This is a genomic window from Escherichia sp. E2661 (assembly GCF_004745185.1).
Classification (GTDB): Bacteria; Pseudomonadota; Gammaproteobacteria; order Enterobacterales; family Enterobacteriaceae; genus Escherichia.
This window is the reverse complement of the sequence record NZ_PDIG01000004.1, coordinates 1-115,075: the sequence shown is the minus strand read 5'-3', so window position 1 is coordinate 115,075 and position 115,075 is coordinate 1. Positions and strand designations below refer to the sequence as shown.

Annotated in this window: 88 protein-coding genes, 3 tRNA genes and 21 pseudogenes; 61 read left to right on the top strand and 51 right to left on the bottom strand. The window is 51.1% G+C overall.

Annotated elements, in window-relative coordinates; translation table 11 throughout:
* Positions 1–280: IS3 family transposase (locus tag CRI63_RS03125; protein WP_167852299.1), on the top strand; the 280-nt coding region annotated here is incomplete at its 5' end.
* A 60-nt stretch (positions 281–340) separates the two neighbouring features.
* Here CRI63_RS03125 and kdpE read toward each other — a convergent pair.
* From kdpE to kdpF, 6 genes and pseudogenes are all read right to left on the bottom strand, one after another.
* Positions 341–1,018, bottom strand: coding sequence for a two-component system response regulator KdpE (gene kdpE / locus CRI63_RS03120; RefSeq protein ID WP_000186076.1), 678 nt, complete (start codon positions 1,016–1,018; stop codon positions 341–343).
* Positions 1,015–3,701 (bottom strand): annotated as a pseudogene (gene kdpD / locus CRI63_RS03115) (two-component system sensor histidine kinase KdpD). Before kdpD ends, kdpE begins: the two are co-directional and overlap by 4 nt.
* Positions 3,694–4,266, bottom strand: coding sequence for a K(+)-transporting ATPase subunit C (gene kdpC / locus CRI63_RS03110; RefSeq protein ID WP_135518475.1), 573 nt, complete (start codon positions 4,264–4,266; stop codon positions 3,694–3,696). Before kdpC ends, kdpD begins: the two are co-directional and overlap by 8 nt.
* An 8-nt stretch (positions 4,267–4,274) precedes the next feature.
* Positions 4,275–6,323, bottom strand: a complete 2,049-nt coding sequence (kdpB, locus tag CRI63_RS03105) for a potassium-transporting ATPase subunit KdpB (RefSeq protein ID WP_135518473.1) — start codon at positions 6,321–6,323, stop codon at positions 4,275–4,277.
* A gap of 22 nt (positions 6,324–6,345) precedes the next feature.
* Complete coding sequence (kdpA, locus tag CRI63_RS03100; RefSeq protein ID WP_135518471.1) at positions 6,346–8,019, bottom strand: potassium-transporting ATPase subunit KdpA; 1,674 nt, start codon at positions 8,017–8,019, stop codon at positions 6,346–6,348.
* On the bottom strand, positions 8,019–8,108 hold the full coding sequence (kdpF, locus tag CRI63_RS03095) for a K(+)-transporting ATPase subunit F (protein WP_001365534.1): 90 nt from the start codon (positions 8,106–8,108) through the stop codon (positions 8,019–8,021). Before kdpF ends, kdpA begins: the two co-directional genes overlap by 1 nt.
* Before the next feature lie 311 nt (positions 8,109–8,419).
* On the opposite strand from kdpF, the gene CRI63_RS03090 reads away from it, so the two are divergent.
* The 3 genes and pseudogenes from CRI63_RS03090 to phrB all read left to right on the top strand — a co-directional run bounded on the left by CRI63_RS03090 (position 8,420) and on the right by phrB (position 10,653).
* Positions 8,420–8,626 carry a YbfA family protein gene (locus tag CRI63_RS03090; RefSeq protein ID WP_000424924.1) on the top strand — a complete coding sequence of 69 codons (207 nt, stop codon included), beginning with the start codon at positions 8,420–8,422 and terminating at the stop codon, positions 8,624–8,626.
* Between the two features lie 101 nt (positions 8,627–8,727).
* Complete coding sequence (locus CRI63_RS03085; RefSeq protein WP_135518469.1) at positions 8,728–9,237, top strand: YbgA family protein; 510 nt, start codon at positions 8,728–8,730, stop codon at positions 9,235–9,237.
* Positions 9,234–10,653: pseudogene (phrB, locus tag CRI63_RS03080) on the top strand (deoxyribodipyrimidine photo-lyase). The gene CRI63_RS03085 and the pseudogene phrB overlap by 4 nt, the downstream one beginning before the upstream one ends.
* 129 nt (positions 10,654–10,782) lie before the next feature.
* On the opposite strand, the gene dtpD reads toward phrB, so the two are convergent.
* Complete coding sequence (gene dtpD / locus CRI63_RS03075; RefSeq protein ID WP_135518467.1) at positions 10,783–12,264, bottom strand: dipeptide permease DtpD; 1,482 nt, start codon at positions 12,262–12,264, stop codon at positions 10,783–10,785.
* A 270-nt stretch (positions 12,265–12,534) separates the two neighbouring features.
* Here dtpD and ybgI point away from each other — a divergent pair, with 270 nt between their 5' ends.
* The 5 genes from ybgI to nei are packed head-to-tail and all read left to right on the top strand — an operon-like array spanning position 12,535 to position 16,434.
* Positions 12,535–13,278 (top strand): radiation resistance protein YbgI, encoded by a 744-nt coding sequence (ybgI, locus tag CRI63_RS03070; RefSeq protein ID WP_130224268.1) that lies wholly within the window; start codon positions 12,535–12,537, stop codon positions 13,276–13,278.
* Between the two features lie 22 nt (positions 13,279–13,300).
* Complete coding sequence (gene pxpB, locus CRI63_RS03065) at positions 13,301–13,957, top strand: 5-oxoprolinase subunit PxpB (protein ID WP_130215016.1); 657 nt, start codon at positions 13,301–13,303, stop codon at positions 13,955–13,957.
* Positions 13,951–14,883, top strand: coding sequence for a 5-oxoprolinase subunit PxpC (gene pxpC, locus CRI63_RS03060; RefSeq protein WP_130259239.1), 933 nt, complete (start codon positions 13,951–13,953; stop codon positions 14,881–14,883). The genes pxpB and pxpC overlap by 7 nt, the downstream gene beginning before the upstream one ends.
* Entirely contained in the window at positions 14,873–15,607 is a 735-nt protein-coding gene (pxpA, locus tag CRI63_RS03055; protein ID WP_135518465.1) for a 5-oxoprolinase subunit PxpA, read from the top strand. Before pxpC ends, pxpA begins: the two co-directional genes overlap by 11 nt.
* Positions 15,608–15,642: 35 nt before the next feature.
* Positions 15,643–16,434, top strand: coding sequence for an endonuclease VIII (nei, locus tag CRI63_RS03050; protein WP_135518463.1), 792 nt, complete (start codon positions 15,643–15,645; stop codon positions 16,432–16,434).
* On the opposite strand, the gene CRI63_RS03045 is transcribed toward nei, so the two are convergent.
* Positions 16,431–17,477 (bottom strand): AbrB family transcriptional regulator, encoded by a 1,047-nt coding sequence (locus tag CRI63_RS03045; RefSeq protein WP_135518461.1) that lies wholly within the window; start codon positions 17,475–17,477, stop codon positions 16,431–16,433. The two genes, nei and CRI63_RS03045, sit on opposite strands and share 4 nt — an antisense overlap.
* A 240-nt stretch (positions 17,478–17,717) precedes the next feature.
* Positions 17,718–18,150 (bottom strand): annotated as a pseudogene (tnpA, locus tag CRI63_RS03040) (IS200/IS605 family transposase).
* A 7-nt stretch (positions 18,151–18,157) separates the two neighbouring features.
* On the opposite strand from tnpA, the gene CRI63_RS03035 reads away from it, so the two are divergent.
* Entirely contained in the window at positions 18,158–19,366 is a 1,209-nt protein-coding gene (locus CRI63_RS03035) for an RNA-guided endonuclease TnpB family protein (RefSeq protein ID WP_135518459.1), read from the top strand.
* 39 nt (positions 19,367–19,405) lie between these two features.
* Here the strand turns inward: CRI63_RS03035 and CRI63_RS03030 are convergent, their stop codons facing one another.
* Positions 19,406–20,119, bottom strand: a complete 714-nt coding sequence (locus CRI63_RS03030; protein ID WP_135487451.1) for a FadR/GntR family transcriptional regulator — start codon at positions 20,117–20,119, stop codon at positions 19,406–19,408.
* 262 nt (positions 20,120–20,381) lie between these two features.
* Here CRI63_RS03030 and CRI63_RS03025 point away from each other — a divergent pair, with 262 nt between their 5' ends.
* The 8 genes and pseudogenes from CRI63_RS03025 (at position 20,382) to CRI63_RS02990 (ending at position 27,211) form a co-directional block, all read left to right on the top strand.
* Positions 20,382–20,996 (top strand): RraA family protein, encoded by a 615-nt coding sequence (locus CRI63_RS03025; protein WP_240782711.1) that lies wholly within the window; start codon positions 20,382–20,384, stop codon positions 20,994–20,996.
* A gap of 85 nt (positions 20,997–21,081) precedes the next feature.
* Positions 21,082–22,002 carry an alcohol dehydrogenase catalytic domain-containing protein gene (locus tag CRI63_RS03020; RefSeq protein ID WP_240782710.1) on the top strand — a complete coding sequence of 307 codons (921 nt, stop codon included), beginning with the start codon at positions 21,082–21,084 and terminating at the stop codon, positions 22,000–22,002.
* Positions 22,003–22,105: 103 nt separating this feature from the next.
* Positions 22,106–22,861, top strand: coding sequence for an SDR family NAD(P)-dependent oxidoreductase (locus tag CRI63_RS03015; protein ID WP_130222253.1), 756 nt, complete (start codon positions 22,106–22,108; stop codon positions 22,859–22,861).
* Positions 22,862–22,875: 14 nt separating this feature from the next.
* A complete protein-coding gene (locus CRI63_RS03010; protein WP_001361279.1) occupies positions 22,876–23,187 on the top strand; it encodes a UxaA family hydrolase in 312 nt (103 codons plus the stop codon).
* Positions 23,187–24,383 carry a UxaA family hydrolase gene (locus CRI63_RS03005; RefSeq protein WP_135518457.1) on the top strand — a complete coding sequence of 399 codons (1,197 nt, stop codon included), beginning with the start codon at positions 23,187–23,189 and terminating at the stop codon, positions 24,381–24,383. The genes CRI63_RS03010 and CRI63_RS03005 overlap by 1 nt, the downstream gene beginning before the upstream one ends.
* Positions 24,384–24,410: 27 nt before the next feature.
* Positions 24,411–25,379, top strand: a complete 969-nt coding sequence (locus CRI63_RS03000) for a C4-dicarboxylate TRAP transporter substrate-binding protein (protein ID WP_135518455.1) — start codon at positions 24,411–24,413, stop codon at positions 25,377–25,379.
* A gap of 59 nt (positions 25,380–25,438) precedes the next feature.
* Complete coding sequence (locus CRI63_RS02995) at positions 25,439–25,900, top strand: TRAP transporter small permease (RefSeq protein WP_130209852.1); 462 nt, start codon at positions 25,439–25,441, stop codon at positions 25,898–25,900.
* Positions 25,900–27,211 (top strand): annotated as a pseudogene (locus CRI63_RS02990) (TRAP transporter large permease). The gene CRI63_RS02995 and the pseudogene CRI63_RS02990 overlap by 1 nt, the downstream one beginning before the upstream one ends.
* 223 nt (positions 27,212–27,434) lie before the next feature.
* Here the strand turns inward: CRI63_RS02990 and CRI63_RS24085 are convergent.
* The 6 genes and pseudogenes from CRI63_RS24085 to CRI63_RS02960 form a co-directional block, all read right to left on the bottom strand.
* Positions 27,435–28,499 (bottom strand): annotated as a pseudogene (locus CRI63_RS24085) (type 1 fimbrial protein).
* Positions 28,496–29,231 (bottom strand): annotated as a pseudogene (locus CRI63_RS02980) (molecular chaperone). The pseudogenes CRI63_RS24085 and CRI63_RS02980 overlap by 4 nt, the downstream one beginning before the upstream one ends.
* Positions 29,232–29,245: 14 nt before the next feature.
* Positions 29,246–31,706: pseudogene (locus tag CRI63_RS02975) on the bottom strand (fimbria/pilus outer membrane usher protein).
* A 100-nt stretch (positions 31,707–31,806) separates the two neighbouring features.
* Positions 31,807–32,373, bottom strand: coding sequence for a fimbrial protein (locus tag CRI63_RS02970; protein WP_135518453.1), 567 nt, complete (start codon positions 32,371–32,373; stop codon positions 31,807–31,809).
* Positions 32,374–32,763: 390 nt separating this feature from the next.
* Positions 32,764–34,047 carry a citrate synthase gene (gltA, locus tag CRI63_RS02965; RefSeq protein ID WP_130214984.1) on the bottom strand — a complete coding sequence of 428 codons (1,284 nt, stop codon included), beginning with the start codon at positions 34,045–34,047 and terminating at the stop codon, positions 32,764–32,766.
* A 204-nt stretch (positions 34,048–34,251) separates the two neighbouring features.
* Positions 34,252–34,359 carry a hypothetical protein gene (locus CRI63_RS02960; protein WP_130209864.1) on the bottom strand — a complete coding sequence of 36 codons (108 nt, stop codon included), beginning with the start codon at positions 34,357–34,359 and terminating at the stop codon, positions 34,252–34,254.
* A gap of 380 nt (positions 34,360–34,739) precedes the next feature.
* Here CRI63_RS02960 and sdhC point away from each other — a divergent pair, with 380 nt between their 5' ends.
* The 8 genes and pseudogenes from sdhC (at position 34,740) to sucD (ending at position 44,596) form a co-directional block, all read left to right on the top strand.
* Positions 34,740–35,144 (top strand): succinate dehydrogenase cytochrome b556 subunit, encoded by a 405-nt coding sequence (gene sdhC, locus CRI63_RS02955; RefSeq protein ID WP_165382759.1) that lies wholly within the window; start codon positions 34,740–34,742, stop codon positions 35,142–35,144.
* Positions 35,138–35,485, top strand: coding sequence for a succinate dehydrogenase membrane anchor subunit (gene sdhD / locus CRI63_RS02950; protein ID WP_130209866.1), 348 nt, complete (start codon positions 35,138–35,140; stop codon positions 35,483–35,485). Before sdhC ends, sdhD begins: the two co-directional genes overlap by 7 nt.
* Positions 35,485–37,252, top strand: a pseudogene (gene sdhA, locus CRI63_RS02945) (succinate dehydrogenase flavoprotein subunit). The gene sdhD and the pseudogene sdhA overlap by 1 nt, the downstream one beginning before the upstream one ends.
* A 15-nt stretch (positions 37,253–37,267) precedes the next feature.
* A complete protein-coding gene (gene sdhB / locus CRI63_RS02940; RefSeq protein WP_064528883.1) occupies positions 37,268–37,984 on the top strand; it encodes a succinate dehydrogenase iron-sulfur subunit SdhB in 717 nt (238 codons plus the stop codon).
* A gap of 266 nt (positions 37,985–38,250) precedes the next feature.
* A pseudogene (gene sucA / locus CRI63_RS02935) lies at positions 38,251–41,052 on the top strand (2-oxoglutarate dehydrogenase E1 component).
* A gap of 14 nt (positions 41,053–41,066) precedes the next feature.
* Positions 41,067–42,285, top strand: a pseudogene (gene odhB, locus CRI63_RS02930) (2-oxoglutarate dehydrogenase complex dihydrolipoyllysine-residue succinyltransferase).
* 275 nt (positions 42,286–42,560) lie between these two features.
* Positions 42,561–43,727, top strand: a complete 1,167-nt coding sequence (gene sucC, locus CRI63_RS02925) for an ADP-forming succinate--CoA ligase subunit beta (RefSeq protein ID WP_001048602.1) — start codon at positions 42,561–42,563, stop codon at positions 43,725–43,727.
* A complete protein-coding gene (sucD, locus tag CRI63_RS02920; RefSeq protein WP_000025458.1) occupies positions 43,727–44,596 on the top strand; it encodes a succinate--CoA ligase subunit alpha in 870 nt (289 codons plus the stop codon). The genes sucC and sucD overlap by 1 nt, the downstream gene beginning before the upstream one ends.
* Before the next feature lie 97 nt (positions 44,597–44,693).
* On the opposite strand, the pseudogene CRI63_RS02915 reads toward sucD, so the two are convergent.
* Positions 44,694–46,091: pseudogene (locus CRI63_RS02915) on the bottom strand (RtcB family protein).
* 764 nt (positions 46,092–46,855) lie between these two features.
* Between CRI63_RS02915 and hutU the strand changes: the two are divergent.
* From hutU to CRI63_RS02875, 8 genes are all read left to right on the top strand, one after another.
* Positions 46,856–48,553 carry a urocanate hydratase gene (gene hutU, locus CRI63_RS02905; protein ID WP_130214975.1) on the top strand — a complete coding sequence of 566 codons (1,698 nt, stop codon included), beginning with the start codon at positions 46,856–46,858 and terminating at the stop codon, positions 48,551–48,553.
* 163 nt (positions 48,554–48,716) lie between these two features.
* Positions 48,717–50,126 carry a cytosine permease gene (locus CRI63_RS02900; protein WP_130214974.1) on the top strand — a complete coding sequence of 470 codons (1,410 nt, stop codon included), beginning with the start codon at positions 48,717–48,719 and terminating at the stop codon, positions 50,124–50,126.
* Position 50,127: 1 nt separating this feature from the next.
* On the top strand, positions 50,128–50,718 hold the full coding sequence (locus CRI63_RS02895) for a HutD family protein (RefSeq protein WP_130222240.1): 591 nt from the start codon (positions 50,128–50,130) through the stop codon (positions 50,716–50,718).
* On the top strand, positions 50,715–51,926 hold the full coding sequence (hutI, locus tag CRI63_RS02890; protein ID WP_135518449.1) for an imidazolonepropionase: 1,212 nt from the start codon (positions 50,715–50,717) through the stop codon (positions 51,924–51,926). Before CRI63_RS02895 ends, hutI begins: the two co-directional genes overlap by 4 nt.
* Positions 51,926–52,876, top strand: a complete 951-nt coding sequence (gene hutG / locus CRI63_RS02885; RefSeq protein WP_135518447.1) for a formimidoylglutamase — start codon at positions 51,926–51,928, stop codon at positions 52,874–52,876. The genes hutI and hutG overlap by 1 nt, the downstream gene beginning before the upstream one ends.
* Before the next feature lie 50 nt (positions 52,877–52,926).
* Entirely contained in the window at positions 52,927–53,118 is a 192-nt protein-coding gene (locus CRI63_RS24185) for a hypothetical protein (protein WP_240782709.1), read from the top strand.
* Between the two features lie 7 nt (positions 53,119–53,125).
* Positions 53,126–54,598, top strand: coding sequence for an aromatic amino acid ammonia-lyase (locus CRI63_RS02880; protein ID WP_240782708.1), 1,473 nt, complete (start codon positions 53,126–53,128; stop codon positions 54,596–54,598).
* Positions 54,599–54,869: 271 nt separating this feature from the next.
* Positions 54,870–55,775, top strand: coding sequence for a LysR family transcriptional regulator (locus CRI63_RS02875; protein ID WP_130222236.1), 906 nt, complete (start codon positions 54,870–54,872; stop codon positions 55,773–55,775).
* A 33-nt stretch (positions 55,776–55,808) separates the two neighbouring features.
* On the opposite strand, the gene cobO is transcribed toward CRI63_RS02875, so the two are convergent.
* The 8 genes and pseudogenes from cobO to glmS all read right to left on the bottom strand — a co-directional run bounded on the left by cobO (position 55,809) and on the right by glmS (position 64,600).
* On the bottom strand, positions 55,809–56,411 hold the full coding sequence (cobO, locus tag CRI63_RS02870) for a cob(I)yrinic acid a,c-diamide adenosyltransferase (RefSeq protein WP_135381136.1): 603 nt from the start codon (positions 56,409–56,411) through the stop codon (positions 55,809–55,811).
* Positions 56,412–56,420: 9 nt separating this feature from the next.
* Positions 56,421–58,073: a class I fumarate hydratase gene (locus CRI63_RS02865; protein WP_135518445.1), complete on the bottom strand. Its 1,653-nt coding sequence runs from the start codon at positions 58,071–58,073 to the stop codon at positions 56,421–56,423.
* A 294-nt stretch (positions 58,074–58,367) separates the two neighbouring features.
* Complete coding sequence (locus CRI63_RS02860; RefSeq protein WP_130214960.1) at positions 58,368–58,685, bottom strand: DUF4387 domain-containing protein; 318 nt, start codon at positions 58,683–58,685, stop codon at positions 58,368–58,370.
* A complete protein-coding gene (locus CRI63_RS02855) occupies positions 58,682–60,052 on the bottom strand; it encodes an acyclic terpene utilization AtuA family protein (RefSeq protein ID WP_130222233.1) in 1,371 nt (456 codons plus the stop codon). Before CRI63_RS02855 ends, CRI63_RS02860 begins: the two co-directional genes overlap by 4 nt.
* A gap of 3 nt (positions 60,053–60,055) precedes the next feature.
* On the bottom strand, positions 60,056–61,297 hold the full coding sequence (locus CRI63_RS02850; RefSeq protein ID WP_130209898.1) for a methylaspartate ammonia-lyase: 1,242 nt from the start codon (positions 61,295–61,297) through the stop codon (positions 60,056–60,058).
* A complete protein-coding gene (locus CRI63_RS02845; protein ID WP_130209900.1) occupies positions 61,297–62,742 on the bottom strand; it encodes a methylaspartate mutase subunit E in 1,446 nt (481 codons plus the stop codon). The genes CRI63_RS02850 and CRI63_RS02845 overlap by 1 nt, the downstream gene beginning before the upstream one ends.
* An 18-nt stretch (positions 62,743–62,760) precedes the next feature.
* Positions 62,761–64,151 (bottom strand): annotated as a pseudogene (gene glmL / locus CRI63_RS02840) (methylaspartate mutase accessory protein GlmL).
* Positions 64,151–64,600 carry a methylaspartate mutase subunit S gene (gene glmS, locus CRI63_RS02835; protein WP_130214952.1) on the bottom strand — a complete coding sequence of 150 codons (450 nt, stop codon included), beginning with the start codon at positions 64,598–64,600 and terminating at the stop codon, positions 64,151–64,153. Before glmS ends, glmL begins: the two are co-directional and overlap by 1 nt.
* A 1,383-nt stretch (positions 64,601–65,983) precedes the next feature.
* Between glmS and cydA the strand changes: the two genes are divergently transcribed.
* From cydA to CRI63_RS02765, 14 genes and pseudogenes are all read left to right on the top strand, one after another.
* Positions 65,984–67,552 carry a cytochrome ubiquinol oxidase subunit I gene (cydA, locus tag CRI63_RS02830; protein ID WP_010331061.1) on the top strand — a complete coding sequence of 523 codons (1,569 nt, stop codon included), beginning with the start codon at positions 65,984–65,986 and terminating at the stop codon, positions 67,550–67,552.
* A 15-nt stretch (positions 67,553–67,567) separates the two neighbouring features.
* Positions 67,568–68,707, top strand: coding sequence for a cytochrome d ubiquinol oxidase subunit II (gene cydB, locus CRI63_RS02825; RefSeq protein ID WP_000568264.1), 1,140 nt, complete (start codon positions 67,568–67,570; stop codon positions 68,705–68,707).
* 14 nt (positions 68,708–68,721) lie between these two features.
* Positions 68,722–68,835: a cytochrome bd-I oxidase subunit CydX gene (gene cydX, locus CRI63_RS02820; protein ID WP_000270283.1), complete on the top strand. Its 114-nt coding sequence runs from the start codon at positions 68,722–68,724 to the stop codon at positions 68,833–68,835.
* Positions 68,835–69,128, top strand: a complete 294-nt coding sequence (gene ybgE / locus CRI63_RS02815) for a cyd operon protein YbgE (RefSeq protein WP_063096546.1) — start codon at positions 68,835–68,837, stop codon at positions 69,126–69,128. The genes cydX and ybgE overlap by 1 nt, the downstream gene beginning before the upstream one ends.
* A gap of 149 nt (positions 69,129–69,277) precedes the next feature.
* Positions 69,278–69,682 (top strand): tol-pal system-associated acyl-CoA thioesterase, encoded by a 405-nt coding sequence (ybgC, locus tag CRI63_RS02810; RefSeq protein WP_001098372.1) that lies wholly within the window; start codon positions 69,278–69,280, stop codon positions 69,680–69,682.
* Positions 69,679–70,370, top strand: a pseudogene (gene tolQ / locus CRI63_RS02805) (Tol-Pal system protein TolQ). Before ybgC ends, tolQ begins: the two are co-directional and overlap by 4 nt.
* 3 nt (positions 70,371–70,373) lie before the next feature.
* Positions 70,374–70,802, top strand: a complete 429-nt coding sequence (tolR, locus tag CRI63_RS02800) for a colicin uptake protein TolR (protein ID WP_000090097.1) — start codon at positions 70,374–70,376, stop codon at positions 70,800–70,802.
* A 63-nt stretch (positions 70,803–70,865) separates the two neighbouring features.
* Positions 70,866–72,113 (top strand): cell envelope integrity protein TolA, encoded by a 1,248-nt coding sequence (tolA, locus tag CRI63_RS02795; RefSeq protein ID WP_135518441.1) that lies wholly within the window; start codon positions 70,866–70,868, stop codon positions 72,111–72,113.
* 132 nt (positions 72,114–72,245) lie between these two features.
* Entirely contained in the window at positions 72,246–73,538 is a 1,293-nt protein-coding gene (tolB, locus tag CRI63_RS02790; protein ID WP_010352214.1) for a Tol-Pal system beta propeller repeat protein TolB, read from the top strand.
* Positions 73,539–73,572: 34 nt separating this feature from the next.
* Complete coding sequence (gene pal, locus CRI63_RS02785; RefSeq protein WP_001295306.1) at positions 73,573–74,094, top strand: peptidoglycan-associated lipoprotein Pal; 522 nt, start codon at positions 73,573–73,575, stop codon at positions 74,092–74,094.
* Between the two features lie 9 nt (positions 74,095–74,103).
* Positions 74,104–74,895: a cell division protein CpoB gene (gene cpoB / locus CRI63_RS02780; RefSeq protein ID WP_135518439.1), complete on the top strand. Its 792-nt coding sequence runs from the start codon at positions 74,104–74,106 to the stop codon at positions 74,893–74,895.
* 164 nt (positions 74,896–75,059) lie between these two features.
* Positions 75,060–75,135: transfer RNA gene (locus CRI63_RS02775), tRNA-Lys, on the top strand.
* A gap of 36 nt (positions 75,136–75,171) precedes the next feature.
* Positions 75,172–75,247, top strand: a tRNA-Val gene (locus CRI63_RS02770).
* Positions 75,248–75,251: 4 nt separating this feature from the next.
* Positions 75,252–75,327: transfer RNA gene (locus CRI63_RS02765), tRNA-Lys, on the top strand.
* Between the two features lie 49 nt (positions 75,328–75,376).
* Here the strand turns inward: CRI63_RS02765 and CRI63_RS02760 are convergent.
* The 5 genes and pseudogenes from CRI63_RS02760 to CRI63_RS02740 all read right to left on the bottom strand — a co-directional run bounded on the left by CRI63_RS02760 (position 75,377) and on the right by CRI63_RS02740 (position 80,954).
* Positions 75,377–76,262, bottom strand: a pseudogene (locus tag CRI63_RS02760) (LysR family transcriptional regulator).
* Positions 76,263–76,334: 72 nt separating this feature from the next.
* Positions 76,335–77,592, bottom strand: a pseudogene (locus CRI63_RS02755) (nucleoside permease).
* A 58-nt stretch (positions 77,593–77,650) separates the two neighbouring features.
* Positions 77,651–78,485, bottom strand: a pseudogene (gene xapA / locus CRI63_RS02750) (xanthosine phosphorylase).
* A gap of 231 nt (positions 78,486–78,716) precedes the next feature.
* Positions 78,717–79,646 carry a nucleoside 2-deoxyribosyltransferase gene (locus CRI63_RS02745; protein ID WP_130221979.1) on the bottom strand — a complete coding sequence of 310 codons (930 nt, stop codon included), beginning with the start codon at positions 79,644–79,646 and terminating at the stop codon, positions 78,717–78,719.
* 54 nt (positions 79,647–79,700) lie between these two features.
* Positions 79,701–80,954, bottom strand: a complete 1,254-nt coding sequence (locus CRI63_RS02740) for a nucleoside permease (protein WP_130257431.1) — start codon at positions 80,952–80,954, stop codon at positions 79,701–79,703.
* A gap of 602 nt (positions 80,955–81,556) precedes the next feature.
* On the opposite strand from CRI63_RS02740, the gene CRI63_RS02735 reads away from it, so the two are divergent.
* On the top strand, positions 81,557–82,555 hold the full coding sequence (locus tag CRI63_RS02735) for a bile acid:sodium symporter family protein (RefSeq protein WP_130207366.1): 999 nt from the start codon (positions 81,557–81,559) through the stop codon (positions 82,553–82,555).
* Here the strand turns inward: CRI63_RS02735 and CRI63_RS02730 are convergent.
* From CRI63_RS02730 to zipA, 3 genes are all read right to left on the bottom strand, one after another.
* Entirely contained in the window at positions 82,552–82,770 is a 219-nt protein-coding gene (locus CRI63_RS02730; RefSeq protein ID WP_111948453.1) for a DUF3820 family protein, read from the bottom strand. The genes CRI63_RS02735 and CRI63_RS02730 overlap by 4 nt on opposite strands.
* Position 82,771: 1 nt before the next feature.
* Positions 82,772–84,787 (bottom strand): NAD-dependent DNA ligase LigA, encoded by a 2,016-nt coding sequence (gene ligA, locus CRI63_RS02725; protein WP_135518437.1) that lies wholly within the window; start codon positions 84,785–84,787, stop codon positions 82,772–82,774.
* A gap of 71 nt (positions 84,788–84,858) precedes the next feature.
* A complete protein-coding gene (gene zipA, locus CRI63_RS02720; protein ID WP_130221982.1) occupies positions 84,859–85,839 on the bottom strand; it encodes a cell division protein ZipA in 981 nt (326 codons plus the stop codon).
* Positions 85,840–86,068: 229 nt separating this feature from the next.
* Between zipA and cysZ the strand changes: the two genes are divergently transcribed.
* From cysZ to crr, 5 genes and pseudogenes are all read left to right on the top strand, one after another.
* Complete coding sequence (cysZ, locus tag CRI63_RS02715; RefSeq protein WP_130207372.1) at positions 86,069–86,830, top strand: sulfate transporter CysZ; 762 nt, start codon at positions 86,069–86,071, stop codon at positions 86,828–86,830.
* A gap of 184 nt (positions 86,831–87,014) precedes the next feature.
* A complete protein-coding gene (cysK, locus tag CRI63_RS02710) occupies positions 87,015–87,986 on the top strand; it encodes a cysteine synthase A (protein ID WP_000034402.1) in 972 nt (323 codons plus the stop codon).
* Between the two features lie 382 nt (positions 87,987–88,368).
* The gene (ptsH, locus tag CRI63_RS02700) at positions 88,369–88,626 is read left to right on the top strand and encodes a phosphocarrier protein Hpr (protein ID WP_000487600.1); all 258 of its coding nucleotides are present in this window, start codon (positions 88,369–88,371) and stop codon (positions 88,624–88,626) included.
* Between the two features lie 44 nt (positions 88,627–88,670).
* Positions 88,671–90,398: pseudogene (ptsI, locus tag CRI63_RS02695) on the top strand (phosphoenolpyruvate-protein phosphotransferase PtsI).
* A 40-nt stretch (positions 90,399–90,438) separates the two neighbouring features.
* Entirely contained in the window at positions 90,439–90,948 is a 510-nt protein-coding gene (crr, locus tag CRI63_RS02690) for a PTS glucose transporter subunit IIA (RefSeq protein ID WP_000522247.1), read from the top strand.
* A gap of 41 nt (positions 90,949–90,989) precedes the next feature.
* Here crr and pdxK read toward each other — a convergent pair whose 3' ends face one another.
* A complete protein-coding gene (gene pdxK / locus CRI63_RS02685) occupies positions 90,990–91,841 on the bottom strand; it encodes a pyridoxine/pyridoxal/pyridoxamine kinase (RefSeq protein WP_135518435.1) in 852 nt (283 codons plus the stop codon).
* Positions 91,842–91,945: 104 nt separating this feature from the next.
* Between pdxK and CRI63_RS02680 the strand changes: the two genes are divergently transcribed.
* Both CRI63_RS02680 and CRI63_RS02675 read left to right on the top strand, forming a co-directional pair.
* The gene (locus CRI63_RS02680; RefSeq protein WP_135518433.1) at positions 91,946–92,320 is read left to right on the top strand and encodes a YfeK family protein; all 375 of its coding nucleotides are present in this window, start codon (positions 91,946–91,948) and stop codon (positions 92,318–92,320) included.
* A gap of 32 nt (positions 92,321–92,352) precedes the next feature.
* Positions 92,353–93,088: pseudogene (locus tag CRI63_RS02675) on the top strand (WGR domain-containing protein).
* A gap of 204 nt (positions 93,089–93,292) precedes the next feature.
* Here the strand turns inward: CRI63_RS02675 and cysM are convergent.
* The 6 genes and pseudogenes from cysM to ucpA form a co-directional block, all read right to left on the bottom strand.
* Positions 93,293–94,204 carry a cysteine synthase CysM gene (gene cysM / locus CRI63_RS02670; RefSeq protein ID WP_135518431.1) on the bottom strand — a complete coding sequence of 304 codons (912 nt, stop codon included), beginning with the start codon at positions 94,202–94,204 and terminating at the stop codon, positions 93,293–93,295.
* Between the two features lie 133 nt (positions 94,205–94,337).
* Positions 94,338–95,435, bottom strand: coding sequence for a sulfate/thiosulfate ABC transporter ATP-binding protein CysA (gene cysA / locus CRI63_RS02665; protein WP_135518429.1), 1,098 nt, complete (start codon positions 95,433–95,435; stop codon positions 94,338–94,340).
* On the bottom strand, positions 95,425–96,300 hold the full coding sequence (gene cysW, locus CRI63_RS02660; protein WP_064526347.1) for a sulfate/thiosulfate ABC transporter permease CysW: 876 nt from the start codon (positions 96,298–96,300) through the stop codon (positions 95,425–95,427). Before cysW ends, cysA begins: the two co-directional genes overlap by 11 nt.
* The gene (gene cysT / locus CRI63_RS02655) at positions 96,300–97,133 is read right to left on the bottom strand and encodes a sulfate/thiosulfate ABC transporter permease CysT (RefSeq protein WP_135518427.1); all 834 of its coding nucleotides are present in this window, start codon (positions 97,131–97,133) and stop codon (positions 96,300–96,302) included. Before cysT ends, cysW begins: the two co-directional genes overlap by 1 nt.
* A pseudogene (cysP, locus tag CRI63_RS02650) lies at positions 97,133–98,150 on the bottom strand (thiosulfate/sulfate ABC transporter substrate-binding protein CysP). Before cysP ends, cysT begins: the two are co-directional and overlap by 1 nt.
* A 170-nt stretch (positions 98,151–98,320) precedes the next feature.
* Complete coding sequence (gene ucpA, locus CRI63_RS02645; RefSeq protein ID WP_135518425.1) at positions 98,321–99,112, bottom strand: SDR family oxidoreductase UcpA; 792 nt, start codon at positions 99,110–99,112, stop codon at positions 98,321–98,323.
* A gap of 229 nt (positions 99,113–99,341) precedes the next feature.
* On the opposite strand from ucpA, the pseudogene murQ reads away from it, so the two are divergent.
* From murQ to pbp4b, 3 genes and pseudogenes are all read left to right on the top strand, one after another.
* A pseudogene (murQ, locus tag CRI63_RS02640) lies at positions 99,342–100,239 on the top strand (N-acetylmuramic acid 6-phosphate etherase).
* A 3-nt stretch (positions 100,240–100,242) separates the two neighbouring features.
* Entirely contained in the window at positions 100,243–101,667 is a 1,425-nt protein-coding gene (gene murP, locus CRI63_RS02635) for a PTS N-acetylmuramic acid transporter subunit IIBC (RefSeq protein WP_135518423.1), read from the top strand.
* A 2-nt stretch (positions 101,668–101,669) separates the two neighbouring features.
* A complete protein-coding gene (gene pbp4b, locus CRI63_RS02630) occupies positions 101,670–102,974 on the top strand; it encodes a penicillin binding protein PBP4B (protein WP_135518421.1) in 1,305 nt (434 codons plus the stop codon).
* A 238-nt stretch (positions 102,975–103,212) separates the two neighbouring features.
* On the opposite strand, the gene yfeX is transcribed toward pbp4b, so the two are convergent.
* The 4 genes from yfeX to CRI63_RS02610 form a co-directional block, all read right to left on the bottom strand.
* Positions 103,213–104,112: a porphyrinogen peroxidase gene (yfeX, locus tag CRI63_RS02625; RefSeq protein ID WP_000084590.1), complete on the bottom strand. Its 900-nt coding sequence runs from the start codon at positions 104,110–104,112 to the stop codon at positions 103,213–103,215.
* Between the two features lie 95 nt (positions 104,113–104,207).
* Positions 104,208–104,780, bottom strand: coding sequence for an RpoE-regulated lipoprotein (locus tag CRI63_RS02620; protein ID WP_130216836.1), 573 nt, complete (start codon positions 104,778–104,780; stop codon positions 104,208–104,210).
* Between the two features lie 61 nt (positions 104,781–104,841).
* The gene (locus CRI63_RS02615) at positions 104,842–105,291 is read right to left on the bottom strand and encodes a DUF2919 domain-containing protein (RefSeq protein ID WP_135518419.1); all 450 of its coding nucleotides are present in this window, start codon (positions 105,289–105,291) and stop codon (positions 104,842–104,844) included.
* Positions 105,278–105,703 (bottom strand): GNAT family acetyltransferase, encoded by a 426-nt coding sequence (locus CRI63_RS02610; RefSeq protein WP_000406000.1) that lies wholly within the window; start codon positions 105,701–105,703, stop codon positions 105,278–105,280. Before CRI63_RS02610 ends, CRI63_RS02615 begins: the two co-directional genes overlap by 14 nt.
* A gap of 214 nt (positions 105,704–105,917) precedes the next feature.
* On the opposite strand from CRI63_RS02610, the gene amiA reads away from it, so the two are divergent.
* A complete protein-coding gene (amiA, locus tag CRI63_RS02605) occupies positions 105,918–106,787 on the top strand; it encodes an N-acetylmuramoyl-L-alanine amidase AmiA (protein ID WP_130207396.1) in 870 nt (289 codons plus the stop codon).
* A gap of 3 nt (positions 106,788–106,790) precedes the next feature.
* Entirely contained in the window at positions 106,791–107,690 is a 900-nt protein-coding gene (hemF, locus tag CRI63_RS02600; protein WP_135518417.1) for an oxygen-dependent coproporphyrinogen oxidase, read from the top strand.
* On the opposite strand, the gene eutR is transcribed toward hemF, so the two are convergent.
* The 7 genes and pseudogenes from eutR to eutH all read right to left on the bottom strand — a co-directional run bounded on the left by eutR (position 107,674) and on the right by eutH (position 114,896).
* On the bottom strand, positions 107,674–108,762 hold the full coding sequence (eutR, locus tag CRI63_RS02595) for an HTH-type transcriptional regulator EutR (protein WP_135518415.1): 1,089 nt from the start codon (positions 108,760–108,762) through the stop codon (positions 107,674–107,676). The two genes, hemF and eutR, sit on opposite strands and share 17 nt — an antisense overlap.
* A 45-nt stretch (positions 108,763–108,807) precedes the next feature.
* Positions 108,808–109,308 carry an ethanolamine utilization microcompartment protein EutK gene (gene eutK / locus CRI63_RS02590; protein ID WP_130207402.1) on the bottom strand — a complete coding sequence of 167 codons (501 nt, stop codon included), beginning with the start codon at positions 109,306–109,308 and terminating at the stop codon, positions 108,808–108,810.
* A gap of 12 nt (positions 109,309–109,320) precedes the next feature.
* On the bottom strand, positions 109,321–109,980 hold the full coding sequence (gene eutL / locus CRI63_RS02585) for an ethanolamine utilization microcompartment protein EutL (RefSeq protein WP_001111027.1): 660 nt from the start codon (positions 109,978–109,980) through the stop codon (positions 109,321–109,323).
* Positions 109,981–109,989: 9 nt separating this feature from the next.
* Positions 109,990–110,876: pseudogene (gene eutC / locus CRI63_RS02580) on the bottom strand (ethanolamine ammonia-lyase subunit beta).
* 20 nt (positions 110,877–110,896) lie between these two features.
* A complete protein-coding gene (eutB, locus tag CRI63_RS02575) occupies positions 110,897–112,258 on the bottom strand; it encodes an ethanolamine ammonia-lyase subunit alpha (protein ID WP_000769975.1) in 1,362 nt (453 codons plus the stop codon).
* Positions 112,259–112,269: 11 nt separating this feature from the next.
* Positions 112,270–113,673, bottom strand: a complete 1,404-nt coding sequence (gene eutA / locus CRI63_RS02570) for an ethanolamine ammonia-lyase reactivating factor EutA (protein ID WP_135518413.1) — start codon at positions 113,671–113,673, stop codon at positions 112,270–112,272.
* Positions 113,670–114,896, bottom strand: coding sequence for an ethanolamine utilization protein EutH (gene eutH / locus CRI63_RS02565; RefSeq protein ID WP_130260661.1), 1,227 nt, complete (start codon positions 114,894–114,896; stop codon positions 113,670–113,672). The genes eutA and eutH overlap by 4 nt, the downstream gene beginning before the upstream one ends.
* Positions 114,897–115,075: the final 179 nt, after the last annotated feature.

Genomic DNA, 115,075 nt, shown 5'->3' with positions numbered 1-115,075 from the left:
GTGGCATTACCGGATGAAAAGTTATCAGTCTGCCCTGGCAGACAAAGGGTTAGTGCAGAGCATGTCGCGCAAGGGCAACTGCCTTGATAATGCGGTAATGGAGAACTTCTTTGGTCACCTGAAAGAAGAAATGTACTATCGCCGGAACTACAGGAGTGTGGAAGAACTGGAAAATGCCGTTAGCGAATACATAACTTACTGGAATCAAAAAAGAATAAAACTCAGTCTTGGGGGACTCAGCCCGGTAGAATACCGGACTGAGTATCAAAAAGCCGGTTAAATGAAACTGTCCAGGTTTTGGGGTTCAGTTCAGTTCACGCCGCATCCGGCATTTCAACCCCTAAAGCATAAACCGATACCCAATACCGGTTTCAGTAATGAAATGACGGGGGCGAGCGGGATCCTGTTCCAGTTTTTGTCGCAGATGCCCCATATAAATCCGCAAATAGTGGCTGTGTTCGACCGCGTTTGGTCCCCATACCTGGTTGAGTAACTGGCGCTGGGTGAGCACTTTTCCGGCATTGTTGAGCAGCACGGCCAGCAGACGGAACTCAATCGGCGTGAGATGCACCTCTTCCTCGCCCCGATGGATCACCCGGGCGGCTAAATCGACGGTAACATCGGAAAATTTCACCAGCGGATCGGGCGCCGTGGTGGCAGAGTGGCGGCGTAACGCGACGCGCAGACGGGCCTGCAATTCGCCAATGCCAAACGGCTTACTCAGATAATCATCCGCTCCGGCATCCAGCGCGGCGATTTTGTCGCTCTCTTCGCTACGTGCGGAAAGCACAATCACCGGCACCGCGCTCCACTGGCGTAGGTCGCGGATAAACTCAATCCCATCGCCATCGGGCAGGCCGAGATCGAGAATAATCAAATCTGGCTTACGGGTTGCCGCTTCCAGCAAACCGCGTTGCAGCGTTTCGGCCTCAAAGACGCGCATACCGTCGCCTTCCAGCGCCGTGCGCAGAAAGCGACGAATAGCCTGTTCATCTTCAACAATCAGAACGTTTGTCACATATCCTCATGAAATTCTTCAAGTTCAGGGGCAGTTTGCTGGGGAAGTGTAACACGAAAACAGGCACCACCTTCCGGTCGGTTGAACGCGGTAATGGTGCCGCCGTGTACATCCACAATCGCCCGACAAATTGCTAGCCCAAGCCCTACACCTGGCACCGCCGACTCTTTATTCCCGCGAGCAAACTTATCAAATATCGTCTGCTCCTGGCCTGGCGGAAGACCGGGGCCGTTATCCCAGACATCCAGTTGTAGATTTTCGCCCTCAACGTGGGCATCGATACCAATTTCAGCCTGCGGACCCGCGTATTTCACCGCGTTCTCCAGCAGATTAATCAGCACCCGTTCAAAGAGTGGCCCGTCAACGTGGATTAAGGTCAGCGGTTCTGGCAGAGAAAGATTGATGGGCGACGATAAACCCGGTTCCAGCATTTGCAGCGCGCTACCGACCACTTCTTCCAGCGTTAACCACTCTTTCTTCAAATTAAAGCCGCCGGACTGAATTCGCGCCATATCCAGTAGATTATTCACAAGTCGGGTAGTGTTCAGCACATGCTGACGAATCTCGCTGGCCTGACGGGCGTGGGGCGATCCTTCGCTTGCCAGATCGAGCGTTAAGATTTCAGCCTGACCAAACAGCACTGTAAGCGGAGTGCGTAAATCGTGCGAAAGCGCCGCCAGCAGGGCGTTGCGGATCTGTTCACGTTCGCTTGCCATCCGCGCCTGTTCTTCGCTGGCGGTCAGCGTCAGCCGCTCAAACGCATTGGCGACTAACAGCGTAAACGTCTCCAGCAGGCGCTGCTGTTCCGGGATCGCATCAACTGACGCAGATTCCCCGGTTCCACCACCACCAGTCCGTAGGTTTTCTCGCCGCTTTTTAACGGCAAAATCTGGTACGGCACGCCGGTTAACGTGTCGGTGCCCGCACCCGCAGGCAGGCCTTTATCAAAACTCCACTGCGCGATGGCATCGTCCCATGGTGTCATTCCTTGCGGATGTGTTAACGGCTGCAATTTACCGTTGTCATCGGGCAACAACACCTGACTGCGGGCATGAAACGTGGAGGCAATAAATTGTTCGCTGGTGGCGGCGATGTCCTGCGGACTGCGGCCCACCGCCAGAGCTTTCGACATTTCATATAAGTGCCGTGTGCGTTGCTCGCGGTAACGGGCTACCCGCGCCTGATAACGCACTCCAGCAGTAAGGTTCCCGATCACCAGCCCGACGGTTAACATCACCGCGAAGGTCAGCAGATATTGCACATCAGAGACGGCGAGCGTGCCGCGTGGGGCGATAAAAAAGAGATCGAAACTCACCACATTAATGACGGTAGCAACCACCGAAGGCCAGCGTCCATAAAATAGCGCCACCACCACCACGCCAAGCAGATACAGCATCACCAGGTTGGCGGCATCAAACGCCATCAGCCACTGCACGGCAATTAAGGTGATAACGGCGCATAACGCGGCGGCAACCACGCATCCCTGAATCTGTACCCGCCACTTGTCTTTAAAAGAGCGGCTATCCGGCGCGTTGTTAAGCGTGCGGGCGGGTGGTTCATCAAGCGCGACCAGCACCTGATCGAGATCGGGGGCGATGCGCGCCAGTCGATCAGCAAACGTTTCCCGACGCCACCAGCGGCGCGAGGCTGGGCGACCGAGAATAATCTTGCCGAGATTATGTTCACGGGCATAACGCACTACCGCTTTCTCTTCCGCTGGATCAGAAAGTGTTGCCGTCTCCGCGCCCAGTTCCTGCGCCAGACGTAAGGCGCTGAGAATTGCCCGACGTTTTTTCTCCGGTAAACGGTGCAGGGCAGGCGTTTCAACATACACCGCGTGCCAGACGCTCCCCAGCCGTGACGCCAGCCGCGCCGCCGCGCGGACCAGTTTCTCACTGCCGGTGTTATGTCCGATGCATAAAAGGATCGCGTCGCGCGTGTGCCAGACTTTCTCTTCGCCAGGATGCCCCCGCCAGGCGCGCATTTGCTCATCTACGCGATCGGCAGTACGGCGCAGTGCCAGTTCGCGCAGGGCGATCAGATTGCCTTTGCGGAAAAAATGTTCAATGGCGCGCTCCGCCTGCCCGGCAATATAGACTTTGCCTTCTTTCAACCGCTGGCGCAGATCGTCCGGGGGCAAGTCCACCAGAACCACGTCGTCGGCGGCATCGAAAAAAGGATCAGGCACGGTTTCCCGTACCTGAATTCCGGTGACGCCGCTGACCACATCATTCAGACTTTCCAGATGCTGAACGTTGACGGTAGTGAAAACATCAATGCCAGCTTCCAGCAGCTCTTCGATGTCCTGCCAGCGTTTAGGATGACGAGAACCTGGCGCATTACTGTGCGCCAGTTCGTCCATCAATATCAGCGCCGGACGGCGGGCGAGGGCAGCATCGAGATCAAACTCGCTGATATGCCGCCCACGATGCGCCTGGCGTTTCAGTGGCAGAACAGCCAGACCTTCCAGCATGGCGGCGGTATCTTTCCGCCCGTGGGTTTCTACCACGCCAACCACAATATCCAGCCCTTGCGCCCGCAGTCGCTGGGCTTCCGCCAGCATCGCCCAGGTCTTCCCGACGCCTGCGCAGGCACCGAAGAAAACTTTCAGCTTCCCCCGATGCGGCGCGGCAGTTTGTTCCAGCAGACGATCGGGGTCGGGACGTAAGGGTTCGTTATTCATCAAGCTTATCCAGCGCCAGATTGAGTTCGACAATTTTGACGACCGGCTGGCCGATATATTTCACCAGCGGTTGTTGGCTGTATTTTGCGATCAGTTGCGTGAGCTGTTCAACGCTGAGATTACGCGCTTTCGCCACGCGTGGGATTTGCCAGGCCGCCGCTTGCGGGGTGATGTTATTGTCCAGCCCGCTTGCCGACGCCGTCACCAGTTCAACCGGAACGCTCGCGCTGGCATCCGGGTTAGCGGCCCGTAATGCAGCAACGCGTGTGGCTATCTGTTTATCCAGCTCAGGGTTACTGACCGCCAGATTGCTCCCGCCAGAAGCCTGTGGATTATAGGGCATTTCTGCCGTTGCCGACGGGCGACCATGAAAATAGCCGTTGCCGGTAAAATTCTGCCCGATTAATGCCGAACCCCGCACCGTATCACCTTCACGGATCAACGAACCATTGGCCTGCCAGGGAAACCACCATTGCCCCAGCGCGGTGGTCAGCAGCGGGTAAACGCCACCAGTAATCAATAACAGAAAGATAAATGTCGATAATGCCGGACGTAATCCACGCATGGTAAACCTCACACCAGACCGCAAACGGTCAGCAGTAAATCAATGACTTTGATACCAATAAACGGCACCAGTAGCCCGCCCAGACCGTAAATCCATAAGTTACGGCGCAACATGGCAGAAGCGGTAAGCGGTTTATAACTCACGCCTTTTAACGCCAGGGGAATCAAAAAGACGATAATCAAGGCGTTGAAAATGACCGCACTGAGAATGGCGGAGTCGGGCGAATGCAGGCGCATGATGTTCAGCGCATTTAGCTGCGGATACGTTGCCGCGAATGCCGCTGGAATAATGGCGAAGTATTTCGCCACATCGTTGGCAATGCTGAAGGTGGTCAGCGAGCCACGGGTCATCAGCATCTGTTTGCCAATATGCACCACCTCGATCAACTTAGTCGGGTTAGAGTCGAGATCCACCATATTGCCCGCTTCTTTCGCCGCCTGAGTACCAGAGTTCATCGCCACCGCGACATCTGCCTGCGCCAGCGCCGGAGCATCGTTGGTGCCGTCGCCGGTCATCGCCACCAAACGGCCTTCCGCCTGATACTGACGAATCAATGCCAGCTTGGCCTCCGGTGTCGCTTCGGCGAGAAAATCATCGACACCCGCTTCCGCAGCAATGGCGGCGGCAGTCAGACGGTTATCGCCGGTAATCATCACTGTTTTAATGCCCATTTGGCGCAGTTGCGCGAAACGCTCTTTAATGCCGCCTTTGACGATATCTTTCAGCGCAATAACGCCCAGCACGCGGGAACCTTCCACCACCACCAGCGGCGTAGCCCCCTGACGCGCAACCTGATCGACTTTTTGATCAACATCGGCAGGGAAGTGACCACCGTTAGCTTCAACATGGCGGCGAATGGCATCGACAGAACCTTTACGGATCATGCGGTTGTCGATGTTGATCCCGCTCATCCGGCTTTGCGCAGTAAACGGTACAAAGGTGGCATGGAGCGACTGCACATCGCGCTCGCGCAGGTTAAAACGTTGCTTGGCGAGGATCACAATGCTGCGGCCTTCCGGCGTTTCGTCAGCCAGCGAAGCCAGTTGTGCGGCGTCGGCCAGCGTTTTTCCCTCTACGCCCTGCGCGGGGATAAACTCTGACGCCTGACGGTTACCTAGCGTGATGGTGCCGGTTTTATCCAGCAGCAGAACGTCAACGTCACCCGCCGCTTCAACTGCACGTCCGCTGGTGGCGATCACATTGGCGCCCAGCATCCGGCTCATCCCGGCGACGCCGATCGCCGACAGCAGGCCGCCAATAGTCGTTGGGATCAGACAAACCAGCAGCGCCACCAGTACCGTTACGCTGACCGCGTTACCGCCCCAGGCGGTAAATGGCCATAGCGTTGCGGTCGCCAGTAAAAAGACGATGGTCAGGGCAATCAGCAGGATGGTCAGGGCAATCTCGTTCGGCGTTTTGCGTCGCTGTGCGCCTTCCACCATCGCGATCATCCGATCCAGAAACGTCTCGCCGGGGTTAACGCTGCACTCAATCACCAGCCAGTCAGAAAGAATACGCGTGCCGCCGGTGACGGAGGCAAAATCGCCGCCGGATTCACGGATCACCGGTGCCGATTCCCCGGTGATGGCGCTTTCATCGACCGATGCGCCTCCTTCAATGACTTCACCATCGCAGGGGATAATATCGCCAGCTTCTACCAGTACGATGTCACCTTTACGCAGTTGATCGGCGGGAACTTTGTCCGCCGCAGCGCCATATTTCGGTTCGCGCAGCTTGCGGGCAAAGGCAGTTTTTTTCACCCCTTTCAGACTGTTGGCCTGCGCTTTACTGCGGCCTTCTGCCAGCGCCTCGGCGAAATTAGCGAACAGCACGGTGATCCACAGCCAGCCACTAATTGCCGCGCTAAACAGCGCATTGCCAGGCATCGCTCCGCTTGCCATCGCGATGCTAATACAGGTGGTCAGCAGACTGCCGATCCAGACGATAAACATCACCGGATTGCGCCATTGCGCCTGCGGGCTTAATTTTTTCACCGCTTCTTTCAGCGCCTGAACGACAAGTGTTGGTTCGAATAGCGCCAGTTGTTTACGACTCATATTCAGTGCTCACTCAATATCATCAGGAGAGATATTCCGCCACCGGACCAAGCGCCAGGGCAGGGATAAAGGTCAGTGCGCCAACCAGCAACACGGTGCCGATTAACAGGCCAACAAACAGCGGGCCGTGCGTTGGCAGCGTGCCGGAGCTGGCGGGTTGGCTCTTTTTACTCACCAGCGAACCGGCAATTGCCATCACCGGGATAATCACCCCGAAGCGACCGACAAACATGCAGAACGCCAGTAAACAGTTCCAGAACGGAGAGTTGGCGCTTAATCCGGCAAAGGCGCTGCCGTTGTTGTTAGCGGCGGATGACACGGCGTACAGCACTTCGCTAAAACCATGCGGGCCAGGGTTGAGCATGGCGCTACGTCCGGCGTCGGTCATCATTGCCAGCGCCGCGCCCATCAGCACCAGCGTCGGGGTGACCAGAATCGCCAGTGCGGTCAATTTCATCTCGCGTACGTCGATTTTTTTACCCAGATATTCCGGTGTACGACCAATCATCAGCCCGGCAATAAACACCGCCAGCAGGACAAACAGCATCATGCCGTAAAGGCCTGAACCGACGCCGCCGAATACCACTTCACCAATTTGCATCAACCACATCGGCACCATGCCACCAAGAGCGGTAAACGAATCATGCATCGCAATCACCGCGCCACAGGAAGCCGCCGTAGTCACGACCGCAAACAGGCTACTGACCAACACGCCGAACCGGCTCTCTTTACCTTCCATATTGATGCTGCTGTCCGCACCCAGTGCCAGCAGATGAGGATTACCCTGAACTTCTGCCCACATCACCACGCCTACGCAGATGACAAAAATCACCGACATCGCCCACAGCAACATGCGCCCCTGACGGCGATCGCCCGCCACTTCGCCAAAGGCAAAACACAGTGCTGTTGGGATCAAGAAGATCGCCAGCATTTGCACGAAGTTGGTCAGTACGGTAGGGTTTTCAAACGGATGCGACGAGTTGGCATTAAAGAAGCCACCGCCGTTAGTACCGAGCATCTTGATCGCTTCCTGAGAGGCCACCGGACCCATTGGTAACAGCTGTTGTGCTCCTTCAATGGTCGTTACGGCCTGATAAGGCTGAAAGTTTTGCAACGCACCTTGTTGAATAAAAAACAGCGCGATCAACAACGCCACAGGGGCTAACACCCATAACGTGATGCGTAGCAGATCGACCCAGGCATTCCCAAGTGTGCTCATGCTCTGGCGGGTAAACGCACGGATGAGGGCAAAAATCACCGCAATCCCGCTGGCGGCAGAAAGAAAGTTTTGCACCGTTAAGCCCGCCATCTGGCTGAAATAGCTCAACGTGGTTTCACCGCTATAAGATTGCCAGTTGGTGTTAGTGACGAAGCTGACGGCGGTATTCAGCGCCAGATCCCACGACAGCCCCGGCAGCTGCTGTGGATTAAGTGGCAGATAGTGCTGACCGAGCAACATAAAAAACAGCACTACCAGTCCCAGCATGTTCAGGCCGAGAATGGCACAGAGATACTGCTTCCAGTTCATCTCACGGTCAGAGACGCCAAGTACACGAAAGAGTACGCGTTCAACGCCCGCTGTACCGGGAAGAGGTATGTCATTAATCAACCGCGCCAGCCCGCTGCCTAAAGGACGCGCCAGCACCATTAATACCAGTAAAAACGTGGCAATTAGTAAGAACCCTTGCGCAGCCATCAGAACGCCTCCGCATTGATCAGGGCATAAACCAGATAACCCAGTAATAAAAACACCAGCAACACGCCGGCTATCACGCCTGCACTCACAGTGCACCTCCAGTGGCCTAAAAGTGATACCGGAAGGGTAGAATTCTGGCTGCAAAGATTTCGCAAAAATCTGCGGATAGGGTGTAAAAAAAGTATAAAAATGGCAAAAGCCATGATTTAACTAATGATTAGTATTAATTTAACTTTCATGTAACTTAATTACACGGTGAATGTAAATAAACCATCAATAAGCAAAAATAAGTGGTCGGATGAGTAGTAAAATTACACAAAAGGCGGTACTATTTTCATCAGATAAACAAATTCATTTTCCGGTGCTATTCACCGGGTAGATACAAAAGGGGGAGAAAAGTATGGAACTCTACAGAGAATATCCTGCATGGCTTATCTTTTTACGCCGTACTTATGCGGTTGCAGCGGGCGTTCTGGCGCTGCCTTTCATGCTTTTCTGGAAAGACCGCGCCCGCTTTTACAGTTACCTGCATCGCGTCTGGTCGAAAACCAGCGATAAACCGGTGTGGATGGATCAGGCCGAAAAGGCAACCGGTGATTTTTACTGATTGCTGAGTTCTGAATACATTGAAAACCGCCAGCGGAAACGTTGGCGGTTTTTTTCTTTTCGCCGTCTACACTTACTCCTGTAAACCGTTCAGGAGCAGTAATGAATCAGCAACGATTTGATGACAGCACTCTAATCCGTATCTTCGCGCTTCATGACTTACATCGACTGAAATCACACGGCTTAACGCGCGGAGCGCTTCTCGATTATCACAGCCGCTATAAACTCGTCTTTCTGGCTCATTCCCAGCCGGAATACCGCAAACTTGGCCCGTTCGTGGCTGATATTCATCAGTGGCAAAACCTGGATGATTTTTACAATCAGTACCGCCAACGCGTAATTGTTTTGCTTTCTCACCCTGCCAACCGGCGTGATCATACTAACGTTTTGATGCACGTTCAGGGTTATTTTCGCCCACATATTGATTCCACAGAACGCCAGCAGCTGGCGGCGCTTATCGACAGTTATCGCCGTGGCGAGCAACCGCTTCTTGCGCCGCTGATGCGTATCAAACACTATATGGCGCTTTATCCTAACGCCTGGCTTTCAGGGCAGCGTTATTTCGAACTTTGGCCGCGTGTGGTTAACTTGCGCCATGCAGGAGTTTTATGACCATCCATCTGGTCTGGTTTCGCCAGGATTTACGTCTGCACGATAATCTCGCGCTGGCTGCCGCCTGCCGCAATTCGTCTGCACGCGTGCTGGCGTTGTATATCGCTACACCACGCCAGTGGGCGGCGCATAACATGTCGCCGCGTCAGGCTGAACTTATCAATGTTCAACTGAACGGGCTACAAATTGCACTGGCAGAAAAAGGTATTCCTTTATTGTTCCGTGAAGTGGATGACTTTGTCGCCAGCGTCGAAATAGTCAAACAGGTGTGCGCGGAAAATCGTGTTACCCATCTGTTTTATAACTATCAGTATGAGGTGAATGAGCGGGCGCGGGATGTGGAAGTTGAAAGAGCGCTGCGTAACGTGGTGTGTGAAGGATTTGATGACAGCGTGATCCTGCCGCCGGGGGCGGTGATGACTGGCAATCATGAGATGTACAAAGTCTTTACGCCGTTTAAAAAACGCCTGGCTGAAACGGCTGCGGGAAGGTATGCCGGAGTGCGTCGCTGCGCCAAAAGTTCGTAGTAGCGGATCAATAAAGCCCGCGCCATCCATTACGCTGAATTACCCTCGTCAGTCTTTCGATACCGCGCATTTCCCGGTGGAAGAAAAAGCGGCGATTGCGCAATTACGCCAGTTTTGCCAGAACGGTGCCGGAGAATATGAGCAACAACGAGATTTTCCGGCAGTAGAAGGCACCAGCCGTTTGTCCGCCAGCCTGGCAACGGGCGGGTTATCGCCTCGCCAGTGTTTGCATCGCTTGTTGGCGGAACAGCCGCAGGCGCTGGACGGTGGGGCCGGTAGTGTCTGGCTTAGTGAGCTGATCTGGCGCGAGTTCTACCGCCATTTGATGACGTATTATCCTTCGCTGTGTAAACATTGTCCGTTTATTGCCTGGACGGAGCGTGTGCAGTGGCAGCGCAATCCCGCCCATTTTAAAGCCTGGCAAGAAGGTAAAACGGGATACCCGATTGTTGATGCTGCCATGCGTCAGCTTAATAACACCGGCTGGATGCATAACCGTCTGCGAATGATTACAGCCAGTTTTCTGGTGAAAGATTTGCTGATCGACTGGCGCGAAGGCGAGCGGTATTTCATGTCACAACTGATTGATGGTGATTTGGCGGCCAATAACGGCGGCTGGCAGTGGGCCGCTTCTACCGGAACCGATGCTGCGCCGTATTTTCGTATTTTTAACCCGACAACCCAGGGCGAGAAATTTGACTGCGAAGGCGAGTTTATCCGCCAGTGGGTACCGGAGTTGCGCGATGTACCAGGGAAAGCGGTGCATGAGCCGTGGAAGTGGGCGCAGAAAGCGGGCGTGAAGCTGGATTATCCACAGCCGATTGTCGATCATAAAGAAGCGAGAGTACGAACGCTGGCAGCGTATGAAGCGGCGAGGAAGGGGAAATAACAGACTCGTGCCCAGATGCCGGATGCGGCATGAACGCCTTATCCGGCCTGGCAAATAGTGCAAATTCAATGGGCCATCCAGGCCTGATAAGACGCGTTAAGCGTCGCATCAGGCATCGGTGTTAGCCTATTAAGACTCCAGCGCCAGCGCACGGTTTCTGAACTTAAGTGCCTGATACAGCCAAATCATCAGCACCAGTCCTACACACGCCAGCGCACCCCAGGTGATTTGATCAAACACTTCTATATATGCATTGATGGAGTAATTGAGCGCCCCGGAAGCATCAAACGAAGCTTGCGATGTTTGATCGGCAATGACGCCCGCCAGATAGTTAGCAATCGCACCGGAAAGCAGCATGTAAATGCCGGTTAATACGCCGGTCACGCCGGGGATTTCAATACGCGTAATTTGCGACATAGCAACCGGATCGATAAACAGTTCGGCAAACCCCATCACTGCCAGACCAAGCACCATCAGCGGCAGGGAAGAGTGGCCATACATTGCAGACCAGCGGGCGCTTAAGCTCAGAATACAGAACCCGGCGCTCATCAGGCCGAGGCCAAGAGCAAATTTTCCCCAGATGCGCACGGTACGATTACCCGCAACGCTCTCTTTAACCACCCAGGCAAGCACCACACCGCACGACATCACAGCAAAAGCATTAATCGACTGGAACATGGCGGTCGGAACGCTATAACCGAAAATATCGCGATTAACGAAGCGGTCGATATAAAGGCTAATCGAGCTGCCGCCCTGTTGTGCGAAGGCCCAGAACAACATGCTGAAGAAGGTGAGCGTCACAATCAGCCCCAGCTCCTTACGTTGTTTCTGGTTTTCTGCTTTGCGATAAATTTTCGCCAGTACCGCCAGACCAATGATAGTGGCGACAATTAAGGCGTATACCGACCACTCTTTCCAGAACAGTACAGTAATCAGCGCAGGCGTTGCGACCAGCAGAACCAGCAGCCATCCCCAGTTCGGCAGGAGAAAGTTTGTCGCACGCAGCACCTTTTTGTTAACGCCGCGGGTATGTGTGAAATGACGATTGCCACATAAGAAAATGACCAGACCCGCGATCATGCCAACCGCCGCCAGGCCAAAGCCCATCGCCCAACTGTACTCTTCCTGGGCGTAACCACAGGCGATAGGGGCAATAATCGATCCTACGTTACCCGCCGCATACATCAGCGAGAAACCGCCATCACGACGTGGATCGGTCGGTTCATACAGTTCACCAAGCAGGCAACTGACGTTGGATTTAAACAGACCATAGCCACAAACGATAATCGCCAGCGACAGATAGAGGAATGACGGGTGGATTTCGCTGGCGCCCAGCACCACATGCCCGACTGCCATCAACAACGCCCCCAGCATTACCGCCATACGGTTGCCGAGCACTTTATCCGCCAGAAAACCGCCGAGGATCGGCGTGACATACACCAGCGAACAGTAGGCACTGAATAACGCGTAAGCGTGGGTGTCGTTGTATTTCAGTTGATTGGTGAGATAGAGAATCAGCAAGGCACGCATGCCGTAAAAGCTAAAATATTCCCAGATTTGCAGCGCGACAACGTAGTAGATAGCGCGCGGCTGTGATGCGTGTTTATTCATAGTAATTCCGCGGTTGGATGCGACACCACGTAATAGTTGCGCGGCGTGCGTGTGTTTCCTTAAAGTTAAAACTCTGATACAGATCTGATTATTTATGCAATATGCTGTCTGATTGCATAAATATACATGAACTATGCATTTATGAGATAAACAATTTGCGCCTTTTGGCGATGGGTTTGTTTCTTAATATGTCGAAAGATTGGCTATCGACGAACAGGCGAGGGAACGCTATGTTAACGGAGTAGCTATCAGAATATGGAAGGCGCAATGATGAAAAACACCGAACTGGAACAACTGATTAACGAGAAATTGAACAGCGCGGCGATAAGTGATTATGCGCCGAATGGTTTGCAGGTGGAAGGCAAAGAGACGGTGCAAAAAATTGTTACCGGTGTCACCGCCAGCCAGGCGCTACTCGATGAAGCGGTACGCCTGGGCGCTGATGCGGTCATTGTGCATCATGGTTATTTCTGGAAAGGGGAATCGCCAGTAATTCGCGGTATGAAGCGTAACCGCTTAAAAACATTGTTGGCGAATGATATCAACCTGTATGGCTGGCATCTGCCACTTGACGCACATCCTGAGCTGGGCAATAACGCGCAACTGGCGGCGTTACTGGGGATCACGGTCATGGGCGAAATTGAGCCGTTGGTGCCGTGGGGCGAACTGACCATGCCGGTACCGGGGCTGGAACTGGCCTCATGGATTGAAGCGCGTCTGGGACGTAAGCCGTTGTGGTGTGGCGACAACGGCCCGGAGGTAGTACAGCGCGTCGCCTGGTGCACCGGTGGTGGGCAAAGTTTTATTGATAGTGCCGCGCGTTTTGGCGTGGATGCTTTTATTACTGGCGAAGTTTCTGAACAGACCATTCATTCAGCCCGCGAGCAGGGATTGCATTTTTATGCTGCGGGTCATCACGCTACCGAACGCGGTGGTATTCGCGCGTTGAGCGAGTGGTTGAATGAAAATACCGATCTTGATGTGACCTTTATTGATATTCCTAATCCTGCATAACGAATAGTCAGAGGGATCGAAAGTGCAACGAGCGCGTTGTTATCTGATAGGTGAAACGGCGGTAGTGCTGGAACTGGAACCGCCGGTGACGCTGGCCAGCCAGAAACGGATCTGGCGGCTGGCCCAGCGTCTGGTGGATATGCCGAATGTCGTTGAAGCTATTCCCGGCATGAACAATATCACGGTGATTTTGCGTAACCCTGAATCGCTGGCGCTGGACGCCATAGAGCGTTTGCAACGCTGGTGGGAAGAGAGCGAGGCGCTGGAACCGGAATCACGCTTTATCGAAATCCCGGTGGTTTACGGTGGCGCAGGCGGGCCGGATCTGGCGGTGGTCGCGGCGCATTGTGGGTTGAGCGAAAAACAGGTTGTTGAATTGCACTCCTCCGTGGAATACGTGGTCTGGTTTTTAGGTTTTCAACCAGGATTCCCGTATCTCGGGAGTTTGCCGGAACAACTACACACGCCACGGCGCGCTGAACCGCGCTTGCTCGTTCCGGCAGGTTCTGTCGGGATTGGCGGGCCGCAGACCGGTGTTTATCCACTGGCAACGCCGGGCGGCTGGCAGTTGATAGGTCATACTTCGCTCAGTCTGTTTGACCCGACGCGTGACGAACCTATCTTATTGCGTCCGGGAGACAGCGTGCGCTTTGTGCCGCAGAAGGAGGGAGTATGCTGAAGATTATTCGTGCGGGGATGTACACCACCGTGCAGGATGGCGGCCGTCACGGTTTTCGCCAGTCGGGTATCAGCCACTGCGGCGCACTGGATATGCCAGCGCTACGCATTGCTAACCTGCTGGTGGGTAATGACGCCAATGCCCCCGCGCTGGAGATCACGCTCGGTCAGTTAACGGTTGAGTTCGAAACTGATGGTTGGTTTGCCCTGACGGGCGCAGGTTGCGAGGCGCGGCTGGATGATAATGCTGTCTGGACTGGCTGGCGCTTGCCGATGAAAGCAGGCCAGCGTTTAATGCTTAAACGTCCACAACATGGTGTACGTAGCTATCTGGCGGTGGCGGGCGGTATTGATGTGCCACCAGTGATGGGGTCATGCAGCACCGATCTCAAAGTGGGGATTGGCGGGCTGGAAGGGCGTTTACTGAAGGATGGTGACCGACTCCCGATTGGCAAAGCGAAGCGTGATTTTATGGAAGCGCAGGGCGTTAAACAGTTGCTGTGGGGTAACCGGATTCGCGCCTTACCGGGGCCGGAATATCATGAGTTCGATCGCGCCTCGCAGGATGCATTCTGGCGTTCGCCCTGGCAGCTTAGCTCGCAAAGTAACCGGATGGGCTATCGCTTACAGGGGCAAATCTTAAAACGCACCACCGATCGCGAACTGTTATCTCACGGTTTGTTGCCTGGCGTGGTGCAGGTGCCGCATAACGGGCAGCCCATTGTGTTGATGAACGACGCGCAAACTACCGGCGGTTATCCGCGCATTGCCTGCATCATTGAGGCTGATATGTACCATCTTGCGCAAATTCCGCTCGGTCAGCCGATTCATTTTGTCCAGTGTTCACTGGAAGAGGCACTGAAAGCGCGGCAAGATCAGCAACGTTATTTCGAACAATTAGCGTGGCGGCTGCACAATGAAAATTGACCTGAACGCCGATCTGGGCGAAGGAAGTTCCAGCGATGCGGAACTTTTAACGCTGGTTTCGTCGGCCAATATTGCCTGTGGATTTCATGCAGGCGATGCGCAAACCATGCTGGTCAGCGTGCGTGAAGCAATAAAAAATGGTGTCGCGATTGGCGCTCACCCGAGCTTTCCCGACAGGGAAAACTTTGGACGTAGCGCCATGAAATTGCCGCCGGAAACGGTTTACGCCCAGACGCTGTATCAAATTGGCGCACTGGCAGCGATTACTCGTGCAGAAGGTGGCGTGATGCGCCACGTCAAACCCCACGGCATGTTATACAACCAGGCGGCGAAAAACGCACAACTGGCAGACGCCATCGCCAGAGCGGTTTACGCCTGCGATCCGGCATTGATTCTCGTTGGACTGGCGGGAAGCGAGCTGATCCGTGCAGGCAAGCGTAATGGCCTGAAAACACGCGAGGAAGTGTTTGCCGATCGCGGCTATCAGGCCGACGGTTCTCTGGTGCCGCGAAGCCAGCCAGGCGCGTTGATTGAAAACGAAGAACAGGCGCTGGCGCAAACGCTGGAGATGGTGCAACACGGCAGAGTCAAAAGTATCACCGGCGAATGGGCAACGGTCGCGGCGCAAACGGTCTGCCTGCATGGCGACGGCGAGCACGCACTGGCGTTCGCCCGCCGGCTACGATCTGCATTTGCCGAAAAGGGGATTGTTGTCGCAGCATAATCCCTCTGAACAAAGAATGAAAAAAGGATATCACCATGCCTGAAGGCCCGGAGATCCGCCGTGCAGCGGATAACCTGGAGGCGGCGATCAAAGGCAAACCACTGACCGATGTCTGGTTTGCCTTCCCGCAGTTAAAACCTTATCAATCACAACTTATTGGTCAGCATGTCACTTATGTGGAAACGCGCGGAAAAGCGTTGCTGACCCATTTTTCGGATGGCTTAACGCTCTATAGCCATAACCAACTCTATGGTGTCTGGCGCGTGGTTGATACTGGCGAAGAGCCGCAGACCACGCGGGTGTTGCGGGTAAAGCTGCAAACAGCCGACAAAACCATTCTGCTTTATAGCGCCTCTGATATTGAAATGTTAACGCCGGAACAACTGACTACGCATCCGTTCTTACAACGCGTTGGCCCCGATGTGCTGGATCCGAATCTGACGCCGGAAGGAGTGAAAGAACGGTTATTGTCGCCGCGCTTTCGTAACCGTCAGTTTGCCGGGTTACTGCTTGACCAGGCGTTTCTGGCAGGGCTTGGCAATTATCTGCGCGTGGAGATCCTCTGGCAGGTTGGGTTGACCGGAAATCATAAAGCGAAAGATCTCAACGCGGCGCAACTGGATGCACTCACACACGCGTTACTGGATATTCCGCGACTTTCTTACGCTACGCGGGGGCAGGTGGATGAAAATAAACATCACGGGGCGTTGTTTCGCTTTAAGGTGTTTCATCGTGATGGCGAGAAGTGCGAACGCTGTGGGGGCACCATTGAGAAAGCCACGCTGTCATCGCGCCCGTTTTACTGGTGTCCTGGTTGCCAGCACTAGGCCGTTCGCTTCGGCGCATAGGTTGAAATAAACCGCGCAATGGCAGGCCCCGTCAGCAAAATACTGAACAGGCGCAGGGTTTGCATCGCCATAATAAGCGCCATATCGGCATTGCTCCCTGCGGCGATGACCGCCACCGTATCTAGTCCGCCGGGGCTGGTGGCGAGGTAGGCAGTCATAAAATCAATATGCATAAACCAGGTCAGCCCCCACGCCATCGCGGCGCAGATGGCGAGCAGAGCAAATATCGACAGCAGGATTTGCGGCAGCGGACGCAATGCCCGCAGTAAGATTTGTTTATCGAAGCCCAGACCAATTCGCCAGCCAATCGCCATATAAGCTATCGCCAGCAGCCATTCCGGTAACTCAATCGTGATGAACTCGCCAGACTGGAGCACCGCACCTGCCAGCATCGGGATAAGCATCGTTCCGGAAGGAAGACGTAGCAGGCATCCCGCCGTACCGGCAACGACCGCGAGCAAAATCGTAAGCAGGAGATTAATGCTCACTGGCGGAAACCATACCATCTGCTGGTTAACCGCTTCAGCGTTATCGCCCAGCATCATGCGGGTAACCAGAACAGCGGCCCCCGCGACAAACAGTACCCGCAGATACTGCATAAACGCCACCAGGCGGATATCTGCGCCGTAATCCTGCGCCATCGCGACCATTGCCGCCGCACCACCAGGCGAGGAGCCCCAGGCACCCGTATTTCCGGGCAGTGAGCTATAGCGCACCAGTAACCATCCCACGATAGCGCTGGAAAGCAACGTCACCAGTAAAATAGCTAACACAATCGGCCAGTTAACCGCCAGCGTGGTCAGGATCGAACCGGTCAGGTTTTGCGCAATCATACAGCCAAGAATGGCCTGCGCGGCGAGAAAAGCGGAGCGGGGGAGTTGCAGGGTGACCCCGCGCATACTGAAGATGATCCCGGCGATCATCGGTCCAAGCAGGAGTGCCGCCGGGAGATGTAAAGCGAGGAAGCCAATAGAAAGGAGAAGTGACAGAACACATAACATTCCCCACTGTAGCACTGGCATCCGTCACTCCCTGTTTAACTTACCTTTGGTGTATCGATACAGCATAAAGAATGCGCCTTAACGAAAAAATAGCGGTAATCAAGAAAAAGGCAGATTTTGGCTAAAGGGCGTATTAAGTACCGTTGTCTCCCTCTCGTTTGTAAAAGAGGGAAGAGTAAACGATTGAACTGAAATAAGTCTTATCCAGTGCGCCGTAAAACCCCGTTCTTCAGGGCGGGGATATAAGGCGCGGTTTTCCACCTAACCAGGTGTTTGCTGTTGTTCAATGTATTGGCGGATGACGGATATTGGCGCACCTCCGCAGCTACTGGCAAAATAGCCGGGACTCCAACAAAACGCCTTTGTAGTAATACCTGACTGCAATATCTGGTCGATCTCGTCGCAGTAACCTACTCGATACGCCTTTGAGGCTGTTTACCAGACTGGATATCGCCAGCTTGGGTGGATAGTTAATTAACAAATGGACGTGATCTTGTTCGCCATCCATTTCAACCAGTTCAGCTTCAAAATCAGCACATACATTTGAAAAGTAAGTGCGTAGTTTTCCTGTCGCGTCATAGTCAAAAATCTGACGTCGGTATTTGGTGACAAAGACCAGGTGAACATGCATGGGAAAAACACAGTGCCTTCCACGCCGGATATCGGTTTCTTTTTTCATAGACCAAAATATCATTTGACCGGTGAAACGACTACAGGCATTTAAATTCCAGTTAAGACCCAGTGGTCAACAGGAGCGTGAAATGAGGTGCTTCGCAGGCGCATGTCGTTTCGTTTTCAATCGTGCTCTGGCGCTTCAAAATGAGAATCATGAGGCCGGTAATAAATACATCCCTTACGCGAAAATGGCTTCCTGGTTGGTTGAGTGGAAAAATGCCACTGAAACACAATGGCTTAAAGATGCCCCATCACAGCCATTGCAACAGTCACTGAAAGACCTTGAGCGAGCTTACAAAAACTTCTTCCAGAATCGGGCTGCTTTTCCCCGATTCAAAAAGCGGGGACAGAATGATGCATTTCGCTACCCGCAGGGCGTTAAGCTCGATCAGGAAAACAGCCGTATTTTTCTGCCGAAGCTTGGCTGGATGCGCTACCGGAACAGTCGTCAGGTCACGGGTGTTGTAAAAAATGTCACAGTCAGCCAGTCCTGCGGTAAGTGGTACATCAGTATTCAGACTGAAAGTGAAGTATCTACTCCTGTTCATCCTTCAGTATCAATGGTCGGACTGGATGCTGGCGTGGCTAAACTTGCCACGCTGTCAGATGGCACAGTCTTTGAGCCTGTAAACAGTTTCCAGAAAAACCAGAAGAAGCTGGCGAGACTTCAGCGACAGTTAAGCCGCAAGGTCAAATTCAGCAACAACTGGCAGAAGCAGAAACGCAAAATACAGTGTCTGCATTCCCGTATCGCAAATATCCGCAGGGACTACCTTCACAAAGTCACAACGACAATCAGCAAAAAACACGCAATGATAGTCATTGAGGATTTGAAGGTCAGCAACATGTCAAAGTCAGCCGCGGGTACGGTCAGCCAGCCGGGGCGCAATGTCCGGGCAAAATCAGGTTTAAACCGTTCGATACTGGATCAGGGCTGGTATGAAATGCGCCGCCAGCTTGAGTACAAAGAGCTCTGGCGTGGCGGTCAGATACTGGCTGTTCCGCCAGCGTACACAAGCCAGCGTTGCGCGTGCTGTGGTCATACAGCGAAAGAAAATCGCCTGTCACAAAGTAAATTCAGATGCCAGGTATGTGGATATACAGCGAACGCCGATGTAAACGGCGCTCGTAACATTTTAGCGGCGGGGCACGCCGTTCTTGCCTGTGGAGGGATGGTGCAGTCAGGCCGCCCGTTGAAGCAGGAACCCACCGAAATGATTCAGGCGACAGCCTGAACGTAGCAGGGATCCACGTCCTTCAGGGCGTGGAGGATGTCAAGGCGAGGAATTATTGATCAGTGCACTGACCGGGCTGTCGAAGTGTGATTTCATGGCTTGAGTCGCCGTTTCGACATCTCTGGCACACACCGCGTCGCAGATTTTCTGGTGTAGTGTGATGATGTGATTGCCATACTCTTTTTGATCGCTTTGGGCGTTTAACCCCTCCTGGATGGATTGCCGCAACTGCTGATGTAATGCCTGCAATAACATCATAAAAAGCGGATTTTTTGAGGCAACAGCGAGTAACTGGTGGAAGCGGATATCATGGGTGATAAAGCTTTCGACATCATCGAACTGTTCGCGAATTTGCGCCATTTCGGCGCGCAGACTGGCAAAATCTTCCTCTTCGCCATTACGGGCAGCTGCTTCCACGACGCCCAACTCCAGCCAGCGGCGTACTTGCAAAATTTGCTCTGTTGTCACTTGTTCGGTCGCCAGGGCAAATCCAAACACCACGCGCAGCACTTCATCATCAAATTTTTTGATTCGTGGCACTTTACCGCTGTGGGTTTCCAGAATCCCCAGGGCGGCAAGTGAACGATAGGCCTCACGCACAATACCCCGACTGACACCCAATTTCTGAATCAACTGAACTTCACTGGGAACTGGCATCCCCGGTGTCAATTTTTGTTCGGCGATCAGATTAAGAATATGATTTTTGACCTGTGACGATAACGTTACGCTGGTCAATAACGCACTCTCACTCATTTTTACTCCTGTTGTACTTTTTCCTGGTCGGTAAAATCCAGAATACCGGGACTGTATCCTTCATATTTTCCTCCAGAACCCTTGATTATCAATAGACTACTGCGCCTGTGCGCCCGCCATGCAGTGCGAATCAAAGACATATTGTGTGAAAGAGTGGCGAAGAAATAGTAAATACACAACTTTTTCGTGACGCCCTTCGCAGTATTGTGCGCTTTTTCTTCTTACCCTGTAAACCTGTTAAACAGGCTTACAGGTGAATGTGATGTGGAAGAGTGATAACGAACTTTTTGCGTTGATGAAAACCCGGCTATTTACCGCCGTGGTTGGCGATATTCTCGACACGCTGGGCTATATGCACCAGTTTGTTTCTCCGGCAATCAAGCCGCTGGATGTGAATATGGTGGTGGCAGGCCGGGCAATGCCGGTGCTGGAGTCGGACGTTTACGAAACCAAATCGACGTCGGGTAAGACGGCGATTGGCGAAAAACCGTTTGGCATCATGTTTGAAGCGCTGGATGCCCTCAAAGAGAACGATGTTTACATCACTACGGGCAGCTCTCTGCGCTATGCGTTGTGGGGCGGGTTGATGTCTACCCGAGCCATGCATCTGAAAGCAGCAGGTGCGGTACTCGATGGTTACGCCCGTGACTCTGCTGAAATTCTTGAACTTAAATTTCCCACCTTTTGTCATGGCACTTACGCACAGGATCAAGGTCCGCGCGGCAAGGTCATCGACTTCGGCGTACCCATTGAATTTCACGGTGTGCGGGTGAATCCGGGCGATATCGTGTTTGGTGATCGTGACGGATTACTGATTATTCCCCAGGCCGTTGAGAAAGAAGTCATTACCCTGGCTCTGGAAAAAAGTGGCAACTGAAAGTGAAGTGCGCAAAGCCATCAGTGATGGCATGAGCACGGTACAGGCCTTTGAAACCTTCGGCGTAATGTAAGGAGAGCAACGAATGAAGGCATTAACCATTGAGCAGGGAAGTCAGGCGCGATTTGTTGATATCCCCGAACCGGTCTGCGGGAAAGGAGAAGTGCTTATCAATGTTGAGCGTGTTGGGCTGTGTGGCTCTGACCTCAATACCTGGCGGGGGCTGAATCCGCTGGTTAATTATCCCTGTATTCCGGGGCATGAAATTGGCGGCACGGTGCTGGCAACTGGCGATATGGCGGGGGCGATTAAGCCTGGTGACCGGGTGGTCGTTCTGCCTTGCACTGAGTGTGGCGTGTGCAGCTCCTGTCTGAGCGGTCGTCCTAACGCCTGTAAGAACAACCAGACTCTCGGTGTACAGCGTCAGGGTGGGATGGTGCAACAACTGACGATGCCTGCACATAAGGTCATTGTTTGTAATGCCTTAAGTGTTGATGAGTTAGCGCTGGTAGAACCGCTGGCGGTGGGACTACATGCAGCCAGACGTGCGCAAATTAATGTCGGTGAATGGGTCGCAGTTATCGGTTGTGGGGTAATTGGCCTTGGCGCTATCGCTGCGGCATCCGCGATGGGCGCGCGCGTAATTGCTATCGATATTGATGATCGCAAGCAGAACATTGCCCAGGAGTGCGGCGCGCAACGTTTTCTTAATTCGCAGCAATGTGACGTGGCGGCAGAACTGGCGCTGTTAAATGACGGTCGCGGCCCGGAAGTGGTGATTGAAGCGGTGGGGAATCAACAAACCATTGAACAGGCTACAGGGCTGGTGGCGTTTAGCGGTCGTGTGGTTTATGTCGGTTACGCCAAACAGCCTGTGAGTTATCAGAGTGCGCAGTTCCTGATGAAAGAACTGGATATCCGTGGTTCGCGCAATGCCACCGTGGCGGATTTTCGTGCCGTGCTGGCATTGATGGAGTCCGGGCGTATCCGGTCAGCAATCTGGTGAGTGCTCACTACCCGCTGGAACAGGCTGATCACGCTTTTAGCGACTGGGCAAGTGATCCCGGCGCGTATACCAAAATCCTCATTGACCTTTAAGGAGACACTTCATGAATGCTTTTTCTTTACATAACAAAACCGCGCTGATTACAGGGGCGGCCAGTGGACTGGGGCTGGCAATGGCCAAATGCATGATAGTCAGCGGGGCGAAGGTCATTATTGCTGACCTGAACGGCGAACTGGCGCAAGCGACCGCCGGAACATTAGGTTCGCAGGCCAGTTGGATACAAATGGATGTCGGGGATACCGCAGCCGCGCAGGAAAAAGTTGATGCGCTTGTTAGCGAACACGGGGCTATCGATATCCTGGTCAATAACGCAGGCAATCACTGTAAAAAACCGATTGAAGAGATGAGCGTCAGTGATTTTGAGTCAGTGCTCGACGTTCACGTGGTCGGTGCATTTGCGTTAACCAAAGCCCTTGTGCCGCATATGAAACAACGCGGTAAAGGCTGTGTGCTTTTTACTGCATCGATGACCTCATTTCTTGGGCAGCCTCTGGTTACTGGCTACAGCGCTGCGAAGTCAGCTTATCTCGGCATGATTCGCGGTATGACCACGGAGCTTGCCGGACACGGGATTCGCGTCAATGGTATTGCGCCTGGTTGGATCGATACACCAATGTTGCGTAAGGCCATTGAAGGCGATGACGAACGCCGTAACAAAATCCTGGGTCGTACACCGATGAAAAAATTCGGCAAGCCAGAAGATATCGGTTGGGCTGCGGTTTATTTGGCTTCGGACGCAGCGGCGTTTGTCAGTGGTCAGGTGCTGGTGGTGGATGGCGGCGCATTGATCGGCTTCTGATGTACGGAGGAATTATGCGCAAACGTGCGTTAAAGCTACATGCCAAAGATAACTGCGTAGTCGCGCTGAATGACATCGCCAGTGGCGATATTGTCTGGTGGGATGAGGGGGAAATGGTGGCCTGTAGTTCCGTTACCCTGGGTCACAAACTGGCCTGCGAAGCGCTGAACAATGGTGATTCGATTCTGAAATACGGCGCCATTATCGGACATGCCACTCGCGATATTGCCATGGGTGAACATGTGCATTCCCATAATCTTGCCAGCAATGCCATCGCCATTTTTCACCATGATGATGCCGGCTATCAGCCAGAGGAAAAAGCATAATGGAAGGTTATGTACGGCAAAATGGCCGACCGGGTATTCGTAATACTGTGCAGGTAATCTTTATGGTGGAGTGTGCCAGCCATGTTGCTAAAAAGATTGCCGAGGGATTTCCTTGTCACGATGTGCAGTATTTTGGTTTTTCAGGTTGTTATCCCAGTGATTACGGCTACCGGCTGGTTAAAAATCTGGCGACTCATAGCAACGTCGGCGGCGTACTGATTATTTCGCTGGGATGCGAGAATTTCGATCGCCGTCGGCTGGAGCAAGAAGTACGAGAAAGTGGGCGACCGTGCCATACGCTGGTGATTCAGGAAAATAAAGGTACGACCAACACCATTACTCTGGGTAAGCAGTTGGTCGCTGAAATGCTGGAACAGCTTGCGGATACACCGCGTTGTACTCTGAACTGGAGCGACCTGGTGGTTGGTACTATCTGCGGTGGTTCCGATGGCACCAGTGGTATCACGGGCAATCCGGCAGTAGGGCGTGCCTTTGACCAGTTGCTGGAGAAAGGGGCTACCTGCATTTTTGAAGAAAGCGGTGAGTTGCTTGGTTGTGAGCAACATATGATGTCGCGAGCGGGCAGTCCGCAGGCACGTGATGCCATCGAAGCGGCAATGACAAAAGCAGAGCGTTATTACAGTTTGATGGGGCTGGGGAGTTTTTCCAATGGTAATGCCGAAGGTGGCTTAACCACGCAGGAAGAAAAATCCCTCGGGGCATATACCAAATCGGGTGATGCGCTGATTGCTGGCGTTATTTTACCGACGCAACAAACGCCCTTTCCTGGGCTTTGGTTGATGGACGTGGTGCCTGATGGTGAACCTCGTTTTGGTTATCCGAATATTAATGACTCATCAGAAGCACTGGAACTTATCGCCTCTGGCTGTCATATGGTGTTATTTACCACAGGTCGCGGTTCAGTTATTGGTTCCGTGATCGCTCCCATTATTAAAGTGTGTAATAACCCGCAGACGTGGGAGCATTTATCTGACGATATGGACGTTAATGCCGGACGTGTTATTAGCGAAGGCGCAACGCTCGACGATATTGCAGACGATATTTTGCAGGTGATAGAACATGTCGCCAACGGTCAATATTGTGCCGCAGAACGACTGGAACATCAGGAGTTTGTTTTAACGTATAAAGCATTTGATTACAGCAAAAGTGCAGTCTGTCGGGCAGATCCCCGTTAATCGATAAAGCTCTTACAGGTAATAATAATGAAAAAATTACTGACACCCTTTTTATTTCTTTTCGCTTTATTAAGTCCGATGCTGAATGCCGCACCGGTCACTATCAAAATCGCCTATGAAAGTAACCCCGGCGAGCCAGCGGATACAGTAGTGAAGCACTGGGCAGAACTTGTGAAGAAAAAAAGCAATGGAGATATTGTTTTCGAACTTTATCCAAGTTCACAATTAGGTTCTAAACAAGATATTACAGAGCAAGCGTTGATGGGGATGAATATTATCACCATTAGTGATGTTGGTTTTTTAACTGACTATGATGCAGACCTGGGAATATTATTTGGGCCTTATTTAACTGAAGATCCGCAGAAACTGTTTGCGATTTATGCCAGTGACTGGTTTAAACAAAAAGAACAGAAACTGCGGGAAAAAGGCGTGCATATTGTCATGAGCAACTATCTGTACGGCACCCGACAGATCATTGCTAAAAAACCAATTCGTACACCAGAAGACCTGAAAGGGATGAAGATCCGCGTGCCGAATAACGTCATGCAGATTAAAGCCATTGAAGCAATGGGCGCAACCCCAACGCCAATGCCGCTGGGCGACGTTTATCCGGCGCTGACTCAGGGGATGATCGATGGTGTGGAAAACCCGGTTTCTGTTCTGTATGGGCAAAAACTGCATGAACAGGCGAAATATCTGTCAATAGTGAACTATCTGACCAATACATCATTATGGTTGGGTGGCGAAGCGTTTTTCAGTACCCTGACACCTGCGCAGTTAGATATTATTCACCAGACAGCGTATGAAGCTGGTTTATATAGCCAGAAAATTACCACTGAGCAGGATGCGGCAATGTTGAAAACCATGCAGGAGCAGGGCGTGGAAATCATCTATCCTGACGTGGCCCCTTTCAAAGAAAAAGCCTTAAAAGTGTACCAACAATTCCCGGAATGGACCCCGGGGTTATATGACACTATTCAGCAACAGCTGAAATAACTTCATGGCACAAGGACAGGTCGGTGTTTCGGCACCGACCGTTAAGAGCAGAGGTGTGTATGCGTCTTTTAGGGAAAGTAATTGAAGTTGCCGCAGTATTAACGCTCTTTTTATTAGTGATAATAACCATTGGCGCGGTAATCATGCGCTACGTATTTAATATGCCATTACAATGGACAGAAGAAATCTCCGGTTTATTAATGGTTTGGGTGGTGATGTTCGGTGCCGTTGTTGCTGAAAGAGATAATACTCATTTGTCTATTCCATTTTTAGCTGATGCACTTACACCTCGCTGGCAACGCGTATTAACCTTATTTGTCTCTCTGATATCTATTATTTTGCTGGTTGTTATGGCCTGGTCTGCATGGAAATTAGCTGCCGGGACAGCATTTAAAACAACACAAATATTAAAAATATCCTGGTTCTGGATCGATATTGCCGTCACGGTTGGCGCTATTGGTATTGCCTGTTTTACCGCCTTACACCTGATCAAGAAAACACCCAACAAGGAAGGTGAATAATGACCGCATTGAGTGAATTACTGGCGGGAAGTTGGCTGGATAACTGGCTGATGATCATTCCGCTGATGTTCATCTGTTTATTTATCAATATGCCGGTATGGCTGGCGATGTTTTGCGGCATTCTGACCTACTTCCTTTGCTATTCAAACGTGCCGTTAATGGTGGCAATTCAGCGTTTGATTGCCACGACGCAAACTCCTTCGCTGTTAGCTATTCCATTTTTTATCTTATTAGGCACGTTAATGAGCTATACCGGTATTGCCGCACGTATTTTGCAAATTGCCAACGTGTTGATTGGCAGAATGCGCGGTGGTCTGGGTGGGGCTAATATTCTGGTCAGTACCATGATGGGCGGCGTCAGCGCCTCAAACCTGGCGGATGCCGCGATGTTATCGCGCATGATGGTGCCGGAAATGGAACAGAAAGGCTATTCCCCGTGGCTTTGCCGCGGCGATAACGGCTTGTGGTTCGCTGATTACACCAATCATTCCACCGGGTATTGCGCTGATCCTGTATGGACTGGTGGCGGATGTCTCCATCGGTTCCATGTTTATGGCCGGGATCCTGCCCGGTCTGCTGTGTTCCGCTATGTTGATCGTCACCGTATGGCTGGTGGCTATTCGTCGCGGTTTAAAACCTTCCAGCGAACACTGGCCAAAACCGAAAGAAGTGTCAGTGGCGCTGGTGCAGGCCTGGCCAGCACTGTTCTTAATCGTTGCGGTTATCGGTGGCATCCGGGCAAATATCTTCACGCCAACAGAAGCCGGAGCCGTAGCAGTATTATTGGTGATGTTTATTGGTTTTGTCATTTATCGCGAACTGAAAATCAGCCATGTATTTACTGCACTCTCTGAGACGGCGCGTTCCACGGCGTCAGTCATGTTAATCATTATGGCGAGTGCCGCGCTGGGCTGGATATTTTCCCTTGAGCGGGCAGGTATCACGGTTGCGGAGTTTGTAACTTCTCTGACCGATAATAAATATGTCTTTTTATTGATTATCAATCTGTTGCTGCTGGTGCTTGGCATGTTCCTTGAAGGTAGTGCCATCCTGCTGATATTAGTCCCATTACTTAAACCCGTGGTGGCTCATTTTGGCATTGATCCGGTGCATTTTGGCATCATTATGATCCTCAACTTATCGTTAGGAACGTTATCACCACCTGTCGGAACGGTGATGCTGCTGGTATGTAATACCGTACAGGTTTCTGTCGGGCAATTTATGCGTGAAGCGGTGCCATTACTGATCAGTCTGATTTTACTTCTGTTGGTCATTACCTATATTCCGGCAATATCTTTACTGCTGGTTTGAACAATAAATGTAATACCCTTTGATTGAGTATGACCCCCGTGATTTTTCGGGGGTATTTTACCAGGAGGCTTTTGCATTATTTTTTCTATGGTCAACCGATGGGGTGTTTTTTAAAATAATTTAGAGTATATGCTGGTTAGAAAACGTTCTGACCAGAAGGCCAGAACGTTGATAACAATATAACGACAGTGATACACACAACGTTCTATCCGCGTGAATAGAATTAGTTGTAGTTAATTTTGAACAGCACCACGGTATCAAAGGGGCCGGGATCAATGGGTGTGCCACTTATAGATGACAGCTCTGCCGTATAGGTTTTTTCATAGACCAGCATGTCGCTGGTAAAGTCGGCGTATTCAGAATATTTATTGAATGTATAGGGTGAAGAATTTTCATCCAGCACACGCAGTCGTAGCCCATTACCCACGAGCAGCGCCTGATCGCCTTCCACCAGTGTTTCTTCGGTATAAAACGAAGAACTGACTTTGAAGCCATCAGTGCACTCAGCATTTTGGGTTTTGGTCGTTTTTGATAGAGAACGTTTTTTGTCATATTGTGACGGCGAATATCCAGCACGTTAAATTTACCAAAATCGATGACCTGATTATTGGGGGTAATGGCGAAGTCGACACTGCAGTCAAGAACGCGAATATTTTCCAGCCCATAGATGTGATATTTCAGGTTTTTAGCCGAGGGATCTTCGTTGACGCTGCCTGCGCCATCAAATTGTACAACAGTGTAATCGCTAAGGGTGCTTTGATAATCGTGTGGCGGCATTTCGCGTAGTTTGACGTACAGTCGCATACGCGCCATAAATGTTCGCGATTTATGGATATTTGTAGGATCACCAGAGCAAATTTTATTTTGCCATCCCATAGCGATAATTTGCTCTGGCGTATACATGTCAATTTTTTTACTGTCGATGCATTGGTTAGTATCGATACGACTTTTTCCGAGGCTGGCGTCATAATCAGCGCCGTTATAGGTTACACCGAGCTGATAGTAACGATCCTGCATGCCGGGGTAGGGGTTTACCCACGCGTATACATGCTCACTTTCGAAATCACCGTTGGTATTGTTATCACAATAGACGGGGATTTTAATATCATCGGATTCCCAGATTTTATCTCCCGGTTTGGCGTTAGCCGGGACGGCGAATGGCATAATCGTTTCTGATTTTTCCACTGCGCCGCCTGAGGCGCCAAAATAACAGTCCAGCGCCAACGCGTTTTTTTAAGGGCAGAAATAACAAGCAGGCAATGAGTAACAGTCCTTTGCTTATACTCATTGTTTATCCTCCACCACGCGCTGCATTTTGCATTGCGCCTGACAGTTGAGCGTCGTCATACGTAACGCGCCATAGTCATCCATATAGCCAAGATAAAACTGGTTGCCGTTATAGTTACCCGTACTGGCAATTGCCGAAGCAAAAGGCGCTATGAGCGTACTTTTAAAGCCGGGCAGAATGCCTTTTTTATCGCGGCCAAGATAGGCGATGGTCAGGTAATAAGGGGTCGGGTTTTTCAGGGTAAGCTGATTATTCTGCTGGCTGACCTGTAACTGTAATTCCACATGCTCGCCCGATTTTTTGCGTAATCCGGCGGGCCGCCAGAACAACTTTATACGGCTCTGGATAGCAACCTGAAGAATGGCATGACCGGTTGCTTTTTCCGGGGCGGGGGGGATCTCGCGCAGATTATAGTAAAACAGCGACTCACGATCGGTCGGCAATTGGCTAGTGGAAGATTGCTTGACGATACGCGCCTGCGATGTCGCTTTCGCTTCCAGACGTTGGATTGGCGGCAAGGCTACGAGGAAATCATCGCTTTTATCCCCTTTGTCATTTTCTATCCATGAGTATGCGAGATAGGGAAGTTTATCGCTGCGATTTTCTTATCCGCAGGCTGGTCGCTTTATCATTGGCGTTAAACACGATACGAGTGCGATCGGGCTGTAAGGCGGCATTGCTGCATAAGCTCACGATCAGCAGAATAAGGGGCATTCCTTTAAAAATTGTCATTGTCTTTTCCTTAATTAATGACAGGCGAGAATCAGACGTTTACTCATATCTTCCAGGTGCTGAGGAAGCTGAATTAAACAACGCTGTTTATCACCCCAAAGTATTGTGAATCGCTGACTTTCACCCACACCACTTAACCAGGCGTGGCCATCTTCCCCCACCATTCCGACGCTGATTCCGCTTCCTTCTTGCCGGATATCGGCGCCGAGTGGCGGGAAATGGCCGCTGGAGTCGCGGATGATGACGTTGACATCTTTTCCTGAACGTGAAGCCAGCGCTTTATAGCCGATCGCGCCTTCCGTCCAGGTTTCTTTGACCACGTTTTCGGATACTGTCACGCCGTCGGGCAAGTCGTTCATATTGACCACGACAGTCGAGGGTTGGTAACTGGAGACAAACGGTACGACCGCAATGCCAAAGCGGTTGGTGTAGTCGAGATTACCCTGAATCGGAATGTCGGCTACACCGTCTGTACTAACCATCAGACGAGGTTCGTTGGTGGAGCTACGTCGATGAAACGCAGCGCCATAGCGTGTAGCAGTAAAGGAGCCACTCCAGCTGGTGCTGGCAGAGCTGTAATCATTAGCGGCGTACGTGCCAGACAGATCCCACTCGCCCGCAGAACTAAGATGCTGATAATTGCCGCTAACCTGTGCGCCATTGTCAGGGCGGTCAGATTGTAGCCCGGTCGATATTCCCCAACTGTTACGGTCATCCAGGGTATCGTTCCACGACATGCGGTGCGAGGTGCTATTTTTACTGTCCTGCATGTCATAACCAATGCGGCCACCGTCACCAATAGGCAATGAAATGGACAGGTAAATCTGGTTATCACGAGCTTTGTCTTCGTAATGTGTGGTGTTAAATGAGGTTGAGACGGAAATATCTTTCCAGTCACCGATATCAACGTTGAAGCCAGCGGTAATATTGGCAGTTGTGGAAGACTCCGCATTCCACCAGGTTTGACGCAACACGTTAACGTACAGGTTGAGATTCAGCGGTGTAATGGGTTGCCCGGCGGAAAGGCTGATTGTCTTTTTTTCATCCTGAGCATCAGCGTCATTGTATTTATGATCGATATAATTGGCGTAGCTATGGAAATGGCGGTCGGAGAAACGATATGCCGCTATCGAAAGAAGACTGTCGGTGGCATCTATCCGTTTACTGTAGTTGAAGCGATAACTGTAACCTTTCTCGTCCGATTGATTATCAAAACGACTTTTAGCCCAGGTGACGTCGAAGGAGAGCGCCCCCAGCCACAGCATATTTTGCCCGATACCCAGCGCGCCAGAATGATAATCGTCCCCGGCGAGAATCAACCCGCCATACAGTGAAGTATTGGAGAGCATCCCCCAGGAAACTTCATTACTTAAAAATGTTTCGTTTTCAGTATGATGAGACAAAGAAGGACGCGGACGACCAGCTGCAAGTTTATAACGTACCTGCCCCTGGCGGGTCAGAAAAGGCGTTGATGCTGCGGATACCTGGAAATTATTGACCCGACCATCTTCCTCCGCCACTTTGACATCCAGTGTGCCTTGAACTGACTGATTCAGGTCATCAATGATAAACGGGCCAGGCGGGACTTTTTTTCTGATAAATTACGCGTCCGGTATGACTTATGGTGACGGTGGCGTTAGTTTGCGCCACGCCGCTAATTTGCGGTGCGTATCCGCGTAATTCCCAGGGAAGCATTCGGTCATCGCTGGTCAGGGCTGCACCGGTATACGAAAAACCGTCAAAAATATTGGAGCTGAGATCGGTTTCGCCAAGGGTTAATCTGGAGCTTATTTGTGGTAGCGGGCGAAACAGATAGGTTCGGGAAATAGCCCCGGATCGATCGTGTACATCACCATTGTCGGATTGGTTGAGCTGGTAATCGCTACGCAACCGCCATGCTCCGGCGTTAATACCCGTTGTACCGTAAGCATTCAGATTGGTATTACTGCTCCCTTCCTGCGGGCGATAAGTGCTGGCAAACAGGTTGTAGTCCAGCAAGATACCCGAAACTCCGGCATCCCATGTTTCAGGCGGCGCCCAGTTGTCGGAATGCCATGCCAGCCAGGCTTGTGGAATCGTGATGTTAAGTTGTTGGTTGGTCTGATCAAACGTAAAGTTGATTTCCGGCAGGCTGCTAAAATCAAAACACTGATTAACCTGCGGCAATGTCTGGCGGATTTTTTCTTTAAGGCCAAATTTACTCAACAGGGAATCATTGATACAAGGAATTGTTTTGTCGTTGGCTTTTTGCCAGCGAATAGTTTGCCCGCTGCTGATTTGAATATTATTAACAACGACGCTAACAAAATAATCACCGGGAACGATAGCGCCTTTTTCATTGAGCAGAGAAATATCAACGCTATCGCGCATCGATTTATCAAGGACGTTAAGGTTAAACTCCACTGCCAATGCAGAGGGGATAGCCATTGTCAGGCAGGATAAAACAGAAAGTCGGTAAATATTCACGGCATCCATACCTGATAAATATTTGAAGAAAGGCGGCTAACTTGCCGCCGTAATACGTATAACTACACACGCTGTCATATGTACAGATTAATCAATGACGACGCGGTGATTATTTATAATCCAGCACATAGGTCGCGTTGGCAGTGACTTCACCCGCCGTCACGGGAATACCGTTATCAATCTGCTCCATCCAGGCGAAGAAGTTCAGAGTTTGTTCTGTGGCTGTTGGTTCCAGCCCAATATCTGGACTTTCTGAACCCAGAGTGATGTTGGACTGGTCTTTGTTCATTAAGCGCACGCCAACACCTGTGGCCTCACCAGCACTGGTGTTACTGAGCATCGGGGAGGCTCCCGTGGTTTTCGCTGAACTGTCAAAGGTTACCGAGACTTTTGATACTGCGGTACCTGAACCGTTATCGGAACTTGGCAGGTCACAGTTAACTAAATGAATATCGACAGGCGTTAATGCACTGTGATGATCCTGGTTGATGCGGTTCTTGGTCACCTCACCAAGATTTACTTGTTTATCAATGTCTTCTTGCTTAATTTCACAAGGTGCTTCAATAATTTCACCTTTAAAGTGAATTTCACCAGAGCCTTCATTTGCAGCATAAACAGGGGCTGAAATTAACAGAGATACGGCCAGCGCCGCCAGTGTTTTTTGTCCTTTAAACATAACGGAGTCCTTAGAGGAAATAGAAAAAGTATAGCGATACCAGAATAACTTACTTGAATATCAAATGTTTTTAGTTTTATTTAAAAACATTATTAACTGTATTAAATACAAGGCTAATTAATTGATGCGGTGAATTAATTGTTTAATGAAAAGGATGCGGGTTTATTAGAGATTTCCCTCATTTTCATGAAGTTAAAAAATGTTGCTGTCTGGAAGGGGTAATAAAAAATCATTAAATTGCTCATAAAATGAGTAGTGTTATTTTTTTTACAATATCTATGTTGGTCCGATAATGGATTTTATCTTTACAATTTTTTGTGTTTAGGCAAATAAAAATAACCCGCCATAGAAAAGACGGGTTAGAAGGATTTACTGTCAGGCAATCAATGGTTAACGCTTGATGTCGCTTTTAAAGTCGCGTTTTTCGTAACCAGTGTAAAGCTGACGCGGACGGGCAATTTTCATTCCTTCGCTGTGCATTTCGCTCCAGTGAGCAATCCAGCCAACGGTACGTGCCATCGCAAAGATGACCGTGAACATGGAAGACGGAATACCCATCGCTTTCAGGATGATACCCGAGTAGAAATCGACGTTCGGGTACAGTTTCTTCTCGATAAAGTACGGGTCGTTCAGAGCGATGTTTTCCAGCTCCATGGCCACTTCCAGCAGGTCATCTTTGGTACCCAGCTCTTTCAGCACTTCATGGCAGGTTTCACGCATGACAGTGGCGCGCGGGTCGTAGTTTTTGTACACACGGTGACCGAAGCCCATCAGACGGAAAGAGTCATTTTTGTCTTTCGCACGACGAACAAATTCCGGAATGTGTTTAACCGAGCTGATTTCTTCCAGCATTTTCAGTGCAGCTTCGTTGGCGCCGCCGTGTGCTGGTCCCCACAGAGAGGCAATACCTGCCGCGATACAAGCAAACGGGTTCGCGCCCGAAGAACCTGCGGTACGTACGGTAGAAGTAGAGGCGTTTTGTTCGTGGTCCGCGTGCAGGATCAGAATACGGTCCATCGCGCGTTCCAGAATCGGATTGACTTCATACGGTTCGCACGGTGTGGAGAACATCATGTGCAGGAAGTTTCCAGCGTAGGAGAGGTCATTGCGCGGGTAAACAAATGGCTGCCCGATGGAGTATTTGTAGCACATAGCTGCCATGGTCGGCATTTTCGACAACAGGCGGAACGCGGCGATTTCACGATGGCGCGGGTTATTGACGTCCAGAGAGTCATGATAAAACGCCGCCAGCGCACCGGTAATACCGCACATGACCGCCATCGGATGCGAGTCACGACGGAAAGCGTGGAACAGACGGGTGATCTGTTCGTGGATCATGGTATGACGAGTTACTGTAGTTTTGAATTCGTCATACTGTTCCTGGGTTGGTTTTTCACCATTCAACAGGATGTAGCAAACTTCCAGGTAGTTAGAATCGGTTGCCAGCTGATCGATCGGGAAGCCACGATGCAGCAAAATACCTTCATCACCATCAATAAAAGTAATTTTAGATTCGCAGGATGCTGTTGAAGTGAAACCAGGGTCAAAGGTGAATACGCCTTTTGAACCAAGCGTACGGATATCGATAACATCTTGACCTAGCGTGCCTTTCAGCACATCCAGTTCAACAGCTGTGTTCCCATTGAGGGTGAGTTTTGCTTTTGTATCAGCCATTTAAGGTCTCCTTAGCGCCTTATTGCATAAGACTGCCGGAACTTAAATTTGCCTTCGCACATCAACCTGGCTTTACCCGTTTGTTATTTGGCTCGCCGCTCTGTGGAAGAGAGGAAACCTGGGTACAGAGCTCTGGGCGCTTGCAGGTAAAGAATTCATTGATGACGAATAAACGGCGAATCAAGCACTTAGCAATCCGAATTATTAAACCTGTCTATCACTAATAACTGTCTCGAATGGATTGGTCAATACTTCTACACTGTTACATAAGTTAATCTTCGGTGAAATAGTGACCCCATAACTTTTACGCATTATATGCTTTTCCTGGTAATGTTTGTAACAACTTTGTTGAATGATTGTCAAATGTGATGGTTAAAAATTAAATAAATGTTGTTATCGTGACCCAGATCACTGTTCCGGATAAAACCAGACAAACTATATGTAGGTTAATTGTAATGATTTTGTGAACAGCCTATACTGCCGCCAGGTCTCCGGAACACCCTGCAATCCCGAGCCACCCAGCGTTGTAACGTGTCGTTTTCGCATCTGGAAGCAGTGTTTTGCATGACGCGCAGTTATAGAAAGGACGCTGTCTGACCCGCAAGCAGACCGGAGGAAGGAAATCCCGACGTCTCCAGGTAACAGAAAGTTATCCTCTGTACCCGTAGTCCCCAGGGAATAATAAGAACAGCATGTGGGCGTTATTCATGATAAGAAATGTGAAAAAACAAAGACCTGTTAATCTGGACCTACAGACCATCCGGTTCCCCATCACGGCGATAGCGTCCATTCTTCATCGCGTTTCCGGTGTGATTACGTTTGTTGCAGTGGGCATCCTGCTGTGGCTTCTGGGTACCAGCCTCTCTTCCCCTGAAGGTTTCGAGCAAGCTTCCGCCATTATGGGCAGCTTCTTCGTGAAATTTATCATGTGGGGCATCCTTACCGCTCTGGCATATCACGTCGTCGTAGGTATTCGCCACATGATGATGGATTTTGGCTATCTGGAAGAAACATTCGAAGCGGGTAAACGCTCTGCCAAAGTCTCTTTTGTCATCACTGTCGTGCTTTCAATTCTTGCAGGAGTCCTCGTATGGTAAGCAACGCCTCCGCATTAGGACGCAATGGCGTACATGATTTCATCCTCGTTCGCGCTACTGCTATCGTCCTGACGCTTTACATCATTTATATGGTCGGTTTTTTTGCTATCAGTGGCGAACTGACATATGACGTCTGGATTGGTTTCTTTGCCTCTGCGTTCACTAAAGTCTTCACTCTGCTGGCACTGTTTTCCATTTTGATCCATGCCTGGATCGGCATGTGGCAGGTGTTGACCGACTACGTTAAACCGCTGGCCTTGCGCCTGATTCTGCAACTGGTGATTGTCGTTGCACTGGTGGTTTACGTGATTTATGGATTCGTTGTGGTGTGGGGTGTGTGATGAAATTGCCAGTCAGAGAATTTGATGCAGTTGTGATTGGTGCCGGAGGCGCAGGTATGCGCGCGGCGCTACAAATTTCCCAGAGCGGCCAGACTTGTGCGCTGCTCTCTAAAGTCTTCCCGACCCGTTCCCATACTGTTTCTGCGCAGGGCGGTATTACCGTTGCGCTGGGTAACACCCATGAAGATAACTGGGAATGGCATATGTACGACACCGTAAAAGGGTCGGACTATATCGGTGACCAGGACGCGATTGAATATATGTGTAAAACCGGGCCGGAAGCGATTCTGGAGCTGGAACACATGGGCCTGCCGTTCTCGCGCCTTGATGATGGTCGTATCTATCAACGTCCGTTTGGCGGCCAGTCGAAAAACTTCGGCGGCGAGCAGGCGGCACGTACTGCGGCGGCTGCTGACCGTACTGGTCACGCACTGCTGCACACGCTTTATCAGCAGAACCTGAAAAACCACACCACTATTTTCTCCGAATGGTATGCGCTGGATCTGGTGAAAAACGCCGATGGCGCGGTGGTTGGTTGTACCGCACTGTGTATCGAAACTGGTGAAGTGGTTTACTTTAAAGCTCGCGCTACCGTGCTGGCGACTGGCGGGGCAGGGCGTATTTATCAGTCCACCACTAACGCCCACATTAACACTGGCGACGGTGTCGGCATGGCTATCCGTGCAGGCGTACCGGTGCAGGATATGGAAATGTGGCAGTTCCACCCGACCGGTATTGCCGGTGCGGGCGTACTGGTCACAGAAGGTTGCCGTGGTGAAGGCGGTTATCTGCTGAACAAACATGGCGAACGCTTTATGGAGCGTTATGCGCCGAACGCCAAAGACCTGGCGGGCCGTGACGTGGTGGCGCGTTCCATCATGATCGAAATCCGTGAAGGTCGCGGTTGTGATGGTCCGTGGGGGCCACACGCAAAACTGAAACTCGACCACCTGGGTAAAGAAGTTCTTGAATCCCGTCTGCCGGGCATCCTTGAACTCTCCCGCACCTTCGCTCACGTTGATCCGGTGAAAGAGCCGATTCCGGTAATCCCAACCTGTCACTACATGATGGGCGGTATTCCGACCAAAGTGACCGGTCAGGCGCTGACCGTGAACGAGAAAGGCGAAGATGTGGTGATCCCTGGGCTGTTCGCGGTAGGTGAAATTGCCTGCGTATCCGTACACGGCGCAAACCGTCTGGGCGGGCAACTCGCTGCTGGACCTGGTGGTATTTGGTCGTGCGGCTGGCCTGCATCTGCAAGAGTCTATCGCCGAGCAGGGCGCACTGCGCGATGCCAGCGAGTCTGATGTTGAAGCTTCTCTCGATCGTCTGAACCGCTGGAACAACAACCGTAACGGTGAAGATCCGGTGGCGATTCGTAAAGCACTGCAAGAATGTATGCAGCATAACTTCTCGGTCTTCCGTGAAGGTGATGCGATGGCGAAAGGTCTTGAGCAGTTGAAAGTGATCCGCGAGCGTCTGAAAAATGCCCGTCTGGATGATACTTCCAGCGAGTTCAACACCCAGCGCGTTGAGTGCCTGGAACTGGATAACCTGATGGAAACGGCGTATGCAACGGCTGTTTCTGCCAACTTCCGTACCGAAAGCCGTGGCGCGCATAGCCGCTTCGACTTCCCGGATCGCGATGATGAAAACTGGCTGTGCCACTCCCTGTATCTGCCAGAGTCGGAATCCATGACGCGCCGAAGCGTCAACATGGAACCGAAACTGCGCCCGGCATTCCCGCCGAAGATTCGTACTTACTAATGCGGAGACAGGAAAATGAGACTCGAGTTTTCAATTTATCGCTATAACCCGGATGTTGATGATGCTCCGCGTATGCAGGATTACACCCTGGAAGCGGATGAAGGTCGCGACATGATGCTACTGGATGCGCTTATCCAGTTGAAAGAGAAAGATCCCAGCCTGTCGTTCCGCCGCTCCTGCCGTGAAGGGGTATGTGGTTCCGACGGTCTGAACATGAACGGTAAGAATGGTCTGGCCTGTATTACCCCAATTTCGGCACTCAACCAGCCGGGTAAGAAAATTGTAATTCGCCCGTTACCTGGTTTACCGGTTGTCCGCGATTTGGTGGTAGACATGGGACAATTCTATGCGCAATATGAGAAAATCAAACCTTACCTGTTGAATAATGGGCAAAATCCGCCAGCTCGTGAGCATTTGCAGATGCCTGAGCAGCGCGAAAAACTCGACGGGCTGTATGAATGTATTCTCTGCGCATGTTGTTCAACCTCTTGTCCGTCTTTCTGGTGGAATCCCGATAAGTTTATCGGCCCGGCAGGCTTGTTAGCGGCATATCGTTTCCTGATCGATAGCCGTGATACCGAGACTGACGAGCGCCTCGACGGTTTGAGTGATGCATTCAGTGTATTCCGCTGTCACAGCATCATGAACTGCGTCAGTGTATGTCCGAAAGGGCTGAACCCGACGCGCGCCATCGGCCATATCAAGTCGATGTTATTGCAGCGTAATGCATAAACCGTAGGCCTGATAAGACGCGTAAGCGTCGCATCAGGCAACCAGAGCCGGATGCGGCGTGAACGCCTTATCCGGCCTACAAAAGAAATGCAGGAAATCTTTAAAAACTGCCCCTGACACTAAGACAGTTTTTAAAGGTTCCTTAGCGGACGCAGAAAACACGACAAGTCCGCAACAAGTGAACCCCGGCACGCACATCTGATATGAAATGTGCGTGGTAGTATCCACGGCGAAGTAAGCATAAAAAAGATGCTTAAGGGATCACGATGCAGAACAGCGCTTTGAAAGCCTGGTTGGACTCTTCTTACCTCTCTGGCGCAAACCAGAGCTGGATAGAACAGCTCTATGAAGACTTCTTAACCGATCCTGACTCGGTTGACGCTAACTGGCGTTCGACGTTCCAGCAGTTACCTGGTACGGGAGTCAAACCGGATCAATTCCACTCTCAAACGCGTGAATATTTCCGCCGCCTGGCGAAAGACGCTTCACGTTACTCTTCAACGATCTCCGACCCTGACACCAATGTGAAGCAGGTTAAAGTCCTGCAGCTCATTAACGCATACCGCTTCCGTGGTCACCAGCATGCGAATCTCGATCCGCTGGGACTGTGGCAGCAAGATAAAGTGGCCGATCTGGATCCTTCTTTCCACGATCTGACCGAAGCAGACTTCCAGGAGACCTTCAACGTCGGTTCATTTGCCAGCGGCAAAGAAACCATGAAACTCGGCGAGCTGCTGGAAGCTCTCAAGCAAACCTACTGTGGCCCGATTGGCGCCGAGTATATGCACATTACCAGCACCGAAGAAAAACGCTGGATCCAACAGCGTATCGAGTCTGGTCGCGCGACTTTCAATAGCGAAGAGAAAAAACGCTTCTTAAGCGAACTGACCGCCGCTGAAGGTCTTGAACGTTACCTCGGTGCAAAATTCCCTGGCGCAAAACGCTTCTCGCTGGAAGGCGGTGACGCGTTAATCCCGATGCTTAAAGAGATGATCCGCCACGCGGGCAACAGCGGCACCCGCGAAGTGGTTCTCGGGATGGCGCACCGTGGTCGTCTGAACGTGCTGGTGAACGTGCTGGGTAAAAAACCGCAAGACTTGTTCGACGAGTTTGCCGGTAAACATAAAGAACACCTCGGCACAGGCGACGTGAAATACCATATGGGCTTCTCGTCTGACTTCCAGACCGATGGCGGCCTGGTGCACCTGGCGCTGGCGTTTAACCCGTCTCACCTTGAGATTGTAAGCCCGGTCGTTATCGGTTCTGTTCGCGCTCGTCTGGACAGACTTGATGAGCCGAGCAGCAACAAAGTGCTGCCAATCACCATCCACGGTGACGCCGCAGTGACCGGACAGGGCGTAGTTCAGGAAACCCTGAACATGTCGAAAGCGCGTGGTTATGAAGTTGGCGGTACAGTACGTATCGTTATCAACAACCAGGTTGGCTTCACCACCTCTAACCCGCTGGATGCCCGTTCAACGCCGTACTGTACTGATATCGGTAAGATGGTTCAGGCACCGATTTTCCACGTTAACGCGGACGATCCGGAAGCCGTTGCCTTTGTGACCCGTCTGGCGCTCGATTTCCGTAACACCTTTAAACGTGATGTCTTCATCGACCTGGTGTGCTACCGCCGTCACGGCCACAACGAAGCCGACGAGCCGAGCGCAACCCAGCCGCTGATGTAATCAGAAAATCAAAAAACATCCAACGCCGCGCAAAATCTACGCTGACAAGCTGGAGCAGGAAAAAGTGGCGACGCTGGAAGATGCCACCGAGATGGTTAACCTGTACCGCGATGCGCTGGATGCTGGCGATTGCGTAGTGGCAGAGTGGCGTCCGATGAACATGCACTCTTTCACCTGGTCGCCGTACCTCAACCACGAATGGGACGAAGAGTACCCGAACAAAGTTGAGATGAAGCGCCTGCAGGAACTGGCTAAACGCATCAGCACGGTGCCGGAAGCCATTGAGATGCAGTCTCGCGTTGCCAAGATTTATGGCGATCGCCAGGCGATGGCAGCCGGTGAGAAACTGTTCGACTGGGGTGGCGCGGAAACCTCGCTTACGCCACGCTGGTTGATGAAGGCATTCCGGTTCGTCTGTCTGGTGAAGACTCCGGTCGCGGTACGTTCTTCCACCGCCACGCGGTGATCCATAACCAGTCTAACGGTTCCACTTACACGCCGCTGCAACATATCCATAACGGTCAGGGCGCGTTCCGTGTCTGGGACTCCGTACTGTCTGAAGAAGCCGTGCTGGCGTTTGAATATGGTTATGCCACCGCAGAACCACGCACCCTGACCATCTGGGAAGCGCAGTTCGGTGACTTCGCCAACGGCGCACAGGTGGTTATCGACCAGTTCATCTCCTCTGGCGAACAGAAATGGGGGCGGATGTGTGGTCTGGTGATGTTGCTGCCGCACGGTTACGAAGGGCAGGGGCCGGAGCACTCCTCCGCGCGTCTGGAACGTTATCTGCAACTTTGCGCTGAGCAAAACATGCAGGTGTGCGTACCGTCTACCCCGGCACAGGTTTACCACATGCTGCGTCGTCAGGCGCTACGCGGGATGCGTCGTCCGCTGGTCGTGATGTCGCCGAAATCCCTGCTGCGTCATCCGCTGGCGGTTTCCAGCCTCGAAGAACTGGCGAACGGCACCTTCCTGCCGGCCATCGGTGAAATCGACGAGCTTGATCCGAAGGGCGTGAAGCGCGTAGTGATGTGTTCTGGTAAGGTTTATTACGACCTGCTGGAACAACGTCGTAAAAACAATCAACACGATGTCGCCATTGTGCGTATCGAGCAACTCTACCCGTTCCCGCATAAAGCGATGCAGGAAGTGTTGCAGCAGTTTGCTCACGTCAAGGATTTTGTCTGGTGCCAGGAAGAGCCGCTCAACCAGGGCGCATGGTACTGCAGCCAGCATCATTTCCGTGAAGTGATTCCGTTTGGGGCTTCTCTGCGTTATGCAGGCCGCCCGGCCTCCGCCTCTCCGGCGGTAGGGTATATGTCCGTTCACCAGAAACAGCAACAAGATCTGGTTAATGACGCGCTGAACGTCGAATAAATAAAGGATACACAATGAGTAGCGTAGATATTCTGGTCCCTGACCTGCCTGAATCCGTAGCCGATGCCACCGTCGCAACCTGGCATAAAAAACCCGGCGACGCAGTCGTACGTGATGAAGTGCTGGTAGAAATCGAAACTGACAAAGTGGTACTGGAAGTACCGGCATCAGCAGACGGCATTCTGGATGCGGTTCTGGAAGATGAAGGTACAACGGTAACGTCTCGTCAGATCCTTGGTCGCCTGCGTGAAGGCAACAGTGCTGGTAAAGAAACCAGCGCCAAATCTGAAGAGAAAGCGTCCACTCCGGCGCAACGCCAGCAGGCGTCTCTGGAAGAGCAAAACAACGATGCGTTAAGCCCGGCGATCCGTCGCCTGCTGGCTGAACACAACCTCGACGCCAGCGCCATTAAAGGCACCGGTGTGGGTGGTCGTCTGACCCGTGAAGATGTGGAAAAACATCTGGCGAAAGCCCCGGCGAAAGAGTCTGCTCCGGCCGCGGCTGCTCCGGCGGCGCAACCGGCTCTGGCTGCACGTAGCGAAAAACGTGTCCCGATGACTCGCCTGCGTAAGCGTGTGGCAGAGCGTCTGCTGGAAGCGAAAAACTCCACCGCCATGCTGACCACGTTCAACGAAGTCAACATGAAGCCGATTATGGATCTGCGTAAGCAGTACGGTGAAGCGTTTGAAAAAACGTCACGGCATCCGCCTGGGCTTTATGTCCTTCTACGTGAAAGCGGTGGTTGAAGCCCTGAAACGTTACCCGGAAGTGAATGCTTCTATCGACGGCGATGATGTGGTTTACCACAACTATTTCGACGTCAGCATGGCGGTTTCTACGCCGCGCGGCCTGGTGACGCCGGTTCTGCGTGATGTCGATACCCTCGGCATGGCAGATATCGAGAAGAAAATCAAAGAGCTGGCAGTTAAAGGCCGTGACGGCAAGCTGACGGTTGAAGATCTGACCGGTGGTAACTTCACCATCACCAACGGTGGTGTGTTCGGTTCCCTGATGTCTACGCCGATCATCAACCCGCCGCAGAGCGCAATTCTGGGTATGCACGCTATCAAAGATCGTCCGATGGCGGTGAATGGTCAGGTTGAGATCCTGCCGATGATGTATCTGGCGCTGTCTTACGATCACCGTCTGATCGATGGTCGCGAATCCGTGGGCTTCCTGGTAACGATCAAAGAGTTGCTGGAAGATCCGACGCGTCTGCTGCTGGACGTGTAGTAGTTTAAGTTTCACCTGCACTGTAGACCGGATAAGACATTATCGCCTTCTCCGGCATTTGAAGCCTGATGCGACGCTTAACGCGTCTTATCAGGCCTACGGGGATCACCGATGTAGGTCGGATAAGGCGCTCGCGCCGCATCCGACAAGCGATGCCTGATGCGACGCTTACGCGTCTTATTAGGCCTACGGGTGACCGACAATGCCCGGAAGTGATACGAAATATTCGGTCTACGGTTTAAAAGATAACGATTACTGAAGGATGGACAGAACACATGAACTTACATGAATATCAGGCAAAACAACTGTTTGCCCGCTATGGCTTACCAGCACCGGTGGGTTATGCCTGTACTACTCCGCGCGAAGCAGAAGAAGCCGCTTCAAAAATCGGTGCCGGTCCGTGGGTAGTGAAATGTCAGGTTCACGCTGGTGGCCGCGGTAAAGCGGGCGGTGTGAAAGTTGTAAACAGCAAAGAAGACATCCGTGCTTTTGCAGAAAACTGGCTGGGCAAGCGTCTGGTAACGTATCAAACAGATGCCAATGGCCAACCGGTTAACCAGATTCTGGTTGAAGCAGCGACCGATATCGCTAAAGAGCTGTATCTCGGTGCCGTTGTAGACCGTAGTTCCCGTCGCGTGGTCTTTATGGCCTCCACCGAAGGCGGCGTGGAAATCGAAAAAGTGGCGGAAGAAACTCCGCACCTGATCCACAAAGTTGCGCTTGATCCGCTGACTGGCCCGATGCCGTATCAGGGTCGCGAGCTGGCGTTCAAACTGGGTCTGGAAGGTAAACTGGTTCAGCAGTTCACCAAAATCTTCATGGGTCTGGCGACCATTTTCCTGGAACGCGACCTGGCGCTGATCGAAATCAACCCGCTGGTCATCACCAAACAGGGCGATCTGATTTGCCTCGATGGCAAACTGGGCGCTGACGGCAACGCACTGTTCCGCCAGCCTGATCTGCGCGAAATGCGCGACCAGTCGCAGGAAGATCCGCGTGAAGCACAGGCTGCACAGTGGGAACTGAACTACGTTGCGCTGGACGGTAACATCGGTTGTATGGTTAACGGCGCAGGTCTGGCGATGGGTACGATGGACATCGTTAAACTGCACGGCGGCGAACCGGCTAACTTCCTTGATGTGGGCGGCGGTGCAACCAAAGAGCGCGTAACCGAAGCGTTCAAAATCATCCTCTCTGACGACAAAGTGAAAGCCGTTCTGGTTAACATCTTCGGCGGTATCGTTCGTTGCGACCTGATCGCTGACGGTATCATCGGCGCGGTAGCGGAAGTGGGTGTTAACGTACCGGTCGTGGTACGTCTGGAAGGTAACAACGCCGAACTCGGCGCGAAGAAACTGGCTGACAGCGGCCTGAATATTATTGCAGCAAAAGGTCTGACGGATGCAGCTCAGCAGGTTGTTGCCGCAGTGGAGGGGAAATAATGTCCATTTTAATTGATAAAAACACCAAGGTTATCTGCCAGGGCTTTACCGGTAGCCAGGGGACTTTCCACTCTGAACAGGCCATTGCATATGGCACTAAAATGGTTGGCGGCGTAACTCCAGGTAAAGGCGGTACTACCCATCTCGGCCTGCCGGTGTTCAACACTGTGCGTGAAGCTGTTGCTGCTACTGGCGCTACCGCTTCTGTTATCTACGTACCAGCACCGTTCTGCAAAGACTCCATTCTGGAAGCTATCGATGCAGGCATCAAACTGATTATCACCATCACTGAAGGCATCCCGACGCTGGATATGCTGACTGTGAAAGTGAAACTGGACGAAGCAGGCGTTCGTATGATCGGCCCGAACTGTCCGGGCGTAATCACTCCGGGTGAATGCAAAATCGGTATCCAGCCGGGTCACATTCACAAACCGGGTAAAGTGGGTATCGTTTCCCGTTCCGGTACATTGACCTATGAAGCGGTTAAACAGACCACGGATTACGGTTTCGGCCAGTCGACCTGTGTCGGTATCGGCGGCGACCCGATCCCTGGTTCTAACTTTATCGACATCCTCGAAATGTTCGAAAAAGATCCGCAGACCGAAGCGATCGTGATGATCGGTGAGATCGGCGGTAGCGCTGAAGAAGAAGCGGCTGCGTACATCAAAGAGCACGTTACCAAGCCAGTTGTGGGTTACATCGCTGGTGTGACTGCGCCGAAAGGCAAACGTATGGGCCACGCGGGTGCCATCATTGCCGGTGGTAAAGGGACTGCGGATGAGAAATTCGCTGCTCTGGAAGCCGCAGGCGTGAAAACCGTTCGCAGCCTGGCGGATATCGGTGAAGCACTGAAAACTGTTCTGAAATAAATATCTGTAATAAGAAATAGCCCTCGCCGCTTCCCTCTACAGGAATGGCGAAGGGCTGTCGGTTTCGACATGGTTGGCCATCTTATGATGGCCTTTTTTATGCCTTAAACGTTAACCACGGTCGAAATCTGACCGCATGTTGAATTAATCCGGCTGCTTGTTGGGCTTCGATAACCGGACCAATATCTTTATAAGCAGCTGGCGCTTCTTCAAGACGTCGTTCTTCGCGCAATGTGACGCATTGCCACGGCAGCGCTGACTCTTCAGTCGCGCGTGAGCGCATGGTCTGCCGACGCTGGCTGCGTCCTGCTCCGTGACTGCATGACCACAGCCACTGCGGGTTGCCGCAACCGACCGCAAGCCACGAATAATCGCCCATTGATCCGGGGATTAACGCCAGATCGCCCACGCGTGCCGGCGTTGCGCCTTTGCGATGAATATTCATTTCATGCTCGCGAAGGATGATGTTATGCGGCACATCCACCACCAGATGTGAATCATCCTGATGGAATAAATCGGCAAAACATACGCGAACCATTTCCGCAATGGTCACGCGATTTAACCACGCGTAACGCGCCGCCATTCCCATAGCCTGCAGGTATTCCTCCGCCAGCTCACCGCCCAGAGCATATAATCCGCTTTGTGGATGTTTATGCCCGGCGGGCTAGGCTGCACGGGCGCGATCCATCCAGCGTCGTCCGACGTAAAAGCCGACATCTCGCGATCCGCTATGGATCATCACCACGATATCGCCCATTTTCAGCCCTTGTTGCCAGGCCACATGGCGATCGACCACGCTATCAACCACCTGAAGTTCAATAAAATGATTACCTGAACCCGGCGTACCAAGACAAGGATCGCGGAGTAATGCGCGGTCCGTTGCCAGCAGGGCGGGTGGGGCATAACGCGAATGACTGTTATGCTCGTTCAGCCCAATGCAGCGATCAATCTCTTGCATCATCCGGGGGATATTCGTGCGTGTCCAGAGACCCGCTGATGGCAAGGCCGACACACAATTTGCCGGTCCGCCATCAAAAAGCGCGGTGAACGCTCGTGCGGATAACGGAACATCGCGCTCATTTTGCAGTAGCACTTGTGTTAACCGCTGAGTGATGACGTCTTTATGCGCTTCGGCTTGCTCAAGTGTTAATCCAGTCGTCAGCAGTCGCATGCCACAAGAAATATCGGTGCCGATGGCGGCGGGAATGACTAAATCCGGCGTTGAGGCCACCACTGCGCCAACGGGGACGCCATTGCCGGGGTGAAAATCTGGCGTCGCGCACGTCTGGCGTACATAACCTGGATGATCTGGTAGCTTCACTTCTGCAAAATCAAGAAGTTGTGTCACTGCTTTTTCTTCTAGCGGCAGTTCGTCCGGCAGCAGTATGTGGGCTCTGGCTCCTGATGGACGAGATAATGAAACAATATTGTTGGCGCGGGAAAGTTGGATCCCTTTGCGCAGAAAGGCTTTATCAAGCCTCGAAAGATGATGCATAACGCTGTCCTGAAATATAGACGTTAATCAACCCCCTGTATTGCGAGGGTAATTTTGTCTTTCCGGTCAGCAGCCAGCAAAAGGGAAAGAAAACGCGTGTAGTGTATTCAGCAATGACGATAAATACAAGATAAAAATACAGATTGCCAAAGAGGGTTGTTGTTATAAAGGTGGTGAATTATCGACACCCGATTGTAAAATATGAAAGATGATAACTCCCAGAATATATATTTTAAGAGTTATTTTTACGCCTGTTCTTACGGCGGTAACTATCCATTGCTTGCCGTTTTTTAATTATCAAAGTGGGATAAAAACAAATGGATTATTAATGATAATAAAACATATCGTTATGACGAGCAATGAAGATCTTATTTTAAATATCATTGTGTTATGCGTGCTGTATGGTGTCGGGTTACCTGTTGTTACGCTAATGTCTGGTTGTTATTAACGCATTTCTCCGGATAATTAAATTACAGACATCTTGCAATCTCATCATATTCATATGTTCAAATGAGAAAATATTTTGCCAACAATATCACTTTTTCCAAAAGTTAAATTAAGCATATTGAAATCGCATACAAAGCGTTGGCAGTTTTTTTTGAATTTACATTCATGGTGAATATCCCATAACAAATGAAATTCACCAAGTGAATTAATAATGCGAAATTATAAACGGGGATTATATAAACCGTTTCTGTATTCCTTCGCTCATTTTTTCTGGGCGATGACAGCATTTAATTTTATCCAGTAACAGGAGAAGATTCATGAGTAAGCCTTCAGACCCTCGTATTGATACCAGCCGCGTCATCCATGCGCCACAAGGAACTCAACTGCATTGCAAAAACTGGCAGATCGAAGCTGCCTATCGGATGTTGCAGAACAACCTTGATCCCGACGTAGCCGAAAATCCACAGCATCTGGTGGTATACGGTGGCATTGGCCGCGCGGCGCGTAACTGGGAATGTTTCGACCAGATCCTCGAATCGCTCAAAAATCTCGAGCCTGATGAGTCGCTGTTGGTACAGTCCGGTAAACCCGTGGGCGTGTTTAAAACTCATACTGACGCGCCCCGCGTGCTGATTGCCAACTCTAACCTGGTGCCGCAATGGGCCAACTGGGATCACTTCAATGAACTGGATCGCAAAGGTCTGTTCATGTACGGCCAGATGACCGCGGGCTCGTGGATCTACATCGGTAGTCAGGGCATTGTGCAGGGAACGTTCGAAACTTTTGTCGAAGCAGGTCGCCAGCACTACAACAATTCGCTAAGTGGAAAATGGATCCTGACCGCGGGGCTCGGTGGTATGGGCGGTGCACAACCGCTGGCGGCGACTCTGGCAGGGGCTTGTTCATTAAATATCGAGTGCCAGCAAAGTAGCATCGACTTCCGTCTGCGTACCCGTTATGTCGATAAACAAGCGAAAGATCTTGATGATGCACTGGCGCTGATTAAATACCACACCGAACGCAAAGAAGCCGTTTCTATCGCGCTGCTGGGCAATGCAGCGGAAATTGTTCCTGAGTTGGTGAAACGTGCGCATCAGGGAGCGATCAAACCGGATCTGGTGACCGACCAGACCTCCGCTCACGATCTGGTCTATGGTTACCTGCCAATGGGCTGGAGCGTAGAACAATGGCGTGCTGCACAGCAAGATCCACAACAGCACGCCAGACTGCAAAAAGAAGCGGCACAGAGTTGCGTGGCGCATGTTCAGGGGATGCTGGACTTCCAGGCGATGGGGATCCCGGTTGTCGATTATGGGAACAACATCCGCCAGGTGGCTTTCAACGAAGGTCTGCAAAATGCCTTCGATTTCCCGGGCTTCGTTCCTGCTTACATTCGTCCCATGTTTTGTGAAGGCAAAGGCCCGTTCCGTTGGGTGGCGCTGTCTGGTGACCCGGAAGATATCTATAAAACCGATGCCAAAATTAAAGAACTATTCCCCAATAACGTACTGACCCATCGCTGGCTGGATATGGCGCGTGAGCGTATCGCCTTCCAGGGGCTTCCTTCACGTATTTGCTGGCTGGGGCTTGGTGAGCGTCACCTGGCGGGGCTGGCATTCAACGAAATGGTGCGCAACGGTGAACTAAAAGCACCGATTGTGATTGGTCGCGATCATCTTGATACCGGTTCTGTCGCCAGCCCGAACCGCGAAACTGAAAGCATGCTCGATGGCAGTGACGCGGTTTCTGACTGGCCGTTGCTCAATGGTCTGCTCAATACCGCAGGTGGCGCAACGTGGGTGTCTCTGCATCATGGCGGCGGCGTCGGGATGGGGTATTCACAACACGCCGGGATGGTTATTGTTGCCGATGGTAGCGAAGAAGCCGAAAAACGTCTGGCGCGTGTGCTGGTGAATGACTGCGCTTCCGGGGTTATGCGTCATGCGGATGCGGGTTATGAGGCGGCAATTGAATGTGCCAAAAATTATGGTCTGAAATTGCCGATGATTCGCTAAATATTAACGCTGTTATTTAATATTTGCGCTAATACAGGCGGGAAGTTATCCGCCTGTATAACAATAATTATCAAAAATATTCATTACATCGTCGAGAGAAATATCTCTCGACCCTCTATTGCTGTTTCAAAAAATGACCTCTCATTTTGCAGGAGACTTTTTCATGGAATCAAGCAGCCCTATCCGCAGTAAAAAACCAGTATTAGAATCAAATACGATTAACGCCGTTCCTGAGTCCGCTCGCCACGGCGCGCCCTCCAGCCAGTTTACTTTATGGCTAAGTGCTAACTTACAAATTACCGCCGTGGTGGACGGCGCGTTAGCGATTATTTTTGGCTCTGAAGCCATGTCAGCAATTATTGGTTTATTAATCGGTAATATTATCGGCGGCGCGGTTATGGCATTGCACTCGTCACAGGGGGCAAAGCTGGGATTACCACAGATGATCTCCAGTCGTATCCGCTTTGGCGTCAAAGGAGCGGCGCTACCGTTACTGATGGTGATTATTATGTATCTCGGATTTGCCGCGACGGGTACGGTATTATCCGGTCAGGCGATTAACCGGATATTTGGTTTTGAGTCAGCATCGACCGGAATTATTATTTTCGGCATGCTTACCGCGATGATCGCATTGGTCGGTTATAAACTTATTCACGTCGTTGGCCGTGTTGCAGGGATATTAAGTATTCTGGGGTTTATTTACCTGGCCACTCAACTTAGCGGTCACTACGATGTGGCTGCGGCATTTGGTCAAAAGCCATTTAGCTTATCGGTGTTCTTATTAACGATTGCACTCTCAGCCGGATGGCAATTAACGTTTGCACCATACGCCTCTGATTATTCCCGCTATTTACCCTCTGATACACCAGCAAAATCAATCTTCTTTGCCACCTTTCTGGGTACCACGCTTGGCGCGCAATGTGCCATGACTTTTGGCGTTCTTGTTGCTGCTTGCGGTGCTAACTTCCTGAAAGATCAGGTTGGTTTTATGGGCGATTTAGCCGGACCAACGTTTGCCATTCTGATTTATACGGTGATTGTTTGCGGCAAACTGACGGTTAACTGTTTGAATGCCTACGGCGGCTTTATGTCGATTCTGGCGACCGTCAGCGCCTTTAACAATCGCAGCCAGGTTTCACAGCGTGTTCGTGCTGCCTACGTTGTGGGCTTCGTGCTGTTGTCGATGGTCGTCGCGCTGGCGGCAAGCGCAGACTTTTTGAATAATTTCAAAAACTTCGTTCTGCTGCTGTTGACGGTATTTGTGCCGTGGAGCGCTATCAATCTCATCGACTACTACTTCATCTCACAAGGTAAAACCGATATTCCGGCACTTTATACCCCGGAGGGACGCTATGGCGCGTATAACAAAACCGCGTTGGTTTGCTACGGAATTGGTGTGCTGGTGCAGATCCCCTTCCTGAATCAAAAACTGTATCAGGGACCCATTTCTGTACTGATGGGCGGGGCGGATATTTCCTGGATTATCGGCTTGTTAATGACTGCCGTTATTTATTACCCGTGGGCAAAACGTACTACCAGCGTTCCTGCCCAGACTATTTATCCCGAGTCGTAAAATGGAACCAATGCTGATATCTGCAATGGATAAGCCCTTGCAACCGTGGCGCAACGGCGGGGGTTTTACGCGACAACTGCATGCCTGGCCTGATGATGAAAACTGGCTGTTACGCATCAGTATGGCCAATGTCAGCCAGGACGGCCCTTTTTCGGCGTGGCCTGGCGTGGTACGTGGCCTCGCCATTCTCGATGGGGAAGGGGTGAGGCTGACGTTTGCCGATTCGATAATCAACCTGCAACGTCACGATCCCGCCTTAATTTTTCCCGGAGAAGCCATGCCAGATTGCCAGCTGCTGGGCGGTGCAGTTCGCGATCTCAATGTCATGGCGCGGGAAGGCGATACGGGGATGTTGCGGGTGCAAAGTGCCGTTGACTGGCTTCCTCCGTCACTTGCGCAAGCGGGCCTGTTCACGCTGTGTGAAGGGGAGTGGATAAGCGGCGAGAAAAGGGTGTTTGTCGCGGCAAATATGTTGTTATGGCTGGTTGCGCCTGATGGCAAGCCCTGGCGTTTCGTACCACGGAAAAAAGTCTCCGTCGGTGAGCTGGCGGGCTGGTGGCTTTATTATCTACGAGGGGAAAAATCCTTATGAGTGCATTAACGCTCTGGCGAAATACCACGCTGGCGACGCTTTCCGCTAACGATTGGGGAGTGATTGAAAATGGTGCAGTAATCAGCCGTGGCGACACTATTGTCTGGCTTGGCAAGGCCACGCAGATCCCTCGCGAACTGACGGCTGACATTACAGAGGAACACGACCTGCAGGGTAAGTTGCTGACCCCCGGTATGGTGGATTGCCATACGCATCTGGTGTATGGCGGCCAGCGGGCGAATGAGTTTGAGATGCGGCTGCAAGGCGTGGCTTATGAAGATATCGCCAAAGCGGGCGGCGGGATCTTATCTACCGTCAATGCCACGCGGGCGGCCAGCGAAACACAACTGTTTGAACTGGCGGCGCAGCGACTACAAAACTGGTTGCGTGAAGGCGTCAGTACGCTGGAAATAAAATCCGGTTATGGCTTGACGCTGGAAGATGAAGCGCGCTGTTTGCGCGTTATCCGCCGCTTACAGGAATCTACAGGATTACGTATTCAGTCTACGTTTCTTGGGGCGCACAGCTTGCCGCCAGAGTTTGCTGGGCGCAGTGATGATTACATTACGGCGCTTTGCGACTGGATGGGCGTCTTACATGAACAGGGGCTGATTGATGCGGTTGACGCTTTTTGTGAAAACATCGCCTTTAGCCCAGACCAGGTACGGCGCGTTTTCAGTAAAGCGCAACACTATGGATTGCCTGTAAAACTGCATGCCGAACAGCTTTCTGACCAGCAAGGCGCTGCGCTGGCGGCGGCGTTTTCTGCACTCTCCTGCGATCATCTGGAATACCTTAGCGAGTCGGGGATCGCCGCCATGAAAATGGCTGGAACGGTGGCGGTACTGCTCCCCGGTGCTTATTACTTCCTGCGCGAAACCCATCTGCCGCCGATTGCCGCTTTGCGGGCAGCGGGCGTGCCGATTGCTATCTCCACGGACCATAACCCCGGAACGTCTCCCAATATGTCATTGCCATTGATGATCAATATGGCCTGTACGCTGTTTCGCATGACGCCGCTGGAAGCCGTTCAGGGCGTTATGCGTAATGCGGCAAAGGCACTTGGACTTATTGACCGGGGTGAACTTGCACCGGGATTACGGGCGGATATGGCGGTCTGGGATCTTAACCATCCACGTGAACTGGCTTACTGGTTTGGGCATCAGCCTTGCCAGGGGCTTATTGTCGGCGGAAAAAGGAGTTGGTAATGAAGCAAACATTATTGCCGTGGAGTGGGCGTGTTGACTCGCAGGAAATCGGCATCAGTACTCGCTGGCATCAGCATGTGCAACCGTTTAGTGAACAAAGCCACGGCGGTTGTTCGCTGATTGGTTTTGCCGTGGATGACGGGGTGCAACGTAATGGTGGGCGAGCGGGTGCAGCAGGCGGACCGGGCGCGTTGCGCAGCATGTTGGGCAATATGCCAGTGCACTGTGAAGGCGCTATTTTCGATATGGGCGATGTACAAAGCGAGGACCACGCGCTGGAATCCGCACAAAATCGTCTGGCGGCCAACGTATCTACAGCCATTGCGCGCGGCAGTTTACCGGTGGTTCTGGGTGGCGGTCATGAAGTGGCGTGGGGAACATTTCAGGGGATTATGCAGTCGCGTCCTGATATTCAGCGGTTACTGATTGTGAACCTTGATGCGCATTTTGATTTACGGATGGCGGAAAAAGCCAATTCAGGTACGCCGTTTCGTCAGATGCAAGAGTGGAACGCGCAGCATGGCAAACCGTTTAATTATCGCGTGCTGGGAATAAGTCGTTTTGCCAATACTCAGGCGTTATTTGAGCGCGCTGATTGTCTCGGTGTGCGTTATTGGCTGGAAGAATCTCTGCAATTTGAACGTGGTTTGCATGAGGTCGCTAATGCGATCTCTGCAGATATTCAGGCGTGTGACGCCATTTATTTAACGATTTGTCTCGATGTTTTACCCGGTTATCAGGCGCCCGGTGTTTCTGCGCCATCACCGCTAGGCGTGCCGTTAAATATTACTGAAGCCATTGTGAATTTAATCGCCGGTAGCGAGAAGTTGATTGCTGCGGATATTGCCGAACTTAACCCGGACCTGGACCGCGATAATTTAACCGCGAAAGTTGCCGCTCGCCTGGTGACCAGTATTGTCCGGCGGGGGAAAACAGATAGAACAAATTAAAACGTTGTCGCAGTAACCCGTTGTTAAACTCATCATGATAAGGAAACACAATGAAAGGATTGATACGAAGAGTCACTGTCACCGTTGTGCTCTGGAGCGTTTGCTCCATCGCGATGGCGAAATCAACCATTACTCTGGATGGCGAACATCTTTCCATTGACCAGGCCTGGTCAATTGCGTTAGGTGATAACGACGTCAAAATCGCGCTGAAAGCTCTGGACAGAATGGAAAAAAAGTTATGATCTGGTGATGACCGCCGCACATTCTGGAACACCCGTTTATGGTTTAACCGTAGGTGTGGGGCTAAATAAAGACCAGCCGATATTTGATGCCAAAGGAAATTTAACGCCTGAGGTGATTGACGCGTCGAAAAAATTTAATGCTGCCGCGCTGCGCGCCCATTCTGCGGGCGTTGGTCCGATGTTACCGGATTATCTGGCACGCCTTTCAATGGTATTACGTTTAAATACTATGCTGCATGGGCAAACCGGCGCGCAGCCTTATATTGCCGAGTTGTATGCCGAATTTATTAACCGCGGCGTTACACCGTTAATTCCGGCGCGGGGAAGCATCGGCGCAGCGGATATTATGCTCGCTTCGCACGTTGGTCTGGTGATGATGGGGGAATGGAAAGCCCGAGTAAATGGCGTGCAAATGAGCGGTGGTGACGCGCTGGCGAAAGTGGGACTTAAGCCACTGGTGCCGCAGGGTAAAGATATGCTGGCGATTTTGTCGAACAACAGCGTCGGGACAGCCTACGCGATCGAAGCAGTTCGTTCGGCACGTCAGTTGTTGAATGTCAGCCCGGTGGTTTTCGCTATGAGTCTGGAAGCGTTGAATGGTAACGTCGCACCGGTACTGCCGCAGTCAATTGCCGTGCGTCCTTTCCCGCAGTTGGCTGACTCTGCAAAAGAGATTCGCGATGCGTTAAACGGTTCATATTTATGGCATAAAGATGACAAACGTGCATTGCAAGATCCGTTATCGTTCAGAACTACGGTATATACCATTGCTGAATCAGTACGCGCTTTGCATGATGCTGAAGAGGTCATAACCGTACAAATCAACAGTTCCGATGACAACCCAGCAACAGTGCTGAATGCTGACAAGGCGTATCAGGACTCCAGTCAGGTCGCGCAATATTTTGTTAAAGATGGCGCAGTCAGCGGCGGGATCTTCCCGACGGCGAACTTCGAATCGTTACCTGTTGCGCTTGCCACTCAGCGTCTGACCGTGGCGCTGGTACATGTTTCGCATAACAGTATGCGTCGCTCGCTGCACCTGGAAGATGAGCACTTTACCGGTTTAACGCGCTTCCTGTCGGCACCCGGTAATAAAGGTCACGGCTTCGGTTCGCTGCATATTCCGTTTGTCGCGCTGCATGCGGAAAACGTCGATCTCGCCAATCCTGTTTCTTTCGATATTCAACCGGTTGCCGGAGGTATAGAAGATACCGGCGCCAATAATGACCACGCGGCCAGAAGATTGAAACAGGTTGTCGATAATCTGAACGTGATTTATGGCATTGAACTGATGCATTCCGCACAGGCTCTCGATTTACGGTTGCAGGCCAATCCACAACTGGCATTAGGGAAATCCACCAAAGCAATGTTTACCGAATACAGAAAAGTCGTGCCGTTTGTCGACCAGGATCGGGTCTTTACCCCAGATATTGCAGCTTCGCAAAAATTCTTAGAAGGATATGCTATAAATCAAAAATAAAATTTTTGTTGATTGTTTATCATAATATCCATAGATATGATGATTGCTATCAATTTAATAATCTTCACTTAACCTGAATCATAATAATCCGAAGGGCGTTTTTGCTTTTCGGATTATTATTATCTGATTGAGACAATTGTCACGCCGGGCTTGCTGGGTTATAAATATCGATCATGATTTTTATAAAATATCTATTGCTGCTTTGGTTGCCATTACTTAGCAATAAGTAATGGTTTTTTGATAGTTTAAACTATTTTTAAGGGACGGCATTATGAGAGGAAAAATACCCAAAACGGAACTGTTGGTAACTTTTGAGGTAGTCGCACGCCATGAAAGTTATACCAGAGCGGCAGAGGAGTTAGCGTTAACCCAAAGCGCAGTATTCAGGCAAGTTAGTGCACTGGAAGATTTTTTACATATATCATTATTTGCGCATTCTAAAAAAAGAATATTTCTTAATGATGCCGGAAAGCATTATCTGGGCATTGTTAAAGAAACATTGAATAAGCTTGAACGTGACACAAATACTATCATGACCTGGCAACCTACGGTTCAGGTTATTGAGCTTGCTGTCAATCCTACTTTCAGTACGCACTGGTTGATCCCCAATTTACGTGAGTTCAATAAATTGTATCCCGATATAATTGTCAATATTCACTCATTAGCTAATAACGGGGATTTTCTTAATCGGGAATACGATGCCGTCATTATGCGCGAAAATTTCTGTGCGCCCTGGTCGGAGGTAGAATATCTCTTTGAGGAAGAGATCCTGCCGGTATGCAGCGGCAGTTTACTTTCACTTCCTGACCAAAAACTGTCTGTTGCAGAGCTATTAAGTGAGCTACCACTGCTGCATCAAAGCACCCGTATTACTGGCTGGGAAGAGTGGTTTGCATTGTCTGGCGTTATCAGTCCGTTGGTGAATAACGGGCCACGTTTTGATTTACTTTCAATGCTGATTGCCGCCGTGCGATCTAATCTCGGCGTGGCGCTGTTGCCCCGGTTTGCAATTCAACACGATTTAGATAGCGGTGACATGGTGATTCCGTGTGATGTGCCTATTCGTACCGGCAATCGCTTTATTATGACGTGGCGGGAAGAGAAGGCTGATTATCCGCACTTGCAACTCTTTCGTGAGTGGTTGCTGGCAAAATCGGTCGTACCGGAGGAGATGTAAAACCTGCGCCTGGCGAGATGCCAGGCGCAGTCATTACCAGTCGATACCAGGCTGTGCCTGAATACCGTTATCAAAAGCATGCTTGACGGGGCGGATTTCGCTTACCGTATCCGCCATTTTTACTATCTCACTATGGCAGCCGCGTCCGGTGACAATGACGTTTTGCTGCGCCGGGCGATTTTGTAGCGAAGCGATCACTTCTTCGGTATCCAGATAATGGTAAGCCAGCATGTAGGTCAGCTCATCGAGCACCACTAAATCGTAACGGTCATCAGCCAGCATCCGCTTGCATTCAGACCAGACCTCTTTCGCCGCGTCGATATCCGCTTGCCGATTCTGTGTCTCCCAAGTAAAACCTGTTCCCATAATATGAAATTCAACGCCCAGTGGATGGAGAAGGTTATATTCGCCGTTGTCCCACTGTCCCTTGATGAACTGCGCAACGCCAACCGTTTTGCCATGACCTACGGCGCGCGTCACGGTACCAAAAGCGGCGGTGGATTTTCCTTTTCCGTTACCAGTGAAAACAATCAATATTCCTTTTTTCTCCGTCGCCGCCGCGATGCGTGTGTCGACCTGTTCTTTCAGTTTCTGCTGGCGCTGAATATGCCGTTCAGTTGAAATTCGCGCTTCCATTCACTTTCCTTAATGCCCGGCGGGGCAATTGGCGCAACGGTGCTGCTGCTCAAACTGACTAAAGAAATTATTGCCTTTATCATCCACCAGAATGAACGCGGGCAAGTTTTCAACCTCCATCATCCACACTGCTTCCATGCCCAACTCCGGATATTCCAGGCAATGCAGGCTTTTGACATATTCTTGTGCCAGTAACGCCGCCGCACCGCCGATACTTCCCAGATTAAAGCCACCATGTTTGTGACAGGCATCGGTAACCTGCTGGCTGCGGTTGCCTTTCGATAACATCACCAGACTGCCGCCAGCCGCCTGGAAGGCGTCGACATAACCGTCCATTCGACCGCCCGTGGTGGGCCCAAGAGAACCACAGGCCATATTTTCCGGTGTTTTCGCGGGGCCAGCGTAATAGACAATATGATGTTTCAGGTAATCCGGCATCGGTTCGCCGTTATCCAGTCGTTCTTTTATTTTGGCGTGGGCGATATCACGCGCCACTACGATGGGGCCGCTTAACGACACACGGGTGCCGATCGGTAAGGTGGCGAGATCCTGCATTACCTCACGCAATGGACGAGTTAGATCAATCTGTACGTTATGCGTGTGATTGTCTTCCCGCATTGAGGCTGGAATATATTGCCCCGGATTATGTTCGAGTTTTTCCAGCCAGATGCCGTGCTTGTTAATTTTGGCTTTAATATTACGATCGGCGGAACAGGAGAGTGCCATAGCGATCGGGCAGGAGCCGCCGTGGCGCGGTAGACGAATAACACGAATATCATGAGCGAAATATTTGCCACCAAACTGAGCACCAATACCAAATTGTTGGCTGGCGTCGAGCAAGGTTTTTTCCAGTTCAACATCGCGGAAGGCTTGTCCCTGCTCGTTTCCGCTGGTGGGCAGATTATCGTAGTATTTTGTCGACGCTAGTTTGGCGACTTTTAACGCCTGATCGGCAGAAAGTCCCCCGACGACAAAGGCGATGTGGTAGGGCGGACAGGCGGCAGTTCCCAGCGATTTCATTTTTTCGATTAAAAACGCAGTCAGTTTTTCTGGTTGCAGGAGAGATTTAGTTTCCTGGTAAAGCGCAGCTTTATTGGCGGAGCCACCCCCTTTATTGACACACAGAAAATGGTACTCGTCGCCGGGGACGGCGCTGATATCAATCTGCGCCGGAAGATTGGTTTGTGTATTGACTTCGGTATACATATCCAGTGGCGCATTTTGTGAAAAGCGCAGATTATTTTCCTGGAAAGTGGTGTAAATACCTTTGCTTAAGGCTTCGGCGTCATTGCCCCCGGTCCAGATGTGTTGCCCTTTACTGGCGACAATGGTGGCGGTGCCGGTGTCCTGGCAGTTGGGTAATATCCCTTTTGCCGAGACTTCGGCATTGCGCAGTAGCTGCAAGGCCACATATCTGTCATTACTGCTGGCCTGCGGATCGTTCAGAATGCTGGCGACTTGTTGCAGGTGAACGGGACGTAAGAAAAAAGAGGCTTCATAAAATGCCTCCCGGGCAAGCAACGTTAATGCTTCCGGAGCGACTTTTATCACTTCTTCGCCGTCTATTTCCGTTACTGTAATATATTTATCGCTGATTAATTTATATTCCGTTGCGTCTTTATATTGTAAAAACGGTTCTTGCCAGATAAATGGTTTGGACATGATGTGTTCTCACATTGTGGTTATTTTTACCGAATAATAAGGCGGTCTTTTTTCAAGCAGAGACTGGATGAGTTATATCACGTTATCATTCGGTATTAGCTTAAGTATTTTTTGTTTAATTACGTGTGGTTGTTGTATGATTTTTAGGGGAACGTAGGCCACCAGTTATTCCAGTTGTGATAATGCTGGCAGCTTCGTAAGCTATTTTATTGATATGTTTAGATAAATGTACCTGACATAAAGAAATCTGTGCAGGTACATTTATGGGGTTGATAATCTAAACAGTATTAATTATTAAATGTCAAAATGAATGCTTAATAAAGGTGCGTGCTGCTGCGCACCATAAACATCATTATCGCCCACATTCCCGGAGATAATATCTCGTGGCATGACGATTTTTACTGCATTAGAAGGATCAAACCAGACAATACGATGAATAAAGTCAGGTTCAACATGATATAAGCGCGCAATCAGCTCTGGAGTTAATTGCCCTGATGATTTAACTCGCTCATAGTTTTCTTTCGTTTTAAATAAAATATCTAAAACCAGTTCGTAGGGTCCGGCATTTTTCGAACGAATGACTTGCGCCAGTGAGACAATTGACTGTTTCATGCCTGAACTCCTTCTGGCGTCACCTGTTCAATATGGAAATCAAAGCGCAGTGCGTCGTTGGCTTCAATCAGGTGATAGATAGAAAACTCGTATACGGGTCCGCTCTGGATATCAGAAGGGGAGAACGGGAACGCCAGGTTGCCCGCAGTGGCGATGCGATTTTCATAACCGTAGTGCAGCATAGTGGAGCGCACCAGTGAACAAACACTGTTGGCGATTTCTTGCGTCGGCGCGACCACATCCAGGACGATCCCCAGTTCATGTCCGGCAGTTTCCATGGGCTCGTGGTCGCCCATGACACCATTTTTACCGTACAGGTGGAATGTCATTCGAATGCTGTCATCGGTCAGCGACAGGTTGCGCGTTACGCTGGCTTTGACATCTTCAATGATTTTGTCGATCCCGGCGATCATAATTGGGTCGCGAGTGCCTGCGATGGTCAGGCAGCGGAAGCCCACCTGCCGCGCACCTTCCAGTTTCAGGGCATATGGCGTTTCTTCATGCTTAGAACCGCTGACATAAACTTCACCGTCGTTCACGGCTTTGAAGGTGCAGCCTTTCAGATTCAGAACACCACCTGGTCCCGGCAGGAAGTACGGGTCCGATTTCTCATATAGCGTATGCGCGGCTGCGGATGTTTCGGTGAATTTACGCTGCGGATTGAACGTCTTCAGCGTGAAGCCATTATCGTCGATGATGCCCATCGCACAGTCAGAGCCGGAGCCTGGCGTCGCGGCAATTGCTGCACATTCGAGAATTTTCCCACAGTGCAGCGCCAGCCCTTCGTCAAAGCCTTGCATGATGGGGAGCGCGGCAAAGCAGGCCGGATCATAAGCCCGGCCGCCCAGCACCACCTGTGCGCCTTCTTTCAGCGCCCGCTGGAAGGGCTCGATGCCCATTTGCGCGACGATGTAGGTACTTTCGTCAATCGCGTCGTGCGTTAACGGCGGGACAAAATCCAGCGCCGTGATTTTGCCGTTATCCAGAGCCTGGTGGACGATGGCTTTGTCAACGTCCGCCGGGATCAGCGCCATCGAAAACGAAAGTTTTTCCTCTTGCGCAATCTCGTGAATAATTTGACGACACCACTCCAAATGCGGGGCAGCGCCAGAACCACCGGCCGTCCCGATCACCACTGGAATATTATTTTGCACGCCTGCGGTTATCATATAACGCAGGTCGCGTTTAACTCCCGCGCGGTCGGTAAAGGGCTTACCCGCCCCCAGATAGTGCGGGCCAGGATCGGAAGAACCGGCATCAACGGCGATCAGATCGGGAGATTCCGCCATCGCTTTGCGGAAGCTCTCTTCAGGGAAGCCGTAACCGAGGATCGCAGTAGGTGATAAGACTTTAAAAGAACGAGCCATCTGTTAATCCTTAGCCAGCATCAGCGCGATAGTACGATTCATTTCGTTGAACACGATGTCGAGGCCTTCGTCAAACCCCATCCCCGGTTTTACCAGCATCCGCATGGGACGCGCGGCAAGAGCTACGTGGACACAAGTTCGGGCGCTGACATCGGTTTCGTTACAGGTGCCACCCTGATAAGCTTCCATTCCGTGGCTGTTGCAGTACAGAACCGCATCGACGATGTTGTGAATACTGCCCAGATCAGGCGTTTTGATTTGCACCATGTGGCAACTGGCTGCATCAGTGAAATCAACGATATCCTGGTAGGTGTTACACCATTCGTCGGCGACAATTTTCACGCCGGAACCGAGGCGCGTCAGCTCTTTGGTGATGGCAGTCAACAGGCGAATTTGGTCAGGTTTGTTACCGGCATCGACCGGACCTTCAATGTACAGCGGCAGACCTTGTGTTTCTTCTTCCAGGCTGGCGATGTATTGCGCGCAGCGAACGGGATCCATGTCGAAGATCAGACCGATGGTGCCGTATACATCGATGTGTAGGGTAGGGTGGTAGCGAGCGCTGGTACGTTTGCTCAGAATGCGATCTGACAGCCAGCGGATATATTCGCGCAGTTTTTCGCCCTTAAAGCCCAGCTTCTCTTCGACGTTATTAATCAGTGCATGGGGCAGTACGTCGATCCCTTTAAGGATCATCTTATCGACGGCGATATACCGATCGTCGCCGCTCTGGCCAAATAAAGGAATGGATTTTGCCACGCGCGGTAACTGCCATTCATCGCAAACGACTTCAGTTTTCAGACGGCCCGTTGCCAGCGCGGTAGCGTCAAGCAACGCCTGCGATAATCCATAGCGCACGGCGGTATGCAGCAAGTTGCCATCAATACGCAGCTTGTCGAAAAAACGGGCATTCGGCACAAACGCATCCACATCGCGGCCTTCCAGTAACGGTTTGATATGGTCATTAAGGAACGGAATAAAATGCTCGGCGAGGAACAGCGGATCGCGACCGCCTGCCCCGGAGTACTGTACCGCAGCACAGTCACCAACCGCGACCGCGCCATTTTCCAGAATCAACTGAACTGAAACGCACTCCCCAGCCTGACGTACTGCGCTAAAACCAGACGTAACCGGCTCCCCGGTATAAAAAAATCCGTCGTGGCCCGCTCCGTTTTTTATCGCCTGCTGGTCATCGAAATAGAATGAGGAGTAGCCAGCGGTGAACAGGGCCTGTTTTATTTTCATTATGGTCTTCCTATTAATTTACTGTGGGATACAGCATTGATGTCATCTACAACCATCTGGAATGTCGGTTGGCGTCCTTCAAAGCGTGCGCGTTCGGCAACATAATCGTGGTGAAGGTCGAGAATGTCTTTTGGCAACGGAACGGCGCCGGCTTCCAGCACGCGTATCGCGCCGGTGTTGTCACGGACCGGAAGAATTTTGCCCGCGTTGCAGGCAGCTGGCGCAAACGGCACATCCAGTACGCCCGCTTCAAATGCCAGCACCGTACCGCGCGCGATATCCCCATTCCCCAGTTCGAACACTTTATTCAGCACGGCGCGAACTTCACTCTTAATCAGCTCAACTTCCAGTTCCACCGCAGGACACGGTGGGAATTTCTGATCGCTAACCATATTGAGCATTTGGCGGGAGGCTTTCAGTCCCTGCACGTTGGCGGCAGCGGTAGGGATGCCCCAGGCTTCATGCGGACTCTTGGTGATCACTTTGGTTGCGCCCGACATTCCGGCAACCGCCGCGCCCCAGGAGATAATCGCGAATGCTTTTGACTCGTCTTCCGGAAAACCGCCCATCCACTGGTGGAACACCGTACTTAATTCGTACTCTGCATAGCCATGATTCTGGAAGTATTCGTGAGCGAGTTCCCGCAGAGACTGGATCGCCGCAATATCTTGCGTCAGGCTTCCGACCTGACCATAACCGACGGTGATAGATTTCACGCCCTGTTCCAGTGCCAGCAAGCCTTCGATTATCGCAATAGAGTGCGAGATAAACGGTGGAATCAAGGTACCTGTAAGCGGGCCAAACGGTTCGCGGTTGATGCGAATTCCGTGCTCTTCATACAGCCCCATTAAACGGTCGCAGTACTGCCAGTCGCGGATCGATTTTTCCAGCGTTACGCGTTTGGCATACGGAATATTGTAGGAAATGCCGCCGCCTTCATAGCTGGTGAAGCCGCTGGCCATTGAGATTTCAGCCAGCAGCCGCGCATCTGGTGTGCCATGGCGGATCTGTAGCGGTTTTTGCAAGGTTTCGGTCAGACGACGGCATGCGGCGACGCCGTGGTTAACCACCGGTAAACCGTTCAGTTTAGAGGTTCCGGCTTCGATGGATTTTTTAATCCCTACCGCGGCTTCTTCGTAACGATTCAGACGGGTATAGGCATCGATGGTGCTCGGTAGCAAATCGCACTCATCTTGCAGTGTTTTCAGTAGTTCGATGTGCTCGTCCATCAACGCCACGCCTGCGCGCGGTTGGCTAAGCGTTTTACCTTCCAGGTCTGCTTTCAGTAGGGCAAGGGAGAAGCGTTTGTGATCAGGAATAGTTTGTTGATATTTAACGCCATCTTCGAAGTTTTCAACATCCTTGCCAGTTTCCCAGGTTTTCAGTACCTGTTGCCGCTCGGTCATGAATTCGTCATGGGTTAATTTCTTATTTCGAAGTTCCATTGATTGCTACCTTAATTGTTATAGGGTTAAGCATTGAATACTGGTACGCGCGGCGGCCTGCGGATCGACTCTGGCGACGTTTGCCAGCAGTGGAAATAGCCCCCGTGAATCGCGGTAATATTCAAATTCGGTCGGTAAGAGAATGCGTTTGCCGTCGTCGTTTAACTCGCGGTATTTCAACCAACGATGAATATCAAACTGGCTGGCGCGCGACAGCCATCCACCGGAACCAACGACTTTGCGCACGGTGGTCAGGTCACGTCCCATCTGTAAATCGACATTGCCGACGCAGGTGCAGACCTCTTTTTTGGTGCCGGCATGACGTTCAGTGGCGTAACCTACGCACAGCCCAGCCAGCACAGTATCGAAATATTTTTCTTCTGCGTTAGTGGGTAAATGGTCGGGATGTGCAACCAAATGACGGAGATAATGATAAAAAGCGTCCTGCTGCGTGGGGTGCTGAGAAAAGATCACATTAACTAAGTCTTTTGCACTTTCACCAACCACCATTGCTGAGACGCGCATTCCCAGATCGCCTTCAACGGTCCGTTTTACGAAGGGTTCCGGTACGCCGTGTAAAACGGTGTCGGGTGAGAGATTATTGGCACAGGCAGAATACATATCGGTGGTTGCGCCGCCCATGTCGATCAGCATGAACTCTTTCCAACTGCTATCGACATTACTGATTGCCTTAACCAGTTCAAAAACTGTCCACGGCGTTGGCATCGGCTCTTCGCCCGTTTCATCAACAATGACATCCAGCCCTTTTCCTTTAACAATGCGTTTGAGGAAAATGTCGCAGATGGCCTGTCGCGCGGCGAAAGGGGAGGGATTTTCAAGGTCAGGCAGAACGTTATCGACGATAGTCAGATCTTTATGCCCGAGGATGTCCTGTATATTGTCCTGAATGTCCCTGTTTCCGGCATAAATAATGGCGCAATCGAGTTTTGATTCCGCCAGCACACGGGCGTTATTTAGCCCGTAACTCTCTTCTCCGCCGTCGGTGCCGCCCGTGAACAAGAGGATATCGGGTGGTGACTCTTCCAGCGCCTGAATATCACGGCGGTTCAGCTTGTAGGCGTAATGCTGCGCAATTTTAGCGCCAGCAGAGTGAGCGGTTACTTTCGCGGATTCCAGGGTAATAGAAGGCACTAATCCCATTGCGGCAACCGCCAGTCCACCTTTGGCTGAAGAGGAGTACTTCAATGCGACTTTCGCCGTTTTTTTAACAGGGGGAGGGCGTTATCGATGTTTAACACCTGATTCAGGCTTGAGAAAAAACCATCGGCCAGATGATGCGTGGTGGTTGGGGTCAGAACGTGGTTAACCAGCGTTAACGCGTCCCCCTCCCGGGTAAAGAGGGCAGCTTTGGTCCACGTCGATCCAATATCGACAGAGACGATTTGCATCAGATGGCCTCTTCGAAAATACGTGTTTCAACACCATGACGCTGGTTGATATCGTTGGCCATCAGCTGGCAGACATCTTCTAAGTCATGGCTGGGGGCGAAGACGCGGTCAAAACCCATCTCTTTGAATTTGATTTGCACGTCAGCGAAGTCATGTTTACCCACCACCAGGTTACCGCCTACATAGAGCAGAATGTCGCCCAGCCCACGTTCGATGCAGCGTTCACGCATACCCAGACAGTCGATATCCCCATGCCCATAGATAGAGGAAACCACTATCGCGTCAGCGCCAGTTTCAATGGCAGCATCAATATATTCATCCTGGCTGACCATTACGCCCAGGTTTATGACTCTGAAGTCATGAGAAGTAAAAACGCGATCCAGAACTTTATTGCCAACTGCATGGCAGTCGGCACCAATAACGCCAAGCACTAGTGTTGCTTTCTTCATGGGTAATCCTTTGTAAGACAGAGAGTAAAATAAGTTACACACGTCGTATTTATGGCCGTTTTCTGTGGCACATGATTAATAACACTGGAGTGTCTGTGTCCTGTCGTCAGGTTGCAATTGATCTATTTTCAAAATATCTTTCGAAAAATGCTTGTTTATGTGGTTGCTTTAAATATGACGGTTATTTCAATAGGTTACGTATATGATTGTTATTGATTTTAATTTTTCAAATTATATTGATTTAATGTATTGATATATTTGTGATCAACATCTGATTTGCATTTTTTTAAGAGGGGGACTGGTTATAAAAGTAGTTCATAAAGTTTGGTGCGCATTATTAATGCAATTTACAGCCGTCTTAACATGAAATTGTAACGGTAATGTTTAAAGTAACAAATGGTTAATAACTCATTTGGGGTTGTGCTATTCATTGGACCTAATTAATCACTTCTACTCAAATGATTATTCTTGAGCAGTGGAACGTATTACTTAGAGTGGGCGGGTGTTCAATAACGTCCAGATATAATACCGTTTCATTGTCTCGTCTTGCTGCTGGGGTAATAAAGATAATTTACATATACCAACGCAGGATAAACTTAGTTATTGAATCTCATGTTGTTTGATGTTGGCTTACTGAGCCGTTCATTGAATATAAAAAGGGGAAAAATACTTATATCAGATGCAATTTAGCTTAAAAGCTCTCTTTCCCCTCCTCCTGCATTCTACAAATCCATCCTTCAACGTGATTATTAGCAAAGCAACAATAACATTCCGGGGTAAAGATGGGTGCTCATAAAGACAACAATCAATTAACTTTGATAAAAATATGTTATGTAAAATGACAACAAATTGGCTAATCTAATCAATTAGTCTTATAAAAAGTGGGTAAGGCGGTTCTGTTAAATAAAATACTGGTTTTTTATCTATGCATTTCCATAGTGGTAATTTTACTGCGCTATTTAGTTACAATAAATTAACAATAAAATTACCAATGATCTATAGATTATACATGATTAACATATCTGGTTGATTTTGATATAAATCAATTTTTAATTCTTGAAAAAAAATCTGCAAAACGCGATAAATTGTCGTAGATCAAATTGGTGGGATAGTGACAATTTCACTATAAATTGATCACTGTCGAAAAATGCAAATTTGCTCAATAAAAACCTGTTTATTGTAAGGATTTTGCGGCGTAATATAATTACGGGATCAATTTGGTTTATTCATTAACATATTTGTAACTTTTTTATCATTGTCTTTCCTCTTTTGATGAAATGGCAACGATAGGGGCGAGCAAATAATTTTGTATTGGGGCATGCGTGTGACCCTTTCTAACGGGGTTCACTCTCGGAGTCTTCATGCGATGAGCAAGGAGTCATGATGTTAGATATAGTCGAACTGTCGCGCTTACAGTTTGCCTTGACCGCGATGTACCACTTCCTTTTTGTGCCGCTGACGCTCGGTATGGCGTTCCTGCTGGCCATTATGGAAACGGTCTACGTCCTTTCCGGCAAACAGATTTATAAAGATATGACCAAATTCTGGGGCAAGTTGTTTGGTATCAACTTTGCTCTGGGTGTGGCAACCGGTCTGACCATGGAGTTCCAGTTCGGGACTAACTGGTCTTACTATTCCCACTATGTAGGGGATATCTTCGGTGCTCCGCTGGCAATCGAAGGTCTGATGGCCTTCTTCCTCGAATCCACCTTTGTAGGTCTGTTCTTCTTCGGTTGGGATCGTCTGGGTAAAGTTCAGCATATGTGTGTCACCTGGCTGGTGGCGCTCGGTTCAAACCTGTCCGCACTGTGGATTCTGGTTGCGAACGGCTGGATGCAAAACCCAATCGCGTCCGATTTCAATTTCGAAACCATGCGTATGGAGATGGTGAGCTTCTCCGAACTGGTGCTTAACCCGGTTGCTCAGGTGAAATTCGTTCACACTGTAGCCTCTGGTTATGTGACTGGCGCGATGTTCATCCTCGGTATCAGCGCATGGTATATGCTGAAAGGCCGTGACTTCGCCTTCGCTAAACGCTCCTTTGCTATCGCTGCAAGCTTCGGTATGGCTGCCGTTCTGTCTGTTATTGTTCTGGGTGATGAATCCGGTTACGAAATGGGCGACGTGCAGAAAACCAAACTGGCTGCAATTGAAGCCGAGTGGGAAACGCAACCTGCGCCTGCTGCCTTTACTCTGTTCGGTATTCCTGATCAGGATGAGCAGACGAACAAATTTGCGATCCAGATCCCTTACGCGCTGGGCATCATTGCAACGCGTTCCGTGGATACGCCAGTGATCGGCCTGAAAGAGCTGATGGTTCAGCATGAAGAACGCATCCGCAACGGGATGAAAGCGTACTCTCTGCTCGAACAACTGCGTTCTGGTTCTACCGACCAGGCGGTTCGTGACCAGTTCAATAGCATGAAGAAAGACCTCGGTTACGGTCTGCTGCTGAAACGCTATACGCCAAACGTGGCGGATGCGACTGAAGCTCAGATTCAACAGGCAACCAAAGACTCCATTCCGCGTGTAGCGCCGCTGTACTTCGCGTTCCGCATCATGGTGGCGTGTGGCTTCCTGCTGCTGGCAATCATTGCGCTCTCCTTCTGGAGTGTCATCCGCAACCGCATTGGCGAGAAAAAATGGCTGCTGCGCGCCGCGCTGTACGGTATTCCGCTGCCGTGGATTGCTGTAGAAGCGGGCTGGTTCGTGGCTGAATATGGCCGCCAACCGTGGGCTATCGGTGAAGTGCTGCCGACAGCTGTGGCGAACTCGTCACTGACCGCAGGCGATCTCATCTTCTCGATGGTGCTGATTTGCGGCCTGTATACCCTGTTCCTGGTGGCAGAATTGTTCTTAATGTTCAAGTTTGCACGCCTCGGCCCAAGCAGCCTGAAAACCGGTCGCTATCACTTTGAGCAGTCCTCCACGACTACTCAGCCGGCACGCTAAGACAGGAGTCGTCAAATGATCGATTATGAAGTATTGCGTTTTATCTGGTGGCTGCTGGTTGGCATTCTGCTGATTGGTTTTGCAGTCACTGACGGTTTCGACATGGGGGTGGGCATGCTCACCCGTTTCCTCGGTCGTAACGACACCGAGCGTCGAATTATGATTAACTCCATCGCACCACACTGGGACGGTAACCAGGTATGGCTGATCACCGCGGGCGGCGCTCTGTTTGCTGCCTGGCCGATGGTCTATGCCGCTGCGTTCTCCGGCTTTTATGTCGCGATGATCCTCGTGCTGGCGTCTTTGTTCTTCCGTCCGGTCGGTTTTGATTACCGCTCCAAGATTGAAGAAACCCGCTGGCGTAACATGTGGGACTGGGGCATCTTCATTGGTAGCTTCGTTCCGCCGCTGGTGATTGGTGTAGCGTTCGGCAACCTGTTGCAGGGCGTACCGTTTAACGTTGATGAATATCTGCGTCTGTACTACACCGGTAACTTCTTCCAGCTGCTTAACCCGTTCGGCCTGCTGGCAGGTGTGGTGAGCGTAGGGATGATCATTACTCAGGGCGCGACCTACCTGCAGATGCGTACCGTGGGCGAGCTGCACCTGCGTACCCGTGCAACCGCTCAGGTGGCGGCTCTGGTGACACTGGTCTGCTTCGCACTGGCTGGCGTATGGGTGATGTACGGTATCGATGGTTATGTCGTGAAATCGACAATGGACCATTACGCTGCCTCTAACCCGCTGAATAAAGAAGTGGTTCGTGAAGCTGGCGCATGGCTGGTTAACTTCAACAACACGCCGATTCTGTGGGCTATTCCGGCGCTGGGTGTTGTTCTGCCACTGCTGACCATCCTGACTGCACGTATGGATAAAGCCGCGTGGGCGTTTGTGTTCTCCTCCCTGACGCTGGCCTGCATCATCCTGACTGCCGGTATCGCAATGTTCCCGTTTGTGATGCCGTCCAGCACCATGATGAATGCAAGTCTGACAATGTGGGATGCAACTTCCAGCCAGCTGACGCTTAACGTCATGACCTGGGTTGCGGTGGTTCTGGTTCCGATCATTCTGCTCTACACCGCCTGGTGTTACTGGAAAATGTTCGGACGTATCACCAAAGAAGATATTGAACGTAACACCCACTCTCTGTACTAAGTAAGGAGCTAAAAATGTGGTATTTCGCATGGATTCTGGGAACGCTTCTTGCCTGTTCGTTTGGGGTAATCACCGCGCTGGCGCTTGAGCACGTCGAATCAGGTAAAGCCGGTCAAGAAGACAGCTGATGAGTAAGGTTATCGCAACTTTGTATGCGGTAATGGACAAGCGCCCCCTGCGGGCGCTTTCCTTCGTGATGGCGCTTCTGTTAGCAGGATGTATGTTTTGGGACCCATCACGTTTTGCCGCGAAGACCAGTGAACTGGAAATCTGGCATGGTTTATTGCTGATGTGGGCCGTCTGTGCTGGCGTAATTCACGGCGTGGGTTTTCGTCCGCAGAAGGTTCTTTGGCAAGGGATTTTTTGCCCACTGCTTGCCGATATCGTTCTCATTGTCGGGCTGATTTTCTTCTTCTTTTAAATCAGAATTCTCTTTAAAAATTTATGGACCTTCAACAGTCCATAAATTTTTACGCTCCCTTAACTTGCCCTCATTCCCAAACCTCAATCGCGCGCGTATAGTAGCAGCGTTTAAAAGTTCTAATTTTTGTTGCATTACCGGGATGTAAAGTGAATACAACGCTGTTTCGATGGCCGGTTCGCGTCTACTATGAAGATACCGATGCCGGTGGTGTGGTGTACCACGCCAGTTACATCGCTTTTTATGAAAGAGCACGCACAGAGATGCTGCGTCATCATCACTTCAGTCAACAGGCACTGATGGCTGAACGCGTTGCCTTCGTGGTGCGTAAGATGACGGTGGAATATTACGCGCCTGCGCGGCTCGACGATATGCTCGAAATACAGACTGAAATAACATCAATGCGTGGCACCTCTTTGGTTTTCACGCAACGTATTGTCAACGCTGAGAATACTCTGCTGAATGAAGCCGAGGTTCTGATTGTTTGCGTTGACCCACTCAAAATGAAGCCTCGTGCGCTTCCCAAGTCTATTGTCGCGGAGTTTAAGCAGTGACTGACATGAATATCCTTGATTTGTTCCTGAAGGCGAGCTTCTGGTTAAACTTATCATGTTGATTTTGATTGGTTTTTCAATCGCATCCTGGGCCATTATTATCCAGCGGACCCGCATTCTTAACGCCGCAGCTCGCGAAGCCGAAGCGTTTGAGGATAAATTCTGGTCTGGAATCGAACTTTCTCGCCTCTATCAGGAGAGCCAGGGAAAACGAGATAATCTCTCGGGGTCGGAACAAATCTTTTACAGTGGGTTCAAAGAATTTGTGCGCCTGCATCGTGCTAACAGCCATGCACCGGAAGCCGTAGTGGAAGGCGCGTCGCGCGCGATGCGTATTTCCATGAACCGTGAGCTGGAAAATCTGGAAACGCACATTCCGTTTCTCGGCACTGTGGGTTCCATCAGCCCGTATATCGGTCTGTTCGGTACAGTCTGGGGGATCATGCATGCCTTTATCGCTCTCGGCGCGGTGAAGCAGGCAACATTGCAAATGGTTGCGCCCGGTATCGCAGAAGCGTTGATTGCTACAGCAATCGGTCTGTTCGCCGCTATTCCGGCGGTTATGGCCTACAACCGCCTCAACCAGCGCGTAAACAAACTGGAACTGAATTACGACAACTTTATGGAAGAGTTTACCGCGATTCTGCACCGCCAGGCGTTTACCCTTAGCGAGAGCAACAAGGGGTAAGCCATGGCCAGAGCGCGTGGACGAGGTCGTCGTGATCTCAAGTCCGAAATCAACATTGTACCGTTGCTGGACGTACTGCTGGTGCTGTTGCTGATCTTTATGGCGACAGCGCCCATCATCACCCAGAGCGTGGAGGTCGATCTGCCAGACGCTACTGAATCACAGGCGGTGAGCAGTAACGATAATCCGCCTGTGATTGTTGAAGTGTCTGGTATTGGTCAGTACACCGTGGTGGTTGAGAAAGATCGTCTGGAGCGTTTACCACCAGAGCAGGTGGTGGCGGAAGTTTCCAGCCGTTTCAAGGCCAACCCGAAAACGGTCTTTCTGATCGGTGGCGCAAAAGATGTGCCTTACGATGAAATAATTAAAGCGCTGAACTTGTTACACAGTGCGGGTGTGAAATCGGTTGGTTTAATGACGCAGCCTATTTAAGCATCTGCGTTTCCCTTGCTTTAAGAGAGCGGGTAACAGGCGAACAGTTTTTGGGAACCGAGAGTGTCAAAGGCAACCGAACAAAACGACAAGCTCAAACGGGCGATAATTATTTCAGCAGTGCTGCATGTCATCTTATTTGCAGCGCTGATCTGGAGTTCGTTCGATGAGAATATAGAAGCTTCAGCCGGAGGCGGCGGTGGTTCGTCCATCGATGCTGTAATGGTTGATTCAGGTGCGGTAGTTGAGCAGTACAAACGCATGCAAAGCCAGGAATCAAGCGCGAAGCGTTCTGAAGAGCAGCGCAAGATGAAGGAACAGCAGGCTGCTGAAGAACTGCGTGAGAAACAAGCGGCTGAACAGGAACGCCTGAAGCAGCTTGAGAAAGAACGGTTAGCTGCTCAGGAACAGAAGAAACAGGCTGAAGAAGCCGCTAAACAGGCCGAGTTAAAGCAGAAGCAAGCGGAAGAGGCAGCAGCGAAAGCGGCGGCAGATGCTAAAGCGAAGGCTGAAGCGGAAGCCAAAGCTGCCGAAGAAGCAGCGAAGAAAGCGGCTGCGGACGCGAAGAAAAAAGCAGAAGCAGAAGCCGCCAAAGCCGCAGCCGAAGCGCAGAAAAAAGCCGAGGCCGAAGCCGCCAAAGCTGCAGCGGCGCTGAAGAAGAAAGCGGAAGCGGCAGAAGCTGCTGCAGCTGAAGCAAGAAAGAAAGCGGCAACTGAAGCTGCTGAAAAAGCGAAGGCAGACGCTGAGCAGAAAGCGGCTGCTGAAAAGGCGGCTGCAGATAAGAAAGCCGCCGCTGAAAAGGCAGCAGCTGATAAGAAAGCAGCGGCAGAAAAAGCCGCCGCAGACAAAAAAGCCGCAGCGGCAAAAGCAGCAGCAGAAAAAGCAGCAGCTGAAAAAGCGGCTGCAGCAAAAGCTGCCGCGGAGGCAGATGATATTTTCGGTGAGCTAAGCTCTGGTAAGAATGCACCGAAAACGGGGGGAGGGGCGAAAGGGAACAATGCTTCGCCTGCCGGGAGTGGTAATACTAAAAACAATGGCGCATCAGGCGCAGATATCAATAACTATGCCGGGCAGATTAAATCTGCTATCGAAAGTAAGTTCTATGATGCATCGTCCTATGCAGGTAAAACCTGTACGCTGCGCATAAAACTGGCACCGGATGGCATGTTACTGGATATCAAACCTGAAGGTGGCGATCCCGCTCTTTGTCAGGCTGCGTTGGCAGCAGCTAAACTTGCGAAGATCCCGAAACCACCAAGCCAGGCAGTATATGAAGTGTTCAAGAACGCACCATTGGACTTCAAACCGTAATCGCGATGTTGGTCGTCACGGCGATCAACATCAGACATCGGTTGTCGCAGGGTTCTGGTAGTTTTGTGTATTTGAGTTTGTTAACATTCTGCTAAATTATCGTGGGCTATCTGTCCAGATAAGGGAGATATGATGAAGCAGGCATTACGAGTAGCATTTGGTTTTCTCATACTGTGGGCGTCAGTTCTGCATGCTGAAGTCCGCATTGTGATCGACAGTGGTGTAGATTCCGGTCGTCCTATTGGTGTTGTTCCATTCCAGTGGGCGGGTCCAGGTGCGGCACCTGAAGATATTGGCGGCATCGTTGCTGCTGACTTGCGTAACAGCGGTAAATTTAATCCGTTAGATCGCGCTCGTCTGCCTCAACAGCCAGGTAGTGCGCAGGAAGTTCAACCTGCTGCATGGTCTGCGCTGGGCATTGACGCTGTCGTTGTAGGTCAGGTCACTCCGAATCCGGACGGTTCTTACAATGTTGCTTATCAGCTGGTTGATACCGGCGGTGCACCGGGTACTGTGCTTGCTCAGAACTCATACAAAGTAAACAAACAATGGCTGCGTTACGCTGGCCATACCGCCAGTGATGAAGTGTTTGAAAAACTGACCGGCATTAAAGGTGCGTTCCGTACCCGTATTGCCTATGTTGTTCAGACCAATGGCGGCCAGTTCCCGTATGAGTTGCGCGTGTCTGACTATGATGGCTACAACCAGTTTGTGGTTCACCGTTCTCCGCAGCCGCTGATGTCTCCGGCGTGGTCACCGGACGGTTCTAAACTGGCATATGTTACCTTCGAAAGCGGTCGTTCCGCGCTGGTAATTCAGACGCTGGCTAACGGTGCAGTGCGTCAGGTTGCTTCCTTCCCGCGTCACAACGGTGCGCCTGCATTCTCGCCAGACGGCAGCAAACTGGCTTTTGCGCTGTCGAAAACTGGTAGCCTGAATCTGTACGTAATGGATTTAGCCTCTGGTCAAATCCGTCAGGTGACAGATGGTCGCAGCAACAACACCGAACCGACCTGGTTCCCGGACAGTCAAAACCTGGCATTTACTTCTGACCAGGCCGGTCGTCCGCAGGTTTATAAAGTGAATATCAACGGCGGTGCGCCGCAACGTATTACCTGGGAAGGTTCGCAGAACCAGGATGCGGATGTCAGCAGCGACGGTAAATTTATGGTAATGGTTAGCTCCAATGGTGGGCAGCAGCACATTGCCAAACAAGATCTGGTAACGGGAGGCGTACAAGTTCTGTCCTCAACGTTCCTGGATGAAACGCCAAGTCTGGCACCTAACGGCACTATGGTAATCTACAGCTCTTCTCAGGGGATGGGATCCGTGCTGAATTTGGTTTCTACAGATGGGCGTTTCAAAGCGCGTCTTCCGGCAACTGATGGACAGGTCAAATTCCCTGCCTGGTCGCCGTATCTGTGATAATAATTAATTGAATAGTAAAGGAATCATTGAAATGCAACTGAACAAAGTGCTGAAAGGGCTGATGATTGCTCTGCCTGTTATGGCAATTGCGGCATGTTCTTCCAACAAGAACGCCAGCAATGACGGCAGCGAAGGCATGCTGGGTGCCGGCACTGGCATGGATGCGAACGGCGGAAATGGCAACATGTCTTCCGAAGAGCAGGCTCGTCTGCAAATGCAACAGCTGCAGCAGAACAACATCGTTTACTTCGATCTGGACAAATACGATATCCGTTCTGACTTCGCTCAAATGCTGGATGCTCACGCAAACTTCCTGCGTAGCAACCCGTCTTACAAAGTCACCGTAGAAGGTCACGCGGACGAACGTGGTACTCCGGAATACAACATCTCCCTGGGTGAACGTCGTGCGAACGCCGTTAAGATGTACCTGCAGGGTAAAGGCGTTTCTGCAGACCAGATCTCCATCGTTTCTTACGGTAAAGAAAAACCTGCAGTACTGGGTCATGACGAAGCGGCATACTCCAAAAACCGTCGTGCGGTACTGGTTTACTAAGAGAATTGCATGAGCAGTAACTTCAGACATCAACTATTGAGTCTGTCGTTACTGGTTGGTATAGCGGCCCCCTGGGCCGCTTTTGCTCAGGCACCAATCAGTAGTGTCGGCTCAGGCTCGGTCGAAGACCGCGTCACTCAACTTGAGCGTATTTCTAATGCTCACAGCCAGCTTTTAACCCAACTCCAGCAACAACTCTCTGATAATCAGTCCGATATTGATTCCCTGCGTGGTCAAATTCAGGAAAATCAGTATCAACTGAATCAGGTCGTGGAGCGGCAGAAGCAGATCTTGTTGCAGATCGATAGCCTTAGCAGCGGTGGTCCAGCGGCACAATCAGCCAGCGGCGATCAAAGCGGGGCGGCGGCGGCAAAGACGCCAACAGCTGATGCAGGTACTGCGAATGCTGGCGCGCCGGTGAAAAGCGGCGATGCAAATACTGATTACAATGCAGCTATTGCGCTGGTACAGGATAAATCCCGCCAGGATGACGCGATGGTGGCATTTCAGAATTTCATCAAAAATTATCCTGATTCAACTTACTTGCCCAACGCCAATTATTGGCTGGGTCAGTTAAACTACAACAAGGGTAAGAAAGATGATGCGGCGTACTATTTTGCTTCGGTAGTGAAAAACTATCCGAAGTCGCCGAAGGCTGCAGATGCGATGTTTAAAGTTGGCGTCATCATGCAGGACAAAGGTGACACCGCGAAAGCAAAAGCCGTGTACCAGCAGGTTATCAGTAAATACCCTGGTACTGATGGTGCTAAACAGGCGCAAAAACGTCTGAACGCCATGTAATGCATAACACGCGACCAGAAGTCGCATTATTTCTGGTCGTGTCGTGCGATTCATAAGCAGTTGAGTGATCTACATCGAAATTTTTGTTGCGCTCAAGTCTGAAATCAGTAATATATGCCGCCGTTGCCACGGGATATCAAACAAACCGAAAGCAACGAAAAAGTGGGTCGTTAGCTCAGTTGGTAGAGCAGTTGACTTTTAATCAATTGGTCGCAGGTTCGAATCCTGCACGACCCACCACTAACATAGTTAGTTGTAGTATTCAGCGTAGTATCGGGGTGATTAGCTCAGCTGGGAGAGCACCTCCCTTACAAGGAGGGGGTCGGCGGTTCGATCCCGTCATCACCCACCACTTCGGGTCGTTAGCTCAGTTGGTAGAGCAGTTGACTTTTAATCAATTGGTCGCAGGTTCGAATCCTGCACGACCCACCAATGTAAAAAAGCGCCCTAAAGGCGCTTTTTTGCCATCTGCGATATTCCTTCACGCGATCAAAGCATTAACCAACCTCTCCAGCGCAGGCGTCGCGTGTTGCTGTTCATAGACAATATACAGATCTGCCGGAATACGTTCTTCCAGTGGACGAAATACCACACCGGGCCAACTCATCTGGGCATAGCTATCTGCCATTAATGTCACGCCCAATCCCATACTGATCATCGCCAGCACAGTTTGCGGCTCTACGGCCTCCCGGACGATCATCGGTGAAAAACCTGCCTGCTGACAAACGCGCTGTAAAAAACGCCCAGTCAGAATGGACGGAAGGCAGCGTTACAAAGTATTCATTGCGTAATGCAGTTAGCGGGATAGCATCTCGCGATGCCAGATGATGGTCTTGCGGAATAGCAACCAGAAAAGAGGATTCATGTAAGCGTAAGCTGGTAAACCCCGTGGTTGGTTCAATCGCCATCCGCCAGATACCCGCATCCAGTTCCCGCCGCTCCAGCAACGCCATTTGCATGCCTGGTGATTTTTCACGAAATGAGACATGAACATTGGGGCATTCTTTCAGAAAGCACCGCATCGCCGGACGCATTCGCCCCCACATTGCTGTTCCCACCACGCCCAACTCAATCCGCCCTGCCTCACCGCGACCAATCTGCTCAACCCGTGCCATCGCCTGACTGGCATTCGCCAGTAACCGTCGTGATTCTTCCAGTAAAATTTTTCCCGCATGAGTGAGCGCCACACTGCGCGAATGACGAACGAACAGCAACGTGCCCAGTTGTTGTTCCAGATCTTTAATATGAATACTTAATGGCGGCTGCGACATATTGAGCCGCGCAGCCGCCCGCCCAAAGTGAAGTTCTTCTGCAACTGCAAGAAAATAGCGCAATAACTTGAGATCAATACGATGCGTACTTTCCATGATTATTGCGCTCCATAAGTTTGGTAAGGCTCCAAATCTAGCACATTGCAATAAAGGTCAACCCCGTTTACATCAGTGAGCTAATGATTTTTGTGCCATTTTTTTAGGTTCATGCTTATAACGGAAAAACAGGGCAAAGATCACTGCCAGGGCCAGCGCATACGCAGCAAATACCAACCAGATAGTTTGCCAGTCTTTCACACCATCAACCGTGAAATAGTCAACCGCCATACCACTCAGAAGAGAGCCGATCCACGCCCCAACGCCGTTGACCATCGTCATAAATAAGCCCTGAGCGCTGGCGCGAATACTGGAATCCACTTCATGTTCGACAAACACTGAACCTGAGATATTAAAAAAAGTCGAACGCACAGCCATACACAATCATCGATAACAACAATAATACAAAGCCACCTGGCGATGGGTCGCCAAAGGCAAAGAAGCCAAAGCGTAATGTCCACGCGACCATACTCATCAACATGACGGTTTTTATGCCAAAACGCTTCAGGAAGAAGGGAATAGTAAGAATGAAGCCGACTTCCGCCATTTGCGAAACAGAGAGCAGGATGGAAGGATATTTCACCACGAAGCTATCAGCAAATTCAGGGTTACGAGCAAAATCATGCAGGAACGGGTTACCAAAAACGTTAGTAATTTGTAGTACCGCACCTAATAACATGGCAAATAAAAAGAAAATCGCCATACGCGGATTTTTAAATAACACAAACGCATCCAGACCTAATTTACTGGAAAGCGTAGTGCTGATTTTATGCTCCGCCACTGGAATTTTCGGTAGCGTTAATGCATAGACCGCTAACACTAAAGAAGCGCCAGAAGCAATATACAGTTGCACACTACTTAACTCCAGATGCAATAAACTCACCAGCCACATGGCGACAATAAATCCCACAGTGCCATAAACACGGATTGGCGGAAAACAGGTTACCGGATCTAATCCGGCCTGGGCCAGACACGAATAAGAAACACTATTGGACAATGCAATAGTGGGCATGAACGCCATTGCGTTAAGCAACATTATCCAGAACATCATATTCGGTTCAGTCACGGAGGCGGCATAAAAAAGTACCCCGGCGCAAATAAAGTGGCACAGCATATAGGTACGTTCAGCTCGTAACCATTTATCTGCAATAATACCCATAATGGCTGGCATAATAATTGCCGCAATGCCTTTAGAGCTGTATGCCATACCAACATCAGCCCCGGTAAAATGTAAGGTGTTTATCATGTAAGAGCCGAGGGTAACTAACCAACTCCCCCAGATAAAATATTGCAGAAAAGACATAATCTTTAAACGCGTTGCGATATTCATTTTTGGTTTCCTTATCGCAGTGAGATGGCCCCATCCGCGAGGCCATTTTTTATTGCTTTCAGGCGATTTTGCGTAAGAATCCGCAAATCAGATTGATAAAGTTTTGCCGGGATAATTCCGCTGCAGCCAGCGTTTGGGCATGTGACAATTTCACATCGCTTAAACCTTCCGCCATATTAGTTATTGCAGACACAGCAACGACTTTCATTTCGCTATGACGTGCGGTAATCACTTCAGGCACTACAGACATACCCACAACGTCACCGCCAATCATCTGCATCATGCGAATTTCTGCCGCCGTTTCGAAGTTAGGCCCTGGATAAGAAACAAAAAACGCCCTCTGTGAGCGGAAAACCTTCTTCCTGCGCGACGGACTGCAAAACGGCCCGATAATCAGCATCATAAGCGTTCGCTAATGAGAAAAAGCGCTCGCCGAAGCGATCATCATTAAGGCCTGTCATCGGTGTGCCTGGCATCGTGTTGATGTGATCTTTCAGCGCAACCAAACTGCCCGCCCTCACTTCCGGGCGAAGCGAGCCTGCAGCATTAGTGCAGAACAACAACTCACAGCCCAGCAACTTGAACGTACGAATCGCATCAGTCATGACTGTCATTCCACGGCCCTCATAAAAATGGCCACGACCTTTCATGCAAGCTACAGGCACACCAGAGAGCATGCCGAGGACCAACTCTCCTGCGTGACCATGTACGGTACTCACCGGAAATCCCGGCAAATCGCTATAAGAAATAGCGACCGCACCTTCAATCTGTTCAGCCAACGCACCCAGCCCCGAACCAAGAATAAACGCAACGCGTGGGGTAAAGTTTGGTTTGTGGCGACGAATGATATCTGCGCAATACCACGGGTTTTGTGAAAAATGAGATTGGGTCATGGAAAGTCCTTGTAATAAACATTATTCGTTAAATATGTGTCACTTCTTCTTATAACGAGAAAAAAGTCGTGACTGACCAATACATTTGACAGAGATATTCAATATATTTTTTAAATCGATCATACCGTCCCCCGGCAGAGAGATATAACGACGGTATAATTTATTTTGGTAGTTATTTAAAAAGTTGATTATCAGGCAATCACTCACCTGATAATCAAGAAGAATAAAATATTACATTTCTTTGTTGTCAATCAATGCTTCAAGCTCTGCAAATGAATGTGCCACCGTTGATGACCAGGTTATCATTAAATTTAGATAATCGGTCGTCAGTGCAGACTGATACTTTTGTTGCTTACTACAATAAATAATCGATTGCTGCCCTAATGCATAGGCAATGCCATTCATAATACCGGTGTCAACATTCGGCTCAAAGGTATCAGAATAAAAAATGGCTTGTCTGGATTTTCTTAAATTATCAATATCAGTCGCAATATCATTCATGTTGTCACCAACGATAAATGTTTTACCCACACTAACGATCGCGTCTTTGATATTCTCCAGTAAGCCCCGAGATGGTTCTGTATACATAAAGTTAGGATCAAGATAATAATCATACTCAATGGGCAGTGGAGTAACGGGTATAGCTGGAGTAATCGTCGTGCCGAAGTCGGCAATTAAATTTTGCTGAAATATTTGCAATGCACGATTGATGATGTCTGATGTTTGTTCACGATAGTTGCTGATACTGGCATCAGAATCTGACACTGATACAACTTTTGCTACATAATTTATCAGCTTACTTATAGGGTAAAACTCTGAAGAGTTACCTGCCGCCCATAAGAGAAAGTCGGTCGTAACCAGATGTACCGGCATTCCTGAAGCCCATGCATAGCCCACTTCCCACGCACAACCGGAATCATAGGTTCCGCCATCGAAATAACCGATAACCCCAACGCTATTGTCCATATTCGCGACATCGTTAACAAAAATCTCCTCTTCACTGGAGGCACCGGCATCATCACGATAAGGAAGAAAAGTATGAATCAGGGGCGGTAACAGACCATCGTCAATCCATTGATCGATGATGTCATTTAAATTTAAAGCATCTAATCGCCAGGGTGCACAATAGACCCGACATTGGTTATACAATTGATTTGCCATAACATCCTCCTTTACGAATCCTGTAAAACATTATTAATTTTGATAAATACCGTATCAGGCGTAATGACTGGACGTCGTCGTGGCACCGTTGTGTTTATATTTAAACAACACCATAAATGCGAGAGCAAGAACCAGTGAATACCCAGCAAATACCAGCCAAATGGTTGCCCATTGCGGGTTACCATCCGTTGTTAAATAATCGACGACTTTGCCACTAATAAAACCGCCCAGAATACAACCAAAACCATTGGCCATCATCAGGAATACGCCCTGAGCACTATTACGGATCGAGGGATCAACTTCTTGTTCAACAAATACCGAGCCAGATATATTGAAGAAGTCAAAGGCACAGCCATAAACAATCATCGAAAGAATTAACAGAATAGTACCGCCGAATGAAGGATCGCCATAAGCGAATAAACCAAAGCGCAGCATCCAGGCAATCATGCTCATCAGCATGACATTTTTAATACCATATTTTTTCAGAAAAAATGGAATAGCAAGAATGAAACAAACTTCGGATATCTGAGAAATCGATAACAAAATAGAAGCATGGGTGACAACAAAACTATTGGCAAACTCTGGAACACTCTCGAAGCTGTGGAGAAAAGTATTTCCAAACATTCCGGTAATCTGTAATTCTGCCCCAAGCAGCATGGCAAAGATAAAGAAAATAGCCATTTTGCTATTTTTGAACAGTGCAAATGCACGCAGCCCGAGAACGTCTATTATTCCTTGGGCCTGGTTAGATTTAGCCACCGGTACAACGGGTAATGTCAACGTAAACAGACTTAATCCTAATGAAGCCGCCGCTCCGATATACAATTGCATATGACTTAATTCAAAACCAGCCAGACTTACTGCCCACATCGCAACAATAAATCCGATCGTTCCCCAGATGCGTATTGGTGGAAACTCAGTCACAATATCCATACCCGCATTTTGTATACGGTAATAGGAAATCGTATTACTCAAGCCAAGCGTTGGCATATAAACGAGAGAGTTAAGTAAAATGACAATGAACATTGCCGAAGGTGTTGTAACAGATGCCGCGATAAATAATGTTACCGCGCCAAAAAAGTGACAAGCGGCATAAATCCATTTAGCGCTAATCCATTTATCTGCCACAATGCCAAATAGTGTTGACGTTATCACCGCTGCAATACCCAATGTACTGTAGACTGCACCAATATCTTCTCCTTTGAAGCGCAGCGTAATAAACATATAAGAACCAAATGTGTTTAGCCAACTTCCCCACAAAAAGAATTGCAGAAATGAAAGAACTTTTAACTGTAGTTTTAGATTCACCGTCGTCCCCTTCGATTTGAGCCTCCCCTTTAAATATCCTGAAACACATCAAATTTACCAATATCTTTTATTGTAATGATCAATTGCGATTTGATATCGATTCTGAAAACATTAAGAAAGCCACCCTAATATTGCGTAATGATCATGAGTTTTTAGATAAACCACTAACCCAGTAACAGCAACACTAAACAATCACATCAAAAATATATGAGGCAATCACATTCATGATGTTTATTGTTCGCGTAAAATATACAATTAAACGGCAGTTCCTGTTATTAAACCTGAGTCTGCCCTCATAGTTTTACCGCACCGTTAATAATAAAGTGAGTGAAACGCTCTCTCCGGGTGACATTCTTTATTCAATAAAATACCCGTTCTAAAACCAGCGCTGATCATGCTAAAACTACTATGTACATCAGTAGTAATAACCTTCTGTGATTTTTTCGGCTGTCACATAGTTCCCTCAGTTAACGGCCCCTATTTGCCAACCAGGCGAAGCTCCCCCCTGACTTCCCATTACCACGCACAAATTGATAAGCAATTCAGTTTTATTTATCAATCAGAACAACGCACAATGAAAGCATCGGTCATCTGGAGTCTTTATGAAACTTTTTCGTATCCTCGATCCTTTCACTTTAACCCTGATCACGGTGGTATTGCTGGCTTCTTTCTTTCCGGCCAGAGGCGGTTTTGTCCCCTTCTTTGAAAATCTGACCACGGCAGCTATTGCCCTGTTGTTCTTTATGCACGGTGCGAAGCTGTCGCGTGAGGCTATAATTGCTGGCGGTAGTCACTGGCGATTGCATTTGTGGGTAATGTGCAGCACCTTCGTACTGTTTCCGATTCTGGGCGTACTGTTTGCCTGGTGGAAACCGGTAAATGTCGATCCGATGCTCTATTCCGGTTTTCTCTATTTGTGCATTCTCCCGGCTACCGTGCAGTCTGCAATCGCCTTTACTTCAATGGCGGGCGGTAATGTCGCGGCGGCGGTTTGTTCTGCGTCAGCATCCAGCCTGCTGGGGATTTTCCTTTCGCCGTTGCTGGTCGGTCTGGTAATGAATATCCACGGTGCAGAAGGCAGTCTGGAACAGGTCGGTAAGATTATGTTGCAACTACTGCTGCCGTTCGTGCTGGGACATCTTTCTCGCCCGTGGATTGGTAACTGGGTAGCACGCAATAAAAAGTGGATAGCAAAAACCGACCAGACATCCATTCTTTTGGTCGTTTATACAGCATTCAGCGAAGCCGTCGTTAACGGTATCTGGCACAAAGTCGGTTGGGGTTCGCTGCTGTTTATTGTGGTAGTTAGCTGCGTATTGCTGGCTATTGTGATTGTGATTAACGTCTTTATGGCGCGTCGACTGGGTTTCAATAAGGCGGATGAAATCACTATCGTCTTCTGTGGCTCGAAAAAGAGTCTGGCGAATGGTATTCCGATGGCGAACATTCTGTTCCCCACATCGGTGATCGGTATGATGGTACTGCCGTTGATGATTTTCCATCAGATCCAACTGATGGTTTGCGCGGTACTGGCGCGTCGTTATAAGCGCCAGACCGAGCAACTGCAGGCGCAGCAGGAAAGCAGCGCCGGAAAAGTTTAAAGCGGACGTTTCAGGGGCTGGACCAGTTGTGTCAGCCCCTCGGTTTTAATCAGCAACGTGATTTGCATTAACTCACCAAGTTTGCCTGCCGGAAACTCATCTTTGCGGGCAAACCACAGCAGATACTCTTCCGGCAGGTCAATTAAGCGACGCCCTTTGTACTTGCCAAACGGCATCACCGTATTGGCAATTTCAATCAGCTGCTCTTTCTCCACCTCAGCTCCCCAGCAAACGCAGCATTTCAGCTTCGTCGATGACTTCAATACCCAGTTCCTGCGCTTTCGCCAGTTTAGAGCCTGCAGCTTCTCCGGCAATCACCAGATCGGTTTTCTTCGACACGCTGCCCGCCACTTTCGCGCCCAGCTCGACCAGTCGAGCTTTAGCGTCATCACGCGACATCTGACTTAAGCTACCGGTGAGCACCACAGTTTTACCGGCAAACGGGCTGTCGATCTCTTCCGCGTTAATCACCACCGGCGCAGGCCAGTAAACGCCTTCCGCCAACAGCTCGCTGATGACATTGCGGTTGCTTTCTTCGGCAAAGAAGTTGTGAACATGAGATGCCACCACGATCCCGACGTCTGGCACTTTTTGCAGCTCTTCAATCGAGGCTGATTCCAGCGCTTCCAGCGTGCCAAAATATCCCGCCAGACCTGCTGCGGTAGCCTCACCGACTTCACGGATGCCAAGGGCATAGAGGAAGCGGGCAAAGGTGGTTTCTTTCGCTTTTTCCAGCGCGTTAACCACATTTTGTGCCGATTTCGGCCCCATTCGCTCCAGCCCGGTAAGTTTGCCTGCTGTGAGTTTGAACAGGTCCGCCGGAGTGTGGACGTATTCTTTTTCAACCAGCTGGTCGATAATTTTGTCACCCATGCCATCAACGTCCATCGCACGACGGGAAACAAAGTGTTTCAGCGATTCTTTACGTTGAGCACCGCAAATCAGGCCACCAGTACAGCGAGCCACGGCTTCGCCTTCTACACGTTCCACGTCAGAACCACATACCGGACAATGCGTCGGGAATACAACCTCACGGGTATCTTCCGGTCGTTCAGAAAGCACAACGTTAACCACTTGTGGGATCACGTCACCTGCGCGGCGAATCACCACTTTATCGCCAATGCGTAAACCGAGACGTTCAATTTCGTCGGCGTTATGCAGTGTGGCGTTGCTCACCAGCACGCCTGCAACATGGACAGGTTCCAGACGCGCAACGGGCGTAATCGCACCTGTACGCCCAACCTGAAACTCTACATCACGCACAAAAGTCATTTGTTCCTGCGCCGGAAATTTAAACGCAACAGCCCAGCGCGGGGCGCGGGAAACAAAGCCAAGTTGCTCCTGCTGCGCCAACGAGTTGACCTTAATGACTACACCGTCAATATCAAAGCCCAGCGTCGGGCGGTCTTCTTCCACTTTGTGGTAAAACGCCAGCACGTCTTCTGCTGATTCGCAAAGCGTTACCCGATCGCTGACTGGTAATCCCCACGCTTTAAACTGCATTAAGCGGCCCAGATGAGTGTCCGGCAATTCGCCACCTTCCAGTACGCCAACGCCATAGCAGAAGAAAGTAAGCGGTCGCTTCGCAGTGATACGCGGATCAAGCTGGCGCAGAGAACCTGCCGCCGCATTACGTGGGTTAGCAAACACTTTTCCGCCCGTGCGTCGCGCCTCTTCGTTAATCTTCTCAAAACCCGCCTGCGGCAGGAACACTTCACCACGCACTTCCAGACGTGCTGGAATATTCTCACCATGCAGTTTCAGCGGAATAGCGCGAATGGTACGCACGTTAGACGTGATGTCTTCCCCAGTAGTGCCATCGCCACGGGTCGCCGCGCTTACCAGTACACCATTCTCATACAGAATGCTGACGGCAAGCCCATCGAGCTTTAACTCGCAGCACCAGGTCACTTTTTCGTTGTTTTTCAGACGATCCTGTACGCGTTTGTTGAAAGCGAGAAAACTTTCTTCATCAAATACGTTATCCAGGGACAGCATTGGCACTTCATGACGGATCTGGCTAAAGGCTGCCAGCGGCGCAGCACCTACACGTTGGGTAGGTGAATCAGGGGTAATCAGCTCTGGATGTTTGGCTTCCAGCTCACGCAACTCGCGCATCAGTCTGTCGTATTCAGCGTCGGGAATTTCCGGCGCATCCATCACATGATAAAGATATTCATGGTGGCGAAGCGTCGTTCGCAGTTCTGTCAGTTGTTGTTCGATTGATTCCATATCGCACCATCAATGCTAAAAACCCCCCGACAAGCGGGGGTTCGAAAAGAAGTTAATTTGCCCTAAGTGTATCAGGCGTTGGCGTCTTTGACTTCGCGGATGATGTCCTGATACTCGCGCAGTTTCTGCGGAGTCATCATACGGCGCTGATCGTCAAGCACTACGCCGCCTACTTCATCGGCAATATGCTGCGCGGATTGCAGCATCAGCTTGAAGTTTTGCAGTTCATCACCGTAAGACGGCACCTGCATGAAGATAGTGACACCCGGCGTTGTGAAATCCTTCATTTCAGGATCAAAGGTTCCCGGTTTCACCATATTCGCCAGGCTGAATAATGCCGGACCGCTGCCATCCGGGCTAAGATGGCGATGATAAATATTCATATCGCCAAAGATAAAGCCCGCCTGTTGAATGCTATTAAGAAGCAGTTCGCCGTTCAGCTCGCTACCGTGATGCGCCGCGACGTTCATGATGATCACCGCTTCTTTGCGCTTCGGCTTATCCATCACAGGCGCTGGTTCAGCTACAGGTTCAGGCTGCGGTGCCGCTACAGGTTCCGCGGTCTGGAAAGTAGGCTGCGGAGCTGGAGGCACCTGCGAAGCAACCGGCTGTTCAGGCTGCGGCGGGTAAGCCGGCTGCTGTACTGGCTGCGGTTGTTGCACTGGCTGCGGTTGCTGAACAGGCTGCGCTGAATGCGGAGCATGTTGCGGCGGTACCTGCGCTTCAGGCGGCTGCTGAACCGGTTGACGCGGTTGCGCAGACGCATAAGGCGGTTGGTACTGGTGTTGCGGCGACGGACGAGCAGCCTCATGCTCCTGGGCGTTAGCCGGGGCATGATTTACGCGGTGAACACGAACCTCACCAACGCCCTCATCATCTTCGACATCCTCGTCATAAGAATCGTCGTCACGTTTTGACTTCATTCGTTTTAGTGGCCGATCGCGAAACATAGAAGATCGTTCTTTACGGCTGGTCCAGAAACCATGTACCAGTAAAGCGATTATGGCGATCGCGCCAACAATGATTAATATCAGACGCAAATCCTGCATCATTATATTCTCTGTTGTTCTAACACCTTGCCACCACGGCAAACATTTACTCACTAAGAGTATTTGTCGATTACCTCAAGTGCAAGTGCACTATTAACTTTCACAGCACAAAGATAGATGAAATCGTGCTTTTTGCTGGTTTTTCGAACATATCCTAACTGTCCATTGCGCAAATACCCGGTAAAATACGCAGAACTTTCCTGGGATTGGTCAAAAGGAGCATATCCTGATTATGGTTTCAACATTCACATCTGCCTCACGCAGCGGTTTTTACTATTTTGCGCAAGGCTGGAAGCTCGTCTCGCAACCTGGGATTCGCCGTTTTGTCATCTTACCGCTGTTGATCAATATCTTGTTGATGGGAGGCGCGTTCTGGTGGCTCTTTAGCCAGCTGGATGTTTGGATCCCGTCGTTAATGAGTCACGTACCTGACTGGCTGCAATGGTTGAGCTATTTGCTGTGGCCTGTAGCGGTTATCTCCGTGCTACTGGTTTTTGGCTATTTTTTCTCCACCATTGCCAACTGGATTGCCGCACCATTTAACGGTTTGTTGGCTGAACAACTGGAAGCAAGACTGACTGGCGCTACGCCACCGGATACCGGTATTTTCGGCATCATGAAAGATGTGCCGCGGATTATGAAACGTGAATGGCAAAAGTTTGCCTGGTATCTGCCGCGCGCGATTGTATTGCTGATCCTTTACTTCATCCCTGGCATTGGGCAAACCGTCGCACCGGTGCTGTGGTTCCTGTTCAGTGCCTGGATGTTAGCCATCCAGTACTGCGACTATCCGTTCGATAACCACAAAGTGCCATTCAAAGAGATGCGCACTGCCCTGCGCACGCGCAAAATCACTAATATGCAGTTTGGTGCTTTAACCAGTTTGTTCACGATGATCCCGGTACTCAACCTGTTCATCATGCCGGTGGCCGTTTGTGGCGCTACGGCGATGTGGGTCGATTGCTACCGCGCTAAACATGCATTATGGCGGTAACAATTTACCGATTATTTTGTAAACATTATGTGTGGAACAGGGGTGGCTTATGCCGCCCCTTATTCCATCTTGCGAGCCATTATTTCCCTTCTGCATATAGATATGCTAAATCCTTACTTCCGCATATTCTCTGAGCGGGTATGCTACCTGTTGTATCCCAATTTCATACAGTTAAGGACAGGCCATGAGTAAGATTTTTGAAGATAACTCGCTGACTATCGGTCACACACCGCTGGTTCGCCTGAATCGCATCGGTAACGGACGTATTCTGGCGAAGGTGGAATCCCGAAACCCCAGCTTCAGCGTTAAGTGCCGTATCGGTGCCAATATGATTTGGGATGCCGAAAAGCGCGGCGTACTGAAGCCGGGCGTTGAGTTGGTGGAGCCAACCAGCGGCAATACCGGGATTGCACTGGCGTATGTGGCTGCCGCTCGCGGTTATAAACTCACCCTGACCATGCCGGAAACCATGAGTATTGAACGCCGCAAGCTGCTCAAAGCGTTAGGTGCAAACCTGGTGCTGACCGAAGGTGCTAAAGGCATGAAAGGCGCAATTCAAAAAGCAGAGGAAATTGTTGCCAGCAACCCAGAAAAATATCTGCTGCTGCAACAATTCAGCAACCCGGCGAATCCGGAAATTCATGAAAAAACCACCGGCCCGGAGATCTGGGAAGATACTGACGGTCAGGTCGATGTGTTTATTGCTGGTGTCGGCACTGGCGGTACGCTGACCGGCGTCAGCCGCTACATTAAAGGCACCAAAGGCAAGACTGACCTCATCTCTGTTGCCGTAGAACCAACCGACTCTCCCGTTATCGCCCAGGCGCTGGCAGGTGAAGAAATCAAACCCGGGCCGCATAAAATCCAGGGCATCGGTGCTGGCTTTATCCCGGCTAACCTTGATCTCAAACTGGTCGACAAAGTTATTGGCATCACCAATGAAGAAGCCATCTCTACTGCGCGTCGCCTGATGGAAGAAGAAGGCATTCTTGCCGGGATCTCTTCCGGCGCGGCTGTTGCTGCGGCGTTGAAACTACAAGAAGATGAAAGCTTTACCAATAAGAATATTGTGGTTATTCTACCATCATCGGGTGAGCGTTATTTAAGCACTGCACTGTTTGCCGATCTCTTTACCGAGAAAGAACTGCAACAGTAATGCCAGCTTGTTAAAAATGCGTAAAAAAGCACCTTTTCAGGTGCTTTTTTGTGGCCTGCTTCAAACTTTCACCCCTCCTGGCATTGATTCAACTTGTCGGAACTGGTATTTAACCTGACTAATTATTTTGATGCGCGAAATTAATCGTTACAGGAAAAGCCTTAGCTGAATCGATTTTATGATTTGGTTCAAGTCTTCCTTTAGCGGCATAATGTTTAATGATGAACGAAACGTCAGCGGCCAACATCCGCCAGCAATGGACTGTATAGAGCACTTCGTGCGTCGCGTCTGTTAAAACTGGCGCTAACAATACAGGCTAAAGTCGAACCGCCAGGCTAGACTTTAGTTCCACAACACTAAACCTATAAGTTGGGGAAATACAATGTTCCAGCAAGAAGTTACCATTACCGCTCCGAACGGTCTGCACACCCGCCCTGCTGCCCAGTTTGTAAAAGAAGCTAAGGGCTTCACTTCTGAAATTACTGTGACTTCTAACGGCAAAAGCGCCAGCGCCAAAAGCCTGTTCAAACTGCAGACTCTGGGCCTGACTCAAGGCACCGTTGTGACTATCTCTGCAGAAGGCGAAGACGAGCAAAAAGCGGTTGAACATCTGGTTAAACTGATGGCGGAACTCGAGTAATTTCCCGGGTTCTTTTAAAAATCAGTCACAAGTAAGGTAGGGTTATGATTTCAGGCATTTTAGCATCCCCGGGTATCGCTTTCGGTAAAGCTCTGCTTTTGAAAGAAGACGAAATCGTCATTGACCGGAAAAAAAATTTCTGCCGACCAGGTTGATCAGGAAGTTGAACGTTTTCTGAGCGGTCGTGCCAAGGCATCTGCCCAGCTGGAAACGATCAAAACGAAAGCTGGTGAAACGTTCGGTGAAGAAAAAGAAGCCATCTTCGAAGGGCATATTATGTTGCTCGAAGATGAGGAGCTGGAGCAGGAAATCATAGCCCTGATTAAAGATAAGCACATGACCGCTGATGCAGCTGCTCATGAAGTTATCGAAGGTCAGGCTTCTGCCCTGGAAGAACTGGATGACGAATACCTGAAAGAGCGTGCGGCTGACGTACGTGATATCGGTAAGCGCCTGCTGCGCAACATCCTTGGGCTGAAGATCATCGACCTGAGCGCCATTCAGGATGAAGTAATCCTGGTTGCCGCTGACCTGACGCCGTCTGAAACCGCACAGCTAAACCTGAAGAAGGTGCTGGGTTTCATCACCGACGCGGGTGGCCGGACTTCCCACACCTCTATCATGCGCGTTCTCTGGAACTGCCAGCCATCGTGGGTACCGGTAGCGTCACCTCTCAGGTGAAAAACGACGACTATCTGATTCTGGATGCCGTAAACAATCAGGTTTACGTCAATCCAACCAATGAAGTTATTGATAAACTGCGCGCCGTTCAGGAGCAAGTTGCTTCTGAAAAAGCAGAGCTTGCTAAACTGAAAGATCTGCCAGCAATTACGCTGGACGGTCACCAGGTCGAAGTGTGCGCTAACATCGGTACTGTTCGTGACGTTGAAGGTGCAGAGCGTAACGGCGCTGAAGGCGTTGGTCTGTATCGTACCGAATTCCTGTTCATGGACCGTGACGCGCTGCCAACCGAAGAAGAACAGTTTGCTGCTTACAAAGCGGTGGCTGAAGCGTGTGGCTCACAGGCAGTTATTGTTCGTACCATGGACATTGGCGGCGATAAAGAGCTGCCGTATATGAACTTCCCGAAAGAAGAGAACCCGTTCCTCGGCTGGCGTGCTATCCGTATCGCGATGGATCGTAAAGAGATCCTGCGCGATCAGCTTCGCGCTATCCTGCGTGCCTCTGCTTTCGGTAAATTGCGCATCATGTTCCCGATGATCATCTCTGTTGAAGAAGTGCGTGCACTGCGCAAAGAGATCGAAATCTACAAACAGGAACTGCGCGACGAAGGTAAAGCGTTTGACGAGTCAATTGAAATTGGCGTAATGGTGGAAACACCGGCTGCCGCGACAATTGCGCGTCATTTAGCCAAAGAAGTTGATTTCTTTAGTATCGGCACCAATGATTTAACGCAGTACACTCTGGCAGTTGACCGTGGTAATGATATGATTTCACACCTTTACCAGCCAATGTCACCGTCCGTGCTGAACTTGATCAAGCAAGTTATTGATGCTTCTCATGCTGAAGGCAAATGGACAGGTATGTGTGGTGAGCTTGCTGGCGATGAACGTGCTACACTTCTGTTGCTGGGGATGGGTCTGGACGAATTCTCTATGAGCGCCATTTCTATCCCGCGCATTAAGAAGATTATCCGTAACACGAACTTCGAAGATGCGAAGGTGTTAGCAGAGCAGGCTCTTGCTCAACCGACAACGGACGAGTTAATGACGCTGGTTAACAAGTTCATTGAAGAAAAAACAATCTGCTAATCCACGAGATGCGGCCCAATTTACTGCTTAGGAGAAGATCATGGGTTTGTTCGATAAACTGAAATCTCTGGTTTCCGACGACAAGAAGGATACTGGAACTATTGAGATCATTGCTCCGCTCTCTGGCGAGATCGTCAATATCGAAGACGTGCCGGATGTCGTTTTTGCGGAAAAAATCGTTGGTGATGGTATTGCTATCAAACCAACTGGTAACAAAATGGTCGCTCCGGTTGACGGCACCATTGGTAAAATCTTTGAAACCAACCACGCGTTCTCCATCGAATCTGATAGCGGCGTTGAGTTATTCGTTCACTTCGGTATCGACACTGTTGAACTGAAAGGCGAAGGCTTCAAGCGTATTGCTGAAGAAGGTCAGCGCGTGAAAGTTGGCGATACTGTGATTGAATTCGATCTCCCGCTGCTGGAAGAGAAAGCCAAGTCTACCCTGACTCCGGTTGTTATCTCCAACATGGACGAAATCAAAGAACTGATCAAACTGTCCGGTAGCGTGACTGTGGGTGAAACCCCGGTTATTCGCATCAAGAAGTAATTCTTGCCGCAGTGAAAAATGGCGCCAATCGGCGCCATTTTTTATGCTTCCGCCAACGGCGGCAAAATCAATTCATCGCTCTCATGTTGCTGGGTGTAGCGCATCACCTCCAGTACGCGTAAGCCTGCGCAATGTACCGCGTCAGTCAATTCCTTACCTTTCAACAATCCACTGATAAGCTGGGCACAAAACAGATCGCCTGTACCTTTCAGATCGGTTTTTACCCGAGAATGGGAAATGACATTCACGCTGTCGGCACTGACCACCACCACCTGCATCTCCTGATTTTCTTCATTACCGGAGGCGCTGGTAATAACCACCCATTTTAATGTGTCTGAAAGCAAACTTTTTGCTGCGGCAATGGCGCTGTCGAGATCGCGGCAGTTTTTACCGGTCAGGATTTCCAGCTCAAAGATATTTGGCGTAATTCCCTGCGCCAGTGGCAACAAATATTGCCGATACGCCTCCGGCAGATCAGGTTTGACGTAGATACCGCTATCAATATCGCCAATGACCGGATCGACCATAATCAATAAGTCAGGATGGTTTTCGCGTAATACAGTCAGCCACTCGGCAAGTATTTTGATTTGCGACGCGGTTCCCATATAACCGGTGGTGACAGCGCGCAGCTGGCGCAGCGCATCACGCTCCTGTAGTGCACGTAAATAGCCGCTAAACCATTCGTCCGGAATCGCACCACCGTAGAACGTATCATAATGTGGCGTATTGCTGAGCAACACGGTCGGCACGGCAAAGACATTCAGACCGTTCTGTTTAATAGCAGGCACGGCAATGCTGTTGCCTACGCTGCCATACACCACCTGCGACTGCACAGCGACAATATCCGCCTGCAACGCTCTGCTCTTATCGTTAAACAACAACAAACTACTCATTTAATTTTTCTCCTTTGCCGATGATCCTCATCGCATCCCAACCGAAACTTTACCTGATTTTGGCAGTCAAATCGGCTATCACAAAACAAGGATATGGTAATTCAGTGAAGAAAATCATTTGTCTGGTCATTACGCTGCTAATGACACTCCCCGCTTACGCGAAGTTAACTGCCCACGAAGAAGCCCGCATCAACGCCATGCTGGAGGGATTAGCACAGAAAAAGGATTTGATATTTGTGCGCAACGGTGATGAACATACTTGTGATGAAGCAGTTTCACATCTGAAGTTGAAGCTCGGCAACACACGCAACCGCATTGATACCGCCGAGCAGTTTATTGATAGGGTGGCTTCGTCGTCATCGATTACCGGTAAGCCGTATATCGTGAAGATGCCCGGTAAGAGCGATGAAAATGCGCAACCTTTTTTACATGCACTGATTGCGCAGACGGATAAAACGGTGCCTGCGGAAGGAAATTAATCCGCTTTGGTAAGGCATTTACAGGAGGTAACATGAAAAAATGCTTTATTTATCACGATGAAAAATCGAATAAATTTTGGTGGATAGATTACGAAGGGGATAGTTTAGCGGTCAACTATGGCAAGGTAGGTAGTATTGGTAAATTCCAGACAAAAGAGTTCGATAATGAAGAACAGTGTCTGAAAGAAGCCAGTAAATTGATTGCCGCAAAAATGAAGAAAGGCTATCAAGAAGATCCAAACTTTAACTTCATGGATCGCTGCTATTTTGATGATGAAGAGATTGGGTTACATCTTAAAAACGTCACACCCAAACTTCCAGTGCCATTTTACTGATCCACTTTATATGTCTTGCTGGGATGAAGAATCTCCTTTTGGTAGCGATGAAGGTGCTGATGCTCTAAACGAACTTGAAAATAGCCTCCGTAAAAAGCCGGATCTGGACTGTGCTGATTTCCCTCAAATGTTAATTGAAACTGTGTGGGGTATGAAATACATCGCTATGGACAGTATTCTTGAAGAGGATGTTCGTGCGCAATTACTAGCCGATGAAATGAGCACTATCCAGAGCAATATGATTACCTACGCGACTGCATTCGGTCAGATCAAAGTCATGGGTAAAATCTCCCATAAACTTAAAAAGATGGGACTCAATGCACTAGAGCGTCATCAGCTTACCGCAAAAATTCTTCAATGGGGTGACGGTCAGGACTCACCAATACTTCAAAAAATGATTGATGACCTTACTGCTTTTCCTCACGAAAATTAAATACTGCATTTGTCGGCAGTAACAACCGCCGACAAATCAGATTATTGACAAAGAGCGCTTTGTTTATACCGGATGCGGCGTAAACGGCTTATCCGGTATAAAAAATGTTGCTAATTCAATATATTGCAGAAACCTTGTAGGCCTGATAAGCGGAGCGCATCAGGCAGTTTTGCGTTTGTCATCAGTCTCCAATGCTATTAATCCTTAAATCCCCGCCCCCTGGCTAAAGTGCTCTTCCCCGAATACCCCGGTAGAAAGGTAGCGATCGCCACGATCGCAGATGATCGCTACCACCACCGCACCGGGGTTAGCTTTTGCCACCCGCAGTGCTCCGGCAACCGCGCCGCCGGAGCTGACGCCACAGAATATTCCTTCCCGCACTGCCAGTTCGCGCATGGTGTTTTCTGCATCGCGCTGATGAATATCCAGCACCTCATCCACCAGCGAAGCGTTGAAAATCCCCGGCAGATATTCCGCAGGCCAGCGGCGGATGCCGGGAATGCTGCTGCCCTCTTCCGGTTGCAGGCCAACAATCGTCACAGTACTGGATTGCTCGCGCATAAACCGTGACACGCCGGTAATGGTGCCGGTCGTCCCCATGCTGGAGACAAAATGAGTGATGCGCCCGCCGGTTTGCTGCCAGATTTCCGGCCCGGTGGTGGTGTAATGCGCATAAGGGTTATCGGGATTATTGAACTGATCGAGCAGCTTGCCTTCACCACGATTCGCCATTTCAAGCGCCAGATCGCGCGCCCCTTCCATACCCTGTTCTTTGGTAACCAGAATCAGTTCCGCGCCGTAAGCACGCATCGCCGCACGGCGTTCCTGGCTCATGTTGTCCGGCATCAGCAATTTCATGCGATAGCCTTTTAGCGCGGCAATCATCGCCAGCGCAATGCCAGTGTTACCACTGGTGGCTTCGATTAACACATCACCCGGTTTAATTTCCCCGCGCTTTTCCGCCTCGGCGATCATCGATAGCGCCGCACGATCTTTCACCGAGCCTGCCGGGTTATTGCCTTCCAGTTTCAACCAGACTTCACTGCCGTTATTCGGCCCCATTCGCTGCAACTTCACCAGAGGCGTATTGCCAATTGTTTGTTCTAATGTACTCACGATCTCTGTCCATACGTGGTGTTGCCTGATGCGACGCTTGCGCGTCTTATCAGGCCTACAGGTTACAAACCTTGCCATTAAAAAGCCCGGATCGCGGGAAGCGCCTCCGGGCGTTTAACATTCACTCAACCTATCAGGCGCTTTGTGCGAGAGCAAGTTCCTCATCGCGGGTTTCAATACGCTCGTCACCGTTATACAGCCGCGCATGTTGCAGCCCGACGAACAAACGATCGCCGCGCACTGGCGCATCATCGCCACGCATTACCACGGTGAGCGGATCTTCATACCACCCCAGCGGCTGCACAACTAATTGGGTGTAGTGGCCTTTCGGGCTGGCTTCCAGCACCTGGACCGGCAGTGGCGATTCAAGGCTGGTGCGGCGGCTGATATCCACTTCCCACGGGCGCAGGAAGAGATCCACCGGCCCCTGATACGCAGGTGTATACCCCAGCGGCCAGCGATGTGCGCCAACGTGGAACTGCCCGCCGCGAATGGTTCCCTGCAGGCGGTTTACTTCGCCCATAAATTCGAGCACAAAACGGGTCGCCGGTTCGCGCCAGACCTGATCCGGTTCATCGGCCTGTTCGATATTGCCCTGACTCATCACCACCACGCGGTTGGCGACTTCCATCGCTTCTTCCTGGTCGTGGGTCACGAACACGCTGGTGAATTTCAGTTCTTCATGCAGTTGACGCAGCCAGCGACGCAGTTCTTTACGCACCTGCGCATCCAGCGCGCCAAACGGTTCATCGAGCAGCAGAATTTGCGGTTCCACGGCAAGCGCACGCGCCAGCGCCACGCGCTGTTTCTGCCCGCCGGAAAGCTGCGCCGGATAACGATCCGCCAGATGGGCAAGCTGCACCATCTCCAGCAATTTTGTCACTTTCGCTTTGATGGCTGCGGCATTCGGGCGCTCGCGACGCGGCAGCACCGTCAGGCCAAAAGCGATATTGTCGAACACCGTCATATGGCGGAACAACGCGTAATGCTGGAACACGAACCCCACTTTACGGTCCCGCGCGTGCAGACGGCTGACGTCGGTGCCATGGAAGCGAATATGCCCACTGGTTTGATGCTCCAGCCCGGCAATAATGCGCAGCAGCGTGGTTTTCCCGGAACCAGACGGCCCCAGCAACGCGACCATCTGACCTGAAGGAATATCCAGTGAGATATCGTTCAGCACCTGGGTGCGACCAAAAGACTTCTTAATATTGGAAATCTCAATGCTCATGATGTTCCTCCTGCTGCGCGCGTTTTTCCTGATTCTCCAGGCGCCACTGCAACATACTCTTTAAAAACAGGGTGATAATCGCCATCAGCGTCAACAGCGCAGCAGCGGTAAAGGAGCCGACGGTGTTGTAGTCCTGCTCCAACAATTCAATCTGTAACGGCAGCGAAAGTGTTTCGCCGCGAATCGAGCCGGAAACCACCGACACTGCGCCAAACTCGCCAATCGCGCGGGCGTTGGTCAGCACCACGCCATAAAGCAGCGCCCAGCGAATATTCGGCAATGTGACGCGACGGAACATCTGCCAGCCAGACGCGCCAAGCAAAATCGCCGCTTCGTCTTCCTGGCTGCCCTGGCTTAACATCACCGGCACCAACTCGCGCACCACAAACGGGCAGGTGACGAAGATAGTGACCAGCACCATTCCCGGCCAGGAGAACATAATTTGCAGATTATGTTCATCCAGCCAGCCGCCCAGCGGGCCGTTAGAGCCGTAGAACAGCAGATACACCAGGCCTGCGACCACCGGAGAGACGGCAAACGGGATATCCAGCAGCGTCAGCAGCAACTGACGCCCAGGAAAATCAAAACGTGTCACCAGCCAGGCCAGCAGGATGCCGAACACCAGGTTCACCGGCACGGCAATCAGCGCAATCATCACCGTTAGCCAGATGGCGTGCAGCATGTCTGGATCGGCCAGATTCTGTAAAACCGGCATCAACCCTTTGCTGAATGCCTGTACGAAGATGTAAATCATCGGCACCAGCAGGATGAACGCCGAAACCAGCATCCCGATGCCAATCAGAAACCATTTGCCCCAGTTAATCGGGCGCGCGTCATAACGCTTCAACTGTGTCACTTCCGCCATTAATGACCTACCACACGCCGACCAAAGCGACTTTGCAGAGTGTTAATTGAGAACAGCAGCAGCAGGGATGCCGCGAGGATCACCGAGGCAATCGCGCTCGCCGCCGGGTAATCAAACTCCTGTAAGCGAACGAAAATCATCAGCGACGTCACTTCTGTTTTCCAGGCGATGTTCCCGGCGATAAATATCACCGCGCCAAACTCACCAAGACTACGGGTAAACGACAGCGCCACGCCTGCCACCAGCGCCGGAGAAAGTTCCGGCAGCACCACTTTGCAGAAACTCTGCCAGCGCGTTGCGCCGAGCGTTTCCGCCGCTTCTTCATATTCCGGGCCTAACTCTTCCAGCACCGGCTGCACGGTACGCACCACAAACGGAATGCTGGTAAAGGCCATCGCCACCGCAATCCCAAGCCAGGTGTAGGTGACTTTGATATCAAATTTCGCCAGCCACTCGCCGTAAAAACCGTTTACGGAAAAGAGCGAGGCCAGCGTCAGACCAGCGACCGCCGTTGGCAGCGCAAACGGCAAATCCATCAGCGCATCCAGCAGCGTGCGGCCAGGGAAGCGATAACGGGTTAAGATCCACGCCATCAGCAGACCGAAAACGCCGTTAAAAATCGATGCGACAAACGCCGACAGCAGCGTCACTTTGTAGGCCGCGACCACCTGCGGATTGGTGATCACCTCCCAGTACTGCACCCAGCTCATCTCAGAAAGCTGCATCACCAGCGCGGAGAGCGGCAGTAGCAATATCAGGCACACAAACAGCAGACTGGTGCCAAGGCTTAAGGTAAAGCCCGGCAGCACGCGTCTTGAAGAAACTGCAAACATTACTTACGCCCCGCCGCTAACAGCTTGTCTAACTCGCCGCCGCTGGTGAAGTGGGTTTTCATCACTTCCGGCCAGGAGCCAAATTTGTCTTCCACGCGGAACAATTCGGTCTGCGGGAATTTATCTTTCAGTTTGTCCATGACTTCCGGGTTATTCACGCGGTAGTAATAGTCGGTGATGATGGTTTGCGCCTGCGGGCTGTAGAGCCAGTTCAGGTAGGCTTTGGCGGCTTTTTCCGTACCGTTGGCCTGCACGTTCTTATCGACCCACGCCACCGGGAATTCCGCCAGAATGTTGGTTTTCGGAATCACCACTTCGAAGCCCTGCGCTTCATACTGTTTACGGATATTGTTCACTTCCGATTCAAAGCTAATCAGCACATCGCCCAGGCCACGCTCGGCAAAAGTGGTGGTCGCGCCACGACCGCCGGTATCGAACACTTCAACGTTTTTTCAGGAACTGAGTCATAAACTGTTCGGTTTTGGCTTTATCGCCACCGTCGGCTTTATCCGCTGCACCCCACGCGGCTAAATAGGTGTAACGCGCGTTACCGGAGGTTTTCGGGTTCGGGAAAATCAGCTTCACGTCGGAGCGCACCAGATCGTTCCAGTCGTGGATATTCTTCGGGTTACCCTTACGCACCAGGAAGCCCATGGTGGAGTAGAACGGCGAGCTATTATTCGGCAGGCGCGACTGCCAGTCCGCCGGGATCAGCTTGCCTTTATCGTGCAGGATTTGTACGTCAGTCACCTGGTTATAAGTGACAACGTCGGCTTTTAAGCCCTGCAAAATTGCCAGCGCCTGTTTTGATGACCCGGCATGAGATTGTTTTATCGTCAGTTTGTCGCCGCCGTTATCTTTGGCCCATTGCTGTTCAAACGGCGGGTTCAGGGCGGCAAACAGCTCGCGGGAGACGTCATAAGAACTGTTCAGCAGTTCCGTTGCCTGTACATGGCCCGCCAGCAGCAGAGAAGCGACCAGCGCGAGTGAGTTCTTTTTCAGTAAGTTAACGGCCATTGCGCACCCTTATAAATTTAATGACTTTCTAATAGCCATCATATTTATAACGGACGTGAAAGGAGTAACGGTTTTATATACCGTTTGGTGATTTGGAAGTTGAAAAGGGAATAAGAACCGGGTTCAAAACGAAATCCTCCCCACACATGCAGGGAGGAAACAGAGGTGAATCAGATACCGACGCTAACCGTCTCCGGCAACGTGCTGCCGCCATCGATCACATTCTGTGTACCGGTTAAATAGCTGGATTCATCGGATGCGAGGAAGGCCGCGAGTTCGCCGACTTCCAGCGGATCGGCGAGGCGACGCATCGGGATTGCTTTTGCCATTTCAGTCAGCACCGATTCTGGATCTTCCGGGTTCGACTGGCGGGCAATGCTTTCCGCCATTGGCGTGCGGACGTATCCCGGGCAGATGGCGTTAACGCGAATACCAGACTGCGCGTACTCCACCGCCAGCGATTTAGTCAGGCCAACAATCGCCGCTTTCGTTAAGGCATACGCCGTTTCGCCAGGATCGGCCACCATATCGCCAGTGACCGAAGACATCATCACAATGCGGCCATCTTTGCGGGCAATCATCTCCGGCAGCACCGCCTTTGTGACGTTCCATACGCCTTTAATATTGATATCAATATGGAAATCGCGATCGTCATCGTTCATATCGAGGAAACTGCCCAGACGACAAACGCCTGCGTTATTCACCAGGATATCAATGCGCCCTTCTTTTTCCTTCGCGCGCTTGATAGCAGCGGCTACCGACGCCGGGTCACGCACATCGGCGACAACCGCCGTACAGCGATGACCACGACCACACAGTTCGTCCGCCAGCTTTTCGATCTCAGGGGAGATATCCAGCAAGATTAGGTTCGCGCCATGACGTGCAAAAGTTCTGGCAATTCCTTCGCCAATTCCCTGCAATGCGCCTGTAATCAGTGCTGTCTTGCCCGTGAGTTTACCCATTTCAAGTTTCTCCTTTTGAATACAGAGCATTACGCTCTATTGTCCTTACCATACCTGAATGACAGATCAATGCTGAGTAGTGGATCTAAATTCAGGAAAATCTTAAGTAAAATCTTCCATAACCACAACGCTGTCATTGTACACATTCACTGCTGTACATAATCAGGCAGGGAGATATGATTCACTCCAGATGAAATTATTCGAAGGCAAATATTTAAGGTGATTGTATATGCAACTTGAAAAGATGATTACCGAAGGCTCGAATGCCGCCTCGGCTGAAATTGACCGCGTTTCGACGCTGGAAATGTGCCGGATTATCAACGATGAAGATAAAACCGTACCACTCGCCGTTGAGCGCGTACTGCCGGATATTGCAGCGGCGATCGATGTTATTCACGCCCAGGTGAGCGGCGGCGGCCGTCTGATTTACATCGGTGCGGGGACCTCTGGTCGTCTGGGTATTCTTGATGCCAGTGAATGTCCGCCGACCTACGGCGTGAAACCGGGCCTGGTAGTTGGTTTGATTGCTGGCGGCGAATATGCCATTCAGCACGCGGTGGAAGGCGCGGAAGATAGCCGGGAAGGCGGCGTTAACGATCTGAAAAATATTAATTTAACGGCACAGGATGTGGTGGTCGGTATTGCCGCCAGCGGTCGTACGCCGTATGTGATTGCCGGACTGGAATACGCCCGCCAGCTCGGTTGCCGCACAGTGGGAATTTCCTGTAATCCGGGGAGCGCCGTTTCAACTACCGCAGAGTTTGCCATTACGCCAGTCGTCGGGGCTGAAGTGGTTACCGGTTCTTCGCGAATGAAAGCAGGCACGGCGCAGAAACTGGTGCTCAACATGCTCTCCACCGGGCTGATGATTAAGTCAGGCAAAGTATTCGGTAACCTGATGGTTGATGTGGTCGCCACCAATGAAAAACTGCATGTACGCCAGGTCAATATCGTCAAAAACGCCACCGGATGTAGCGCTGAGCAAGCGGAAGCGGCATTGGTTGCCTGCGACCGCCACTGTAAAACGGCTATTGTGATGGTGCTGAAAAATCTCGATGCCGCAGAAGCTAAAAAAACGCCTGGATCAACACGGCGGCTTTATTCGCAAAGCTCTGGAAAAGGAATAACCCATGGCTAAAGAGATCAGCAGTGAACTTCTGAACACCATTCTTACCCGGGTCGGCGGCCCGGGAAACATCGCCAGCTGTGGTAACTGTATGACGCGTCTGCGTCTGGGTGTACATGACAGTTCACTGGTTGATCCCGATATCAAAACCCTGGAAGGCGTAAAGGGCGTCATTTTGACCAGCGATCAGGTGCAGGTGGTTTTTGGGCCAGGCAAAGCGCATCGTGCCGCAAAAGCCATGAGCGAGTTGCTGGGCGAAGCACCGATACAGGATGCCGCGGAAATCGCAGCCCTGAATAAACGCCAGTTAAAAGCCAGACAAACTTCCGGCGTGCAACAATTTCTCGCCAAATTCGCCACCATCTTTACGCCGCTGATCCCCGGTTTTATTGCTGCGGGTCTGTTGCTGGGGATAGCGACGCTAATCGCCACGGTGATGCACGTTCCGGCAGATGCTCAGGGAACGCTGCCCGACGCGCTGAATTTTATGAAGGTGTTCAGCAAAGGCTTGTTCACCTTCCTGGTAATTCTGGTGGGCTATAACGCGGCCCAGGCGTTCGGCGGCACGGGCGTCAATGGCGCAATTATCGCCGCGCTCTTTTTGCTCGGTTATAACCCTGCTGCCACCACTGGTTACTACGCCGGATTTCACGATTTCTTCGGTCTGCCCATCGATCCGCGCGGCAATATTATCGGCGTGTTGATTGCCGCCTGGGCCTGCGCCCGCATTGAAGGCATGGTGCGCCGCTTTATGCCGGACGATCTCGACATGCTGCTGACCTCGTTAATCACTCTGTTGATCACCGCTACGCTTGCGTACCTGATCATTATGCCGCTGGGCGGCTGGCTGTTTGAAGGCATGTCGTGGTTGTTTATGCACCTGAACAGTAATCCGCTCGGTTGTGCGGTTTTAGCCGGGCTGTTCCTGATCGCCGTGGTGTTTGGCGTGCATCAGGGCTTCATTCCTGTTTATCTGGCTTTAATGGACAGTCAGGGGTTCAACAGCTTATTTCCCATCCTTTCGATGGCGGGCGCGGGCCAGGTGGGCGCGGCGTTGGCGCTCTACTGGCGGGCGCAACCGCATAGCGCATTACGCAGTCAGGTACGCGGGGCGATTATTCCCGGCCTGCTGGGCGTTGGTGAACCGCTGATTTACGGTGTCACCCTGCCCCGCATGAAACCGTTTGTTACCGCCTGTTTAGGCGGCGCGGCGGGCGGTTTGTTTATCGGGCTGATAGCCTGGTGGGGTCTGCCAATGGGCTTAAACAGCGCTTTCGGGCCGTCTGGCCTGGTAGCGCTGCCGCTGATGACTTCCGCTCAAGGTATCCTTCCGGCAATGGCGGTATATGCTGGCGGGATTCTGGTGGCATGGGTTAGTGGGTTTATTTTCACCACGTTCTTTGGCTGCCGTAACGTCAATCTGGACTGATTATGAAACGGACAATGCTCTATCTTTCTCTGCTGGCTGTCAGCTGTAGCGTCAGCGCCGCAAAATACCCTGTTCTGACAGAAAGTTCGCCAGAGAAAGCAGGGTTCAATGTCGAACGGCTTAACCAGATGTATCGCTGGATTAACCAGCAAGTTGATGCCGGTTATCCCGGCGTAAACCTACTGATTATTAAAGATAATCAGATTGTGTATCGCAAAGCCTGGGGGATGGCGAAAAAGTACGATGGCAGCGTGTTGATGGCGCAGCCTGTAAAAGCCACCACCGAGACGCTGTATGACCTGGCCTCAAATACCAAAATGTACGCCACTAACTTCGCTCTGCAAAAGCTGATGAGCGAAGGCAAACTGCATCCCGACGATCTGATTGCGAAATATATTCCAGGGTTTGCCGACAGTCCAAATGACACCATCAAAGGCAAAAACACGCTGCGGATTTCTGATCTGCTGCATCACAGCGGCGGTTTCCCGGCGGACCCACAATATCCGAATAAAGCGGTCGCGGGCGCGTTATATTCCCAGGATAAAGGCCAGACGCTGGAGATGATCAAGCGCACGCCGCTAGAGTATCAGCCCGGCAGCAAGCATATTTACAGTGATGTCGATTATATGTTGCTTGGATTTATCGTCGAGTCAGTTACTGGCCAGCCGCTTGACCGCTATGTTGAAGAGTCGATTTATCGCCCGCTCGGCCTGACACATACGGTATTTAACCCGCTGCTGAAAGGCTTTAAACCGCTGCAAATTGCCGCGACGGAACTGAACGGCAATACCCGCGATGGCGTGATCCACTTTCCGAATATCCGCACCTCCACTCTCTGGGGTCAGGTGCACGATGAAAAAGCGTTCTATTCGATGGGCGGCGTTTCCGGACACGCAGGCTTGTTTTCCAATACCGGCGATATTGCGGTGTTAATGCAAACGATGCTGAACGGCGGTGGCTATGGCGATGTGAAGCTGTTCAGTGCGGAAACGGTGAAGATGTTCACCACCAGCTCAAAGGAAGACGCCACTTTTGGCCTTGGCTGGCGCGTGAATGGTAATGCCACCATGACGCCGACGTTTGGCACGCTGGCAAGCCCGCAAACCTACGGTCACACTGGCTGGACAGGGACGGTAACCGTTATCGATCCGGTCAATCATATGGCGATTGTGATGTTAAGCAACAAGCCCCATTCGCCAGTTGTCGATCCACAAAAAAATCCCAATATGTTCGAAAGCGGTCAGTTACCGATTGCAACTTATGGTTGGGTAGTTGATCAGGTGTATGCGGCGTTGAAGCAAAAGTAATAAAAAGGCCAGTCAGTTGTGTTACTGGCTGACCTGCGACTGCTGACAAACGCAAAACTGCCTGATGCGCTACGCTTATCAGGCCTACGCGGCCCCTGCAATGTATTGAATTCGCACGATTTGTAGGCCGGATAAGACGTTTACGTCGCATCCGGCGTGTACAACGCGCACTTTATCAACAATCTGAAGCCAGTCAGTAATGCTATTGGCTGGCCTTTAATCATCGAATCAGAAACGCTTACAGCGCCATCAGCTTGTCCAGCGACGGCGCGAAGTAATAGCCGCCGGTTACCGGTTTGGTGAAACGCAACATCGCATCACGCTTACCATCGGTATCACCAAACATGCTCAGCAATTGCTGCTCAATGTTATGCAGACGCGCACAGTAGGCGCAGAAGTACAGACCGTGAGTGCCACTGGCGGTGCCGTACGGCAGGCTCTGGCGAACAATCTTCAGTCCTTTGCCATCTTCTTTCAGATCAACACGGGTCAGGTGAGAGGTTTCCGGACGTTCGTCGCCATCAATCTCTTCGTTGGCTTCTTTGGTACGGCCGATCATCATTTCCTGATCGTGAACGCTCATACGGTTGAGTTGCTTCAGGTTGTGCTCCCAACGCTGCACAAACACATAGCTGCCGCCTGCATCCACGCCGTCTTTGATAACCGCCACTTCGCGACGCGTCTCTTCACCCGCCGGGTTTTCTGTGCCGTCAACAAAGCCGCTCAGGTCACGCTCTTCAACCCAACGGAAGCCGTGGATCTCTTCTTTCACTTCAATGCAGTCACCAAAGGCTTCCATCGCCGCCTGGGCGACAGAAAAGTTTACATCATGACGCAGAGAAAGAATGTGGATTAACACATCGAACTGAGTGGTCGGCGCAAGACCTTTGCCGTAGCCCGGAAAATCTTTCAGCTCTTCGGCACCAACGCCGCCGCTCAGAGCACGCCAGGTGTTGTTACCAAAGGCAACGACTGCACCAAGATGTGCGTCCGGGAATTTCGCTTCAAAAGTCGCCAGTTTATCGGCAAATGTTTTACTGGCCGCACGCAGGGCATCAACTTCCCCTTTTACGTTGGCTTCGATCCAAATCGCCGCGCGGCAATGTTCTGGCAAAATGCCACTCTGAACCTGAGACATTGTTCCTCCTGAAAATAATAATGCCACGCAATCCGTGGCATTGTTGGGCGCTATTTTACGTGTTTTTTGTGATTAGCGGTTTGCTCAGACGCAAATTAACGTCGCCAGATAATTTTACTGACTTTCCAGTTTTTCAAGGTATCGTCCGAAGGCATTAACCCTTCAGGACCACTCCATTCACCGCTGAACTGGTAGCTAATATGTTGACTGCCTTCAGCTTTACATTCGACAGCACGATCATCACCATCTGCTTTTTGGCAATTGCCAAATGCTTTGCTGTAAAGGTCGCTAAACGGTGTACCGATTTTAACACCGGTGTCCGCAGGAATATCACTATCTGAAACGTCAATGCGGCTGATTGTACCTTGATCACCATTGATGACCATCGCCACGCTGTCGCCTTTCATCACTTCAAAAAAGCGCACTACATTACCGTTAGCGGTTTTCATTCCGCTGCGCAGGCGATAATCACCATCAAGCGCATCGGCAATAGCTTGTTCTTGTAATGGTGTGGACGCCGTTAATTCACCCACGCCCTGCTCGCTCACTTTGGTGGACGACCCAAACCAGTTCCACGGATTCGCGGCAGACCAGTTAACTGACGACATCGTGGAACAGCCGGTCAGCATCAACGGCATAGCGCATAACATTAAACGCAGCGATTTCATCTCACTTCCTTTGGTTATTCAATAACGTTGCTTGGAGTGCAAATTTGCAAAAAAAGTGCCGTTATTCTTTCTCAACCACAAAACAAGCGCGTAAACGTCGATTGGTCAGCAGCCAGATTAACGCCACAATATCCGCCACTACCAGCGCCAGACTGATTCCGCTAACCGATTCGCCGTTCAGCCACAGCCACGGTTGCCAGCAAAGTAAAACAACTTGCGCCAACAGCAACAGAAAATAGAGCCCATGCCAGATACGGGGAAACGTAACCCGCCGACCACTCAGCAAAAACGCCAGCACTGCTGGAATGCCGGGAATTAACCCCAGCCAGAAATTATCGTGATCGGGATAAAACAGATTCAGCAGCGCAGTACCCTGCTCACGCGACGCACCGGCAATCACAAACAGCCCCCAGGTTCGCGCCTGAAGCAGTAGCACAAGCCAGAAGAGAAAAGGTAAACGCAGGCGTCCGTGCGCATCATAATGGACAGGATGAAACTCAGTACTCTTCATCTTCAATCAAACGCTTACCCAGACTCAGCACATCAGCGTGTTCATATCCCAGGCGTTCGTACATTCCGAGCACCATGTCGTTGTCTTCCGGCACGTTGATCTGAATTTTCGGGCAACCGCGGGCAATGAGCTTTTTCTCCAGCCGATTAAGCAACGCGTTAGCAATGCCGCGCCCGCGAAACTCCGGATGCACGCCAAGATAATAAGCAGACCCACGATGCCCGTCATAACCGCCCATCACCGTTCCCACCACTTCACCATTCACTTCCGCGACCAGGAACAAACTGACGTCATGGTTCATCTTGCGTTCGATGTCCATTTCCGGATCGTTCCACGGACGCAGCAAGTCGCAACGCTCCCAAAGGGTGATGACCTCTTCGAAATCTTCCTGGCGAAATACGCGTATCTCCATGGTATGAGTTACCTTTTTGGGGGTTAAAAGGGTGATTATGGCGTGAACGACCGAATTAGCCAATATCTGACGAAAATCGGTTGAAAAAAGTGGCATAATGACGCGTTGTCATTTATTGAAATGAAAAGTAAAACAATTCTCACCAGCAAACCGTCGTAACGGATTACGCGATACGATATAACATCTGGAACTTCATTATTACAACTCAGGCCGTATGAGCACTTTTAAACCACTAAAAACACTCACTTCGCGCCGCCAGGTGCTGAAAGCCGGATTGGCTGCCCTGACGTTGTCAGGAATGTCACAAGCCATCGCCAAAGAAGAACCTTTAAAAACCAGCAACGGACACACTAAGCCGAAAGCCAAAAAAGCCGGGGGCAAGCGGATAGTCGTTCTCGATCCAGGCCACGGCGGGATTGATACCGGGGCAATTGGCCGCAACGGGTCAAAAGAAAAACACGTGGTGCTGGCGATTGCCAAAAACGTCCGTTCAATTTTGCGCAATCATGGCATTGATGCGCGGCTGACGCGTTCTGGCGATACCTTTATTCCACTGTACGATCGCGTTGAAATCGCCCATAAACATGGCGCAGACCTGTTTATGTCAATTCACGCCGACGGCTTTACCAACCCGAAAGCTGCCGGTGCATCGGTCTTTGCCCTCTCTAACCGTGGCGCAAGTAGCGCGATGGCAAAATATTTGTCCGAACGCGAAAACCGTGCTGATGAAGTTGCCGGGAAAAAGGCGACCGACAGGGATCACCTATTGCAACAAGTGCTGTTTGATCTGGTGCAAACAGATACCATTAAAAATAGTCTGACGCTCGGTTCGCATATTCTGAAGAAGATTAAGCCGGTGCATAAACTGCACAGCCGCAACACCGAACAAGCGGCATTTGTGGTGTTGAAATCACCGTCGGTTCCTTCGGTGCTGGTGGAAACTTCGTTTATCACCAACCCGGAAGAAGAACGGCTATTAGGCACGGCGGCGTTTCGTCAGAAAATCGCCACAGCGATTGCTGAAGGCGTGATCAGTTATTTCCACTGGTTTGATAACCAGAAAGCACACTCGAAAAAGCGGTAAGTTATGAAACCCGACGCACACCTGGTTAGACAGTTCCTCCTCGACCTTCAGGATACAATTTGCCAGCAACTGGCCGCCGTAGATGGCGCAGAGTTTGTCGAAGATAGCTGGCAACGTGAAGCTGGTGGCGGCGGACGTAGTCGGGTGTTGCGTAATGGTGGTGTTTTCGAACAGGCGGGCGTCAACTTTTCTCACGTCCACGGCAACGCGATGCCCGCTTCCGCGACCGCTCATCGCCCGGAACTTGCCGGGCGCAGTTTCGAGGCGATGGGCGTATCGCTGGTAGTGCATCCGCATAATCCGTACATTCCCACCAGCCACGCGAATGTGCGGTTTTTTATTGCCGAAAAACCGGGTGCCGATCCCGTCTGGTGGTTTGGCGGCGGCTTCGACTTAACCCCATTCTATGGTTTTGAAGAAGACGCCATTCACTGGCATCGCACCGCCCGTGACCTGTGCCTGCCATTTGGTGAAGACGTTTATCCCCGTTACAAAAAGTGGTGCGACGAATACTTCTACCTCAAACATCGCAACGAACAGCGCGGTATTGGCGGGCTGTTCTTTGATGATCTGAACACGCCAGATTTCGACCACTGTTTTGCCTTTATGCAGGCGGTAGGCAAAGGCTACACCGACGCTTATTTACCGATTGTTGAACGGCGTAAAGCAATGGAATACGGCGAACGCGAGCGCAATTTCCAGTTGTACCGCCGCGGGCGCTATGTCGAGTTCAACCTGGTATGGGATCGCGGGACGCTGTTTGGCTTACAAACCGGCGGGCGCACCGAGTCTATTTTGATGTCGATGCCGCCACTGGTACGCTGGGAGTACGATTATCAGCCAGAAGCAGGCAGCCCGGAAGCGGCGTTGAGTGAGTTTATTAAGGTCAGGGATTGGGTGTAACTCCCTCATCCCAACTCCTGCATCCCAACTCCTGCATCCGCTGATGCAGCGTCAGTGACGGCTTCTCGGCAAACAGTTGCTGATAATCCGTGGCAAATTGCCCCAGATGCCAGAATCCCCACTGCATGGCGGCGTCTTTTACCGTCATACTTTGCGACCACGGGCTTATCAGTTCGCGGCGTACGGCATTCAGGCGAATGCGTTTCAGCCACGCGTTCGGGCCAATGCCTAAAATAGCGTGAAACGCGTTTTGTAGCGTGCGGCGGCTGACATGCAGTTGATTACATAAGTCCAGAACCGTCACCGGCTCAGACATATTTTCCAGCACATATTCACGGGCGCGGGAAAGCAAACGTCGGTAACTCTGATGACTGATGCTTTCCGCCGTCATCATTGGCTGCGCTTCTTCCAGCATCGCCCCCATCGCCATCAGCAAATTATCCCCCAGCACTTTACGCACCGCAGGCTGATGAAGATTCTCCGGGTTCTCGCAAAATGTCGCCAACGCCTGTTGGACAAAGCCCCACAGCGCGGCTTTATGCTGCTCTTTCACTTCCAGCGCCGACTGGTTACGTAACATATGCAGCACCCTTTCCGGGTTATGCAAAAAGTTAGCCTGCCGGGTAATGACATCTTCAGAAAGCACTACGCCAAGGATCGTATAATCATCCGGTGTACTCAGTTCAAACTCGGTGCCGCCAGGGCGCGTGGCAATTTCCGCGCTTCCCAGGCATTGTGAGCCGATAAATCCCTGTTCGCCGCGTGTCGCCGGCATACCAAACCAGAAAGAGTTCGGCCAGACCAGGCACGACTGACGCAGTGCCAGACCGGTGTATTCACGGAAAACCTGAATATCATCAAGCAGAATTTCCGTAAATTCACCATGAAACTTGCCCGGATGCAGCTGATCGTAAATCTGCTGCCAGGCGGTAATCGTCAAAGCATGTTCATAGACATCCGTTGTCTGTCGTTGATGAACATTATCCACTTCGACCTTCGGCGTAAGCTTCAGGTTTTCGGATAAGGGGTCATGATAAAGATGGTGCAAATTAGCTGTACGGGGCTTTTTCATGATGTTAATGCCGGGTGTTATATGACACCCGGCACCTCCGACAGATTAATGGGGCTTGAGACGATAACGACTACTGCGTTTACGTAACGTCCCGGCAGAAAAGAGCTGTTCGAGCGCATTTCTGGCTTTTTCCAGCGGCCAGCCAAAGTGGGCTGCCACTTCTCCTGCCGTCATTCCCTGACGTACTGATGTTAACAGCGCCAACAACTCGTCAGCAGATTCCGCAACGATAGCTGGCACGCAGGGTTCCTTTACAGCTTGCTTCGGCTGGCGGTTAAAGCCAGTAACCAGCCACTGGGTGTCATCGTCTGGCCGACCGATCTCCTTGCGGCTAATGACGCGCCCGGTACGCATCGCAGCAGCACAACCTGCATCCAGCGCCGCACGACACGCCGCCAGATCGCCTTCCACCACCAGCGTCAACCTACCAGGGTCAAGTACTTCATGACTGAGCAGGCGCACGTTGGCCGCTTTCAGCATCGCATCCGCCGCATCGATTGCGGCGACCATGCCGTCCACTTCCAGCAATCCCAGTGCATTGATCATCGGCAACCTCCGTTACGCACGCTGGATTGGATTCCGCGCGATTTCCAGCACTGCATCGGTAAAGGCATTACAGGCCGCTTTACACGCCGCCTGGCTTCCCGTTAAGAATGCGGCGGAATAGTTGGTTTCTGACGGCGGCGGGACATAAGTCACCAGCTGTACGTCGGCAGATTTTAACGCTGCATCAATGCCATAAGTCGCTTCCAGCGGCGGCGCCACGAGATACGCCATCGGATCGCCAAGCGTAATACCCGCAGTGGAAGAGAGATAAGAACCAGTACGCGAAACTACATGTGCCAGGAATGCCGTATCTTGCGCGTCATTAGCCCACTGGAAAGCAGCGCCATTTTCAATATGCGCAACCATCGCATCCAGACCTGCACGCACTTCCGCCGGGTTTGGCCCGCCCAGCATAATCAGCACTTCACCGGCAGTCGGTGACGGGCCGTGTGCTGCTCCCGCATACAGCGAGCGGCCATACACCACTTCCACCATCGCCTGTTTGGTCGCTTCGTCAGCCGCAATGTAGGTGACGTCATCGGAGTCGGCAGAAATCAGCCCGAGGCTACGAATATGCGGCGGCAATTTCAGCTCACGCGCAAAATCGGCGTTAACGGAGGCAATCACCCGCATGGCGGTGACCGACGGTCGAATCAAATCTAAAGCTGGCATGATGCCTCCTTATCGGGTCATGTTGATGCCGGATGCTTTCTGCTCCAGCATACGTTTCGCCAAATCCACAATAACTGCTGCGGCTTCAACTGGCGGCGTGCCGCCCTGGTGAATGTTAGAGATACAGGTGCGATCGGCCTCAACGGTGGTCGCCATACGCGGTGAGTAGACGGCGTAGCAGGAAAGACTTTCTGACTGTCCTAACCCCGGGCGTTCGCCCACCAGCAGGATCACCACTTTCGCGCCGAGGATCTCACCGATCTGATCTTCAATTTTCACGCGACCGTAACGCACAAAGAACGGCGTGCCGACTTTCAGCCCGGCCTGTTTCAGGCCCGCCATCAGCGGCGGCAGGATCTCTTCGTAGTTCACGGTGATGGCATCAGTTGACAGGCCATCAGAAATAACGACCTGTACGTCCGGACTGGCGACACACTGTGCTTTCAGCGCTTCAACAGCTTCTGCACACAGGCGGCGGCCCATATCCGGGCGAGTCAGGTAGAGATTTTGTCGCTAATTTCAGAGCGCACTTCCAGCAAGCCCTGGGCTTTCACCCACTCTTCCGGCACTTCTTTCAGTACGGTATCTTTCGAACGAGAGTGATCGGCCAGGAAACGCAGCAACGCCTGGGTACGCGGACGCGGACCAGCACGACCGGTACAAACGCGGGCCACGGTGCTGCGACGCAGTTCTGTTAACACATCCGCACGATGTGGGTTTTCAACACCAATCCACGCTTTTGCTTCCGCAGAACCTAAATCCAGCGCGCAGCTTTCCGAGGTCACCGGTGCCGCACAGGTGGTAGTGGCGCACTTTGCTTCTGACGGCGCGGGGGCCGTTTGTCCCATTGACGCCATCACGCTGCGTACAATTTCTTCAATCTGTTTTTGATCCATGATGTGTTATCTCCGCGTCATCAGAAGAACAGTGACGGATCGCCCGCCCGTTTGGTCAGGCGACCGTTTGCCATAATGCCCATGCTTTCCAGCCAGCGTTCAAACTCCGGTGACGGGCGCAGATTCAGTAACTGACGCACAGTGGCAGTGTCGTGGAATGCGGTGGTCTGATAGTTGAGCATGATGTCATCGCCCAGCGGCATCCCCATGATGTAGTTGCAGCCTGCGGTGGCGAGCAGGATCATCAGGTTTTCGTTGAGGTTCTGGTCAGCGTCAGCGTGGTTGGTGTAGCAGCAGTCACAGCCCATAGAGATGCCGCTCAGCTTGCCCATAAAGTGATCTTCTAAGCCCGCACGGATAATCTGGCGGTCGTTGTAGAGATACTCCGGCCCAATAAAGCCGACCACGGTGTTGACGATAAACGGATCGTAATGACGCGCCAGCCCATAGTTACGCGCTTCCATCGTCACCTGGTCTGCGCCGAAGTTAGCGCCAGCGGACAGCGCCGAACCTTGCCCGGTTTCGAAGTAGAGGCAGTTTTCCCCGGCGATACGGTTGAACTCCGCGCCCACTGCGCGCGCTTCGTCGAGCATCGCAAGTTCCACGCCAAACTCTTTCAGCCCTTTTTCGCTGCCGCAAATACTCTGGAAGATCAGCCCGCCCGGCGCGCCGCGACGAATTGCTTCAATCTGGGTGGTGACGTGCGCCAGCACGCAGCCCTGGGTCGGAATGTTGTATTTGTCGATCACGCCATAGATGGTATCCAACACGCGGCTTAAGTTTTCCACGTCGTCCGTTACCGGGTTGACGCCAATCACCGCATCGCCCACCCCGAAGGAAAGCCCTTCGTAGATTTGCGCGGCGATACTTTGCACGTCGTCACGGGTATCGTTCGGCTGCAAACGGGCGCTAAAGGTGCCAGGAATACCGATGGTGGTATTGGCCTTTTTGATAACCGGCATTTTCTTCGCGCCGTAGATCAGATCCGCGTTGGAGCAAATCTTCGCTACCGCCGCCACCACTTCCGAGGTCAGCCCTTTGCGGGTAAAGGCAATGTCATCAACGCTGGTTTCGTCGCTCAGCACATACTCACGCAGCTCGCTGATGCTCCAGTTTTTAATCTGGTTGTAGGCCGTTTCGTTGACGTCGTCCTGAATCAGCCGCGTGACGCAGTCATCTTCATAGGCAATCACCGGATTATTGCGGATGTCCGCTACGGTCATTTCCGACAACACCTGCTTTGCCGCCACGCGCTCCTGTGAGCTTGCCGCTGCAACGCCCGCCAGCACATCCCCCGAACGCAGTTCGTTGGCTTTAGCCAGCACCTCTTTTACATCCTTAAACTGATATACATTGCCGAACAATGTGGTCTTTAGTTTCATAAGTCGTTCCCTCAGGAAGGAAATGCGAGTGATTTCACCGTCACCGGCACAACCGATCCGCCAAAAAGAGGCGTACCAATGTCGATATAGTCCCCCGCGCGGACAATCACTTCGTCAATGACTGCCAACGGGAGTTGTTGTAGCTGTGGGCGCAACAACATGCCCAGAGCTTTACCAAAGTCCTGCCCGGCCACCACCAGCAGGGGATGCGGATTCGGAAAACGCGCGACGAAATCGACCAGCGCGTTGATGACCGTCAGTACCGCGGCGTAACGCACAGGCAGCGAGGCGGGAAGCGCCAGCACGTACGCGTCAGTTTTGGGATCAAGATCCAGCTGAATCAGCGCCTGTTGCCAGGCACTCACCAGATCCGTTTCATCAATTGGGATCGCCACCGGCAAATTACGCAGCGGCAGTTGTACGCCCTCCAGCCAGATTGTGCTGCCAGAGAGCGAAAGAGTATGTGCGCCCGCGCCAATCACCGTGGCGCGCACGGTTTGCGCCGGAAACTGCACGTTCATCTCACGCAGGCGCGGATGGTCATGCAGCGCCGTTGCCAGCAGCGGGCCAATATCGGCAAAACAGAACGGATCGGCGGGCTGGTGGCGATAACATTCGCCCACGCCGCCAGAAAGCGTAATGATTTCGGGCGTAACACCTGCGGGCAGTAAACCGGTTTGCATCAATGCCTGCGCGAGCGGCGAGAGCGTTCCGTCAATCACTTCGACAATCAGTTCCGCCATCCGCCGGGTAACCTGCACCAGCTGCGCGCCAGTCAGCGAACGGGCGTCAGTGCCTGCGCCGAAACACTCATCCACAATCATCTGCCCCGGTTTATGGGCGTAAACCACGCGTCCCTGGCTGTCGGTTTCCAGCAGGCGACCGCCAACGTTGAGGCAGGCAGTGCCGCTGATTTTTCCGGCATCGAACAGGGCGTAGTTCGCCGTGCCGCCGCCGATATCGATATTCAGTACCCGACACAGCCGTTGTTCAGAGAGGGTTTGCGCCCCGGCACCGTGACCGGCAATCACGGATTCGAGATGCGGTCCGGCGCTGGCGACCACAAAATCGCCCAGCGACTGGGAGAGCGTCATCACCGCCGGACGAGCATTGCGGGTTTTTGCACTTTCGCCGGTGATGATGATGGCCCCGGAATCAACGCTTTCCGGTGCAATGCCCGCGACCTGATATTGCTCTAAAATCAGCGTTTTCAGTTCCGCTTCTTTTAATCCGCCCTGTTTATCGACAGGGGTAAAGAACACCGGGCTTTGCCAGCTAATTTCGCGTTTGATGAATTCGTAGCGCGGCACCTGCGACACCGCCGCACGGTTAACCAGCTCCAGCCGGGAGAAGATCACCTGGGTGGTGGTGGTGCCGATATCGATACCGACGCTTAGTAGCTGGCGAGTGTTCACGATTGCGCCTCCACTTCGGCTTTAGCCGCAGTCGCGTCTTCTTTTGGTACCAGCATCATCGCCACGCCAATCGCCGTAACGCCGCCGATCAATTTGCCGACAATCATCGGGAAGATCATGGCGTTCATGTTGGCAGCGGCGAAGCCTAAGTGGTCGCCCAGGGCGAAAGCAGCGGAAACGGCGAAGGCGCAGTTGATGACTTTGCCGCGGGTATCCATCTGCTTCATCATGCCGAACATCGGGATGTTGTTAGCAAGCGTTGCCACCATGCCAGCTGCCGCGATATTGTTCATATTCAGCACTTTACCGACGCTCATCAGCGGTTTTTCAAACCAGCGGGTCAGCAACAGCACCATCGGATATGCCCCTAACAGCACGCAGGAGATAGAGCCGATAACTTCAATGGCGCGCATCACTTCACCGGGTTTATCACCAGGGGCCATAAAGATCGGATCAAGACCGGGGATCAGTTCCCAGCCAAGCAGGAATTTCACCACCGCGGCAGCAAGACCGAGGGTGATCAATGCGACGAGGAATTTGGCGAAGATCTGGAAGCCGTTGATCATTTTTTCCGGGATGAATTTCAGCCCCAGCGCCACCAGTACCGCGACGATAAGTACCGGGATCATGTTCATCAGGATCAGGGCGAAGGTGAATTCCACTGGCTGACCGTTGATTTGCACGCCGGAATACATAGCCACCAGACCACCAGCGATACAGCCAATTGGAATGGTCACAATGCCCGCCAGCACGCCGAGCGCCAGATAACGACGGTCAGAAGGTTCGATAATGCCGAGCGCCACCGGAATGGAAAACACAATCGTTGGCCCCATCATCGACCCGAGAATTAACCCAGAGTATAGCCACGCTGCCACATCACCGCCCGCCAGCTCTTTGGCGAGGAAGAAGCCGCCCATATCGCACGCCAGCAGCGTTCCGGCGAACATTGACGGGTTTGCGCCGAGCATTTCGTAAACCGGGATAATCACCGGCCCGAGTACGTGGGCCAGTACCGGTGCCAGCGCGGTCATACCGACCATCGCCAGGCCCAGTGCGCCCATTGCCATAAAACCTTCTTCGAACTGGCCGCCGGATCCTTCGATACTTTTACCGAACTTACCGAGGAAACGAGCAGAACCGCCGAACTGCGACAGGATCCTGTCTACGGCAGCTATCAGCATAAAGAACATCATGATGTACATGATGATTTCGTTAATTCCCATCGCCTTTACTCCCTGTTAGTTGTTATTTATTGGCGGATGCGGCGTAAACGCCTTATCCGGTCTACATGTGCAATCCTGTAGACCGGATAAGACGCGACAAGCGTCGCATCCGGCACTTGCACCGCGCCACTGGCGGATGCGGCGTGAACGCCTTATCCGCCCTACATGTGCAATCCCCC

What these genes read in the sequence shown, in the direction of transcription:
- nei (WP_135518463.1), top strand. Translation starts at nt 15,643, where the DNA reads ATGCCTGAAGGCCCGGAGATCCGCCGTGCAGCGGATAACCTGGAGGCG.
- tolR (WP_000090097.1), top strand. Translation starts at nt 70,374, where the DNA reads ATGGCCAGAGCGCGTGGACGAGGTCGTCGTGATCTCAAGTCCGAAATC.
- CRI63_RS02900 (WP_130214974.1), top strand. Translation starts at nt 48,717, where the DNA reads ATGGAATCAAGCAGCCCTATCCGCAGTAAAAAACCAGTATTAGAATCA.
- pdxK (WP_135518435.1), bottom strand. Translation starts at nt 91,841, where the DNA reads ATGAGTAGTTTGTTGTTGTTTAACGATAAGAGCAGAGCGTTGCAGGCG.
- CRI63_RS02960 (WP_130209864.1), bottom strand. Translation starts at nt 34,359, where the DNA reads ATGCGTAAAAGTTATGGGGTCACTATTTCACCGAAGATTAACTTATGT.
- yfeX (WP_000084590.1), bottom strand. Translation starts at nt 104,112, where the DNA reads ATGTCTCAGGTTCAGAGTGGCATTTTGCCAGAACATTGCCGCGCGGCG.
- murP (WP_135518423.1), top strand. Translation starts at nt 100,243, where the DNA reads ATGGCTAAAGAGATCAGCAGTGAACTTCTGAACACCATTCTTACCCGG.
- hutG (WP_135518447.1), top strand. Translation starts at nt 51,926, where the DNA reads ATGAAGCAAACATTATTGCCGTGGAGTGGGCGTGTTGACTCGCAGGAA.
- dtpD (WP_135518467.1), bottom strand. Translation starts at nt 12,264, where the DNA reads ATGAATAAACACGCATCACAGCCGCGCGCTATCTACTACGTTGTCGCG.
- CRI63_RS02620 (WP_130216836.1), bottom strand. Translation starts at nt 104,780, where the DNA reads ATGAAATCGCTGCGTTTAATGTTATGCGCTATGCCGTTGATGCTGACC.
- ucpA (WP_135518425.1), bottom strand. Translation starts at nt 99,112, where the DNA reads ATGGGTAAACTCACGGGCAAGACAGCACTGATTACAGGCGCATTGCAG.
- CRI63_RS03085 (WP_135518469.1), top strand. Translation starts at nt 8,728, where the DNA reads ATGAATCAGCAACGATTTGATGACAGCACTCTAATCCGTATCTTCGCG.
- eutR (WP_135518415.1), bottom strand. Translation starts at nt 108,762, where the DNA reads ATGAAAAAGCCCCGTACAGCTAATTTGCACCATCTTTATCATGACCCC.
- cydB (WP_000568264.1), top strand. Translation starts at nt 67,568, where the DNA reads ATGATCGATTATGAAGTATTGCGTTTTATCTGGTGGCTGCTGGTTGGC.
- CRI63_RS02855 (WP_130222233.1), bottom strand. Translation starts at nt 60,052, where the DNA reads ATGGCTCGTTCTTTTAAAGTCTTATCACCTACTGCGATCCTCGGTTAC.
- CRI63_RS03090 (WP_000424924.1), top strand. Translation starts at nt 8,420, where the DNA reads ATGGAACTCTACAGAGAATATCCTGCATGGCTTATCTTTTTACGCCGT.
- crr (WP_000522247.1), top strand. Translation starts at nt 90,439, where the DNA reads ATGGGTTTGTTCGATAAACTGAAATCTCTGGTTTCCGACGACAAGAAG.
- sdhC (WP_165382759.1), top strand. Translation starts at nt 34,740, where the DNA reads ATGTGGGCGTTATTCATGATAAGAAATGTGAAAAAACAAAGACCTGTT.
- cydX (WP_000270283.1), top strand. Translation starts at nt 68,722, where the DNA reads ATGTGGTATTTCGCATGGATTCTGGGAACGCTTCTTGCCTGTTCGTTT.
- hutU (WP_130214975.1), top strand. Translation starts at nt 46,856, where the DNA reads ATGAGTAAGCCTTCAGACCCTCGTATTGATACCAGCCGCGTCATCCAT.
- sdhB (WP_064528883.1), top strand. Translation starts at nt 37,268, where the DNA reads ATGAGACTCGAGTTTTCAATTTATCGCTATAACCCGGATGTTGATGAT.
- ybgI (WP_130224268.1), top strand. Translation starts at nt 12,535, where the DNA reads ATGAAAAACACCGAACTGGAACAACTGATTAACGAGAAATTGAACAGC.
- CRI63_RS02895 (WP_130222240.1), top strand. Translation starts at nt 50,128, where the DNA reads ATGGAACCAATGCTGATATCTGCAATGGATAAGCCCTTGCAACCGTGG.
- eutB (WP_000769975.1), bottom strand. Translation starts at nt 112,258, where the DNA reads ATGAAACTAAAGACCACATTGTTCGGCAATGTATATCAGTTTAAGGAT.
- CRI63_RS03025 (WP_240782711.1), top strand. Translation starts at nt 20,382, where the DNA reads ATGTGGAAGAGTGATAACGAACTTTTTGCGTTGATGAAAACCCGGCTA.
- CRI63_RS03020 (WP_240782710.1), top strand. Translation starts at nt 21,082, where the DNA reads ATGAAGGCATTAACCATTGAGCAGGGAAGTCAGGCGCGATTTGTTGAT.
- pxpA (WP_135518465.1), top strand. Translation starts at nt 14,873, where the DNA reads ATGAAAATTGACCTGAACGCCGATCTGGGCGAAGGAAGTTCCAGCGAT.
- pxpC (WP_130259239.1), top strand. Translation starts at nt 13,951, where the DNA reads ATGCTGAAGATTATTCGTGCGGGGATGTACACCACCGTGCAGGATGGC.
- cobO (WP_135381136.1), bottom strand. Translation starts at nt 56,411, where the DNA reads ATGGAAGCGCGAATTTCAACTGAACGGCATATTCAGCGCCAGCAGAAA.
- sdhD (WP_130209866.1), top strand. Translation starts at nt 35,138, where the DNA reads ATGGTAAGCAACGCCTCCGCATTAGGACGCAATGGCGTACATGATTTC.
- CRI63_RS03015 (WP_130222253.1), top strand. Translation starts at nt 22,106, where the DNA reads ATGAATGCTTTTTCTTTACATAACAAAACCGCGCTGATTACAGGGGCG.
- kdpC (WP_135518475.1), bottom strand. Translation starts at nt 4,266, where the DNA reads ATGCGTGGATTACGTCCGGCATTATCGACATTTATCTTTCTGTTATTG.
- gltA (WP_130214984.1), bottom strand. Translation starts at nt 34,047, where the DNA reads ATGGCTGATACAAAAGCAAAACTCACCCTCAATGGGAACACAGCTGTT.
- CRI63_RS02610 (WP_000406000.1), bottom strand. Translation starts at nt 105,703, where the DNA reads ATGGAGATACGCGTATTTCGCCAGGAAGATTTCGAAGAGGTCATCACC.
- sucC (WP_001048602.1), top strand. Translation starts at nt 42,561, where the DNA reads ATGAACTTACATGAATATCAGGCAAAACAACTGTTTGCCCGCTATGGC.
- cpoB (WP_135518439.1), top strand. Translation starts at nt 74,104, where the DNA reads ATGAGCAGTAACTTCAGACATCAACTATTGAGTCTGTCGTTACTGGTT.
- ptsH (WP_000487600.1), top strand. Translation starts at nt 88,369, where the DNA reads ATGTTCCAGCAAGAAGTTACCATTACCGCTCCGAACGGTCTGCACACC.
- CRI63_RS02745 (WP_130221979.1), bottom strand. Translation starts at nt 79,646, where the DNA reads ATGGCAAATCAATTGTATAACCAATGTCGGGTCTATTGTGCACCCTGG.
- cysK (WP_000034402.1), top strand. Translation starts at nt 87,015, where the DNA reads ATGAGTAAGATTTTTGAAGATAACTCGCTGACTATCGGTCACACACCG.
- hutI (WP_135518449.1), top strand. Translation starts at nt 50,715, where the DNA reads ATGAGTGCATTAACGCTCTGGCGAAATACCACGCTGGCGACGCTTTCC.
- ybgE (WP_063096546.1), top strand. Translation starts at nt 68,835, where the DNA reads ATGAGTAAGGTTATCGCAACTTTGTATGCGGTAATGGACAAGCGCCCC.
- glmS (WP_130214952.1), bottom strand. Translation starts at nt 64,600, where the DNA reads ATGAAGAAAGCAACACTAGTGCTTGGCGTTATTGGTGCCGACTGCCAT.
- eutK (WP_130207402.1), bottom strand. Translation starts at nt 109,308, where the DNA reads ATGATCAATGCACTGGGATTGCTGGAAGTGGACGGCATGGTCGCCGCA.
- cydA (WP_010331061.1), top strand. Translation starts at nt 65,984, where the DNA reads ATGTTAGATATAGTCGAACTGTCGCGCTTACAGTTTGCCTTGACCGCG.
- amiA (WP_130207396.1), top strand. Translation starts at nt 105,918, where the DNA reads ATGAGCACTTTTAAACCACTAAAAACACTCACTTCGCGCCGCCAGGTG.
- CRI63_RS02845 (WP_130209900.1), bottom strand. Translation starts at nt 62,742, where the DNA reads ATGGAACTTCGAAATAAGAAATTAACCCATGACGAATTCATGACCGAG.
- CRI63_RS02865 (WP_135518445.1), bottom strand. Translation starts at nt 58,073, where the DNA reads ATGTCCAAACCATTTATCTGGCAAGAACCGTTTTTACAATATAAAGAC.
- CRI63_RS02970 (WP_135518453.1), bottom strand. Translation starts at nt 32,373, where the DNA reads ATGTTTAAAGGACAAAAAACACTGGCGGCGCTGGCCGTATCTCTGTTA.
- pal (WP_001295306.1), top strand. Translation starts at nt 73,573, where the DNA reads ATGCAACTGAACAAAGTGCTGAAAGGGCTGATGATTGCTCTGCCTGTT.
- hemF (WP_135518417.1), top strand. Translation starts at nt 106,791, where the DNA reads ATGAAACCCGACGCACACCTGGTTAGACAGTTCCTCCTCGACCTTCAG.
- CRI63_RS02615 (WP_135518419.1), bottom strand. Translation starts at nt 105,291, where the DNA reads ATGAAGAGTACTGAGTTTCATCCTGTCCATTATGATGCGCACGGACGC.
- sucD (WP_000025458.1), top strand. Translation starts at nt 43,727, where the DNA reads ATGTCCATTTTAATTGATAAAAACACCAAGGTTATCTGCCAGGGCTTT.
- CRI63_RS03030 (WP_135487451.1), bottom strand. Translation starts at nt 20,119, where the DNA reads ATGAGTGAGAGTGCGTTATTGACCAGCGTAACGTTATCGTCACAGGTC.
- CRI63_RS03005 (WP_135518457.1), top strand. Translation starts at nt 23,187, where the DNA reads ATGGAAGGTTATGTACGGCAAAATGGCCGACCGGGTATTCGTAATACT.
- cysT (WP_135518427.1), bottom strand. Translation starts at nt 97,133, where the DNA reads ATGTTTGCAGTTTCTTCAAGACGCGTGCTGCCGGGCTTTACCTTAAGC.
- pbp4b (WP_135518421.1), top strand. Translation starts at nt 101,670, where the DNA reads ATGAAACGGACAATGCTCTATCTTTCTCTGCTGGCTGTCAGCTGTAGC.
- CRI63_RS24185 (WP_240782709.1), top strand. Translation starts at nt 52,927, where the DNA reads ATGAAAGGATTGATACGAAGAGTCACTGTCACCGTTGTGCTCTGGAGC.
- eutL (WP_001111027.1), bottom strand. Translation starts at nt 109,980, where the DNA reads ATGCCAGCTTTAGATTTGATTCGACCGTCGGTCACCGCCATGCGGGTG.
- cysZ (WP_130207372.1), top strand. Translation starts at nt 86,069, where the DNA reads ATGGTTTCAACATTCACATCTGCCTCACGCAGCGGTTTTTACTATTTT.
- tolB (WP_010352214.1), top strand. Translation starts at nt 72,246, where the DNA reads ATGAAGCAGGCATTACGAGTAGCATTTGGTTTTCTCATACTGTGGGCG.
- cysW (WP_064526347.1), bottom strand. Translation starts at nt 96,300, where the DNA reads ATGGCGGAAGTGACACAGTTGAAGCGTTATGACGCGCGCCCGATTAAC.
- CRI63_RS02735 (WP_130207366.1), top strand. Translation starts at nt 81,557, where the DNA reads ATGAAACTTTTTCGTATCCTCGATCCTTTCACTTTAACCCTGATCACG.
- ligA (WP_135518437.1), bottom strand. Translation starts at nt 84,787, where the DNA reads ATGGAATCAATCGAACAACAACTGACAGAACTGCGAACGACGCTTCGC.
- CRI63_RS03000 (WP_135518455.1), top strand. Translation starts at nt 24,411, where the DNA reads ATGAAAAAATTACTGACACCCTTTTTATTTCTTTTCGCTTTATTAAGT.
- CRI63_RS03045 (WP_135518461.1), bottom strand. Translation starts at nt 17,477, where the DNA reads ATGCCAGTGCTACAGTGGGGAATGTTATGTGTTCTGTCACTTCTCCTT.
- CRI63_RS02875 (WP_130222236.1), top strand. Translation starts at nt 54,870, where the DNA reads ATGAGAGGAAAAATACCCAAAACGGAACTGTTGGTAACTTTTGAGGTA.
- CRI63_RS03010 (WP_001361279.1), top strand. Translation starts at nt 22,876, where the DNA reads ATGCGCAAACGTGCGTTAAAGCTACATGCCAAAGATAACTGCGTAGTC.
- kdpB (WP_135518473.1), bottom strand. Translation starts at nt 6,323, where the DNA reads ATGAGTCGTAAACAACTGGCGCTATTCGAACCAACACTTGTCGTTCAG.
- eutH (WP_130260661.1), bottom strand. Translation starts at nt 114,896, where the DNA reads ATGGGAATTAACGAAATCATCATGTACATCATGATGTTCTTTATGCTG.
- CRI63_RS02850 (WP_130209898.1), bottom strand. Translation starts at nt 61,297, where the DNA reads ATGAAAATAAAACAGGCCCTGTTCACCGCTGGCTACTCCTCATTCTAT.
- CRI63_RS02880 (WP_240782708.1), top strand. Translation starts at nt 53,126, where the DNA reads ATGACCGCCGCACATTCTGGAACACCCGTTTATGGTTTAACCGTAGGT.
- cysA (WP_135518429.1), bottom strand. Translation starts at nt 95,435, where the DNA reads ATGAGCATTGAGATTTCCAATATTAAGAAGTCTTTTGGTCGCACCCAG.
- CRI63_RS02995 (WP_130209852.1), top strand. Translation starts at nt 25,439, where the DNA reads ATGCGTCTTTTAGGGAAAGTAATTGAAGTTGCCGCAGTATTAACGCTC.
- kdpA (WP_135518471.1), bottom strand. Translation starts at nt 8,019, where the DNA reads ATGGCTGCGCAAGGGTTCTTACTAATTGCCACGTTTTTACTGGTATTA.
- CRI63_RS02860 (WP_130214960.1), bottom strand. Translation starts at nt 58,685, where the DNA reads ATGAAACAGTCAATTGTCTCACTGGCGCAAGTCATTCGTTCGAAAAAT.
- zipA (WP_130221982.1), bottom strand. Translation starts at nt 85,839, where the DNA reads ATGATGCAGGATTTGCGTCTGATATTAATCATTGTTGGCGCGATCGCC.